We start from the raw sequence: 115343 nt of genomic DNA on the forward strand, positions 1-115343 counted from the left end.
CGACAAAAACCATTGAGGTGATGATCTTGAAAGATAAAGAACAATATGCAGATTTCTCAAATGTTGAGAAATACAGGAGCTTCCTAAGTGCACAGGAATTACCTGAAGGAGCATACGGTTCATCCATTGAGGGGGACGAGCCTGTACAAGCAAAAAGCAGGAAATGGGATGATAGGCCAAAAACATATAGTGCCTTTAACAATGTGATAAATCCCATCCATCAAAGTCCGCAGCGACAAATGGAAGGTTCCGATCCGAAATACTTACCGATCACCGATGAAGATTAATATTGAGTTAAAATCCTTCATGTGAAGAGGGATAAAGGACTGTATTCATTCCATTCCCTCTTCAACATTATTTACTAATTTTTTTCGCTACGAAATAAGCGCAGCCAAAATTACAAAATTCATATAAATATTCCGTTAATGTACTAATTTTCGTATCGAATGTCGCTTTCTGGTTTTGATCATCAAAAAAGCCTCTTAATCTTAGCTGGCCATAGCCCCAATCACCTACGACATAATCATATCTCGTTAAAATATCGCTATATCTTCCACGAAACGCTTCCTCATTAAAGCCATTCCGTTCATCCTCAATAATTTCATAGCAAACATTATTTATACAAATCACATTTTCCACCTCTGTTTAAGGAGCATTACTTACATTATTTAAATTATAACTGATTCCCCATCATTTTCTAAGAGAAAAATACATTTACCTGGTCATTCTATGAATAGGGAGGTGTTTTTTATTAAAAAATCACTCATTATCTTCAGTATTTGCGGACTTGCAGCATTAACAGCTTGTCAAAACCATATGGCTAATGAAGGCCCTTACCAAAAAAGCGGAAATACGATTAACGTCAATAATGAGCGCGCAGATATTTATAATCGAAATAACGGCAACAATAAAAGTGAGAACTATGGATATGTTCGTCACCAAAGAAGCCCAATTATGGGAGAAAATATGGCATATGAACAATATGCTGCCATAGACAGAGAGCAGCTTGCCGATATTATAAGCAAAAATTGTACAAATGTTCCACATGTAGATGATATCTCCACATTAGTGACAGACAAGGAAGTATTAGTCATTTATCATACTGATTCCGATAATCGTACACATACTGCCGAACAAGTGAAGAAAATGGCCATGTCGGTTGTACCAAGATGGTTTCATATTTATGTAAGTGATAATACGAATTTAAGAAAAAATGTCGAAAACTATGCGACTGTCAATTCAAACAGTGCAAATTCTCGCTATGGATTAGATAAATTAATTAATGAAATGAAAAAATCCTCACAGGGTGAAAGATAATGAAAAGAGTTCAGCGTATTCAGGCTGAACTCTTTTACTTAATCATTAAGCTTCTTTTAGCTCTTGTTCACCAATTTCTTGCTTTCGCTTCGCAGCCGCATTCACTTGCTCATCTGCATGATATGAAGAACGTACAAGTGGACCTGATTCACAATGGCTGAAGCCTTTGCTCATCGCAATTTCTTTTAATTGCTGGAATTCATCTGGATGATAGTATTTTTCTACTTTTAGGTGATGTTTTGATGGCTGCAAATATTGCCCTATCGTCATGATATCTACATGATTTGCCCGTAAAGCATCCATCGTCGCAATAATTTCTTCCTTTGTTTCCCCTAGCCCAACCATTAAGCTAGACTTCGTTGGAATGTCTGGCTGCAATTCCTTGGCACGACGCAAAAATTCCAATGAGCGATCATATTTCGCACGAGCTCTAACTCTTGGTGTTAGTCGTTCAACCGTTTCAATATTGTGATTCAAAATATCAGGACGTGCATCCATTAGCAGTTGTATGTTTTCAAAAACGCCGCCCATATCTGACGGTAATACTTCTATCGTTGTAAAAGGACTTTTTCTTCTAATTGCCCGAATCGTCTCTGCAAAGATTGCGGCCCCACCATCCTTTAAATCATCACGTGCTACCGCAGTGACAACGACATGCTTTAAATTCATTAATACGACAGAGTCTGCCACTCTTTCAGGCTCTTGTAAATCTAATTCAGTCGGTAGTCCTGTTTTAACTGCACAAAAGCGGCAAGCTCTTGTACAAGTATCTCCAAGAATCATAAATGTAGCTGTTCTTCTAACCGCCCAACACTCATGAATATTTGGGCATTTCGCTTCCTCACATACAGTATGTAAACTTTTCTCTTTTATCATTTTCTTTAAGCCTGTATAGTTTTTATTCGTATTCAACTTTATTTTTAGCCAATCAGGCTTTCTTAAATATTCCTCTTGTTTGCTCATTTTTCCACTCCCCTTTTTTAAAAAAACACGAACCTTTTTTGTTTTTCTAACTATTTTCTTTATAAATAGTTTACCCTATTCGGATATCAAAAACCATCTGATGTCAATTTAACATATTGAATTTATGAGAACAAGAACCGATTACCATTATTTGATAGAGATTAATTATCTTAAAAATCACAAACTAAATACGCATTCAAATGAAGGAGGGAGAATTTTTGGTGCGGCTCCTTATTATGGTCATACTTACTTTTATTTGTTTCTTTTTTCCTAATGCTCTTGGCTATGCTCAAACGAATCAATCTGATATTTATGCTCAAAGAATGGAATTGTACAAAAAAATAGAAGCAGTCACATATGTCCCTTGGTATTATCTTGCAGCAGTTGACCAATATGAACGAAATGTGCGAAAAGCAAGAAAGGATATTCCGGCAGCTGAAGGTTTAACAGGCATATATTTCAAACAGGAGGAGTGGACAGGCAAACTAAACCCAGATCCAAATGATGAAAACCCTATGTCCATCAAGTTCTTTAATGGTCTCGGGATGGATGGAAATGGCGATGAGAAAGCAAGTCTATCGAATGATGAAGATGTTCTTTATGCTTTTGCTCATTATCTCCAATCTTATGGCACAGATCATGACAATTTAAAACTTGGGCTATGGAATTATTATAAACGCGATAAGACAATTGGCATTATAATGGGCAAAGCCAAAATTTATAAACACTTTGGTCGCCTTGATTTAGATGAGCATGCATTTCCCCTCCCACTAAGAAGTAATTATAGTTATAAAAACACTTGGGGGGCAGCCCGAGGCTGGGGCGGCAGAAGAATTCATGAAGGTACTGATATTTTTGCCAGCTACGGTGTACCCATAAAAGCTACCGCTTATGGAATTATTGAAATGAAGGGCTGGAATCGATTTGGTGGTTGGCGTATAGGCATTCGAGATATTAATAATAACTATCACTACTTTGCCCATTTAAGTGGCTTTGCAAAGGATTTAAAGCTCGGTCAGATCGTTGAGCCAGGCATGCTCATCGGTGGTGTAGGCAGCTCAGGCTATGGCCCACCTGGTACATCAGGAAAGTTCCCGCCTCATCTTCATTATGGCATTTACAAAGATAATGGCTATACAGAATGGTCGTTTGATCCTTACCCACATTTGAGACTGTGGGAAAGACAAGAACGGAATAAAAAGAAGTAAAAAAGATTAAACCATACCATACGAAGTAAGGGGCTCGACGATGACGTGTGCAACATCGATTCGCTATCGCTTATCGTGTTTCCTTTATCTCATACGGGGTCAGTCCAGTCCATACGTCACTAAACAGTCGTTTCAGCATTTCGTTCTGTCCAGCTTCGGCGGCTAGGGGCTCGAGGTCTTAAGTCAAGCCGACATGAAGATTAAAGGACAATCTTCTTGTCGGCTCGCCTTAAGCTTGTCGCCCCTGGGCAAGCCGCCTCAGCATTTCGTTTAATGCCCACCAAGGTAGGCGTTTTTTATTTCTTCGCTTGCTTTTAATTCTTCTGCCGTTCCGGAAACGATGACACGGCCCGTTTCAATGACATATGCGCGATTGGCGATCGATAAAGCCATATGTGCATTTTGCTCAACTAATAAAATCGTCGTTCCGTCTCGGTTAATATCTTCAATAATTTGGAAAATGGTTTTAACCATCAACGGAGCTAACCCCATTGATGGTTCGTCTAGCAAAAGTAGCTTCGGTCTAGCCATAATGGCTCTCCCCATCGCCAGCATTTGCTGTTCACCACCTGAAAGTGTTCCTGATGACTGTTTTCTCCGTTCAAATAAGCGCGGAAACGTCTCATATACTTTTTGAATATCTTTATGAATTTCTTTCGAGTCTTTTCTTAAAAAAGCCCCTAACTCAAGATTTTCCTCAACCGACATATTGGCAAACACACGCCGACCTTCTGGTACATGGGAGATACCTAATTTCACAATCATTTGTGCAGGCTTCCCATCAATTGGGGTATGACGATAATTAATTGATCCACTCTTTGGCTTTAGAAGCCCTGATAATGTTTTTAAAAGTGTGCTTTTCCCCGCTCCATTCGCGCCAATTAAAGTTACGATTTCCCCTTCATTTACTTCTAGAGAGACCCCTTTAAGCGCTTGAATATTGCCATAGAAAACATTAAGTTGATCGACTTTAAGCATGGTCACTCGTAACCTCCTCTCCTAAGTAAGCCTCGATGACTTTCGGATGATTACGGATTTCTTCTGGTGTCCCTTCCGCAATGAGCTGCCCATGATCGAGCACATAGATCCTTTCGCAAATTCCCATAACTAAATTCATATCATGTTCAATCAATAAAATCGTTAAGTTAAATTTATTACGAATAAACGCTATTAACTCCATAAGTTCATGAGTTTCTTGAGGATTCATTCCCGCAGCAGGTTCATCAAGTAAAAGCAATTTTGGTCCTGCAGCCAACGCTCGTGCTATTTCCAATCTTCTCTGTTGTCCATAAGGGAGATTTTTCGCTTTTTCGTCTTTAAATTTATCCAGTTGAAAAATTTCAAGAAATTCAATCGATTTTTCTTCCATCTCTTTTTCTCCTGAAAAATGAGATGGAAGACGCAGTATAGAACTCATAATTGAATGCTTTGCTAAAGAATGATAAGCTACCTTAACATTGTCCAACACAGAAAGCTCATTGAAAAGGCGAATGTTTTGGAATGTACGGCTAATTCCAAGACGAGTAACTTTATAAGGAGGCAGTCCATTTAGGCGTTTTCCTTCTAACACGATGTCTCCTTCTGTTGGTACATATACACCCGTTAGTAAGTTAAAGCTTGTCGTTTTCCCAGCTCCATTCGGTCCGATCAATCCAACAAGCTCACCTTGATGAATTTCCATACTGAAACCGGAAACAGCTTTTAATCCCCCAAATTGGATACCAGCTTCTTGAACTTTAAGCAAAGGCTGCCCCATTCTATCTACCTCCTTTCGCACTTTTCCATTTACCGAAATAATCTGTAATTTCCCGTGTCCCCATCAAGCCTTGAGGTCGATACAACATAACGATAACTAGTACAAGGCTATACATAATCATTCTTGTTTCTGGGAAATCTTGCAGGAAGGTTGAGACGAGCGTTAATAAGATCGCTGAAATGACAGCTCCTGATAAACTGCCAAGTCCCCCAAGTACAACAAAAATTAAGATATCAAAAGACTTTAAGAAACCAAAATTTGTCGGTTGAATAATATAAAAGTTATGTGAATAGAGCCCACCTGCTACGCCTGCAAAGAAAGAACCTAATGCAAAAGCAATAACCTTATAATAGGTCGTATTAATTCCCATCGCATCAGCTGCAACTTCATTTTCACGAACGGAAATACAGGCACGGCCATGTCGAGAATTTGTAAAGTTCATAATAACCGTAATCGTAATAAATAAGCAGATGAACGTATATGTCCATGTCGTCAAATGGGTTACTTGCATACCTGCTGCCCCACCAACATAATCAATATTCAGAAAAACAATTCTAATAATTTCTGCAAAGCCTAATGTCGCGATTGCTAAATAATCACCTTTTAATCGAAGAGTTGGAATCCCAACGATTAACCCTGCCAGCGCAGCAATGAGCCCTCCAGCAATTAAAGCAATGGGAAATGGAAGTTGTAATTTCATCGTAAAAATAGCTGAAATATACGCACCAACAGCTAAAAATCCAGCATGTCCAATGGAAAATTGCCCAGTAATTCCGATAACTAGATGAAGACTAACAGCTAAAATAATGTTGATGCCAATAAAGATAAGCGTATTAGAATACAACGGATTTAAGATTCCCATACTCATTAGAAATTGAACCGTTCCATATACGACGATCGATATGATTAAAAACAGCCAAAATCCTTTTATCTTTTTCATCGTTTCTTTCACCTACACTTTCTCTCTAGCATTTTTACCGAAGATGCCTGACGGTCTAAATAATAAAATTAAAATAAGAATAATAAATGCGGCAGCATCTCTCCAAAGCGAAAATCCTAAAGCACTTACGACCGTTTCAACCACTCCAAGAACAAGCCCACCAACCATCGCACCTGGAATAATGCCTATTCCTCCTAAAACAGCGGCAACAAACGCTTTTAAGCCTGGAATAATCCCCATTAATGGTTCAATTTTCGTATAATATACACCGAAAATAACACCTGCTGCCCCTGCCATCGCTGAACCAATGGCAAATGTAGCAGAAATGGTATTATTTACATTAATCCCCATCAACCGTGCTGCATCCATATCATGAGAAACTGCACGCATGGCCTTCCCAATTTTTGTTTTGTGGACGATAAATTGCAAAAGAATCATGAGAACAATCGCTACAGAGAGAATGAATAAGGACTGACTGCTAATTTGGGCACCAAAAAAATCAAAGGTTTTGTTAGGAAATACATTTGGATAAGCCTCTGGTTGTGCACCACGAACATAGATGACTCCATATTCGATTAAAAGAGAAACACCAATTGCCGTTATTAATGCTGCAATCCTCGTTGCATTTCGAAGGCGTTTATAGGCGATTCTTTCTATTAATACGCCAAAGATTGCACAGACAGTCATCGCCAATAATAACGCCGGAAGGAAGCTTAATCCCCAGCCAGCAATAGCATAAAATCCAACGAACGCACCAATCATAAAGATATCGCCGTGAGCAAAGTTAATTAATTTTATAATTCCATAAACCATCGTATAGCCTAATGCAATTAATGCATAAATACTACCGAGTGAAATACCGTTTACTAACTGCTGTACCCATTCCATTATTCTCACTCCTTTTAAGAAAAGCTGAACAACTAGAAAGAAAAAAGGGAGGATCAATAATCCCCCCATTTCTCTAGGTTAATCTTAAGGATTAACTTTAGATTTAAATTTTTGCTTTCCATCTTCGTATTCTAAAACGGATGCAGATTTAATTAAATGGTGATTTTCATCAACTGTAATCGTTCCAGTAATGAGGGATAGATCTTTCGTTGCTGCAAGGGCATCTTTAATTTTCGTTGAGTCAGATGTATCTCCAGCGCGTTTCATCGCATCTACTAATAAATAGACAGTATCATAGCCAAGTGCATTAAAGGCATCAGGTGATTTACCTTTATACTTATCTGAGAAGCTCTTAACAAACTTTTGGATCTCTTCATCTGGATCGCCAGAAGAATAGTGATTGATAATGTATGTGTTATTTAATGACTCTGCACCTGCTAGTTCAACCAGCTTTGGTGAATCCCAACCGTCAGCTCCCATTAACGGTACGGTAATTCCCATTTCACGAGCTTGCTTAACAATTAGTCCAACCTCTTCATAGTAACCAGGGATAAAAATATATTCTGGATTTGCTGCTTTAATACGAGTTAATGTAGAACGGAAGTCCGTATCCTTAGCTACATATGATTCATTGGCAACAATTTTTCCTCCTGCTTTCTCGAATGTTTCGATAAATGAAGCAGCCAACCCTTTAGCATAATCACTAGCATTATCTGAATAAACAGCTACATTTTTTACCTTTAAATCATTAAGAGCAAAATTTGCAGCCACTGTACCTTGGAATGGGTCAATAAACGCCGTACGGAAAACAAATTCATTCACTGTTCCATCTTCTTTTACGGTTACCGTCGGGCTAGTGCCAGAAGGTGAGATAAGAATCGTTTTACTATTATTGGCAATCTCAGCTTGTGCCACAGTATTACCACTTGTAGCTGCACCGATAATAGCTGTTACTTTATCTTTACTTGTTAGTTTAATAGCTGCATTTGTCGCTTCAGCAGCATCGGATTTATTATCTACTTTAATAATTTCAATTTCTTTTCCATCTACACCGCCACTTTTATTGATCTCCTCAACAGCTAGGGCAACTCCATCAGCAATACCTGAACCATAAGAAGCAACTCCGCCTGATAATTCTAAGTTAGCCCCGATTTTTATCGTGTCTCCTCCCTTGGAATTGCCTGAACCCGCTTCTTTACTTCCACAGCCAGCTAATAGTCCAGCTACTAACGCTGAAGCCATTAGGACAGAAGTAATTTTTTTCTTGAAAACCATGACTTTTTCCCCCCTGTTAAATAAATAATCTTTTATTACTAATTAGTACCAATAATTAGTAATTTCTGTATTATCAGACTATTTCGTGTAATCTATGGTTTAGTATAATAGGTTTTAATTAATCTGTCAAAACAATATTTTGGGAATAATGCTATTTTTCAAAAATATTTTAGCGCCGCAAAGAGTTAAATCAAAAAAGGGCCTTCTCTGAATGAGAAAGCCCTTTATTTATGCGTTTATCTAAAATTCTTATATTTATTCTTTTATATTGTTCTAGCATAGATCATTAATATGAAAGTAATATTATTATTGTGATTAACATTGTTAAATGATTTATTCTTTGCCAATTTGTCTAGACAAAATTAATAAGCTGTATCACAATCTGTAATAATTAAGTTTAGCTCTTTTTTCAAATCCACTTCATAAGGGACAACTTCTTCAGCATGATGCTTTAGAACTCTCACAATTGGCCTATCCCCTAAACCTACATTTTGCCTAGAAATAATCCCTTTTCTTCCATCATTAAGTCGAACTGTTATCCCGACTGGGTAGATGGCAACTGCTCGGTGGAATGCTTCTACGATGCTCTGATCATATAGCGTCCCTGACCCAGCATATAAAATTTCAAGACCTTCATGTGGAAGCAGTGCTTTACGATAAACACGATTTGATGTAACTGCATCAAATACATCTGCTACCGCAATAATTTTGGCAAAAAAGTGAATTTCTTCTCCTTTAATTCCGCGTGGATAGCCTGAGCCATTGAGTCTTTCATGATGCTGGAATGCACAGTGAGACACTAGCAGTGGAATCGTGCTGACTTTACGCAAAATTTGAAAACCATCATCTGCATGCTTTTTGATTGTTAAATATTCCACTTCAGTTAGCTTGTCAGGCTTTAAAAGAATGTCTAATGGCACACTTAATTTTCCGATATCATGAAAGATTGCCCCTGTACCGAGAATTTCAAGCTCCTTTTGAGAAAGCTTGAGCTGCATGCCGATGGCTAAAGAATAAAGGGTTACATTAAGTGAATGAGTAAAAATATAATTATCGTACGTGTATGCATCAGAAAGCAGTGTCAATAATTCTTTTTTCTCATTAATTTCTGTGAGGAGACTGCGAATTAACTCAGAAAATCGCTTAGATGCTTTTTCAATTACAAAGGAACTATTAATCTTCGGATTATTTTGGAGATCAATAAAGGTCGAATTGATCACTTTAATAGCCTCTCTACGAAGAGTATCCGAAACTGTTCCATTATATTCAATATCATCTGTTCGCTCATCTTTAATAAATAGATTCGTAATGCCTGAAGCTTGAAGGCGATTGATAATTCCCTCGGAAAGAACTACATCTTTATTCAATAAAATTTGTCCTTTATCATTATAAATAGGTTTAGCGATAATAGCTCCGGGCTTTACTGTAGCGGCTGATACTAATCTCATAACTTACTCCTGCTTTATATACAATTAATTTTAGTACAATAATAAACTAAATTTCTTACGTAACTAAACACCAATATTATTTTTCTACATTTTACGACAATTATCCTATTATTTCTACAATAACCTTTTTTATGATCGTAATTCAACATGCATTATTACCTAATTTTGAAGAACATGTAACATTTTAGGGAAAAGAGAGCAGATACCTTCTGGTTAGTTAAACATAGATGACTCTGTACTGACTATCTCAGTCAGCTCATTTTAAGCAGTGCTTCTCTTCCGATCATACCTACCTGAATTCCTAACGTTTCTGCTTCATATGTGACAGACTCTAGTGGGGCATTAAGAAGCTGTTCAATTGTTTTTACTCCAACAGCTCTACCAGCAATTACTTTCCGATCCTTCAATTTTTCATTTAATAAAGCGACATCTAAAGCTCCACACATAATATAGCCTTTATCGTTTGTGACAACGAGTAAATTTGTTTTTGGTAATGCAACTGATATTGATAAAAACGTCTGACCTTCTATGTCAATCGGCTTCATTTCAATCATGAGACAACACTCCTTTCTATCCACTACAAAGTATGCGAAAAAAAGGAATATGTGTAGTTAACAAAACTATAGATTATTGCAGGGATTAAAAGCTTTTGATTAGTCTCTTATGTACTCGTTACCTCCATCCACTTCGTTATGACTTCAGCAAGCTTTTCTTTCTTATTATTCACATCATTCATATCTGTCATTTTTATGATCGCTCGATCACTTGCAAGCCATTCAAGTAGTCCAGTCGTATCCTCAAACAAATACCCTTCTTTTTTATTTACTTTCACTTTCGCTCCACAATGAAAAATAAGCCTAAAATATTCCTTTCCTTGCAAATTAAATGTGATTCTATCCTCGTTATTTAAACAAAAGCTTGGTGCATTCCATTTTATATGTTCCGTCATCTGTTCATTCGTACTCAAAATTATTTTTCTCACTTCCTCTATTTCCTTTTTTAGAGGGTGTTCGAGGCTATTCAAAAAATCAACTACTTGCTGATGCCCTGATACTTTTTCGGAGTTCCTCTTAGCTGACGTGGATTTTTTCTTATTTTCTGCCATATTAAATTCACTCCTTCTACATTAGGTCCTGTTACATACTTTCCGCTTCAGGCGGACGCTTTCCACTTCAATCAACAGGTTATTAACTATTATCAGTCCCATTCAACAAAGCAATTTATGAAAATAGATATCTGCACGATTACTTTGTCTATGAATAGTTTGCTTGTGGAAATAATAATATGTTCAAGTAATGAATACAAATGGTTTCCTATATAAATTATACTTTCCGTTCGTACATTCTTCATATGGTATGGATGTAAATCAGTAGAAAAAAGTGGGAGCACCTATTCAACCATTATGGCTCGCAAATTTGCCGTGTAGCAGATTTTTTCAAAAAAAATAGCCTAATAATCGGGTAAGCTAACATGTATAGTTACAAGTAGGCAATTGTAAGGGAGGGTTCTATTATGATTTTCAAATTAACAAAGGAGCAACAACAGTTAATGATTTCTGATATTCAAACTTTCTTCTCACAAGAGAGAGATGAGGAAATAACTGAATTTGCTGCAGAAAGAGTATTAGAGTTTGTAAAAGACTCACTCGCTCCACATTTTTATAATGCAGCTGTTCATGATGTGAAAAATGTTGTTGAACAACAATATTTTTCGATTGAAGAGGAAATCTTATCTTTGGAACGCCCAATTAGAAAATGAAATAAAAAGAGCTGATCGGTTAAAAATACCGATTAGCTTTTTTCATTAAGGTTTGACTATTAATCATGTTACTCTACTAATAAAGAAATGATTTTATCAATAAACTTAAAGCTTCTGCTAGCTCCCTCTGCTTCAGGATTTAAATGTGGTTTGAGCAATTGCTTAGCAATATAAGAATCTTGCCCTTCTGTGTTTCCATTAACTTAACAAATAATGGATGTTAATGTCAATCTAAAAAATACTAGCCCTAAAATAAATTCATCTGTCTTGGAGATAAGTCTTCATATTGAATATTTAATATATCAATTAACTGTTTTGCATTATCGGCTGCGTCACCACCAGAATTATTGTTAAAGACGACATACACATTTTTACATATTGTTTCTAGCTTTTGTAAATGTGCAGCCCACTCTGATAGCTCTTGCTGATTATAGCGATATAAATATCTTACTTCACGCCAATTTTCTGCGTTTTTCTTTTGCCAGCCATGTACATTTCGACCATGAAAACGGACTAATACCTTCTCTTCACTCGTTGTTTCTAGAATAATCGGAACAGAGCCTTCTCCAGCTTGTGGTTCATCACAAATCGTATGTATCCAGTTTTCATCCTTCATAAATTCCAATGTCTTCTCTTTATATTCTGGATGGAACCATGATTGATGGCGGAACTCTAAAGCACACGGAATATCCCCCATCTGATCTTTACACCAGCGCAAGTAATCAACATTTTGCTTTCTACAATCAAACCATGGAGGAAATTGAAAAAGCACCATGGCTAATTTACTTGATTCAATATAAGGTTTGAGTGAATCTTTAAATGCAGTGAACATTTCATTCTTGTCTTGATATGGAATATTGCCTCTTTCATGACCTGTCATCCCTTGAAAAGCTTTGACAATAAATTGAAATGAATTTGGTGTGTCTTTCACCCATTTTTCCGAATTTTTTATTGGTTGAACAGCATAGAAGGTTGAATCCACTTCAACGGTCGGAAAATAACCGCTATATTCTTGTAATTTGTTCCGACGAGAATCAGTGTTAAGATATAAGCTGTCATGGTCTCCCCAACCTGTTACACCTATCATAATCACAATAACTAACCTCCATTCGAAGGTAATCTTTATTACAGCTACTAATAATAGTAATCAAATATTCACTAGACATCCACTATCTTCACCTAGATTTTGATGAAAAAACTTAATAATAACATTATCTTACATAAAATACTCATTTTGAAAGTATTCTCTAATTTGTTCAATAAATGCCTTTGCCGCCTGACCGAGATAACGGTCAGAACGGTATATTATCGATAGGCTGCGGCTTGGTGGATCATCCTTGATGCGTATCGTATGTAGTGCTGGATCATTCATTTGCTTTATTAATGGATATGGCTGGAGCGTTGCCCCAATATTAGCCTTAACTAAACGAATAATTGAAGTAGCAGAGCTTGTTTCTAAAATAGAATTTAACCGAAATCCATGTTTTCTCACTGTCTCCTCGACTAAATCACGCCCCATAAAGCCTTCTGGGTACATGACCATCGGGAGATCTCTCAATTCATCTAAATCAATACTCTTTTTTCCTGCTAATGGGTGGCTTTTTGAAACAGTTAATACGTACTCTTCCTTGCATAAAGGAATCTTAATAAGGCGATCATTTGGCAGCACATTCGTCCCAATTCCGATATCGACCTCACTCTCTAGAACTTGCTGTAAAATTTCGATGGAGGCGATGACCATTAGTTTTACTTTTGGAAACTTATGGTGAAAATCAATAATAAGCTCAGAAATCCGATAATCTAAGTCTGAAGGCATAAGCCCAACTTTAATCGTTCCTCTTTGAATTTGACGCAAATCTGCAATTGAATCCTTCACATTTTGGATATTGTCCAAAATTTCAGTCCCATAACTTAACAGAAGTGTTCCTGCTTCTGTAAGTGCAATTTTTTTTCCGATTCGATCAAATAACGGCATATTAAGCTCATTCTCAAGCGCCCGAATTTGCTGGCTAAGTGTTGGCTGTGAGACGCCAATTTTTTCAGCAGCCTTTGTAAAATGCATCTCCTCACAAACAGCCATAAAATAATGAAGCTGACGAATTTCCAAGCATTTCACCTACTTTCATTAGTAATACTAATGATATTAATAGAAATAATAATATTGATCAATCAAAACTCATCTTATACACTGTATTAGACTTAACATACATTTTTTAAACATAAGATGGAGTTGACTTATTATGCGTTCAATGAGGATGATTCTTCCGATCACCGCTCTTTTTCTCGCTTCCATTAATTTGCGACCTGCGATCACTTCTGTCTCTCCTTTACTTGGAACGATTCAAGAAACACTTAATATGAATGGTTCGGTTGCAAGTCTATTAACCTCATTACCTGTGTTATGTATGGGTTTCTTCGCCCCAGCAGCAGTTCATTTAAGCAGGCGCTGGAGCATTGAAAGAACCATTGCTTACTGTCTTCTATTAATAGGCATTGCTACTGCAGCTAGATATTTCATTCATTCTTCATGGTTAATGCTAGCGACTGCCTTTTTAGCTGGTATCGGTATTGCGATAATCGGGCCATTATTGTCTGGGTTTATTAAACAAAATTTTGCTAATCCAACAGCAATCGTCGGAGTCTATTCGATGGCGCTTGTTATAGGAGCTGCCCTTGGTTCAGCTTTTGCGGTTCCTTTACTAACTGTCTTTAACCATTCTTGGCAGTCTTCTGTTGCTTCTTGGTCTATTTTGGCTTTCATCGCGCTTTTTTTCTGGTTGAAGCCGATTCAGAAGGAACAAAAATTGGCAGACCAAGTCGAGCCTCAGCGTAAATTAGAAAATAGAAGGATGAATCTGCCATTAAAGAATAAACGTGCCTGGCTGCTGACTGCCTTTTTCGGAATGATGGCTTTCATTTTTTATTCTATTACCGCCTGGCTTGCTCCGATGGTTGAAGAATTTGGGTATGACAAGCATACAGCTGGAATGATCTTAACCTTATTTACGCTCGTGCAAATACCAGTTAGCTTCGTAATTCCTATTCTCGTCAGTCGTTTTCAACATCGAGTTGTCTGGTTAATTGGCTGCTCCGTTATGGAACTTGTAGGCTTATTATTGCTACAATTTTCAGTTTCTCCATGGCTTGCCTGTATATTTTTAGGGATAGGAGCAGGTGGACTTTTCCCAATAGCTTTAATGCTGCCGATTGAAGAATCATCAAGCATGGAAGAAGCAAGCAGCTTATCGGCGATGACACAATCAGGAGGCTATATATTCGCTTCCCTAGGTCCTTTTTTTGTTGGCTTAATCCATGATTATGCCGGCAGCTTTCCTCCGGCCATTATGGCATTAACTGTCATCGTATCGGTCATGATTCTACTTCAGTTAAAAATCGGGAATAAAAAGAAAAAACAGCTTCACTCTAGTGAAACAACCACTGCCTGAGTTCTACATTCATCCTTTATGAGGACTTCTTATTGTCGAACTATAAATACTTAGCCCCTCTCACTTTGCATTCAAATGAGAAGGGCTTTCTTTACTTATTTCACGCGTAGGACTTGTCCAATACGAATTGTATAGTTTGCATCAAGTCCATTCCAGTCACGAATCTGTTGAATCGTGCTTCCATATCTTTGACTTAATGCATAAACAGTATCTCCAGCTACGACAGTGTGATAAACTGCACCCGACTTCTTTGGAAGATTAAAGCTTTTTACAATCCCATTTACATGGCCACGTGCGATACTTTCAATAAAGGAAGCTTGTTTCAACTTTCCAGCATCAGTGGCATTATCAATAAAACCATTCTCCGTTAATAAAGCTGGCATTTTGGACTCACGCAGCATGTGGAAGTTTTCTGTTTTCTTACCACGATCTCGAAAATCCACTTGCTTTAGTACTTCCTCGTGAATATAGTTTTGATACGTTGTCGTTGGTGCACCTACCCCTGGATAGACATAATCCTCATATCCTGTGCCACCACCGGCATTAATGTGAACAGATAATAGAAAATTTGCCCCCCATGCATTTGCTGCATTCGTCCTTGCAGGCAGTGATACGGTTTGGTCCCCTGTTCTACTCATTTGAATTTCTACATTGTTATATTCAGCTAAAAGAATATCTCTAATTCTAGTAGAAATTTGCAACGTTAAATTTTTCTCTAATAGTCCATTACCTGTTGCACCTGAATCTGTACCACCATGACCTGGATCAATAAAAATTTTTACCATTCTTAATCACCTCATAATAATTTATTTGTTTTCCATAAAACGGCTTGTACTAAATTCCAAAAAACGCTTTAAATCAGCATTTTAATCACCCCCCTTTACTAAATAGAAAGCTACCCGAAAAGGTAGCTTATTTCTTGGTGATCATTTTCGATTGGTCAAACAACCCAGAGGCAGACAAGCCAATCATTAAACCAAACATAATTTTTTCTTGCAAAGTCTGTACGTCTACATAAAAAAGACCTGCAAGTAATCCCAACACTAGAGATACTACAGGCGCATACTTCACTGGAATCCATTCTAATCTCTTAACCAATTCTGTTAAGGCTAGAACAACAGCTATAATAACAGCTGTCTCAAACATTCTACATTCCTCCGCTTTTCACATAGTTAAAAAGAATATTAATAGCTCCAACAACTAAAGCAGCTATGACAGTACGCCATAGCCAAGTGTTATTACTTTCTAATTTATCAAGCCTTTTATGTGCACTTTTTGTACTTTGCAATGCTTCAGTTGCATTTTTTTCAACGCCGTTTATCATTTCCATTTTCGTTTCAATAACTATGAGTCTATCTTTTATGTCATCTAATTTTTCTTCTAATTTACTTACATTGGGATTCATCGTATCACCTTCTAACCTCTCCACCCATTTGAGCAAGTTCCTGCTTTATCTTTTTAATCAGTGTTGGTCTATTATTACCAAATACCGCTTCAATTCTGAATCCGTTAGTTTCATAAATTTCTTTAATTTCCGTAATGCGTGCATTGAGTGTCACTCCCCAGTCAATATTTTGGACAGTCACAATATCTCCTAGATCATAATCTTCCTCGTACACAAACGTACTATGAGTCAAAATCTGCCCTTCAAGGTATTCCTCTTGTAAAAAATCTTGAAGTTTCTGATTTCCTCGATCGGTTAAATCTTTGATAATGTCTTTCTCAGGACGCTGTTTCGGAGGATCATCTTCGGTTTCCTCTGCAACGTCTCGAGCATCGATGAAGACCTCTCTCCTAATTGCCCCAGTTACATCACCTACAACGATTACTCGTCTATCAACCCCTTCGCCTTGTCCGGCTACATATGCCACATTACGATAATTAAGTTTACTTTTTACATATTGTAGGGATTGGATTGACTCAAATTGTGGACTGAAAATAACAGGGGGTAAGATGTTCTGGTCAGCTGTTAAGTCCCTTCCATCTTGTACTTCAAAAATCCATTTTTTGTTTTCCCAGTCAAGTAGTACGTTCCATCCTAATCCTGTTATAAGGGAGATTTCAACTATTTCTTCTGCTAGATTTTTAAATCGTGATTGCCAAGAAACATTTGCCCCTCTATTTTGGTTAGCTGCTAACACAACCTCATGACGCCTTCTGTTGGAATCAATTGGATTAACTACATTATTATTAACATAGTGTTTCATAACTTCTTCTGCCGTGCCAGACTTTTTGTCATACGCAGTGTGAACAGGAGGTAAAGTGATTTTTTCTGAAATAACCACCTTAAGATGGTACCCTTTAATCAGTAAGTTCTCTGTTGCCTTTCCGTTTTCGTCTAGCTCGATTTCTTGATGCAAAATAATAAAAACCTTATTCATTTGTGCTCCAACGAGAATAAGGTTTCCTTCCTGTAAATATTCTGTGTAATTTTTATATCTGTTGATACTCATGTCAAAATCCCCGATGCCATTCCAACTACGAGTAAACATTAAGCTTTCATAATCGTCAATTTCAGCAAGCATTTCCATAGACGGGGATAAAATCCTAATTGACTTTCTATATTTTTGACCAATTGGCGTATTAACAATAAACTTGTCCAAGACTGCTTTAGCTGACGTTCCAATAATTTTGGCATAAGATGTCTTCGCAACCTTATTATTGTTTGTATAAATTCTAAGTTTGCTATTAATAGGCTTTACATGTGTTACTAGACATTTATTAATTTCTTTTAATAGATTCGACTTTATTTTGCTCTTAAAAGATGATGCTATCCTAGTATGTTCTTTTCCTGCTGCTGCATTAGCAGTAAGTTTTGATAAGTGAGTCAATAGCTCAACATTGTGTTCTTTAAAAGGAACCTGTTTTGAAATTTTGACACCTTCAAAAGTCAAAGATGCTGGAATGGTGCCTGAAGCTGTTGAGTTAGAACTGATAGTTGATTCTACATATAACGGGAAAGTCACAGCTCTATTGCTTACTCTTAATAATACATCGTTACGAAAATAACATACTTGGTCTTTAGAGATAATTATTTTAAATATATCTCCCTGAACTGCAGTAGAAGAAGAGGCTTGTGTGGTAGTTGTTCCCTCGTTTATATACCAGTACGATCCGCTAACGCGAAGATTAAAGTGAACAGCTCCGTAGTTTTTATTATAAAAATCCTTTGATAGATCCGATACTCCAATACAGTATTGTCCTGCCCCAGGATAAATAAATTCTATAACCGCTGGCCCATCTAAGTACTGGCCTGGATGACTATTCCCTCCTGAGGTCCATCCAGTTGGGGCTCCTGAGGCTTTATACATACCGTTGTTTTCAGTTTCTTGCCAGTATGCTCCACCAGACCATTTAATAAGCTCCGTTTGCATTTCTTTACTCGGAGGAGTTCCGGTTTTAAGATTCTCTATATAGGTTGCTTGATCGAATAGAAATATATAGCAGGTATATTCTGTATCATCCGGTAGTTCGTTACTTGATGTCATAAATAATTGGTCGTTTATATACCAGACAGCCCTCTTATTTAGAATACCAACCCCATACCTTATATCAGCTGTTCGCGGTTTATCGGTAAAGTCTCTTTGCTCTTTTGTTACTTGATTTATGGCTCTCATTAATCCCCAATAAACATACCACTGGTAATCCGTATCTGGATTCCACCCTACTCCTTTTGAAGTTGGTTGGAGACCTACCACAAACGTTTTCTGCAAATAAGAAGCTGGAACTGTGAATTCAATATACCTATTTTCGTTTGAGTTGAATTTTTCTCTTAAAGCGCCGTAGGCGTTCCAATCGCCGTTTCCTGCTGTTCCACCTCTGGTCAGTCTACCAAGGGGCTTTACAACACCACCATTTTCTCCAGATCCATTACCGACCGTTAATCCTTTCACATTTACCAATGCAGCAGGTAATTTGTCATCAACTAACCATTTTTGATGAAGATACTCCTCGATCTGTATCTTATCAGCTTCAGGTATTCGACTAGGAAAAATTATTATCTCAGAAATCTTACCATTGAAATAGTGGGTATTCTCCTTATTGGAACCAATAGCAAAATCTCTGTATGTCCCAGCACCAGTTAAGGCTAATGCCTGAGTACCTACATGCCCCTGATTTCTATAGTAGTCTATCCTAGTGTTCCATTTCCAAGCCCATGTACCAATTTGAACACCCGTAAATACTCTACCTAAGTTAGAATAACTATTAGCATTCCAAAGTCCAGTCCATGAAGTACTATTAGTGACGTGATATAATCTATGTCCTACAGTACCAAACAGACATTGGTTTGCAGTAGTTGTTATGGATTCATAGACTATAAAAATTGTGGAATCTTGACTGGTATTTGGAAATGATCCCAATAATTCTTGTGATGTACCGTTAAATACGACTGCTGGCTTATTTTTCAACCCCATACTCTTATAAATGGGGGCTTTACCAGCGGGGGCAGAGAGTGTTATTTCTCCTCCTCCCGCATCATCCCATCGTTCTACAGCATCCCCATCTTGCAAATCTAGTGTACTGGCATCAAACCACGCTAACAGGTTAGGAATTTCCATAGGTGATTTAATAGACATCCTAAATCACCTGTTGTGGCACTTGAATATTAAGTGTAACTACTAATTTATCTGCATCAACTTCTATTGTTACAGCTGCAAACGATTCGCTTACTAAAGGATTAGCACTTTCTAAAGTTTTATATAGCTCAGCTTTTGAAACAATTTGCGGCTTGGTATCAAAGTCAAGACCTGTTAACCTAAGCTCAAGAGTAAGAATTGGTGTACCTTCCTCATGGAGCCAAGCTACTTTTTCATCACTTGTAGGAATTCTTATAATTTCTTCGTTTGATTCACTTTTCAAAGCAATATAAGACCAATTTGCTTGTATATAGTCTCGTAAATCTTGATAGGCAGCACTTGTAATTTCAGCCATGTTCTACACCTCCTGCTCAGCTGGATATGGATATCCTGTTATTTCTTCAAATTGTTCTTCTGTTATCCATCCAACCTTAACGAAATTTCCCACAAACATCCGATCTCCTAAAACATCATTATAGATTCCAAGATTGAAATATTTATTTATAATAGGAAACCAATACATTTAAATTGCCCCCTTCATAGCAAGTTGCATTAACAAAGTCGAAAATTCAACTTCAAGACTATTATTTCTATCTTTAACAAGTGCTAAATCCATTAGCAAGCTAGCATTTTCAAATTGCATTTCAGTGGCTTTCTCCTTTAAAACATTGTTTTCTTTTTCGAGAGTTTTAATTTTATCAGATGTATTTTTTACTAATTCGTCTCTTTTATCTCGAATATCTAAAGGTAAAGAATCTCCAATTTTCAGTTCACTTTTATCATCAGTAACAACTAAATTTAAACATGCTAAATCTATGCCGCCTAATTTTCCATTATCACCAAAAAGTATGTGCTTCTCTGTTTCATCAATTTCTTGAATATTATCTAATACTCTGATGATAGTATTACTATCATTCATAATTAACCCTTTATACATTCTTTTCACCTTCCTCAATTAATTCCGTATACCTGCCCACCTTCACGCGTCTCATATTTAGTTGTCGCTCCTGTTATTTGATATAAAAGACAATAAATAATCGCCCCATTGGAAGCTATAAATGGTACGGAATATGAGTCATTTACTGTACCTTTAGGTTGATAAACAAAAACATACGCAAATTCAGAAGCATATAGAAAATTACTTACTTTCGTCAATTCAGCCAAACCAACACGTCCTCTAGTACCCTCGAATGCAAATGCCCACCCATTAGGTGAATACCCCTCAGGACTACCTTTACTAAAGTCAATTTTTACATTATCTACATCTACATGAAGACAATCCTGGAAATAACAATTCTCTCCAATCATCATTGATCCATCAAATATCCCTGAGTTAAACCTTGTGAAATTTTGAATACGTACCTTTGACTTTACATAATAAAATTGAGGAACTAAAGAATGAGCATTATTAAAATCAAAAACTATTTCACCACCCCATTTATATTGCACTTTCCACTCTCTGTGAACAGGTGTTAAATCAGCTGCAAGATCAACATCTGGACCAATATTAAATGTACGCTTCCCGCCCAAAGTAAACCTTTTCCACTTAGTCATAGCCTTGCCAAAAGTTTTAAATGCTGTTGCTTCTGTTCTTCCATCATTGTTGTCATTACCATTAGCTCGAACATAGTAAGTAATATCAGCAGGTTCACCATCTATTTCATTACTACCAACTGGCTTACCATTAATGGTAAGGGGACCCGTTAAATCACCACCAGTTATAGGTAAAGCCCCTATCATCTCAGGAGTGATTTCATCCGGTCCACCTCTCCTATGGTCATGGGCATGTTGTTTTATATGTGTTGGGGAAGCAAGCCCGCATAACTCTTGATTCAATCTTTCATCTACAATTTGAGATGATTCAATATAAGATTTACCAGCTACAACCGTAACAGTTGCAACACATATCTCATATATTTTTGCGGTACGTTCAAGTGTAGGGGCAACACTGCCAGCTACTCCCTGTTTCACGTATGCGTTTATTGTCCGAAGGTCTTTATCAAGCCTAATAATTATACGATCTTTCCGTTCCTGCGCTTGGTCAGCTGCAGCATGTAAAAGATGTAATGGTGCATCATTTTCATATCGATAACCTTCAAGATAAGCAATTCCAATATTAAGTGTTGTTTCCATGGCTGTACCAGCAGCTGTCACTTTTAAAGCGTTTACGTCTTTATCAAGAAAAACCCCGCTCATAAAGAGAGTACGGAAATACTCTGCAAATGCGTCTGCTGAATATTTCCTACTATCAGTTGGGGTACTATCAAAGAAAGATGATTTTTCCGTCATTTCTTCACTCCTTTATACTCCTACATAACGCTTCTGCCAATTTATTAGGACGGTTGCCTCGTCTGAGTTGGCATCTGCATTATATTCAATTTCGTTATATCCAACCGCAAGCTGCCAAAAAACGCTTTGCTCGTCGAGCCAGTTAAATGCCCTAATTTGCTTGCCAGTACTGTCCTCAATTAAGACCGTTTTATTTCCGAATGCTGTTCGGACAATAAGTTTGTCATTTAAACCAAGTGTTCTTTTAACTCTTACAAATTCCCCTGTTGTCTTGTTGGTTACGATAGGGTTTTTAGCAGGACCATGAAAGACTATTTCAACAGGAGCCTCTACATCACCATTATTTAATAGAGTCGTGAATGAACTTTTCATTGCAAATTCAACCGGAAATTCAAATGGGAATTCCATCCCACCTATCCAAGCTGACATTGGCTCAGACTCAATGTGAGTATCAAGCCAGTAAGGATCATGACATTTAAGATTAATTAATGATCGTTGAAATCTTTGCCCCTTATTGTCATTACCACTTGGGAAAATAGGAACACATTCGGATGTTGCTTTTATCTCTCTAACAATGCCATTATTCTCATAACGGAGAATCCCAACTCCAAGTTTTGGATTAAAAATCGAAGCAATTAATTTTCTCCTATTCAATAGCTCAACAGGATCAGTTGCTAAAATTGTGATTTCAAAATTAATAAATCGCTCCCCTAACGTTGAATCGATAAAAGTTGAACCATCTTGGAAGGGGGCTTTCTGGTCCTTTACATCCGCCTGTACATCCCCAAGACCGTCAAATTTTGATAATATAAAAGGAGCTCTATTAGTGAGCTCCACAATTTGTCCACGAGAAGAGAAAAAGGTAAATTTCCCCATACTTATAACCCCCATTCCAAAGCGAGTTCCCTCGCTGCTTGTTTATTTTTCCTTGCTGTTTCTGAGGGGCTAAGATGTTTAGGACTATTAATGACAATGTTTTGAGTGATACTGTTTTCGATTCGATTACTCTTATTACCATCAAAGCTTGTCATATATCCATATCCATTTATGTTCTGCCTGTTAAAAAGTGGTACATCAGGAACAGCAGCATAAGCTGCTTTATTCGCCGTTTTGTTAATCATTGATATCATACTGTCAAGTCCTTGCTCTAAACCTTCTCCTGTCCATTTTCCGATTTCAAATGTTAACTTTGAAGGGGAGGCGATCTTTAATACTTTTTTTATTGATCCTCCAATTCCTTCTGCAATATCTTTCACCTTTTCCCAAACGGCGTCAGCCATAGAAGCAATTCCATTTATTAACCCTTGAATAATATCTTTACCAATCTGGGCAAGATCAATTTCTTGAAAGAACTTAATAGTTGCATTCCATACTTTTTCCATTACATCTTTTGTTTCGTTCCACTTCTCGGAAACTTTTTTCTTGAAATTATCCCATATTTCTATGCCACTATTTTTTAATACTTCCCATTTGGTTAGGATTTCCCCGGTTTCCCAATCTACCGTCTTAATATGTTCGCCCGCTTGTTTTTTTGCCTCAGTAACAACTTTTTGATGCGTATCCTCTGCATGTTTTACTGCTACATCCCGTTGTTTTGTGGCTTCTGCGATTAGCTTATTTGCTTGTTCTTCTGTTAACTCCCCTGTAACATCTCTCATTTGTTCATAAATCGAAATTTTATTAACATATTCCTCATTTGCTGCTTTAATGGCATCCTCTTTTTGCTTATTTGAGTTTTTTACAATTTCTGCAGCTTGTCTAGCGCTCATGTCACTGGACGTTTGCTTCATCCGTTCCAATATTGCCTTTGCCTCTACTTCATTTTCTGAAAGATATTGGACAGCCTTCTCATTCATCTGTTGCTGCAAACTATTAATTTCTATTTGCTCACTCTCTGTCAGCTCTCTTTTTTCTGCATATGCTTTCTCATAAATTTCTTTTAGTCGAGCTTCTTTATATTCTTGACCAGCAATTTCCGATTGATGTCTCATTTCTGTTGCTCTTAAAATCTTTTCTTCTTCCTCTGCAGTTAAAGCTGATGAATTAAGAAAAATAGATTTTAATTTATCCATCTCATCGTTATGACGTTCATCCATTTTTGTCAATATCTGTTCGTTCATTTGAGCGTATGTTTCAACTAGAGAGTCTTTCGTTTCCTCGGTTACTTTTTGTTGCGTGAGTTGCATCTCCATTAGCTTTTGAGACGCTCCATCAGATAACTCAAAAAAACCTTCAAGTGCATCTCTTGTTGATTCAGAAACGCCATCACCGAACCTATCAACAGCAGGTATTGCTTCTTCCTGTAAATGCTTGTAAAGTGCAATTCCTCCAACTGTCAAAGCGGCTATACCTGCAGCAGCTAAGCCAACGGGGCCTGTTAATACAGTAAACACGGAAGCTAATGCTCCTACTGCAGGTGTTGCAGCTGTAACCCCAGTCGTAACAACAGCAATTGCCCCTGAAATTGTACTTACAGCTGTAAAAATTGAACCTATTGAGCTTACAAGTGAACCACCGATAACAATTAAAGGGCCAATTGCTGCAACCATGCCGCCTATAGAAAGAATAGTCTTTAGTGTACTCGTATCCATATCAGCAAATTTCTTAATAACTGGCTCTATGTTACTAATTAGATCAGTCACAATAGGAATTAAAATATTCCCGATAGAGATGCCGAGATCTTTAACTTTATTCCAAAGAGTTGTCATTTGAGATGCAGTAGTCTTGTATCGCTCTTCAGCTACATTACTTAAAGCAACATTTTCTTCCCAAGCGTTGTTTGATAAGCTAACTGCTTCAGCAAAGAGTTTACTTGCTCCTCCTGCTTGAATTAAACCTTCCCGAAGACGGAGCTCTGAGATTCCCATCTCCTGTAGCATGTTGATAGCAGAATCTCCTGCTTCTTCTGCATTTGCCAAGCCCTCAAATAACACCGCTAATGCACCCATAGCATCCTGTTCAAAAGCTTTTCTAAACTGATCACCCGTCATTCCTGCTATTTTTGCAAAATTCTCTAAATCAATTCCGGCATTAATAAGATTCGTAAGCTCATTTTTTGTCATCCCTAAATCCTCTGCTAGATGACCGAAATCTTTTCCACTTTGAGAAGCCACCATTTGTAAATCTTTCAAACTCATTCCCGTTGAATTTAGCAACTCCTGTACTTTGGTAAACCCAGTTGAAGACGCTACTTGCATTTGTTCCATTATACTGGAGATTGCTGAACCTCCCATTTCGGCCTCAATTCCAACTGAAGATAAAGCGGTTGCCAGGGCGAGGATATCAGCCTCACTCAACCCGACTTGAGCACTTGCCTCTGCTAATCGCAAAGCCATATCCACTATTTCTTGTTCAGTAGTAACGAAGTTATTACTTAATTCAACGATTGAGGAACCTAAACGATCGAAGTCATTTTGATTCATTTGGGTAATATTTCCTAAATGTACTAAAGATGCAGCAGCTTCATCACTGCTCATATTTGTTGCTACCCCTAGCTCTACCATCGTACGTGTGAAGCCTAGGATGGATTCCTTCTTGATTCCTAGCTGTCCAGCTGCCTCTGCAACACCAGCTATTTCAGTTGCTGCGACAGGGATTTCTTTCGACATTTCTCTTATCCCACTAGATAGAACCTTGAATTCACCTTCTGTAGCATCAACAGTTTTTTTAACACCATCAAAGGCCGATTCAAAGTCTTCTGCTGCTTTAAATGCAGCTGTCCCTAATTCAACAAGAGGAAATGTAATTTTCATTGAAAGGTTTTTACCAAACGACTTCATGCTATCACCAATGAGACTGAGCTTTGATCCAACAGGATCGAGTCTTTCAAAGAATTGATGCCAAGAAGAAGATTGCAATATAAGTGCATCATTTACTTCATTCAATTCTGTTTCAAGTTGGTTAAACTCTATTTGTGCAGCATTAACTCTGCTAGCTTGTCTTTCGAGTTGAGCCTCGCTCGCTGTGCCACTTGCAACCATATCATCATAAATTCGTCTATTTTCAGTAAGCTTGATATTCACAGCTTCAAGTGAGCGACTTAATACATCTTGTCGTTCACCTAAACCCGCTAACGAGTTTCCATATTCTATCCCTCTTGCTTCTATTGCTCTTAATTCCGTTCCCATTGCACGAAGATTTCTTTCGACTTGTGCCAAGCTCCCGGTAAAGCTCGATGCATCTAGAGATAATGAGACCGTCATTGTGCCATTGTTTCCTGCCATGATTTCACCCACTTTCAGCCAAAGGCATAAAAAATCACAGCCAATCTAAATCATCAGCTGTGATATACTTTATTTCGGCAGTATTAAGTTCAATCCAAAATTTAATATCCATTTCATCTATTTCGGGAAGTTTATAGCCTTCTCTCATAAGTTGACGGTATACCTCTTTAATCCAGTTGTATCCGTCGAATTCCGTTACTTCCCCCGTTCGTTTCCCTCTTGCACTGTTAAACCGCCAAAACTCAGGACTTCATTATAAATTCGCATAACTTCTTTATCGAGTTTTCTAGCATCGACGCCATCCCAAAATTCATCAATTGTGAATTGTTTACTAAAAGTAGTTACACAAAATTCTATAAGCTCATCAAATAGTTCTGCAGATAGCTCAAATGATTTATCTCTCATTTTTTTGTTAATTAACAGAGCATTTCGAAATACTCGTCCTGGAACGAAATCATTTGTAAAGGTCTTTTCCTTACCATTAATTTTTAACGTAATTTGCATTTTTTCTTCTCCCCTTAGAACAGATAATAAAGAGAGGCACCCTTCCTCTCAATTAATTTATGGTGCTGGTGTAATGACAGGTTTTTTTACAGTTGCAAAGAATGTTTCTGCCGTTTCAGTAACACCCGTGTCATCTGTTCGAACTGTGTATTTTAAAGTACCATCCTCAAGTGGTATAGCTTCACCTGAAAACCCCTCTTGATCGAATGCGGTTTCTCCTTTTTTCCTTGTTGAATTTGTATCCTCAGCAGGCTTAAATTTTGCTTTATACAGCCAGACAAGCTTAGATCCGCTTTCAAAACCAATTGCTAAATAGTTTGGCGTATCATTTGTGTTCATGATTAATCCTTTTTCATCTGATAATTTATGCCCGTACCAATCAGCTTGAACTTCAGTTGGTAGATCGGCAACTTGGCCAGCAATTGTGATTGAATCTAAACTATTTTCATACGCTACTACTCGATCACCTGCATCAAAAGTAGCTTCTGAAAAATTTGGTGTTAAAGTAAGTTCTATTGGCATAGTTAGTGTCTTCACCTCTCCATGCGTTTCTGCTATTTCGTCGGTCATTACAGCGTAATGTATCCTTCTAAGACTTACTTTTTGTACTCTTTCTTGGATTTCCATGTATCATTACCTCCAAATATTTTTTTAACAAATTTAATTCTTAATACTGCCTAATACCATATTACATCAGATAGGAACAAATGTTCGTTTTCTATTCTTTTTGTTTTCTTTCTGTTTTCTGCCGTTTTTATCGTAAAAAAAAGAAACTATTTTTTCATAGTTTCCAATCTATCTAATATGTTTAAGAACTTATGAATACAAGGCCATAAACTATTTCATAATCAAGTAAGGTTTTCTAGTCTTTCTTATAAACTTCTATTCCTAAAATAATAGCAAGTTTATAAAATGCACGAGCTCTAAGCTTATAATATTTGCTTTCACTTAATCCAACATCATTATAAATTTCATAATCAAACATTTCCTCATCTTCTAAGTATCTCCTAATAATTACTTCACGCTCTTTATAATTGAGACGATTGACCGCTTTTCTTATTCGCTCTATATACTCTTTTCGTTCTCTTTCAAAGTCCACATTATCTATTGCAGCTTTCTCGGTAGATGAAAAGAATTGGTTGTTTGCTGAGGGAAAAACTAGTGAATATGTTGCAGTTACTTTTGGAAGATTTTCTTCAGGCTCTCTTAGTAAATAGAGTCTATATTTTTCAAGAGCAGCTTCAACAGATTCCTTTGTTTTTTCTCGATCAATTTCTGATAGCATTTTTAATTTTTTCTCCACTTTGACCCCTCCGTATTAAATATGATTGGAAGTTATAAGATATTCCCGTTTTTAGAACGACTTCACTAAAAAAATATAGCTTCTGATATTGTTAATTCGTCACATTTTAACTTTATCTCATCCTATATATACATTTCCTAAACGCCTAATCTTTTAGGATAGATTAACTGTTATTTATTTGAATCCATCATACTACCTCATATTCCCACTTATGGAACATTGTGTTTTTAATTTACCCGATAAAATAATGAATGTCAACAAATAATTTCATTTTTGGGATAAAAAAATGAGTTTCGTTGAATTTTTGGAACGATTCACTTAAAATATAATTAAGAAATATATTAAGTACTTAAGAGGTGAAAACCTATGTCTTGTTTCTCAGATAAAATAAAAGAGCTCAGAATAACGAAAGGGCTATCTCTCGAACAATTAGCTTTAGAGTTTTCAAAGAGATATCATTCCAAAATTAGTAAAAGCACCATTAGTAGATGGGAAAATAACCAAGCAAAACCTGATATTGATGATGCTCATCTATATGCTAAGTACTTTGGAGTTTCCTTAGATTGGTTAATGGAAAGAGAGGAAAATACTGAACCCGAAACGATTGCCGCCCACCATGATGGTGAGGAGTGGACAGAGGAAGAATTAAAAGAAATCGAGCGTTTTAAAGAATTTGTAAAATCAAAGAGAGCGCAAAAAGGAGAATAACATGTATGAAAACCTTCTGAGAGAGGCGTTTCAACATGGTTTAGACGTCTATGAAAAGCCAATGAAATCTAAAATCAAAGGATTATACAGTGACAAAGTCATTTGGATTAATAAGTTAACACCTACCACAATCGAAAAAGCCTGTATTCTTGCTGAAGAGATTGGACACTATCACACGACAGTAGGTAATATTTTAGAACAAACGAAAGTTGAAAATCGGAAACAGGAATTGAGAGCGCGCTACTGGGCCTATGAGAAACTAGTACCACTCCATAAAATTGTACAAGCCCAAAAGGAAGGGATACGTAATCGATTTGAATTAGCCGATTATCTCGGAGTTTCAGAGGAATTTTTAGCTGCAGCTTTACATCGTTATAAAGAAAAGTACGGTTTATTTACTAGTGTAGGTGAATCGATTCTATACTTCGATCCTCTTGGAGTTTTAGATTTTATTTAGTGGTGGGATCGTTTAATTTGGCGAGTCGATTTCCAAACTCAACTCGATTAATCCGACACGATATCCAAAAAGAGTGAGCGAATAAAAAAATACGTATCCGAGAGACTTGGACAAGATCGAGTCAAAGTCACAGCAGATACGTATTTGAAAAAATAATGCGTATTCAAAACATAATTCTTGTTACATCGTAAAGATTTGGTGGGCAAAGTGTTTCCACCCACCATCAAAACTTTATAAATTAAGCGTTATCCAATTGAACCTTCCATCTCGAACTTAATCAAACGATTCATTTCAACCGCATATTCCATTGGAAGTTCTTTCGTAAACGGCTCTATGAAGCCCATAACGATCATTTCGGTTGCTTCTTGTTCAGAAATGCCGCGGCTCATTAAATAGAATAACTGCTCTTCTGATACTTTTGAAACCTTCGCTTCATGCTCTAGTGAGATGTTATCGTTCATGATTTCATTATATGGAATCGTATCGGATGTTGATTGATTATCCATAATTAACGTATCACATTCGATATTCGCACGAGCACCATCCGCTTTACGTCCAAATTGAACAATTCCACGGTACGTTACTTTTCCACCATGCTTAGAAATCGATTTTGACACGATGGTAGATGAAGTATTTGGTGCAAGGTGAATCATTTTTGCACCCGCATCTTGATGCTGGCCTTTTCCTGCAATCGCAATGGAAAGAGTCATGCCACGAGCGCCTTCCCCTTTTAAAATAACGGCTGGATATTTCATTGTTAATTTAGAGCCGATATTGCCGTCGATCCATTCCATCGTTGCATTTTCTTCACAAACGGCACGCTTTGTTACAAGGTTATAAACATTGTTTGCCCAGTTTTGAATTGTTGTATAACGGCAGTATGCACCTTTTTTAATAATAATCTCAACAACTGCACTATGAAGTGAGTTTGTTGTATAAACAGGAGCCGTACAGCCCTCAACATAATGAACATGTGCACCTTCATCAACAATGATTAATGTCCGTTCAAATTGACCCATGTTTTCTGAGTTAATTCGGAAATAAGCTTGTAAAGGTGTTTCCACTTTTATTCCCTTCGGAACATAAATGAAAGAACCACCAGACCATACAGCCGAGTTTAATGCAGCAAATTTATTATCTGTCGGAGGAATGACTTTCGCCCAATGTTCACGGAAAAGCTCTTCATTTTCACGTAAAGCAGAATCAGTATCTTTAAAAACAATTCCTTGTGCTTCAAGATCCTCTTGCATGTTATGATAAACAACCTCTGATTCGTATTGAGCAGAAACTCCTGCTAAATACTTTTGCTCAGCTTCTGGAATCCCTAGCTTGTCAAACGTTTGTTTAATTTCCTCTGGTACTTCATCCCATGAGCGCTCAGTTTTTTCAGATGGTTTGACATAATACGTAATTTCATCAAAGTTTAAAGACGATAAATCTCCGCCCCATTGTGGCATTGGCATACTATAGAAATGCTCCAATGATTTCAAGCGGAAGTCAAGCATCCATTGCGGTTCATTTTTCATTTTTGAAATTTCTTCAACGATCTCTTTCGTTAAACCGCGTTTTGATCGGAAAATGGAAACGTCTTTGTCGGCAAAACCATATTTGTAATCGCCAATTTCGGGCATTTTTTTTGCCATTGTCGTATTCCTCCATTCGTATTGAAAAGCGAAAGCGCCATTAGAACGATCAAAAGGTCCATTACTCCTGCTATTATTTTACACTTGCAGAAGCTTTCCTTTGTGGTCACCCCTCAATAATATAACATCGAGAGCAAGGCACTAAAGCTAGACATAAATTTTTCTTAACATTGATTATTCATTTTCTTTTAAACCTTTTTCCATGGCCTTCCATGCTAAAGTTGCACATTTAATTCTCGCTGGAAATTTTGCAACACCAGAAAGAGCTTCAATATCACCAAGGTCTAAATCACTGTCATAATCTTTTCCTTGCATCATTTGAGAAAAAACTTCTGAAAGCTTTAACGCCTCTTCAATATTTTTCCCTTTAATGGCTTGCGTCATCATGGAAGCTGATGACATCGAAATCGAACAGCCTTCCCCTTCAAATTTCGCGTCGACAACTTTTCCATCCTCAAGTTTTAATGTCAACTGAATGCGATCTCCACAAGTTGGATTATTCATATTGATAGTTAAACTATCATCTTCTAATACCCCTCTATTACGAGGTTTTTTATAATGATCCATAATTACTTGTCTATATAAGCTATCTAAATTATTAGAAGACATCGCTGAAATACTCCTTTGTTTTGACAAGCCCTTGTACAAGTTTGTCAATATCTTCTTCTGTATTATACAGATAGAAGCTTGCTCGTGCCGTTGATGAAACCTGCAGCCACTTCATTAATGGCTGCGCACAATGATGACCAGCACGAACAGCAATTCCTTCAGCATCTAATACAGTTGCTACATCATGAGGGTGAACATCTTCAAGATTAAAAGTGACAAGTCCAGCACGTTTCACTGAATCTTTCGGTCCATAAATCGTAATTCCCTCAATTTGCGTCATTTTTTCCATTGCATAAGCTGCTAGCTTGTGTTCATGTACTTCGATATTGTCTAATCCGACTTCCTCAAGGAAATCAATGGCTGCACCTAAACCAATTGCTCCTGCAATGATAGGTGTGCCTGCTTCGAATTTCCACGGAAGCTCTTTCCATGTCGATTCAAATAAACCTACAAAATCAATCATTTCGCCACCAAATTCTATTGGCTCCATCTTTTCAAGAAGGTGTTTCTTCCCATAAAGAACACCAATATCTGTAGGTGCACACATCTTATGTCCAGAGAAAGTAAAGAAATCACAATCTAGTTCTTGAACATCTACTTTAAGATGTGGAGTGCTTTGTGCGCCATCAACAACCATTATCGCACCATGCTCATGAGCTATTTTGGCAATATCCTTTATAGGGTTTATGACACCTAATACATTTGATACATGTACGATTGAAACGATTTTCGTATGATTCGTAATCGTCTCTTTCACATCATCAAGAGATATCGTTCCATCCTCTTGAAGTGGCAAATATTTAAGAATTGCTCCTGTATGTTTCGCCACTTGTTGCCAAGGAATAATATTACTATGATGCTCCATATATGAAATGACAATTTCGTCGCCTTCTTTTAAGTTCTCCCGAGCATAGCTTGTCGCAACTGTATTTAAGGCTGTTGTCGTTCCTCTTGTAAAAATAACTTCTTCCGTTGATTTAGCATTAATAAATTTACGTACTTTTTCTCTTGCACCTTCATAGTTGTCTGTCGCCCGTGTTCCTAGCGTATGAACACCTCTATGAACATTCGAGTTATATTCACGATAATATTTATCGACTGCCTCAATTACTTGTATAGGCTTTTGGGATGTTGCCGCACTGTCTAAATAAACAAGTGGGTGCCCATTGACTTCTTGATGTAAGATTGGAAACAATTGGCGAATTCCTTTAATGTCCATTATCTTACTTTCCTTTCAATTACTTCAACGAGTTGTTTCTTAACTCCTTCGATTGGAAGTGCATTAACAACTGGAGCAAGGAATCCGTGAATAACTAGACGTTCTGCTTCCGCCTTCGGAATTCCTCTACTCATTAAGTAATAAAGCTGGAGCGGATCTACACGGCCAACTGAAGCTGCATGGCCTGCTGTTACATCATCTTCATCAATTAATAAAATCGGATTTGCATCTCCACGTGCTTTTTCATTAAGCATAAGAACACGTGATGTTTGCTCAGCATTCGATTTTGTCGCACCATGTTCAATTTTTCCGATTCCATTAAAAATAGATGTAGCGGAATCCTTCATGACACCATGCTTCAAAATATGACCTTCTGTATTCTTTCCGAAGTGAACGACACTTGTTGTAAAGTTCTGTGTTTGATCGCCTCGGCCAACGACAACGGTTTTTGAAATTCCGAAAGAACCATCGCCCATTAAATTAGTCGTGTTCTCATAAACAGTGTCACTATCATTCATTAATCCAAGTGCCCATTCAATATGTGCATCTCTATCAGCAGTGCCTCGACGGTTTACATAGGCTGTAATTCCTTTTGCAAGTGTATCAACTGCACCAAATTGAATATTAGCATTTGCTTTTGCTATGACTTCTGTCACGATGTTAAATACACCGTTCGCAGATTCCATTGTTGAAACATAATTTTCCACATATGTGACAGAGCTATTTTCATCAGCAACGACAATCACATGGTTAAATAAATTCGTTTCTTCATTATCATGGATGTATATAGCTTGAATAGGATTTTTTACTTCTACATTTTTCGGAACATATAGGAAGGTGCCACCATTTAAGAAAGCTGCATGTAAAGCGGTTAAGCGATGCTCATCCACTTTTACGCCATCTTTCATGAAGTATTTCTGCAGTAGCTCTCCATGTTCTCTAGCTGCAGTGAAAATATCTGTAAAAATAACCCCTGTTTCTTGAAGCTCTTTTGAAACAGCCAAATAAGTCGGTCTGTTATTACGTTGAATATATAAATTTTGATCAGCAGCTTCGAGATTAACTAATGATTTAACTTCTTCAGGAAGTTCATTTAAAGAAGAAAAATCCTCGCTGCTAACAATATGTTTATCGAATTGAGTAAAATTCCATTTCGAAATATTTGTTTTGTCGGGCTTAGGCATTGGCAGATGGTCAGCTTTTTCAAGCGCATCAACACGAAGCTCTGTAAGCCATGCCGGTTCAGCCATGCTTTTTGAAAAGGAATTGATATATTCCTCTCCAAATGGAAGTTTTGTTTCTATTGACATAATGATCCTCCTAACAATTACGCTTCTTGACCAACTGTTTCATCTTCAATGCCAAGCTCTTGTTTAATCCAGTCATACCCTTCTGACTCTAAGCGCTGTGCAAGCTCAGGACCACCTGATTTTACAATGCGGCCTTGCATCATAACGTGCACATAGTCAGGAGTAATATAATTTAGAAGACGTTGATAGTGAGTAATAATTAAGCAGCCAAAGTCTTCTCCACGCATATCATTAATCCCTTTTGAAACGACCTTTAAGGCGTCAATATCTAGACCTGAATCAATTTCATCAAGAATAGCAATCTTCGGCTCGATCATCATAAGCTGTAAAATTTCATTGCGTTTTTTCTCTCCGCCTGAGAATCCTTCGTTCAAGTAGCGTTGTGCCATATCTTGATCCATCTCAAGGAAATCCATTTTGCTATCCATTTTTTTGATGAATTTCATTAATGAAATTTCATTACCTTCTTCAAGACGACTGTTGATGGCTGAACGTAAAAAGTCAGCATTTGTTACTCCAGTAATTTCGCTTGGATATTGCATTGCAAGGAATAGACCAGCACGTGCACGCTCATCAACTTCCATTTCTAGAACATCTTCTCCGTCTAAAATAACGGTTCCATCAGTTACTTCATACTTTGGGTGACCCATAATTGCAGAAGATAATGTAGATTTCCCTGTACCGTTTGGTCCCATAATGGCATGAATTTCTCCGCCTTTAATTTCAAGGTTCACACCTTTTAATATTTCTTTACCTTCAATCGAAACATGAAGATCATTGATCGTTAACTTAGAACCTGCCATAATAATACCTCCATCAATAAAAGAAGTTTTGTACATGCGACAAATATCGCAATCCTCTATTCTCATTTTATTCTCATTACAATCTTATAACAAATGAAATGTGATATCAACTCTTTCAGTCCTTTATCAAGCTTTTTATACTAAAATATATAATAAGTACTTCTGATTAATAAAATCACCGACGATGAAGCTTGAAAAATCAAAGTTTATCTATTCTAATACTACACTTCCCTATTATTTGAAAACAATGTCAACCACATTAGAATCCATGGCATTCAGGGCTAGAGCTTGTCCAGCCATTTAAATTGAAATATATAAAATGCTTATACAATAAAAAAAGGAATCATCATCGATGTCCCTTTTTCGCTTTTTTTAAGAATGTACTTTTCGCTCGAATTGAGCAACAATTTGCTGGCTTTTTAAATAATCTTGCTCACGTTTTTTTTCGATTAATAATCGAATATCTTGCTTTTGACAATACACTTGATAACCTACTCCATGGGCTCTATGCATTGCCTTTTCCATTTCGCCTGTATAATTAAGATGCAACTGGTTCAGAAAAACCAATCCCTTCGTCTTTGCGATTTAAATTACTTTTGCATTTTACACCGAAAATGGTCAAAATTCAAAGACGAAAAAGTGAAATTTTTTCTTTTTTTAAACGAATATTGCCGTTTAAAACGCTTACATCTATTATTTGCTTACAATCAGAAAAAAACGCTTATTTATGGTAGAAGTACAGAGCTTTAGAACCCCAATTATTATTTAATTTTTACATTATAATTCTTTACAAATATGCAAAAAAAGGGTATCCCAAAAATAAACACCCCAAAAGTCAGATTTTACTCTAACTTTTGGGGTGCAGTTCACTTTTAGGGACACCCTTTTTTATAAGATCCATTAACTTGACCGTTGATTTCCGTTTCAGGCGCTTCGCGCCTTCCACTACAATTAACTTAGTGCAAAAAATTAATTCTTCTTTCACTTCATCCAGGTGCCTGCCATCAAGTTTTTCTAATTAAAATGCAGGGACCACTGCACCATTATATTTTTCTTCAATAAAAGCTTTAATTTTATCAGAGTGAAGAACATCAATAAGTGCTTTGATTTCTTCACGGTTTTCATCACCCGCACGAACAGCGATAATATTCACGTATGGTGATTGGCTTCCTTCGATCGCGATTGAATCTTTTACTGGATTAATGCCAGCATCAATTGCATAGTTTGAGTTAATCACTACAGCATCGCCCTCATCATTATTATAAATTTGCGGTAATAAAGCTGGCTCATAATCTGCATCAAACTTTATCTTCTTCGGATTATCAACGATATCCTCAACTGTAGCACTTGCCTTATCTACTCCGTCTTTTAACTTAATAAGCCCTTCCGCTTCAAGAATGGCTAAAACACGACCATGGTCAGCGACAGAGTTACTTATAATAATATGTGCCCCTTCTGGAAGTTCACTTAAGCTTTTATACTTTTTAGAATATACGCCCATTGGTTCAATATGAACAGAGCCTGCATTGACGAAGTCATAGCCATTCTCTGCAATTTGACGTTCAAGATAAGGAATGTGTTGGAAATAGTTTGCATCTAATTCTTTCGATTCCAGTGCCTGATTTGGAAGCACATAATCTTGGAATGTAATGATCTCTAAATCAATTCCTTTTTCCTTCAATAGTGGTTTAGCTTCTTCAAGTATTTCAGCGTGTGGAACATTTGAAGCTCCAACCGTTAGCTTCGTAACTTCTGTTGTTTTGTCTTCCTCTTTTCCTGCATCACTCGCATTATTGCTTTCTTTTTCCTTTGCCGTTCCACATGCTGCAAGAACAAGGATAACTGTAAATGTTAATAAAAGGGATAACCATTTTTTCTTCATTTTGACCTCTCCTTATCGTTTATCTAATTTTGCTGTTATAAAATCACCAATAAATTGGATAATAAATACTATGATTAAAATGACAATGGTACAAACTAACGTGACATCAGTTCTAGTTCGTTGGAAGCCTTCAAGAAAGGCTAAACTTCCAAGTCCCCCAGCCCCGATAACACCTGCCATCGCCGTATAACCAACTAGTGCAATAGCAGTTACGGTAATTCCAGATACGAGGGCTGGCATCGATTCCGGCAAGAGAACTTTCCATATTATTGTTGTTGTCTTCGCGCCCATCGATTTCGCTGCTTCTAAAACACCTTTATCAATTTCCCTTAACGCAATCTCTACCATTCGTGCATAAAAGGGTGCAGCTCCGACAATTAATGCAGGAAGGGCAGCATTTTCCCCAATCATCGTTCCCACTAGAAGTTTAGTGAACGGAATTAAGAGAACAATTAAAATAAGGAAAGGAATCGACCTAAAAATATTTACAATTGCACTAATAATCTTATTAATTACTCCGTTTTCTAAAATATTTCCTTTTGATGTTAAAAATAATAATAACCCTAAGATAATTCCAAGTATAAATGTCGCAATGACTGAAATACTCGTCATATATAGTGTTTCGACCGTTGCTTCCCACATTTTCTCCCATTTCACATTTGGAAACCATTCATTAAGCATTCGGAATCACCTCCACTCCGACATGCTTAGAATGAATAAAGTCAATCGCTCTATTTATCTCTGCTTCTTCTCCGTCCAAATGGATGAATAATGAACCATATGATCCGTTTTGTGTTTGTGCTATTTTCCCATGAAGAATATTAACTGTAATCTTAAAATCTCTTATGAGCTGTGTAATTAACGGCTGCTCAACTGAATTTCCAATAAAGCTTAATTGTACGACTTGCCCATGTGGATATAATTTAAGAATTTGATCAATCGTATCCTTTGTTTCTTGAGGCTCAATTATTTGATGAACAAATCGTTTCGTAATATCTTGCTGAGGATTTTTAAAAACATCGATTACGGGACCAAGCTCCACAATTGTTCCTTCCTCCATTACTGCAACTCGGTGACATATTTTTCGAATTACTTGCATTTCATGTGTGATCAGGACAATGGTTAAACCTAATTGTTTATTAATATTAACTAATAGTTCAAGGATTGAATCCGTCGTTTCTGGGTCTAAAGCTGATGTTGCTTCATCACATAATAATACCTTCGGATTATTAGCAAGCGCCCTAGCAATCCCAACTCTTTGTTTTTGTCCCCCACTGAGCTGAGAAGGGTAAGCATCTTCTCGCCCTTCAAGGCCTACTAGTCTAATAAGTTCATCGACCCTTTGTGCTCTTTGTTTTTTCGGTATTCCTGCAATTTCTAAAGGAAAGGCAATATTTTGCCTTACCGTCCGTGACCAAAGTAAGTTAAAATGCTGAAAAATCATACTTATCTCTTGTCGAGCCTTTCTCAGCATATCCCCTTTAATTTTTGAGATTTCTTTATCAGCAACGATAATGGAGCCGTTCGTTGGTATTTCAAGTCCATTTAACATTCGAATTAATGTACTTTTCCCTGCACCGCTATACCCGATAACGCCAAATATTTCCCCTTTACTAATCTCAAGATTCACATTTTGTACAGCCTTAACTTGACCTTGTTTAGAAGAATACACTTTTTCGGCATCTTTTATTGAAATCATTATTTATACACCTTCTTCAACATCCGATTCGATACGATTTCAGTTATTTTTCCCTCTTATGAGAGGAATATAAAAAGCCTTTCCGACATGAGCAGAAAGGCATACAAATACATTGTCCTTTCTCTCATCTCCCAAAGCTATTATGCTTTGCGTGAATTGGCACCATTTCAACTTAATGACGGTTGCCGGGCTTCATAGGGCACTTCCCTCGACCTCTCTTGATAAGAGCATACATGACTATATTCAATTAACACTTTACATTGTTATACATAAAACATTTATGCTTACAATCGTATCATGGACATGAAAAAGGTGTCAATGGTAAAATTTCGTATGAGTAAAGCTTACATTTGCTTTTATTGATTAACTTTCAATGACGTTCTCCCTGTTGCCGCCTCAATTGCCTGTTCTAAATCATCAATTAAATCTTCAACATGCTCGATTCCAATTGACAGACGAATTAAATCTTCTGAAACTCCAGCTGCTTTTAATCCTTCAGCATCTAATTGTTGATGGGTTGTGCTTGCTGGGTGGATGACTAAGCTCTTTGCATCGCCAACATTGGCGACATGTGCCCATAGCTCTAGGTGATTGATAAAGCTTGCACCTGCTTCTCTTCCTCCTGTAATCCCAAAGACGACAATGGATCCTGCCCCTTTAGGCAAATATTTATCTACTAACGGCTTATCAGGTGATTGATCATGACCCGGATATAAAACCCATTCAACTGCTGGATGCGCCTCTAAATATTCAACAATTTTCTTCGTGTTTGCCACATGCTCCTTAATACGTACATGTAGAGTTTCGAGTCCGAGACTAAATTGGAATGCGTTTTGTGGGCTAAGGGCTGGACCTAAATCTCTTAGCAATTGAACTCTAGCCTTAATTATATAGGCGACAGGACCGAGAGCTTCACTATAAACAAGATTATGGTAGCTTGGATCTGGCTCTACAAATCCTGGGAACTTCGGTGAATTCCAATCGAATTTACCACCATCAACAATTACACCACCTAAAGTCGTTCCGTTACCAACAAGCCATTTTGTCGCTGAGTGAATGACAATGTCTGCACCATATTCAATTGGTCTGCATAAGTAAGGAGTTGCAAATGTATTATCAATTATTAATGGAATCCCATTTTCATGCGCGATTCCGGCAACCTTTTCAATATCAAGTACTTTAAGGCTTGGATTGCCAATTGTTTCAGCATAGACAGCTTTTGTTTTTTCTGTAATTGCTTTGCGGAAGTTTTCTGGGTCGTCTGGATTCACAAACTTCACCGTAATTCCGTACTTCGGAAGAGTTACCGCAAATAAGTTATATGTTCCTCCATATAAATTGGATGCTGACACAATTTCATCCCCAGCTTGAGCAAGATTTAAAATCGCTAATGTAATAGCTGCTTGCCCACTGGCTACGGCTAATGCACCTACCCCGCCTTCTAACAGTGCAATCCGCTCTTCAAAAACGGTTACTGTTGGATTGTGAATCCTTGTATATATATAACCAGGCTCCTTTAGACTAAATAGATTAGCTGCATGTTCTGTATTCTTAAATTGGTACGCATTATTTTGATAAATTGGAACTGCTCTGGCACCTGTTACTGGATCTGGTTGCAATCCCCCGTGAACACCAAGTGTTTCAAACCGATAATTTTTTTGCTTCTCCGTCATTTTCACTCTCTCCCTTTTTACTATAATAAATTCCTGTCTTACTTGCCTAATCCATATCTCTTTCATAGAAAAAATAAAAACCCTCTTCATAAGAAGAGGGTAGTATCGCATCTCTCCTTATCTTCCAGAGCAAATGCTCTGCTGGAATTAGCACCGTGTAAATTACCGGTTGCCGGGCTTCGTCGGGCCAGTCCCTCCGCCTCTCTTGATAAGAATATTCAATTTATTTACTCGAGTAATTAAAGTGATACTAACATAAGTCAAAATAAAAGGTCAATAGCTATTTTAATTTTTTCTGACTAAATTGATTTGAATTGTCGTCTTTACTTGCCAAAATAAATAATGATTCTAAAAATAGGATTTTTCGAAAGGTTGAGCTTGCGGAAATTTGTCCATTTTTTACTGCTGTCCGCAACTTTTCTCTACCGGTTAAAATAGAGGCAATGCTAGCAAAGGAGCCTGAGAGTATTACATTCTCTAAATTCCCCATATTAGGATGGGGTGAAATGGAGATATCTCCCTTCGAAAATAAAAGCGTAACCGATTCCGTGTCAGTTTGAATAACGGATGTAAAGGCAGCATCCTTTAAAAAAAGGATAATATGATCCTTTGATTTCACATCGTTAATAAATGATGCAACCAGCTTTTTCATTCGTCACACCTCAACCACTCAGGTTTTCTACTCATTCACACTCCCTTATCTATTCAACAAGAATTAAAATCTTCCTCCCTCTTTTTTCCGATAAAGTAAATATATGCTTTGCGTTTATGCACCTCGACTTTTTTCAGCAATACCTTTCATTTCCCGAGAAATATGTCATTTTGTTAAAGCAAGTTTTTAATTTTCTCAGCTAAATAAGGAACTGAATGAAAAGCATATATTTTTTCTACAAGCTGTCCATCTTTAAAGACAATTAAACAAGGTACACTTTCTATCTCCCATAATTCTGCAAAATAAGGAAGATAATTTAAATCCGCTTTCCCCATTTCAATATGTGGCAAAAGCTCTGTGACAACTGAAAGCATTTTTCCTGCTAACTGGCATGTCCCACATAATGGTGTATATAAATATAACAAACATATTTTGTTCTTCTGTAAAGATTTGACAATTACTTCATGTGACCATTCCTGCAAATTCTATCATCCTCTATCCAAAAACTTTGTATAAACATCAATATTTGCCCCTAATAGAATGGTTGCTAAATGGTGTTCTGGAGCTGTAGCAACTTCTCGATACATGCGATCAATATAGAGGTGCTCCGCCTCTGGAAATTCCCTTTTAAACTGTTTACGCAGTTTTTCTCCTGCTGCATCGGCATCTACCAAAATAAATACTTGCTTTTCCATTAATGAATCAATTAATTCATCTAGCTTTGAAATGCTAATTGTTCCGTTCGTACAAATAATCTCAATTGGCTCACTCACAATTTCTTTTACTTTTAATTTATCTGATTTTCCTTCTACAATGATAACCTTATCTAGGAATTCTTCATTCATTTTTATCACCTGGGCGACAGTTGTAGTTTAAATCATTTTCAGATTGCAGCAAATTACTAATAGTTATTACTTTTATTTTACCATATTCATTCTTCAAATATCGGTGCGAGCTTCTGCGGAATGAAGAAAAGAAAAGCGCAAGCGCCTTGGGCAGCGACGTATAAAGTGAAACTCAATTAGTGGGGGGCCTTCATCCCCACTGATTGTTAGTTGAACTAATCGGGCATTTATGGGCTGTTTGAGCCCTCACTTAGAATTTTTGGGCTTTGCTCAACTTTTTAAAGTGGGGGGTCTTACAGCCCGTTAATGCGGGATAAACTGGACTGACCTCGACTGAGATAAAGGAAACACGACAAGTGATAACGAGTCGATGTTGACTTATCGCAGGGAGAGGGAGGGCAGGCAAAATACGCCACATCCTTGTGGCAATGCCTGCACTAGCACGTCCTGTGCGTCGGAAGTTTACTAGGCGCTAGGCGCTGCAGCTAGACACCCATCCAACTTCAAAGATATAAATTCTAATAAGACTAGAAAAGCGCAAGCGCCTTCGGAACAATCAAAGTTCAGATTGTTTCCTGCGATAGAAATTCAAAGAAGCTTTCCTTGGTGATCACGTCATACGAAATTAAAAAAGGGTTACCACATTGTGATAACCTCTAAAGTAGTCTACCTATTAGAATGCGAACGCGCCTATAAGTAGATTTATCATATTAATATTAGTCTTCTTTTACCATTTCTTCGTATTGTTCAGCAGTCATAAGGTTGTCCAATTCACTTGTATCAGATAGTTCGACAACGATCATCCATGCTTTTTCATATGGAGATTCGTTGACAAATTCTGGGCTATCACTAAGGTCTTCATTAATTGCAACAACTTTTCCTGTAACCGGGGAATATAATTCAGACACCGTTTTTACAGACTCAACACTACCGAAAGGCTCATCAGCTGTAACTTCATCCCCTACTTCTGGTAGTTCTACGAATACGATGTCACCTAGCTCTGATTGAGCAAAGTCAGTAATCCCAATACGAACTTGCTCTCCTTCTGTTTTTACCCACTCATGTTCCTCTGAATAACGTAATTCCTTTGGTGTGTTCACTTAAACCCCTCCACTTTTTCATTCAATTTAAGATCAACTTGTTGATCTCCCTCTTAAGCATTACAAATATTACTCATAATTGTCAATATCTTTATGAGAGCCATATTTTTTCGTAATCCTCTTCTTTAAATCCCACTGTCAACTTTTGCCCGTCTGTTAAAATTGGACGCTTAATTAACATCCCGTCAGTTGCTAAAAGAGCGAGTAATTCCTCATCTGACATCGTTTTGACTTTATCCTTTAAGCCAAGCTCACGGTATTTCATCCCACTTGTATTAAAGAACTTTTTAATGTCTAAACCACTATTTTGATAAAGGCTCTTTAAATCGGTGAGGGAAGGGGGATTTTCAGCAATATGTACTGCTTCGTAAGCTAATTGGTGCTCATCCAGCCATTTCTTAGCTTTGCGGCATGTCCCACATTTCGGGTACCAATAAAAAGTTAATTCCATCATTCCACCACCATTATCTTGTCCAACTATTAAATAAATTTACAGCTAAGTATAGTAAATACTACCATAAACTCAAGTCTAATCATAATTTTTGCCACTCTTCTTGATTATTCGCTATGATTCTAATTATTCCTTCTTTACTTTATAGATAATATCAAAGAAAAGGAGGATCTCTCAATCGAAAACAAATTTAGAGATCACTCCATCTAATAAAAAGGCTTTTCTACTTATAGAACAAATTTTTCTGCTTCAATTAATTTATCAGCTGCTTCTCGTTTTTTCGCAATCACATTAATTGGTGTATGGCGTGTAAACTTGCGAAGTGCTGAAATCATCATGCGGAGAGCATCTCCTGTTTCAACTGCAACAAGTGTTTCTTTCGCATGCTGCTCGATTTCATTAAATGCTTCTTGGCAAAAGATTTGAGTATAAAGCAGTTTTTGTTTACCACGCTCTAATCCATCTTTTTCGAGTGCTTTTTCTGTACGAAGAACTACCGATTCCATCGCATACACAAGTGAAACGATATCAGCAATATTCACTAATACTTCTTGTTCTTTTTCTAAAGCTTTACCATATTTTTGTGCAGCTAGCCCTGCTAGTAATAAACCGATTTTCTTTGCATTTTTCACTAAATATTTTTCTTGCGCTAATGGCTCATCACCCGGATCCTCTGGCATCAGCATCATGAGCTCCTCTTGCAAGCTAAGTGCTTTTTCAAATAACGGAAGTTCACCTTTAAGAGCTTTACGTACAAATGTACCTGGAACTAATAGTCGGTTAATTTCATTCGTTCCTTCAAAAATGCGGTTAATCCGAGAATCACGATAAGCTCTTTCGATTTCATATTCAGCCATGAATCCATATCCACCATGAATTTGGACTCCTTCATCAACTACATAATCAAGCACTTCACTTCCGAAAAATTTATTAAGTGAGCACTCTATAGCATATTCTGCGATTGACCTTGCTACTTCTTTGCCATCCTTTACTTCCTCATCAGACAGCTTGCTCATACGGTCTTCAAATAAACCAACTGTTCGATAAACAGAGCTTTCAGCAGCATAAATTTTGGAAGCCATCGTGCCAAACTTTTCTTTTGTTAAATTAAATTGTGAAATAGGTGTTTTAAACTGCTGACGTTGGTTAGCATATTGCACTGCTAGTTCAAATGCACGCTTTGAACCACCTACTGTTCCTACTCCTAGTTTATAGCGGCCAATATTTAAAATATTAAAGGCGATCACATGACCTCGCCCATATTCACCTAAGAGGTTTTCTTTAGGCACCTGCGCATCTTCTAAAATTAATGTACGGGTTGATGAGCTTTTTATTCCCATTTTCTTTTCTTCTGGGCCTACAGAAACACCTGGGAACTCTCTTTCAACGATAAATGCCGAAAAATGCTCGCCATCAATTTTGGCATATACGATAAATACATCTGCAAAACCAGCATTTGTAATCCATTGTTTTTCGCCATTTAACACATAATGGGTGCCTTCAGCATTTAATTTTGCCGTTGTTTTCGCTCCGAGCGCATCAGAACCAGAGCTAGGCTCTGTTAATGCATATGCAGCAATCTTTTCACCTGTTGCTAAAAGTGGCAAATATTTTTCTTTTTGCTCTTCGTTCCCAAATAATACGATCGGAAGTGAGCCAATTCCGACATGAGCTCCGTGAGTTATAGAAAAGCCGCCTGCACGAGCCATCTTTTCAGAAATTAAAGCTGAGCTTACTTTATCTAAAGATAATCCACCATATTCTTCTGGGACATCAGCACCTAATAGTCCAAGCTCTCCAGCTTGCTTTAACAACTTAACAGAACGATCAAATTCATGATTTTCTAAATGTTCAACTTCTGGAAGAACTTCGTTTACAATAAAATCCTCTGTCGTTTTTGCAATCATTTTCTGTTCATCTGTGTAATCCTCTGGTGTGAAAACACGGTCATAAGGAAGATCTTCAATTAAAAAACTTCCACCTTTAATTACGTTTTCAGTTTGATTTGTCATTTTATTTTCCTCCATTCTATTTACGGAGAAAAGCTAAAGAGCCTTTCTCCCATCCCTTTTAACTCTTATTTGCAAGAACTCTTCTCCATTTAAAACGCTGGGACGAGGATATGCCCCCTTATCTATTAAAGCAATTCGAAAACGCCAGCAGCCCCCATGCCACCGCCAATGCACATTGTTACGACTCCAAACTGCTGATTGCGTCTTTTCATTTCATGGATGAGTGATAGTGTTAATTTTGCACCTGTACAGCCAAGTGGATGACCTAATGCAATGGCACCCCCATTAACATTTACTTTTTCTTCATCTAATCCAAGCTCACGAATAATTTGGATAGATTGAGAAGCAAATGCTTCATTCAGTTCAAATAAGCCAATATCAGAAAGCTCTAACCCTGCAAGCTTTAATGCTTTTGGAATGGCTACAATTGGGCCGATCCCCATAATTTCAGGTGGCACCCCACCAACTGCAAATGATCTGAATTTTGCCATTGGCTTTAAGCCTGTTGATTCAGCTTTTTCCCGATCCATAACCATTACGGCAGCAGCTCCATCACTCGTCTGAGAGGAATTTCCTGCAGTTACTGTTCCCGTTACAGAGAATGCTGGTCGAAGCTTTGCCAATGTTTCAACTGTTGAATCTGCTCTTATTCCCTCATCTTGACTAAATTGAATGGTCTTCTCAAGTAATTTATTGTCCTTTCCGATCGATCTTAGCGTAACATCAACAGGAACAATTTCTTCCACAAACTTCCCTTCTTGAATAGCTTTTGCAGCTTTTTGATGGCTTCTGACTGCAAATGCATCCTGATCCTCACGGGAAATTCCATATTTCTTTGCCACTTCTTCAGCTGTATGCCCCATGCCCATATAGTACTCCGGAGCAGTCTCAGCTAGTTTAATATTTGGACGAGTTACATGACCCATCATTGGTACGAGACTCATTGACTCTGCACCGCCAGCGATGATCGTATCTGCATGACCGATCATTATTTTCTCTGCCGCATAAGCGATAGATTGTAATCCTGACGAACAGTACCGATTGATGGTGATCGCTGGAACTGTATAAGGAAGGCCAGCCAATGCACCAATATTTCGAGCCATATTTAGGCCCTGCTCTGCTTCTGGCATTGCACACCCAATAATTAAGTCATCAATATTTCCCTCATAATTACTAGCTCGCTTCAATGTTTCGCGGACGACTAACGCACCTAGATCATCAGGTCTAACATTTGCCAATGTTCCTTTCTTAGCCTTGCCGACTGGGGTACGAGCACCCGCTACAATTACCGCTTCTCTCATTTTTCTCCCTCTCCTTCTGCAAATCGCAATTTCGCCTTGTCGTACTAGTTGCGCAGTGGTTTGCCTTTGATGAGCATATGCTGCATGCGCGCTTGAGTTTTTGGCTCAGCTAAGAGACTCATAAATGCTTCTTTCTCTAAATCTAGCAAATATTGCTCATCTACTTCCGTTCCATATGGCACTTTACCACCAGCAATGACATATGCTAGCTTTTTAGCAATCTTTAAATCATGTTCAGAAATAAATCCAGAGTAAAACATTGCTTGTGCACCAAGTAGCAAGGTTGCATAACCAGTTTCCCCTACAACCGGTATTTTTTTACGAACTGGAGGGCGATAGCCTTTTTCAGCTAGAGATAACACGACTTGTTTTGCATCATAAAGTTGATGATCACCATTTACACTTATGCCATCAGCAAAGTTCAAGAAATTGTTATCACGAGCCTCTTCCCCTGATGTTGATACTTTAGCCATTGCAATCGTTTCAAATACTTTATTCGCTACCTTTTGAAGATCATATTCAACTCCGCTTGGCATACTATTTAAATGCTTTATATACAGCTCTTTATTTCCACTGCCTCCAGGGATAAGCCCTACTCCAGCTTCAACAAGTCCCATGTATGTTTCACTTGAAGCTTGAATATGTGCTGTCGGTAAGCATATTTCCGTTCCTCCCCCTAATGTCATACCGAAAGGAGCTGAAACGACAGGCTTTTGACTGTATTTTATTTTCATCATCGCTTGTTGGAATTGACGAACAACCATGTCAAGCTCGAAGAAATTATCGTCCTGTGCTTCCATAAGAATCATGGCAAGGTTTGCGCCAACACTAAAGTTTTTCCCCTGATTTCCAATGACAAGTCCTTTATAATTCTTTTCAACTTCATCAATCGCAAAATTTATCATTTGAATAATATCTAATCCGAGAGAGTTGCCTTTTGAATGGAATTCTAGTAGGGCAACGCCATCGCCGATATCTATTAAACTCGCACCACTATTCTTTTTAATAACGCCGTTTTGCTTTTTAAGCCGTTTTAAATTTATCGCCTTTACGTTTTCCTCGACTAATTGATAGTCACCATTTTGATAATAGTAAAGGTCTCCATTCTCTTCCTTATAAAATGACGTAAACCCTTTTTCAAGCATTTCTTGAACCCATGCTGGAACAACTTCTCCGGATTCTGTCATTTTCTGAACAGATTTTTCGAGGCCGATTGCATCCCAGATTTCAAATGGACCTAATTCCCAACCGAAGCCCCATTTCATAGCTTTATCAATCGCAACAACATCATCTGCAATTGTGCCGAGTAATGTAGCGGAATAGATTAAAGACGGACTTAATACTCCCCATAGCAGTTGTCCAGCCCGATCATCGGCATATACGAGTGCTTTTAATTTATTGGCCGTACCTTTTTCCTGCTTACTTAGCTCTGTTGCTGCTGTTTTCAGCTTTTTACGAGGACCATATTGTAAAGTAGTAGGATCTAATTCAAGAATTTCCTTTCCTTGCTTCAAAAAGAATCCTTGCCCAGACTTACTGCCAAGCCAGCCTTTATTAAGCATTTCCTTCATGAAGGTTGGAACTTCAAATGCTTCCTTTTCCTTTCCTTCTACTTGCTCGTAAACATTATTGGCAACATGAACAAATGTATCAAGACCAACGACATCAAGCGTTCTGAAGGTTGCACTTTTCGGTCTACCAATTAAAGGACCCGTAATTGAATCTATTTCACCGACACTATAGCCGCCTTTTAGCATTTCTTGAACAGTTATTAGCAGTCCATATGTCCCGATTCTGTTCGCAATAAAGTTCGGTGTATCCTTCGCCTCTACAACACCTTTTCCTAATACATCTTCACCAAATTCCTTCATAAATGAGAGAACTTCAGGGTCTGTATGTTTCGTCGGGATAATTTCCAATAGTTTTAAATATCGTGGTGGGTTAAAGAAGTGTGTGCCAAGGAAATGCTTTTGGAAATCCTCTGAGCGATTCTCCCCCATCGCTTCTACTGAGATACCGGATGTGTTAGAGCTTACGATACTGCCTAGTTTTCGACATTCATCCACCTTTGCAAATACTTGTCTTTTAATTTTAAGGTCTTCAACAACTACTTCGATAATCCAATCAACCTCTTTAAGTCGTTCCATATCGTCTTCAAAGTTTCCAGCCTCAATTAAAGAAAGATTCTTTTTTGAAGTTAGCGGAGCTGGTTTTTGCTTTAAGAGATTCTGCTTCCCTGCTTCACTAATACGGTTGCGTACAGCCTTATCTTCAAGTGTAAGACCTTTCGCCTTTTCGGAATCTGTTAATTCTCGAGGTACAACATCTAGCAATATGGTTGGAATTCCAATATTCGCTAGGTGTGCTGCAATACCTGAACCCATTACCCCTGAACCAAGAACTGCTGCTTTTTTGATTTGTTGGATCAACTTCATTTCCCCCTTTTCACCCTTGAATGAATACTCATTCATTTTTGTTGCAAAAAAAACTTCCACTGTGAATGAGTGTAATTACTTATAATGATAAAATATTTGTAAAATTTACGCAATGCTTTTCATCGTGAAAAAGCGCTTTTTTTATATTTGTTTTTGTCCTTAAGATATTATCCTGATTATTGGATATTCTATTAATGGAGGTGAAGACATTATGGCAAGAATGAAAAAAAATCCTTCAAGAGCTGGTGTTAGTGCAGCTAGTGTGAAAGGAAATGCAGGGCCGACTGTTGAAACAGGCGGCAGTGGAAAGGTTAATAGTCAAAACAATCAATATAAGAAAAAATAGTTTAACGGTCTCATTAGGTAACTCCCTTCTGAGACCGCTCAATTAAAACACTTCACTACATTTTCATATCTTCATACATGGGCATGTTGAGCAATGCTGCTTACTTTTTGTTAAATAGGCAAAGCAACATGAGGATCTTTGCCTTATTTCCTTATCAATCTCTTTCACATACATTTTTTCTTTATAAAAGCGCTTTAGTGGATTTTCATGATAATCGCCAAACAACGATCCTTCTGCTTCAAAAACAATATATTGAAAATCATCCTTTGCTTTTTCGTTTAATTCAAAGTCATTTTCTTCCCTTTGAAAAACAGTCTCATATAACCAAAAAATATAAATAGCGATATTCTCCCATAATATAAGCTTCGAAATCTTTGTTACTTTTGCGACACAATGAATGAGTGGATAGAGATGATCTTTAAATAGAGCTTCAATACAATTCTTTCTCCAAGCTTTTCGATCTTTCCATAACCGCTCCGATTCTAAACGGGAAAAATAAAACGCTGGAAGCCATACTTCTGCTTTTTCATCTGTTTCAATAGATATATTTTCTTCCGAGATGAGCAGCTTTTCGTTTTTACTAGTCATCGTATAAAGAAACATCACAGCTAAAAAAGCATATCGTTTCATAAAGATGGAGCCTGCCGTTTTGCTATTGGCAGCCTCAATATGTTTTCCTAGTAAATCCAAATATTCCCGCATCTCATTTTCATCAAGCAAGTTATTCACTTGAATAGAAAGCGGTGATGCCCATTTTTCAGTTGTTAACCGCATTTCTTTAAGCTCGTGTATGAGTGAATCAGATAGACTAGCCAAAAGGCGCCTCCCCCTTCAATTTATCGCTATGAGTTAGGTGAAGTGTAACGTCAATTAATAGGGGGCTTACTGCCCGTTAACTTGCGGTAAAATACATCTGCCTTTTCCAAATGGAATACAAAGTGGTGTACCAAAGAGTGGATCAGTCGTTACTTGACAATCCATATTAAATACATTTTTCACAAGACTGCAATTCATCACATATTCTGGCTTTCCTTGTGCATATACCTTTTTGTCCTTAATCGCGACAATGTTATGAGCATAGCGACAAGCTAGGTTTAAGTCATGGAGCACCATAACTATCGTTCTTTTCTCTGTTTCATTGAGCTCAAATAGTAGATCGAGAATTTCGATTTGATGGGACATATCTAAATAAGTTGTCGGTTCATCAAGCAAGACAACTTCAGTATTTTGAGCTAAAGTCATGGCAATCCAGGCTCTTTGGCGCTGACCACCAGAAAGCGAATCGACGGGCCGATCTTTTAAGTCTGCTATTTTCGTTGCCATTAAAGCATTATTAACCTTTTCTTCATCTTTCTCTGTCCATTGCTTTAGCCAAGTTTGATAAGGATACCGACCTTGTTTCACCAATTGAAGTACCGTCAATCCTTCAGGCGCAATTGGTGATTGCGGAAGTATAGCCATCTGTTTAGCCACATCTTTTGTTGGCATTTTCGCAATGGCCTTTCCTTCTAGCAGCACCGCACCAGCTTTAGGCTTTAAAAGTCGGGCAATTGATCGAAGCAATGTCGATTTTCCACAGCCGTTCCCACCGATAAAAATGGTCATTTCACCTTTAGGAATTGTAAGATCCAATTCTTCAATTATGATACTTTCCCCATATGAAAGTGTTAGTTTTTGTGTTTCGATTGATCCTGTCATTTCGACTGCTCCTTAATTATATTAAGCGTTACGCGTTTTGAATAATAAATAAATGAAATAAGGTGCTCCGATTCCTGCAGTTAACACTCCTGCAGGTATTTCGATTGGGGCAAGCACGGTTCGTCCAATTAAATCTGCAACCATGACAAGTACAGCACCAATGAGTGCAGAGACTGGAAGAAGTGCACCAAAGGCAGAGCCAACTAACCTTCTTGCCATATGTGGGGCCATCAAGCCGACAAAGCCGATTCCTCCCGCAAATGCAACAGAACTGCCAATTAACGCAGTACTAATCATTAATAAGATGAATCGCTGTTTACCGACCGCGCTCCCAACTCCAGTAGCAATTTCATCGCCAAGCTCTTGAATATTAAGATTTCTTGCCATCATAAATGAGATAAGCAAAAAGATAAATGCCCAAGGAGCTAATGTAATAACGTTTGTCCAATTTGAACCGTACACAGTCCCTGTAATCCACATATTTGCTTGGCTTGCACGATAGATTGGTCCTGAAATCATCATAATAGTTGTAAGTGCTTGCGTAAGAGCAGATATCCCAATCCCAATTAGCACAAGCCTAATAGGAGAGACGCCATTTTTCCATGATAATAAATATACAGCGATAGCTACTACACCAGCACCGCAAAATGCAACAAGTGGAAGCCATTGAATACTAACTGTTAACGAATTGTTTTTATCACTAAAAAAAGTCAAAAATGATACGACAGCTACAGCAGCTCCACCGGTAATTCCTAGAATATCTGGAGAAGCCAACGGATTTCGAATGATTCCCTGTAAAATGCCGCCTGCTACAGCTAATGACATGCCGACGATTAATGCTATCAAAATTCTAGGTAAACGGAACGAGCGAATAACAAGCTGTTCCATCTCCGTTCCACCGCCAAAAAACACCTTCACAACCGTAAGTGGACTTATTTTCATTTCGCCTAAGCCTGTGCTCAAAATAAAGACAATTACCGCCAATACAGCCATTATCATTAAAATAGAAATCGCTTTTTTATCAACAAGAAATGAAGCCTTGCCTTTTAATACGCGAATATTTCTATATTTACTCATTTTGCATTGAACCCCCTTCTTGCAATATAAATAAAGAATGGAGTTCCAATAATCGCGGTCATCACGCCGACCGGAACTTCCTGGGGCATAATAATATACCGCGCAAAAATATCCGCTGTCAGCAATAGAATACCACCAAGAATTCCTGCATAAGGAATTACCCAACGATGATCAATTCCGACAATCGTTCTCGTAATATGGGGAATAATAATTCCTATGAAACCGATTGGTCCAGCAATTGCGACCGAACCACCTGCTAATAAAATAATAAAAATGGCTGCAAAGATTTTTAGTAGCGCTGTATTCATCCCTAAACCCTTTGCTACATCTTCCCCCATTGATAAAACATTCATTTTGGTAGCGATAATAAGTGAGCCAAACCAACCGACTACTAAATAAGGTAATACATTCGTTAAAATTTCTAACTTTCTTCCTTGAACTGAACCAGCTAGCCAAAATAACACTTGCTCTAATGCTGCTTCATTTAAAACTAAAAAACCTTGTGTAAATGAAGCAAACATGGCTGATATCGCTGCCCCAGCTAAAGTTAACTTCATCGGTGTTAGTCCCTCTCTACCAACGGAACCGATCATATATACACTAATAGCAGCTACTGCCGCTCCTAAAAAAGCAATCCATGTAAAGGCTTGAAGATTTGCAATCGAAAAAAGACTAACCGCAATGACAACAGCAAAACCGGCTCCTGCATTTACACCAAAAATTCCCGGGGAAGCAAGCGGATTTTTGGTTAATGTTTGCATAAGTGCTCCAGCAATGGCTAAACTACTCCCTACTGCAGCAGCTATTAAAGCTCGCGGCAATCTAACTGTTTCAATAACAAGATGCTCTGTTGAACCATCATTATACTGAAAAGCATCTAACACCATCTTCCAAGTGGTGTCCGTGTACCCATAAACAATGCTGGCACACATTAATAGTAATAATAAGATAATAATTGCAAAAAGACCGATTATTTTGTGACTATTATTTTTTAGTAGCATCGTATAAACCTTCCAAACATCTTAGTATGCATAATCTATGATCACTTTTACTTCTATTGAAACGTATTTATTATATACTGTCAATGACTTTGAGAATCATTTTCACTTAACTATTGACAATATTAGTCTAGCAACTTATGATTAGATAGTGATTGAAAATGATTATCATTAACAGCTATTAGAACAGCTTACGGAGGAAGAAAATGAAGACGATTAAAAAACTACTACCCTTGTTTTTAACAATGATGATCTTCGCATTAGCAGCATGTGGCAATAGCGAAAAAGCAACAACAGATAAAAAAGAAGACACTAACAATAAAGCTGAAAATACTGGATATACAGTGGAACATGCAATGGGTTCTACACCAATTGAGAAAACACCAGAAAAAGTCGTTATTTTGACAAATGAAGGAACTGAAGCACTTTTAGAATTAGGTATTACACCTGTCGGTACTGTTAAGCCAACGACTCAAGACACTTTTTATGAGCATCTTACTGATAAGCTGAAAGATGTTAAAATCGTTGGAACAGAGCTTGAAGTGAACGTTGAAGCAATTGCCGCTCTTAAGCCTGACTTAATTATCGGGAATAAAATGCGCCATGAACAGATTTATGACCAATTAAATTCAATTGCTCCGACAGTATTTGCTGAGACTTTACGAGGAAACTGGAAAGAAAATTTTGAGTTATATGCAAAAGCTGTAAATAAAGAAGAAAAAGGCAAAGAAGTAATCGCTGCTTATGATGCACGGATTGCTGATTTAAAAGAAAAGCTTGGAGATAAGGTAAATCAAAAAATCTCAATGGTTCGTTTCATGGCTGGAGATGTACGTATTTACCAAAAGGATACATTCTCAGGAGTTATTTGGGATCAGCTAGGTTTCCAACGCCCAGATAGCCAAAATGTTGACGATTTTGCGATTAGAAATGTAACGAAAGAACAAATTCCTTTAATGGATGGAGATGTTCTCTTCTATTTCACTTATGAACCTGGTGATGGAGCTGGAACTCAGCTTGAAGAAGAATGGATAAATGATCCGTTATTCCAAAAACTTGATGTAGCGCAAAAAGGAAATGTTCATAAAGTTGATGACATCATTTGGAATACTGCTGGTGGTGTCATTGCTGCAAATTTAATGCTAAATGATATTGAGGAATTTTTCCTTAAATAGATCTCTAATTTTCGATGCTCCCCCCTTTTTGGAGCTCTTCCCACTCAAGAAAAAGAATCTACATTTTATATGTGGATTCTTTTTTTTTTGAGCAAAATGAACTTGATTCATAAACCGCCCAATTCTGGTAACAATAAAAGTAATTCCCAAAAATGATGGTGATGGTTATGAAAAAATGGTTTGAGCGAATGAAGAACAAAAAAAATAGTGATCAAATGAATTGGGAGAAAACATTAGAGAGATCGAAGGATTTCACCAAAATCGATTATAAAAATAAGTTAACAAATACAAATCTCTGCTTAACCTTTTTATCTACTTTGGTTGATGAACAAGTTATTCAACAAAGCTTGCTGCCAAACCTATTGGATAAGGAGTTAAATTCCATCAACGATGCGAAAGAAATATTGCCGCTGACGGACGTAGAAATTTCAAATGACATCACTAAAATTGAGCAAAAATTGCTAAATGGCTATGTGATGCTGACCATTAACAATGATGAAAAGAAGTTTGTCTTCATCGCTGTTCAAAAAAAACTTGTCCGCAGCCTCTCACCGCCTGAAATTGAATTCTCTGTCATCGGACCAAAAGAGGCATTTGTCGAATCACTAGGTCAAAATATTAATTTAATTAGAAAGAGATTGCCAATAAAGGAGCTTGTTGTTGAGGAATTCATTGTTGGAAGCTTATCTAATACGAGAGTTGCCATTCTCTATATTGAATCCATTACAAATGATGCAAACGTAAATACTGTGAGACAACGCATTAAAGAAATAGAGTTTGATTCGATTACAGATAGTTCCTATATCGTTCAGCTTATATGCGATAATTCTAATTCTCCATTCCCACAGCTATTGGATACGGAAAGACCTGATAGAATTGCAGGAATTCTTTCAGAAGGAAAAATTGCCATTATCGTTGATGGTTCTCCACATGTTCTGATTGGACCTACAACGCTAGTTGAGTTTTTTAATTCCTTCGAAGATTATTTCCTTAATTGGATATTAGCATCATTCTTTAGAATCGTTAGAGTATTCGCTGTCTTATTTTCTTTCCTTGCTACACCATTGTACGTAGCGGTACTCACATATCATTATGAATTAATTCCAAGTGATTTAGTTGGAACCTTAATTACATCGAGGCGGGTTGTGCCATTTCCCCCTATACTAGAAGCGATCTTTCTCGAACTAACCATCGAACTATTAAGAGAGGCTGGAGCAAGACTTCCGACGAAGGTTGGGCAAACAATTGGCATCGTGGGAGGAATTGTCATTGGAACTGCCTCTGTTGAAGCTGGGCTAACGAGTAATGTGCTTCTCATTATTGTTGCATTGGCCGCTCTCGCTTCCTTTACGACACCTGTTTATAAAATGGGCAATACGATCCGTTTATTACGATTCCCTATTTTGCTATTTGCTGAGTTATGGGGATTGCTTGGCATCGTTTTCGCTTTCTGTATTATGCTAACCCATTTATTGCGCCTCACATCGTTAGGGAGGCCCTTTTTAGAACCAATTTTTCCACCTCGGCTTCATGACTTAAAGGATTCCCTAATAAGACTACCATTTAATAAACAATCATTGCGACCAATTTTTTTAAGAACGAACAAGTCCAAGCGCTTTAACAAAGAAAAAGCAAAATTGAAAAAGGACATTGATGAATAAGAAGGGGGACAATCTAAAAAATGCAGGAAAGAATACCTGAAAGATTAAAAGTTTCCCCATCCTTAGTGTTTTATATAATCGCTTCAATGCAAATTGGGATTGGCTTTCTAGGATTTCAGCGATTTATTACAAAACATGCTGGACAAGATGCTTGGATTTCAACTATCATCGCCGGATTAAGCCTTCACATTATCCTTTGGATGATTTATAAAATTGCCGAAACAGTTAATGGTGACCTTGTTACAGCCAATACTTACTTATTAGGAAATATTGGTGGGAAACTGATAAGCACTGTGTTTATTGTTTATTATTTTATTTACGTCTTGACCATTTTACGGGCATATATTGAGTTTATTCAAGTATGGATGTTCTCAGACATAAGTGTTTTTTGGTTCGCATTTGCCTTTATGCTTCTATGTATTTATGTCGTCTATGGAGGATTTCGGACAGTTGTCGGGATGTCTTTTTTTGGACTTATTCTCCCTTTTTGTTTAATCCTCGTATTTAGCTCTAATATTAAATATGCACAATTTGACCACCTGCTGCCTATCTGGAACCATTCTCTCAAAGATATCCTATTAGGCTCTTACCAAATGCTTTTATCATTTATTGGATTTGAAACGATCCTGTTTTATTATCCATTTATTAAAGATCCACAAAGATCAAAAAAATGGGCGCATATTGCCATACTAACGATAACGCTCATATTTACTGGATTAATGATTTTAACCATCACTTTTTTTTCAAGAGAGCAGCTTTTAAAGGCTACATGGCCTACATTAACGATGTGGAAAATTGTCAGATTGCCTTTTATCGAACGGTTTGAATATATTGGGATAGCCAGTTGGAATTTAGTTATTCTACCTAATGTTTGTCTTTCTATGTGGATTTCCTCAAGATTGATGAAAAGAATATTCAATATTCGCCAAAAAAATGGAGCCATTCTTATCGCTCTCATCACTGTACTCGTTATTAAACTGGTTAACAGCCGTGAAAAAGTATCTGCATTAAATGATATCGCGATAAAGATCGGATTTGCCTTTGCATTTATTTATATTCCCATTCTGTTCATTTGCATAATGATTGCAAAGAAGGTGAAAAAAGAAGAATGAAACAACTATCGTTATTACTACTCTCATTGCTCATTTTATCTAGTTGTGTTCAAAAAAATATTATTGATGAAATTAATATTGAAGCAGGAGCAGCCTTTGATCAATTAACGAAAGATAAATTTACCGGCGCTATTTTAATACAGGATTACCGCCCTGATAAATCAATAGAAAATAAAGTATTTACGACGGAAGGCCGTTTGCGAAGAGATTTATTATTAAACGTGCAAAAGCAAGCTTCAGGAGAAGTTGCTACTGGAGGTCTCGTTATCACGATATTTGGTGACAAGCTTTCCGACTCTGGCATTGCCGATTTTGTTGACTCTTACCAAAGAGATGCAAGCATCGGTTCAACACTTTACTTAGCAACATCAGCAGGAAGTGCTTTAGAAATATTGAAGGGTGATTATGGACCACAAGGGGTTTCTAAATATTTGCAAAATCTTATTAAGCATAATATTGAAAATAGAGATATTCCGGAAACGAATATACATATTTTTTTACGTGACTATTACATGCAAGGGAAAGATCCCTATTTGCCAGAAATAAGAGCCCTAAGTCCTGAAGAAGTTGAAATAAGCGGGATTAGCCTATTTAAAGGCGATCGGGAGGTTCATGTCCTTCGTGATGAAAACATGTTTTATTTTAAACTTCTGACAGATCAATATAGTCGCGGTAGCTTTCGAGTCTTTTTAAAAAAGGGAGAGGCTAGTGCTGTTAGAAGTATAAGATCGAAACACAAATATACAATAAGCAAAGATGATCATTCTCATGTTCATGTTCATATTAAGTTAATCGGAGAAATTAGAGAATATACAGGAAAAACGTTAACAAATAAGGTTGTAGCGAGAATTACCGATAAACTTGAAAAAAATATAGAAAAAGAGTGCTTAAAATTAATGAAACAGTTCCAAGAACTAGGAATTGATCCGTTAGGACTTGGGCACTTACATAGAAAACGTTTTCGCCACTATGATTTTAGCAACTGGAAGGAAGACTATAAAAAGCTTACTTTTTCTGTAAAAGCTGAAGCAAGAATTGTGGAAACTGGCGCGATCAAATAAGAGCGGGTGCACAAATGACCCGCTCTATATTAATCATTATTTGAAAACATATATTTTCGATGATGGTAGCGAATCGAAAAAATTAAGCTAATGGCGAGCATATTTCCTAATAGTGAACTCCCTCCATAGCTAATAAATGGTAGTGGAATTCCCGTAATGGGCAGCAAGCCGATCGTCATCCCGATATTTTGGAAAACATGAAATGTAATCATACTAATAACACCAACACAAATATACGTATAAAAATTGTTCTTCGTATCCATGCCAACCTTCGTGATATGGTATATAAGCAAAAAGAATAAGCTTACAAGAACGCTCGCCCCGATAAATCCAAACTCCTCCCCAACAATACTAAAGATAAAATCGGTATGGCTTTCCGGCAAGTAAACCTCTCTTGTTCCATATCCTTTTCCACTCGTTTCCCCTGAACCGATGGCAAGAAGAGATCTTGTTAGTTGAAATCCTGTTGAGCTTTGATAATTATACGGATCAAGCCAAGAATAGATCCGATCAAATTGATAGGGCTTTACCCCTAAATACTTTTCTAAAATATCCGGCTGCCAAAGAACAAAATAAAAAATAATTGATACAATGAAAGCACCCGATCCGAAAATAGGTGCAAGCAACTTCCAAGTAATCCCTGAAATAAAAATCATGCCAAGCATGATAGCAATAAAAACTAGGCCTGTCCCTAAATCAGGCTGCTGCATGACGAGCAGCAGTGGAATCATTGTAAACAAACCAATTTTCATGAGGAGATAGAAATCTGTTTTCATGGTTTTGTTAATATTTTTCTGGTGGTGATCATCAATCACTTTCGCAAGAACTAGGATGATAAAGACTTTAACAAGTTCAGCAGGCTGTAATGACCCCATCCCTGGTACACGATACCAAGCCTTTGCCCCATTAATGACAGGTGCAATACTACTTGGTGCGACAATTAAAAAGCCCAGCAAAAATAATCCGCAGCCGTAAGCATACCACGAAATTTTCTTCAACTGCTCCGAATCGAGTGTAATAACCGCTGCAATAATTCCTGCACCAACACCATACCAAACGATTTGCTTCAACAGAAAATTCTCTTTATATTGCCCAGTTGTCTGAGCACTATATATCGATATACAGCTTACTAAAAATAATAATAATAAAATGAGCACTAAACTAAAATCTAATTTAGGAGGTGAAGTATTTTTATTTGAAGTCATCTCATTCTCCCTGTTTGCAAACATCTCCTCTCTTTAAGGTAAGTAGGAGATGTTTTTAAATGAAGTTTAAACAACACTTTATTATATTTTTTATCGAAACAAAGTACAACTTATTTTGTGTGATTGGCGATAATTACTACATAGTAAATGAAGTGAGATACTTCTCCCGTACGTCATTTCTCATCCATTCAATATTATTAGGAACTTGCGGAATAAAATACCCAATGAATAACGGTGTTGTAATAAACCTCGGAATAATTTTCACATAGACTTCATCAGCTAACTGATAAAAAAATAAATTATAGCTGCTGCAGGAAAACGGAAAATGATTTAATGTATAATGAGTTGCGATTTGAATATATTTGGCAAACGCATAAATATCTTCAATCTTTCCGAGCTTCACATTGAATTCATAAAATCCTACACGAGGCTTCGTTGAGATCGAAAAAACCGTTCCGTTTTTTTCTTGAATCACTAATCCTTCGAAATCGATCGCTTGAACCTTTTCCCGATAATCAATCTCATTCAATCCAATAATTTGCATATGGGGATGCGCGATTGAGCCACCAGATAATGGGCCATGATTTTTGAAAAAGAGAACGGATTTATACTTACCGGATTCGATCATTGAAAGCCAATGTGTTAGACCGAAACGAATGAGTTTTATTAAATGTTCCTCTGGATAGGTGGACATTTCTCCATGGCAATCATCCGTCTCGATCAGAACGGTTTGATACGTATTCTCTAATACAGGGTATTTATTTTTCAAAAAAATAATCGGTCCATCCACTGCGATAATATCAATAAGCTTTTCCCGTTCGCAAAAGGGGCAGCTTTGCTCTTTATTACGAATACTGTTAGGTTTTTGCCGGCCAATTTCAGTATGAAACATAAGATGGGTATTTACCATAGACGATTGCACCTGCTTTTTCAATATAACAAGCTTATATCAATAGTTTACATGAGATATTTTTAAATTGGGAGCAAAAAGCACATTATCGAAGAATCTTGCGCAAATAAATCGCTCTCGTCAAAAAGAAGTAAACAAACTGAAATAGTAAATACAGACCAATCGCGATAATTCCGGTATTCCAAATCGTTGTTGCCATTAGTGCAACACGGGCACTGTTAAAAGCGAATAATGTATGAACGGTTCCAACGACAACTGGCAAGAAAAATAATATCGCCATCTGCATTGAAACAGAACGCCTCACTTCACCTTCCGTCATCCCTAATTTACGCATAATCGCAAATCCCTGTTTATCCTCATCCATTTCCGTCATCAATTTAAAAAATATTAAGCTTCCTGAGGCAAGAAAGAAGAGCATTGAAATAAATAATCCGATAAACAGTAGCAAATTATTTCCCATTTTGATGTCAAGATAAGAAGAAAAGCCATCAAAAATAGTAATAGTTGCAGCTTCATCCTTTTTAGCCTTTAATTCAGCTAATAGATCTCCTGCATGTTCTAACTGTTCAAAATAGTAGTCATTCATGAAAAGCTGCTCAGAGCGAGGAAATAAATCCGCCCACTTACTAAATATTTTATCATCCGTAACGAGAAGATAGGCATTGCCACCCTTTTGTCCTCGTGTAAAAGTTACTTCAGCAATAGAAGCCTGAATGGCAATTGTTTCGGTTTCTTCAGCTATTTGAATATCTATCTGATCATCCTCATATTTAGGTGGGGCAAAGCGCTCGTCCTCTGAAGGATCAAAAGGTGAGATGAATACAGCCTTCCCATCTTCGATTTTTAATGGTTTTATATGCTTCATTTGTTTTGCACGTTTATTAAATTCACTTTCAGACATGATCCACATCGTCGAAACCTCGTTGCGGATCGTCACCGTTGTTGGCAAAATCACCGTTTTATCATAATGTTTAATTTCTACCCCATGCTTTTTGGCAGCAGCTTCTACTTCTTCTCTTTTGTAAAACGGAGACTCATTCACTCCTTTTTGCAAAATGATCATATCTTGCGGGCCCCGGAAGGCAGTGTCTGAAAAATGACTGAACCAAATTAACATCCCCATGCTCGATGTGACAACTGCACTTAAAATAGCCGCGTTGCTGAGAATTCTTGCATTATCCTTCACTTTAAAAATAAGCATGCTGATCGTCGTCATGTTTGTTTTTTTCCAATAAAGCTGTGAGGAGCTTTGCAATTTCTGTAAAATAGCTGTAGATAATTGGCCAAATAATAAACTGGTCCCAATGATGACAAGCACTAAAATCGGAATCATCGAAAAGAAGAGGATCACTAAATTAGAAACGGCTGCAAGTGCATACCCTGCTCCTAGCAAAAGAACGCCTAATACGACAAGCTTGAGTGAATAGGTTGGTGGCTCCTTTGGTTTTTTTGCTGCCTTAACAAGCTCAATAATTTCACTCTTGTTAATTTCTTTCAGTTCAAAAAGTGTAATGAATTCAAATAAGACAAAAAAAACAATAATGGTTGTCATAATTGCTTTTTGGGGAACGACAAATCCAAGTGGAATTTCCGGTTGTACAATCGCTGTAATCGCCATAAAAAACAACTTCGAAAATAGAATTCCAAATAGAATTCCTACCCCGATCGCTCCGATTGAAATAATCGTAAATTCCAAAAATACAAGCTTAGAAATCTGCTTATTTTCCAGCCCAATGAGCTTCAACAGACCAAATTCCTTTTTTCTCGACTTCATGAATGCTGAATTGGAGTACTTTACAAAGAAAATCGTAAAAAACACAATGACAATTTCACATGCAATGAGCAGCCTTGTGATGATCTCGTGAACAATCTCCCCTTTAACACTTGGATGATAAATAAAGGCTGAAAACATATAGAAAATCAAAACGGTAAATGTGCTGCTTAGAAAATAGGAGCTATACTTCTGAAAATTCCCTCTGATATTACTTAGAATGAGCTGACGAAATGTCATCAAAGGAACCTCCTAGCATTGAAAGAACATCAAGGATTTTTTGGAAAAAGGCTTGCCGCTGTTCTCCACGATAAATTTCTGTATATGGCTTCCCATCTCGAATAAACACAATCCGGTTGCAATAGCTTGCTGCAAATGGATCATGGGTCACCATTAAAATCGAGCGCCCCTGTTCTTTATTCAACCTTTCCAATGCCTCCATTAACGACTTTGCTGCCTTTGAATCTAGGTTTCCTGTCGGTTCATCGGCAAGAATTAATTCGGGATTATGAATAAGGGCTCTTGCAGCTGCCGTTCTTTGCTGCTGGCCACCTGAAATTTCATATGTCCTTTTTAATAAAATTTCACGAATACCAAGAATCTCTGCAATTTCATTTAATCTACTTTCCATTTCCATTTTCGATACACTTTCTAAGACGAGTGGCAAAAGAATATTTTCCTTTACTGACAACGTATCAAGCAAATTAAAATCTTGGAATACAAATCCAAGCCGCTTTCGCCGAAATAATGCCAGCTCTTTTTCATTGAGCTGCCTTGTATTTACACCGTCAATTTCAACCGTTCCCGCCGAAGGTTTATCGATCATGGCTAAAATATTTAATAGCGTCGATTTTCCACTTCCTGACGGTCCCATAATCCCAACAAATTCACCTTTTTCTATTTGAAGATTGAATTGATCGAGCGCTTGATGTGAGAAACTTCCTTTTTTAGAGATATAAATTTTTGAAATATTTGTTGCACGTAATAGCAATTTTATCACCCTTGTCATTTTATCTATCTGATGTATTCACTGCTGCCCATTGAAGGCCTACCTATAATTTACGAAAAATAGATTGTTTCCACGATCGATAAACATGACAAAAGAAGAAGAGAAGATGACAATTTTGTCATCTTCGAGCAAATTGATAATAATCCACTGATTGTAAAAAATGAACCTCTACCGTCGTCCCTTCATTTTCTACTGAATGAACCATAATCGGATGCTGTAGGCGATCACAAATTCTTTTTGCTAAATAAAGCCCCATGCCCGTCGACTCTTGTAGCTTCCTCCCATTTTCCCCAGTGAAAAAAGGATCAAAAACTCTTGGGAGATCTTCACGTTTTATTCCGATCCCTTCGTCTACTATCGATAGCTTCACTTTATTTTCGACAGTATTGACCAAAATGGTCATATATTTTGCTTCCTTTCCTTTATTCCCCCGTGAATACTTTAACGCATTATGAATGATTTGCTCCAATACGAACGTCAGCCATTTTCTATCAGACTCGATTATGATATTTTTTTCAACTGCTTCAAGCTTCGGAAAGATATGATAGCGAATAAACGTTTTTCGTTTATCATGTAATATGGCACGAATAAATGACAGCAATTCAATTTTTTCAATTGAAAAATCAAGCTCGAACTTCTGAAGTCTAATCGTTGAGAGCATCATTTGTAATCCATCATGAAGCTTCAATGATTCCTCATCAATTTGTTCAATCAACTCCTCCTTCGTCCATTCTTCCTCCTCCTGAAGCATAAGGCGAATGACAGATAACGGCGTTTTCATCTGATGAGTCCAACGATTCGTAAAATAGTAATTTTGCTCTTGCTGTTCCTCATACATACGCAATTTCTGGGCATAATCTTGATAAGCCTCCTCACATAACTGCTTAAAGGCTTGCTGTTCCTTCGTTACAGCAGTTATTTTTAAGAGGGATTGCAATTCTGATTCTTTTGACGCATTGTTCAGTCCAGCATAAAAAGGCTTCAGTCTTATGTAATCAATAAATAAGTAGATCATTAGCAAAACGATTGTTAATAGACCAATGTAAACGAGATTATTTGTTGACAAGGTTACCCCTGTTTCAAGCATTCCAAGCTTTATGACGAGCAGTGCGAGAATGAGCATTACGATGAACATTATCATATATGTAAGTCGGTCTAATAAAAATTGCCTAAAGCCCATTATGAATGCCTCCAGTTTTTCTTTAACATATACCCTTGCCCACGCTGGGTTTGAATGGCATCGTGAATCCCTACCTCATCAAGTCTTTTACGAGCTCTTCGAATATTAACATTTAGTGTATTATCATCAACAAGATCGATTTCATCCCATATGGCTTCAAGCAGCTTATCTCGTGAAACAATTTTATCGCATTTTTTAGCTAAACAATCAATTAGGCGAAATTCCTTCGGACTACATTCCGTTCTTTTTTCATTAAATTCGATAATATTTTTATCTCGGTATAAAAAAAGGCCATCAATTTCAAGAAGATTGTGATCAACCGATAGAGCATAATCTCCATATGTTCTTCGAATAACTCCCTTCACTTTAGCAAGGAGAACCTCCATATGGAACGGCTTCGTAATATAATCATCTCCACCATTTTCAATTGCAAATACTTGATCCATTTCTCCTGAGCGGGCAGACAAAAAGATAATCGGCACATTCGAAATGCCTCTAATTTGCCTACACCAGTAAAAACCATCAAAGGAAGGCAAATTAATATCTAAAATGACTAAGTCTGGCCGATATTGAACAAACTCTTCTTTAATAAAATCAAAGTCTTCAGCGTATTGTGCTTCATATCCATACTTTTTGAAATATTGACAAATAATAGCAGCCATTTTTCTGTCATCTTCTACTACATAAATTTTATACATTGCATGACTCCTTTCAGGATGACTTCGATTTTTGTTCATTTTAATAGTACTATGAAATAGAAATTGAAAAAACTCGCCATAAGGCGAGTATCTTCAAAAGAGGATCATTTTTTTAGAAAGGGCTGTCGTTTCATATAGGTTAACGTGCGCCATAACCATTCAAAAGGTCCGAAGGCAAAGTGCTTAACCCAATAATGACTAATCAATACTTGCCCTGTAAAAATGCCAAGTGCAAGCAGAAGCCCATTAAACGGATAAACCTCTCCATAAAAACCAAGACCGAAATTGTAAAATATAAAGGTTCCAATAATTGATTGTCCTAAATAATTCGTAAATGCCATTTTTCCAACTGCTGAGAATGGCTGCAGCAAATATTTCATAGAAGTGTTAGAATATAAAAACGTTATCGTCGTTATATAGAAGAGTGTCAAGAAAGGTGCACCGATTAATAAATAGATTTCTTGCCCCTTTAAACCGAACGCGATGTTTGCTGGGAGGCCGACAACAAGCCCTAATAACCAAATCACCTTAACAGCCTTCTGCTTATCTTTTAGCTGATGAAAGATTTTTGCTTTTGCAAAAGCGGCTCCAATTAGAAACATGCTGAAATACGGAAGCGATGAATAAAAAAAGAGCAATGGATTTAATGAAAGCATGCCATTCATTGACATATATGTCATCCGATCATGCAGCTTCTGCTTCTGAATATCCATAAATGATCCATTCCCATACACATCAAGAGCTTGTTTGGCTTCCGCTTCCATTTCAACTTGCAAGGATTGCTGCCATTCATCCATCCCAGGCTGTGTTGCTGAATTAAAGCTTGATAATACAAGCGGTAAGGAGAATAGCATATAGAAGACAATCGCCCAAATAACTAATGTCCTTGCTTTCGCTTTTCTAAACAAAAGAAGGATAAACCCAAGGAGGGCATAATCCATTAAAATGTCTCCATCCCAAATAAGAAAAGCATGAATTACCCCGAATAACAGTAGTACTAGCAATCTACGAATATAAATCGGGACGAACTTTCTTCCTTTTTCAATCGTTCGCTCCATCATTATAACCATACCGAAGCCAAATAAAAAAGAAAACAAAAAAATAAATTTCATTTGGACAAACATATCTAGTAAAACACGTACAACACGGTCCGCCTCATTCCACTGATTCGTAAAAAAATTCTCTTTCCCAATCATGGACAAATATAAATCAGGATAGCTGAAGTGCGCTATATTTACTAGTAATATTCCTAATATGGCAATACCCCTTAATACATCAATAATTTGAATACGCTCATTCGCCGAAACTGGCTGTAAAGTATTCATTCTCATCACTCCCCCTCGACTACATGACTGACTTAATCTTAGAGAAAGTAATTATTTACAAAAAGTGAAATAGCTTACAAGGGAGAGGAAAAGCCTTACAATATTGTCATGTTTTACAGTTATAGTAAACAATGTATATCTCCTTACAAACTATTAAAGAGAAAAACTCACCTAGGGAAGATAGTTTTTTTCCAAACTCTATTAAAGAGTATTTTAATAAATGTTATCCAATTTTTGGATGTAATCAGAAGCTTGTATCACATTCAAAATATCAAGCGTCTCGATTTTCGTCCGAAAACATATAATCTATTATTAGGACAAATCATTTAGGAAGTGATTAATTGAATAAATTATCTCTAATTCTTATATCAATCGTTTTCTTATTGACCGCCTGCCAAACAACAAATCCCGATGTGATTACATTAGATGAAGTGCTATCGTCTTTTGCAGAACATCAATTGGTAGTTAAAGAAAATAAAGTTAGCAATCATAACATTTTTGGAATGAAACTGAATGGAGTCAAACCCTCCTCTTATGAATTAGCTGGTAAGCTGTTAACGGTATATATCTTCGATTCAGCAGAAGAACGTAAAAGAGGTATAGAGGATTTTCGTGATAAAACAGCGTCAATGAATATCATTTCTTATGAATTGTATGAAGTTGAAAATGTATTAATCTTCTATGTGTATGAATTGGATCGGAATAAGAAAGTTGAAACTGTTGATGAAATGAAAGAAGCCCTCCGTGAAATTGGGGAAAAATAATCATTAGGGAACTGTTTAAGATTCAAGTACAGAGCATTATTTTTAAAAAATGGGAACCCTCATTGATGGGCTCCCATACTTTACGGCTATTATCAACATGAATAAAGTGAAACTTCAATCAGTAGGGGTTTTCCCTACTGATTGTTAGTTGAACCCATCACGCTCAGAACGCCACGTCCTCCCAAAAGCCCCACTTTTGGTCGTGCGATGTGTCGCTGACGAAGTTTTCCTTGTCCTGTGGCTTCACCTGACTAGGACATCCTGTCCGTCGCCCGAGCATTTAGGGCTGTTAGATCCCCCACTTAGAATTTTTTGTTTCCACAATTTCTTGAAATGGGGGCCTTACAGCTCGTTGATGCGGGATAAAAGTTAATGAACATTCACATCAACTTCTGTATGCTCATGAAGTCCTTCATTGTTTGTTACATGGACTGTTATTGTATATTTACCGCTAGACTGAAATTCGTACTCTGATTTATATTCGCCGTTCTCTGCTTCATCCAGATTCACCCATGCTGGATTTGAAGCTTCTTGCGAAATTTCTAATTTTACATTAGCTTTCGTTAAAGGTTGCTGCTCTTTTTCAATATGAACAACGAATGGAATTTGTTCATTTGTGTTTATCTGGTCTGGCGTTTTTAAATGAATCGCAACATCACTATCATGATGGTTGTTATGTTCGTCACTGCCCTCTGCATGCTCATGATGGGCTTCCACATCACCAATCTGGATAGTTTTCTCTGGCATTGTATGCATATCCCTTGCCGTTACATGTGATTGCACATGATAAACTCCATTTTCTTGGAATTTATAGATGTTCGTATACTTGCCTTTTTCAGCATGATTTGCTGCAACCATTTCACTAGCATTCTTTTGCCCATCTTTCCAAATTTCAAACTTTACTTCTGTTGCATCATCTACGAAATCCTTGCCTTGTGTAACCGTTACAGCTAATGAAACCTCATTCCCTATTTCAGCCTTTTCAGGTACATCTAGCGTTGCTTCAATCATTGTCGGAATTTCTTCTTGATTGCTGCTATCCTTTTTCTGACTTGTGTTGCCACATCCAGCAATTAATATCGAGCACATGAATAATGCGATCATCCACTTTTTCAAAACTATTCCTTCTTTCCATGTTGTATAACGTAAATATACAGGTTAAATGTGAGAGAAGAGTGAAGTTTTTAAAGGAGATTTTGGTGAATCTTACCTTTGAATTGAAGTGAAAAACTGGCATTTGATTCGACAGCCCCCAACCCCAAATATATTGCCGGAAAACGTCTTTCGTAGGGTTAGTGATGGACATTTCTCAAAGGATTTACGGCAAAATGTCTTTCACTAGGAGGTTGATAGACATTTCTTAAAGGGATTTGCCGCTAAATGTCCTTCAATGGGAGTTTGATAGACATTTCTTAAAGGGATTTGCTGCTAAATGTCCTTCAATGGGAGATTGATGGACATTTCTTAGAGGGATTTGCTGCTAAATGTCCTTCAATGGGAGGGTGATGGACATTTCTTAGAAGATTTGCTGCAAATTGTCCTTCAATGGGAGATTAAGTTGTAGTTAAAGCTCATAATTTACTGAAAATCGCATGCTTATTTTCAGAAAAAAATGATAGAAACCTAGAAAAAGGTGAGGAAAAACGATTTTCGTTTTTCCTCACCTTTTTAAATGTCCCAACATCATTTGAATAAGGTACTATCTCCTGCATGTAAAAGTTTATTTAACATTAATTTCTTTAATAGATTCCGGAGTGCTCCAGATTCCGATCGCATTTTTATTTGCAGGGGTAATACTATGGATAAACCATTGTTCCTCTTTTTTTACTAAAATAAGACGAGCAGAATCCTTCCCTGCTTTTCCAGTTGATGTCGCTAAGCTAAATTCGACTACAAATTCAATGCTTTCATCTTTTTGCTCATTTTGACTCACAACTTTATATTCTTCAACCCAAGGACTTGATGCACCTGTTACCCAATGAAATTGTTCAAGTGACTTTTTAGTTCCCTTTTTAGCATCTTCAGTCATTAAGGCATATTGTAGCGCCCCATTTCTTTCTTTAACCGCTTTTGCCCATAGCTTAATTGTTTTATCTGGTTTTGTTGGAACAATTCCTCTTTCTAGCATGACGAGCTGTTCCTGGATAGAAGTCTTTTCAGTTTTTAATTCCTCTTGGTGATTCGTTTGTTTCTCCTTTGAACCTGCATATGTGGCTGTTGTAATTCCTAATATAAGTATTGCAGCTAAGATAAATGACTTTTTCAACATATCAATCTTTCCTCTCATCATATTATTCAATGACAAGGGCCCTTTGTCATCCTATACTAAATAACGATTCATTTTTCATTTCGTAACAAAAACAAAGATATTATTAGAAAAACTTGGCGTTCGCCAAGTCCTTTCGGCGAATGCCTTAGCTTTTCTTATGCGGTATTAAGCAGTAATCTTATAAAAATTTTATTTTGCTTTAGCGCGTTCATAAACTTAAACTTTCTTATTAGCTAATAAATCTTTTTTTGCTGATTTTTTGGGTGAAATTTGTATAATACAGATGTTGATTCCTCCACATACTCTAATATGAGTTTTTCTTTTTCCCAAAATACCGAAAAAGTATTTTTAAATTGCTTTATTTGTTTTCCACTATTCATATCGAAAAGAATAACTTCAGATTGCTCTCCAGAAAAGATATCAGCTGCCATAAATTGACCTGTAGCATCCAATGTTAATTTGCTAATGACGATTTCCTGTTCACTTATTTCAGAATTGATGATGAATAGCTTTTTAAAGGCTTGTGATTGTAAATTATATTCAAGTATAGTTACACTAGATTTTTCAGGCTCTTCCGCCATTTCCTGCAAACTAAAAATGATATTTTCACCTTTATGATCCATTAATAATGAACTAATTCGACTATTTTTCCCTTGTATGAATGCAGCCGGTATATCCTGCATTGAAAAAAGCTTTGTCTGATTATCATCCGTTAACATGACGATTTCATTCGTGTTATCTATGTCCAATATTTCTTTGTTATCCCGTTCTGTTACCTTTTCAATGATAAAACGATCTTCTTCTTTCAGTAGTTTAAATTCATATGTTGATAGTTTATAATACGGATTTGCATTATATGTCCAATATACTTCAGCGATAATCTTTGCTGAGTTGACTGCTTCTTCTTTACTCAATATTTTAAATCCAGCATGAGAAGGATTGGAATACGTAAGAAATTCCGGCGGATTCATCATCAAGCTTTTTGCATAATCATCATCTCTAACAATGAGAGCCTGTAGATATCGTTCAACTGTTGAACTTGGCGATAAATCGTCTTCGCTCAAGGAAATTTTCATCACTTTCGATTCATTCTGTTTTCCTCTCTTTTTCAAAACATATAAGCTTTCTCCATTTGAATTCCAAATGGGAGATGAATAGTCGTAAAGACCTTCGACTGGATTTTCTAAGCTAGGAAAATTTGTTGTCGCTTTTTTCTTTGTTTCTAAATCAAGATCACATATCCATACATTTTCAATGCCTTCCTCTTCTTTAATATAGGAAATATAAGCTCCATTCTTAGAAACAGATGGCTCTTTACCACTATCAACCTTTTTTTCATTGCCTGTTTTACTGTCCTTAATTAAAATATCACCATCACGTTCAAAAACGAGCTTTTGTTCTTTGGCAATAAATGAAGGATTCGTTCCCGCTGTAATTTTATGCTCTTCTAATGTTATTAGATTAATTTCTACAATTGATTTTTGCTTCTCCGTATCGTTTATCGCATAAATGGTTTGTAAATCCTTCCATTCTGGTTTCGAATAGGAGCCTTTTACGATTGACTCTATTTTTTTCGTCAAAAGATTTAGTACATAAATGTCACCTTGCTGTGTAAAAAGCAAAGTTTCTCCCTTGGAGGATTGACTCATACTATCGGCTTGGGCATCGCTTATCTTTTCAAAATGACCATCACTATTTTTATAAATCCCCTTATCTTTAAGGGAAACATACAAGCTGCCATTTTGGTGGCTGAATGCAAGTATTTCTCCTTCACCGACATCAAAAAAAGAAATCGAGTTCATAATATTTAATGAACTAGCCCTCGTATGCTCAATTTGAAAATTACTAATAGATAGCGCAAAAAACACCACAGCTGCCACTAAAGCACTCATCCATGAAATTTTCCGCACAAGATGGGTACGCCTTCTATGAAAGCTTTCTCTCAATCGTTTCTTTAAATCTTGATCAATATAAATATGTTCCTGCAACTCATGGAGCTGTTTTTCTATTTTCTCAGAATCCATCATAATTCCCCCAAACACTTTTTCACTAATAATTCTAGCTTCTTTGTGAGTCGGTTTGACTTAACCCGAAGTGTCTCCTCTTTCTTTCCTAATACAATGGAGATTTCCTTGAACTTTAATCCAGCAAAATATCTTAAATTCGTAATCTCAAAGTCTTCCTTTGATAAGTGATACAAACTTTTCTTCAAGCATTCTAATTCATTTGATTGCTCAAACGGATCTTCAAAAGGGTGAGGTTTTAAAAAATGCTCCAACTCTTCACCCATTAACACATTTTTCTTTTTTCGGTAAAAATCAATCACGGTGTTTCTTGCAATCGTTAATAGCCATGCTTTTGCATTAGTACCGTTCTTTAATGAACCCCAGCTTTCATAAGCCTTGCGGAATGTTTCGCTAACAATATCTTCAGCGTCCCATTTACTCCCTGTCTTGACATACACATAACGGTAAATGTCATCAAAGAACTCATCATATATTTTTGTAAATTCGTCAATCAATTGATTCTCCTCCATTAATCTCTAATGAACATAACGAATTACATTGGCAAAACGTAACAAGATCGTACAATATTATTTTATATTGAAATGCTTCCCCCTACTTAATTAAAACAATTAACCTACTAATTCGTGAACATTTTGTGACAAAACAAAATAAGAATTAACGAAACTTAACGAAACATAACAAAAGTCACAGTTCGACAATTTCTTTTTGTGTATTTTAGTAGGGGGTCAGAAAGAAGGTGAATACCATTTACGAAAAAACGTATACGCCTGATGAAGTGGCAAAAATGTTTAAAATTTCTAAGCATACTGTATATGAGCTCATTAAACGCGGAGAGCTTCACGCATTTAAAATTGGCAATAAAATGCGGATCGAAGAAAAGGAAATTCGTCGATTTAAAGAACGTGATCGTGAGTCATCTCCAACAGACCTTTCTTACCAAGATGGTCAGCTTCATCTTGCAGGTAGCCATGATTTTTTAGTTGAACAATTAATCAAATATATTTCAATTCAATCATGTGGTATTATGCTGCAGCCTACTTATATTGGTAGCCTTGAGGGATTAATGACGCTTTACAGAGGAAATTGTGACATTGCGGCGATGCATTTACTTGACCCAACAACGAAAGAATATAACCTGCCATTTATAAAACAGCTGTTTGTCCATGAACAAATAACAGTTATGAGATTAGCAGCAAGGGAACAAGGATTTATTACTGCTCCGGGAAATCCAAAAGAAATTAACAATCTTCTTGATCTAACTCGAAAAGATGTAAGGTTTATTAACCGCCAGAAAGGATCTGGAACTCGATTCCTTTTTGATTCTCTACTTGGCGAAGATAACATTCAGCCTGCTAGTATTTCAGGCTATGAAATTGAAGAGTGGAATCATCTTTCATCTGCCTCTTACATAAGCGGTGGAATTGCAGATGTGACATTTGGGATACGATCTGCGGCAAGTAAGCTTGGATTGAATTTTATTCCTTTTGCAAGTGAGAAATTTGACCTTGTTTTTAGGTGGACAGCAAAAAACGAAATTGCTCTCCAACATCTGATTGATATTATTCAATTGACAGCTTTTAAAGAAAGTATCATCAATATGGTAGGCTATGACGCAAGTGAGCTTGGATGTATTTTGTACGATACAACTAATAGGAGGAATAAGTAATGAATTTAAAGAAATTATTATCAACTAGTTTTTTAGCGCTTTTATTAATCATTATGTCAGCATGCTCAAACTCAGCAACTGACACGAAAGAGAAAGAAGAAGTTAAAAAAGAAGAACCAAAAACAGAAGAAGTAGCAAAAACAGACTTAATCTTATCAACAACTACTAGTACACAGGATAGCGGCTTACTTGATGTTTTAATTCCAATGTTTGAAGAAGCAAATCCTTACAATGTAAAAACAATTGCTGTTGGTACTGGTCAAGCATTAGAAATGGGAGTTAAAGGTGAAGCTGACGTTCTTCTCGTTCACGCTCCAGCAGCTGAACAAGAAATCGTAGATAGTGGAGATGCAACAAACCGTAAGCGTGTTATGTACAATGACTTTATTATCGTTGGACCGGCAAATGATCCAGCAGGTATTAAAGGCGTAGAAGTAAAAGAAGCATTTAAGAAGATTTTTGAAAGCGGTTCAACTTTCGTATCTAGAGGGGATGACTCTGGTACACATAAGAAAGAATTAGGCATTTGGAAAGCAATCGAAGTAACACCAACTGAAAACGCAAACTACGTTGAAACAGGACAAGGAATGGGAAATACTCTTCAAATCGCTGCTGAAAAAGAAGGTTATGTGTTAACAGACCGCGCAACATACTTAGCTCAAAAGAAAAACTATGACTTTGAAATCATTGTTGAAGGCGACGAAGATTTATTAAATATTTACCACGTGATGCAAGTTAACCCTGAAAAGCATGACAAAGTAAACGCTGCTGGTGCAGAAGCATTTGTTAACTTCATGGTTTCTGATGAAATCCAAAAAATAATCGAAGAATTCGGCCAAGACGAATACGGCGAACCACTATTCTTCCCGTATACTGAATAGAAATGCGGAGGCGGCTTGCCCAATTAAGGTACGCAGACTAAATTCGCCACGTCCTGTGGCAACGTCTGCATGACCCACATCCTGTGGGCCGCAAGCATAAGACAAGCCAGCGAGTAGGTTGCTCTTTAACCTACTTGGTGGATTGGCTTATGACCTCGAGCCCCTAGCCGCCGAAGCTGGACAATAGAAAAGCGGAGGCGACTGTTTAGCGACGTATGGACTGGACTGGCCTCTTATACGAAATGCAGAGGTGGCGTGAGCATGTTGCTCCGCCCTCCTCGCATTTTATCTTAAATTTAACCGAACGACACTTCCCCACTAATTGAGTTCACTACTAACTGATGATTGATAGAAAGCTGGAATTTGTATGGATCTTTTAATTGAAGGATTTAAAAAAGCGATTGAAATGCTGCTATCAGGAAATCCAGAAATATTCGAGATTACTTGGCTCACGTTAAGGGTTTCATTGACATCCATCTTGATCAGCACTTTTATAGGGATTCCGCTTGGTATTTTAATTGGTTTAACATCATTTCGAGGCAGACGACTACTGCTTGTCTTAATTAACATCGGAATGGGGCTTCCTCCTGTTGTAGCTGGTCTTTGGATTACAATGCTCTTATGGCGCTCTGGACCTTTAGGTTCATTTTCCCTACTTTATAGTCCTATCGCCATCGTCATGGCACAAGTTCTCGTTTCCCTGCCAATTATTATAGGACTAACATCCAGTGCCTTTCAACAAATTGATGAGAAGATGTTAATGCAGCTGAAATCATTAGGAGCAACGAAGCTTCAAACTATCTCATTACTAATAAAGGAAACGCGAATTGCCATACTTGCAGCTGTAATCGCTGGGTTTGGCCGTGTAATCGCAGAGGTAGGTGCTGCGATGATGGTCGGTGGAAATATTCGAGGTGAAACGAGAATATTAACGACATCCATTGTTATGGAAGTTTCGAAAGGCAACTTTGATATTGCATTAGCACTTTCCTTTATATTAATGACTTTAGCCTTTATCATTACCTTCCTTTTAACTATTTTACAGCAAAGGAAAAAATCCAATGAAACCAATTATTCAGTTAGATAACATCCAATTTAATAGTAAAGATCGCTTAATTCTTTCTGTTTCCGATTTATCGATATATAAAGGAGAGATTTTAGGAATTATGGGACCGAACGGGGCGGGTAAAAGTACGCTTGTTAAAATTCTTTCATGCTTACAACCTCCATCAGCTGGACATTTTTTCTATAATGGTACGGAGTTATCCCCAAGAAAAATTTCATTGGACCAAAGACGAAAATGGGCGGTTGTTCTTCAACAAACACTTATTTTTGATACGACTGTATTTCAAAATGTGGCTGTCGGCTTAAAAATCCGCAAAGTGCCAAAAGCAGTGATTAAAGAAAAGGTTGAATTTTGGCTTGAGAAATTTGGAATTGCCCATCTTGCGAAGAAAAATGCTCATCATCTTTCAGGAGGAGAAGCCCAAAGAGTAAACTTAGCTCGTGCGTTAGTCCTTGATCCGGAAGTCCTTTATTTAGATGAACCTTTCTCTGCGCTAGATTACCCAACTAAAGTCAAGTTGATTAAAGATTTTAGCTCGATTTTAAAAGAAACAAATACAACGACCATTTTTATTAGTCATGATATTTCGGAAGTGAAGTTTCTAACAGATAAGCTTGCGATTATTATTGATGGGGAGATTAAACAAATGGGAAAAACGTCTGAGGTAATCAGCTATCCAAATCAGGATACTGCTCACTTTTTAAATGAATTAACATTAAATATTGAATAATTATCCTATTATTCTGTTTAAAAAATGATAAACATGGTTATGCTCTATATATAAGTGTTAATCCCCCTTTTTTATTTGCTTCCATATTGGAGGCATTTTTTTTTGAGTTTTTTAGCAGTTACAGTTATTACTGCTAAAAATCAGCATAACCAACGAAAAGCGAAGTTACCTTTGCTATTATCCAATGAAGATGAACAAAGCGATAAAACATTTAAAAATGCTGGAATTTTTAGTGAAGCAACTATTTGTCCTCAAGTAACTAAGAATCATGCTGAGACAATACAAGAAGCATTAGAAATATCTCTAAATAAAAACATGAAAGTCGATTTGCCTTATATGGCTAAAATATATAGGAAGGATCGTATTAATAGTAAAGAAACAATCTGAAATTAATTTAAAAATGGAGTTTAAAGAGGAAATAGAGGTAGAAAAGGTTGATCAAAATTCAGACGAATCTTCCTTGAAAACGAGTGATAGACATCGGAGTAAATCCAAAGGTTTGGATCTAGATTTTTAAATTTCTCGCTTAGATATAACCAGGAACTACTATTATTATAGTTCCTGGTTTTCCTTTTCATAGCATTTAATGCAAAGCCAAGTTAATCATCTACTGCTTTGTAATCCTCTGCCGTTATTGTTCCGCATTCGACGCAACTTCTTAATAATAGAGTACCATTCTCGCCTCTTTTTACATTTCGTTTTAATTTCTCACTACATGATCTGCACAATATTAGAATGCCTTCGTTAGTATTGAGCATTTTAACAGGTCTTGCTTCTCCTACTTAATCTTTGCACTCATAACAAATATCATCGTCCTTAACTTTTCTAAACATGGCTTTCTCACCTTTCTTATCTAATTCTTTAGGGGTAGATTAATTCTATTCGATTTAATACGCCTGAAATATTCCTTCGTTAAAATTGTCAGAAAACATAGAAAAATATCCCTTTATAAATTAGTAGATTTAAAATATAATATATTATAATTAACAAATTCTTGAATAAATGGTGATAATTGGATGTGTCTTAAAAACATATCCCTGATATTTTTATTCTTTAGAGATTATATGGGATCATAAAAATTTATTTTAGTTTGGAGATGATTTTTTGAAAAAGAACGTTTGGTATAGTCTATCAGTTCTAACTTTGCTGTTCGCATTCTTTGTAACTAATAATGTACAAGCCTATACACTACTTGCCGGTAAGTACCCTTCCCATTTATCTAGTAATCTAAAATGGTATATTGATCAGTCGGCTAGTGATATGAATTACGGGCAGCACATTGTTAAGGTTTTAAATTGGAATAGTTCTCCATATTATATTACAGTTGGGTCCTCAGTTAATGTAGCTTCCAATGCACAATTAAGGTTTTATTATGACGGTGAAGATAAAGGAAAAACAGTTGCTATAAACTCAAACTATGAAAGCTCAAAGAATGTAACTAGTTATTCTGTTATAAAGCTACATCTAGGATTTAAAAATACATCTTCAGCTAATAAAAATGAGACTATCGTTCATGAAGTTGGACACTCATTAGGACTAGATCATGAAGATACATTATATTCAATTATGTTAAGTGAAGGTTTTATAGGAAGAGATACGCCTACTTCAGACGATTGGGCTGGAATTAAAGCTAAATATCAATAAGGGGATGGTTAAATGAAAATGGGAAAGAAGATAATGATAAGTTCACTTTCTTTCTTAATTTTGTATGGTGGTTTTTATTTATACAATGTTACAGCTGAACCAAAAACAGTATATGTAAAAACAAAATATATCAGTACAGAATCAGTTGAGGAGTTAGAAAGTGAAGCGGAATTAATCGTAAAAGCTACAAAGATTAGTGAAAATAATGAAGTAAGTAAATTAACTGATTCTGGTGATTCAAGTATTTCATACGAAGAACCTTTTACTATTGGAACTTTTAGTATAGATAAAATCTATTTTGATAAGACTTCCCAATACAAGAATGAAGATGAGTTTCAATTAAAGGAATTCTCTGGATATACTATCAATAAATTAACAGGTGTAAAAACATATATAGCTCCTGAAGATTATCAAGCTACCGAAGTAGGGAAATCTTATTTGTTATTCGTAAGAGAAAGCATGTCCGATCCTGGAAGATATATAATATTTGCACATCATTATGGAAAATATGGAATTGATAGTGAAGATTCAATGGAAATTGCAAATAAACTAGATGATAAAACTTCAAGTAAATATAAAAAAATAGAAAAAGAAATTAAAGAAAAATACAAATAAGTCCTATTATTTTAAATGCAGTATTTATGCGATCAGTAGCTGACTCACTCCGTCCCCTTATTCAATAAAATAAAGCCGATGTTTCCTTAAAACTTGATGGAAAGTCGGCTTTTATCATGTCGAAATTTACTTAGCGTATGTTTTCTGTGATCCAAGAGACCCAGGAATATAGATGAGCTTCTCCTACCTTTCGCCTGATCAATTTCTCTCTTGTTATACTTTCAAACACAATATTTAAATTTAATAAATCAATGTAACCTTCAATCAAAGGGTATTAACAGCACGTTAATGCAGGAAAAAAATACGGACCTCCTATTATGGAAGTCCGCTAATTTTACGTATATATCGTTGAATTTAACATTTCGTTCTGCTGTGAATTGCCTACGGATATTAGTTAAATTCTAAATTTACTTAATTCAGTTTGGAGACCTTCCGCAAGTGTTGCTAGATTTTGAGCAGTCGCAGTTACTTGCTCAACTGATGCTAATTGCTCCTCTGTAGCAGCACTTGAATCATGAGCGGTCGCAGCTGTTTTCTCAGCAATTTCCTTAACATACCCGGCATTTTTTGCTACTTCAACTGAGATTGCCTGAATTTCTTCAGTGGCAGCTGAAACGGTTTGTACTTTACTAATCACTTCCTTAACAGATGTTTCAATTTGCTTGAAGACCGAATTGGAAGTTTGTGATGCCGATAATCCTTGCTTTACTTTTATATTTCCATCTTTAATTGAATCCGCAGCTTTGTTCATATCGTTATGAATTACGTCAATCATTCCTTCAATCTCAACTGCTGAATTCTTTGATTGTTCAGCAAGTTTACGAACCTCTTCTGCAACGACAGCAAAGCCTTTCCCATGCTCTCCTGCTCTTGCTGCTTCAATTGCAGCATTCAATGCAAGTAAATTCGTCTGATCAGATATATCCGTAATTAATGCTGTCACACGCTGAATTTCAATGGAATGGTTTTCAAGTGTTCCCATAATTTCAGCCGTTTCTTTAAAAGAAAAATCAATATCATTTATATGTCTTGACACATCATCAATTGCATTAGAGCCTTTACCAACAAGTGCTCCAACTTCTTCTGCGGCATGGAGCATCTCTTCATTACTCTCAGCAATTTGTTCAATTCCTGCTGCCATTTCTTCCATTGAAGTAGTTGCCTGCCCAACAAGCTCAACTTGCTCTGAACTTCCACGTAAACTTTCTTCTGCAGCATGTGCAACCGTTTGTGATGAGGCAGCACTTTGTTCAGAGCTTGCCGCTAGTTCTTGAGATTGTGCCGCAAGCTGTATCGAAGAATCATTCACTCTACTAACAATCCCTTGCAGATCCGCTACCATTAAATTAAATGCCTTTGACATATCACCAATTTCATCGCGATTTTTAATATGTATTTTATCAAGCTTTAGATTCCCGTTTGCCACTTCCTTTAAAGCAGCTGTCATTGTACTCACTGGACGTGTAATACTCCTACCAATAAAATAAGCAATAACCACACTAATGATGACAGAAGCTGTTATTAAAACCATAATAAATATTTTCGTAGCGGAAATCGTAAAATTAATTTCTTCCCGATCTTCGTTCATATAAGTCATTTGATACTCTTTAAACTTGTTAGCACTCTCCTCCATTGCTTCAGCAAAAGGAACAGCATCGCGCGCATTTTTAATTGCTGCAATATCGTGGCCTTTCAGCTTATTCTCAATAACTAAAGTAGTAAGTTCATCATATTTTATTTGGCTATCTTTAATTTCTATGATAAACTCCTTTGCACCGTCTGAACTCACAATTTTTTCTAGCTCGTCAAGTGTTTGATGGAATAGTTCTTGATCTTTCTCGAGCCTTTCCAAAAATCGCTTATCATTATAAAGCAGAAAACCACGGATATCGGAAAAAATATCTTTTTGTGCACTAACTAGCTGATCAACAAGATTTACTTTATACACACGGTCATCAAGTAAAAAATTGTACTTATCACTAATCGATTTAATACTACTAAAAAACAAACCTCCTACGATAAGTAATATGAGCAAAACCGTAGAGAATCCAATCACCAACTTTTTAGAAATCGAAAAACGCATCGTAAACCCTCCTACATAGATATACATCATTTCTTTAATAGTCTTTTATGAAAATTCAAAAAGGCAATGAATATGTAATTATTTTATAATGTTCTGTGACTTTTTTAACATTTTTCGACAAAAGACAAATAACAGGTATGAAGCAGCAAATACGAGGATAAATCGCAAAATCCGACATAGATCGACATGTCTTTTTTCACATAAATTAACTCAAATTTAATCATAAAAGACTAAGTCTCAAGACTTAGTTGCAAATAATCCCTTCGAGCAATGTTTTTTTGCCAATAATTAGCTAAAATAAAGGTAACAATCTGAGTTATATAGAAGGTAGGGAACGAAATTGAAAAGAATTATTATCATTTTCTTTATTATTTTTGGTATTTATTTAGTATTCAACTCAAACTTATTAAGTTTGCTGAGGTTTGATAAAAGTAGTGGAGATGAAGTGTCACTAAGAGGAATCGATGTGATAGATATCGATATTTCAAGTGTGCAGGCTACAATTATTCCTGAAAATAGAAAAACGTTAAAAACGGAATTATCCGGTAAGGGGAAGGTTACCGTTGATAAAAGCGGGGATACGTTACGTGTGAAATATAAGCAAAGCGGGATGAATTTGTTTTCATTTATCAAGAATAATCCAAAAGTAACCATTTATCTTCCAATAAATTATGAGAATGATATGAATATTAAAGTGGGATCTGGACTCTTAAACTTCTCAACACTAGCCAAGAATAGCCCAATACAGCTAGATTACCTCGACGTTAAACTTGGATCTGGAAAAATGGACTTAAACAATATACGGACAAAGGAGTTTTCCTTTGATGGTGGTTCGGGCGTTATTAATATTAATAGACTAATTACAGATGATGGTTCAATTGATATTAATTCTGGAATTGTCAAAGTGGAACATTATGAAGGAAAGCTTGACGCAAGTGTATTATCAGGTCTGCTTCATGTTCAAATTGATAAGCTTAAGGATGATATTGATATTGATGTCAACTCTGGGCAAGTAAAGCTTGATCTGCCTGATGATGCTAATTTTAAACTAAATAGTAAGCTTGGAAGCGGTCTTATCACATGTGACTTCCCACTAGAAAATAGATCACAGGAAAAAAAGAAATTAACAGGGGTTCACGGAAGTGGAGAACATAAACTAGATATATCTGTATCAAGTGGCCTCGTAAAAATTTATTAAAGTATCGTAAATAAACTTATCCATTTTATAAGTAAAAAAAGACGACTCAAAAGTGTGAAGTGCAGTTCACTTTTGAATCGTCTTTTTTGATGTTTCCTTCAATCTTGCATTTCAACATTTTCGGGAAGTTATCCGGCAGTGTCTTGCGAAAACTGACTATAGTATAGATCCGCATAGAAGCCGTTTTCCTCTAATAACTCATGATGAGTACCTTGTTCAATAACTTTTCCTTGATCCATAACAAGAATCAAATCTGCATCTCTTATCGTAGACAAACGGTGTGCAATCACGAAGCTCGTTCTTCCTTCCATAAGGCGGTTCATTGCTTGTTGGATTAGAAGCTCTGTCCGTGTATCAACACTTGAGGTTGCTTCATCTAATATCATTATAGGTGGATCAGCAAGAACAGCTCGTGCAATGGTTAATAGCTGCTTTTGTCCTTGAGAAATATTAGATGCTTCTTCATTTAATACCGTTTCATAGCCATCAGGAAGTGTACGGATAAAATAGTCGGCACGCGCTGTTTTCGCTGCAGCAATAATCTCTTCGTCTGTCGCCCCTTCTTTTCCATAAGCTAAGTTATCCTTTATCGTTCCATTAAACAGCCATGTATCTTGAAGCACCATGCCGAAGGTTGACCGGAGCGCACCTCTTGTCATCTCTCTTGTGTCAAAGCCATCGATTGTTATTTTTCCGCCATTTGTTTCATAGAATCGCATTAATAGATTAATTAATGTCGTCTTTCCAGCACCTGTTGGTCCAACAATTGCCACCGTTTGACCTGGCTTAACATGAATATTCATATCCTCTATTAATAGCTCTTCTCCATAACCGAACTTAACATGCTCGAATGTGACAGCACCTTTTGCTCGTTCTAGGTTAACGATATTTACCTCTTCCATTTCCTCTTCTTCATCCAATAGCTCAAAAACCCGTTCCGCAGCAGCAACCGTTGCTTGAATAATATTCGCGATATTCGCAGTTTGGGCAATTGGCTGTGAAAATTGACGTGAATACGTAATAAACGCTTGAATATCACCAATTGATATCGCCCGTTTCGTTACTAAAATCCCACCGACAATACAGATTAAAACATAGCTTAAATTCCCAATAAAAGACATTAACGGCATGATAATGCCTGAAATGAATTGAGCTTTTCTGCCTGCTTCATATAATTCTTCATTCACTTCATCAAATTCAGCAATGGCTTTTTTCTCATGACTAAATGCTTTCACTACTTGATGGCCTGTATACATTTCTTCAATATGTCCATTTAACTGACCAAGTGTTCGCTGCTGGTTCGCGAAATGTTTCTGTGATTTTTTCAAAAATGGACTGATGACAAAAATAGAAAGCGGTAAGCTTACAATAGCAATTAATGTTAAGAGTGGGCTAATTGACAGCATCATGATGATAATACCAATAATCGTTACGATAGAAGTAATAAACTGTGTAACACTTTGTTGAAGAGTACTTCCAATCGTATCGATATCATTCGTTACCCTACTCAATATCTCTCCATTCGGACGGCCGTCATAATATTTAAGCGGCAGTTTTTCAAGCTTCGCATTTACATCTTCTCTTAAGCTATATACTGTTTTTTGAGCAACACTTGCCATAATGTATTGTTGAATATAGCTAAATAAACTGCTAATCAAATACAGTCCGGCTAAAAGAAGTAAGAGCTTGCCAATTGCTTCGAAGTCTATAGCGGCACCAGGGATTTTCATCATTTTTCCATAGGCACCTTCGAAAAGTTCCGTAAGTGCATTCCCCATAATTTTCGGTCCAACGACCATAAAGACTGTACTTAAAACAGCTGCTACAAATACAGCGAATAATTGATTTCGACGTGGGCTTAAATAACGAAGCAGCCGTTTTAATGTTCCATTAAAATCCTTTGCCTTTTGTCCAGCCACCATCATGTTTCCAAAACCCATTTGTCCCCCACCTTGAGGCTGTGCTTTCTTATGCTTACTCATGCAATTTCCTCCTCTGAAAGCTGGGATTCGACAATTTCACGGTACACTTCATTATGTTCTAGCAGCTCTTTATGTGTACCAACTCCTGCAATTCTTCCTTTATCTAATACGATAATTCGATCAACATCTAATACAGTGCTAACACGTTGAGCAACTAGAACTACTGTTGAATCCTTCGTCTCATTTTTCAATGCAGCACGTAATTTTGCGTCTGTTTTATAATCAAGTGCTGAGAAGCTATCATCAAAAATATAAATATCTGGTTTTCTAACAAGCGCACGTGCAATCGATAAACGCTGTTTCTGACCTCCAGAAACGTTTGAACCGCCTTGAGAGATCATGGATTCATAGCTCTTCTCCATTTTTCCAATAAAATCTTCTGCTTGGGCAATTCGCGCAGCATGCTCAATTTCCTCCTGAGTTGCTTCTTCTTTTCCGAAACGGATATTTTCAGCTATCGTTCCAGAGAAAAGAAGTGCCTTTTGCGGAACATAACCAATTTTCGAACGAACTTCCTCTTGAGAAGCTTCTCGTATGTCAACTCCATTTATGCGAATGGTTCCATTTGAAACATCATAAAAGCGTGGAATTAAATTGACGAGTGTAGACTTCCCAGCACCTGTCCCCCCGATGATCGCAGTGATTTCCCCGGATTTTGCCTTAAAGCTAATGTCTGATAATACTGGTTCTTCTGCACCCGGATAACTAAATGTGACACGTTCAAACTCTAATGTTCCACGTTCCCGCTCGACTTTTGCGTTTCCTTCATTATGAAATGTAGGTTCCATTTCCAGTACTTCATTAATTCTGTTAGCTGATACAGCAGCACGAGGAATCATCACAAACATCATCGATGCCATGACAAGTGCAAACATAATCTGCATAACATATTGAATGAAAGCCATTAAATCTCCAATTTCCATCCCGCCATTGTCAATTCGAATCCCCCCGAACCAAATAACTGCAACAACGGTTAAATTCATTAAAAGCATCATAACTGGCATTAAAAATGCGATAATTTTGTTTACCTTAATAGATACATCTGTTAAGTCTTGATTGGCTTTCTGAAGACGGGATTTTTCTAGCTTTTCACGATTAAATGCACGAATTACGCGAATACCTGTTAAGTTTTCACGGAGCACTAAGTTCAAATGATCTAAACGTTTTTGAACCATTTTAAACAATGGAATCCCTTTATTCATAATTAAAAGGACGGTGCCAACTAATATAGGTGTCGTAGCTAAAATAACGATCGATAATTTCGCATCCTTCGAAACGGCCATTATCACTCCACCAATTAACATAATCGGAGCACTCGCAACCATTCGGAGCATCATAATAACGACTTGCTGAATTTGCGTAATATCATTAGTCGTTCTCGTAATAAGGGATGCTGTACCGATTTTGTCAAAGTCTTGAAGTGAAAAATTCTCTACATGGGTGAACACTTTACGACGAAGATCTCTTCCTAACCCCATTGCCGCTTTCGAAGAATAATAGCTTGCCACAATAGAGGCTCCCATTCCGAGTGCTGCAACTACAAGCATTAAACTACCAATCTTCCAAATATATGACTTATCTCCTTTAACGACCCCATTATCAATTATGTCTGCCATTAAGGTAGGTAAATAAAGATCGGCCATAGATTGCAGAAATATAAGCGCTAATATAGCGAAAACAATCCATTTATAAACTGATAAGTTTTTTAATATTTTAATCATGCTGTTATTCTCCTAGTTTTTCAGATTCTTTTTCTAAAAATACGGCGATTTGGAGAAGTGTTGAAACGGCTTCTTCGAATTGATTCTCGTTCAGACTAGCGATGGCCAACTCAAGAACCTGATGAATACTCCCTTCCTGCCATTTTAGTTTTTCATAAAGCTGCTTGCCATTATCTGTAAGGATAAGCTGCATTTCCCGCCGATTGTCTTCGACTGGATGGCGTTTAATTAAATTTGCTTGTACAAGCCCATCGACGGCTTGACTTAATGTGCTTTTTGGAAACTTCATTATATTCCCAAGCTTTTTTTGAGTTATTTCTCTTTTCGGTGCCAGCATCATTAATAAAGCGTATTGTGGGATTGAAAGATTATTATCTATCGCTGTTTTCTGCGCAAAACTTCTTATACTTTGTTGAATTCGCCAAATTGAGCGAAAAAGCTCTGACGAACGTGCTAAAGATTGATTTTCATCATGCATAATTTCCTCTCTCCATTCATCGCTGAATTGTTCATTTTGGAACAGTTCAAAAATAAGTATTTTAAATTTACTCCTATTTATACGTGTAGTCAAGAAAAAAACATAAGAGTTGCTCATGAATTTCCCTGTTTATGAGAAAAATGATGACCCTATAGGGGCATCATTTTTTTGTATGCTCTTATTAACCTGTCCGTTGATTTCCGTTCCAGACACTTCGCTTTCCGCGGGGCAAACGGTGAGCCTCCTCGTCGCTAACGCTCCTGCGGGGTCTCACCTGTCCGCTTCTCCCGCAGGAGTCTTCGTGTCTTCCACTCCAATCAACTCAGCGCAAAAAAATAGAATGAACTCTGATAAAAAAATTAGAAAAACTTGGCGTTCGCTAAGTCCTTTCGGCGAATCCCCTAGCTTTTCTTATGCGGTGTTATTAGCCTAGCCAAGTAAATCATTCTAAAGAAAAAGACTGACCAAAAAGTCGTTTTTAACGAACTTTTTGGTCAGTCTCTTCATTCTTTAATTACTATTTCTTTTAAACGGCCACCAGTTTGCTGCACCGAAATTTTTTACCATAACTGGGACGAACAAAGGCAGCATGACAACGGAGTAAAGAATTAATCCTCCTATGACAATCGAAGCAATTTGCAGCAATGAAAGCATTCCAGAAGGCATCATGGCAGCAAATGTTCCACCTAAAATAATCGCTGCGGATATAATGACAGTCCCCATTTTCTTCATCGCTAGCAGCATCGCCTCTGAAACGGAATAATCCTTAAATTCATTAAAACGATCCATTAGAAAAATACTATAATCGACGCCAAGTGCTACGAGAATGACGAATCCAAAGAATGGAACTGACCAATTAATACCAGAATATCCGATTATATTTACGAAAATCATTTCATTTATTGCCATCGAGGTAAAATATGTTAATATCAACGAACCGATAATATAAGCAGGCATTATGATGGAGCGGAAAAGAAAGACTAGAATGATTGAAATCCCTACGAGCATGAGCACAACAGTACGGGAATAATCTTGCTCTGACATCGTGCTTAAGTCTGCATTCATACTCGTTACTCCGCCAACAGCCACAATGGCATTTTCTAATTTCGTATCTTTCGTTACTCTCTTAACGGTTTCCTTTATGTCATTCACTTGATGAATGGCTTCATTCGAATAAGGATTTTGATTAAAGATAACATCAATCATCATCACTTTTCGATCTGAAGACATGTAGACATCTAACACACGCGTAAAGTCTTCACTCTCAAGCACTTCATTTGGTAAATAGAACCCATCCATACTTTTTGAGTTTGATAAACCTGATAAGTATTCTTGAGCTGAGCCTAAGCCTTCTGAAACTTTATTTAAACCGTCAACACTTTGCCCTAAACCTTCTGTTAATTGACCTATTTGGCTACCAAGATTGTCAAACCCGTTAAGCAGCTGTGTTTGCCCCTCATTTACACTGCCTAATCCGTTTGTAAGCTTCGGAACATTATTGACAATTTGTCCTTGGCCATTTGCTAATTGTGTCAAACCAGCTTGCTGAGCTTCAATTCCTTTAATTAATTGCCCTAGACCATTTGCTAATCCTTCTTGGCCATTTATTGCCGTATTAAATCCTGTATTTGCTCCGACCATGCCTTGATTTATTTTTGACAGTCCTGCATTAAGTTCATTCATATTAGCTGATAAACCATTAAGCTGCTGCTGCAAGCCGACAACTGTTTGCTTCATTACTAAATATTGTTGATCAGCAGCTAAGTCTGCATATTTATTTTCTAAATAGTCGTGCATTGCACCATTTGCTTCTGCCATTCCAGCAGATATAGCCGCAACTCCTTGACCTACCTTCTCATAATTGGCAGTCAATGTTTGTAAATTTCCTTGTGCTTCCTTATATCCACTCAGGAGCTGTTGATACCCAGTAAGCAGTTCCTCGGCTCCTGCCTTTGATTTCGAAAGTCCAGCTTTTATTTCGTCAGAACCGGCTGAGCCTTGACGAATGCCATTTTCAATTTTTTTAAGATTCGTTTGAATTTCGAATAAACCTGATTGAATTTCACTTGTTCCAGAAATCAAACTATTAATTCCTTTTGTAGTATCTTTTAATTGCGGCTCAGACTTAGCTAATTCACTACTTGCTTCATTTAGACCTTCACTGATTTTGGCAAGCCCATCTTTTCCTTCTCCAAGACCATCATCCAGTGTTTTAGCCTGGTTCGCAATCATTAAATCCTCGATTTGCTCACCCGTAGGTCTTGTGATAGAGCGAACCGTCTCTACTAGATTTACTTTTTCTAATTCTTTGCTAATTTTTTCAGCCAAACCAACATATTCTGCTGAGTCCATTCTTTCATCATTTTTTATGACAATCTGTGTCGGCATAGATTCACCAGGACCGAAGCTGTCTGCAATTACATTAAAGGCTTTTATCGAGTGAACATCCCCACTTATTTCATCTAATGAGTTATAGGATAATTTCCCATCATAGGTTAATAGAAAGGGGGCACAGACTGCTGCAACGATTAGTAAAGCAAGGAATGGACGTGTTAATGAAAATTTGCCCACCGTTCCCCAAAGCTTACTTTCGCCGTGCTCCATTTTGCTTTTTGAAGGCCAAAATAATTTCTTGCCTAAGACCGCCATAAAGAAAGGAACAATCGTAAATAAGGCAATTAGTAGAATCGCTACTCCAATCGCTACCGCGGAAGCTGATTGATACATAATGAACTGTGAAAGACCAATGGCTGCAAACCCAATCATCACGGCTACGCCACTAAAAAACACTGTTCGACCAGCTTGACGGTAAGTTTCAACAATCGCCTCTGTAATACTTTCTCGTTGTGAAATTTCTTCTTTAAAGCGGCTAAACAGTAAAATACAATAGTCTGTTCCTATTCCAAAAAGAACGGCAACTAAGAATATTTGTGTAAACGTAGAAAGCGGAAAGTCAAATTTATCTACTAAAAACGAAACAATGGACTGTGAAGCAAGATAAGTAAATCCTACCGTCACCAACGGGATAATAGGAGCAATGAAAGATCTGAAAACTAGTAGCAACACGATAAGAATAAAGACAACTGTTATGCCCTCTGTCTTTTTTAACCCTTTCTCAGAGCTTATGATTAAATCCTGATTAATCATCCAATCGCTAGTATAGTAATGTTCAACTTTAATATCTTCCAGCGCATTATACAAGGCATCGCTTACATCTTGAGGTTCGCGATCATTCCAGTTTATTGTAAGAGATGTTAATATCGCCTTTCCATCCTTTGAAACTAACTGGTCCTTTAAGCTTTCTTCATTAAAATGGGTGAGTATTTCAGTAATACCCAACTCTTTTTCTTTTGCTTCAAGTGCATGAATACCCTTTTTCGCTTCATTTATGTCATCTTCTGACAATTTCTTATCAGAGCGAAAAACGAGGGCAACTTTTGTTTCATCTCCCCCACCTTCCTGCTTGCTGACATCATTCATAATATTGGAGGCAAGTGTGGATGAATATCCATCAGGGATCGTTATTTGACCCTTTTCACGAACAAGCTGAGCCATATTTGGTGCAGACAAAAGTAGACCAGCAATAATGGCAACCCAAGCGATCATGACAAACCATTTGTTTTTAATAATGAAATTCATCCTTACCCCTCCACTTTATGGTCTTTCATCTTCATAACAATTTGATTTAGTTTTTCAAATGTGTCCATAAACTGATTTATTTCTGTTTGTTCAAATTTGCCAATAAAAGATTCAACAATCTTATAAATCGGTTCTTGTGTTTGCAAATAAAGCTCATTCCCTTTATCAGTCAAAGTTAAATAGACAACCCTGCGGTCCTTTTCATCTCTTGTTCGCAAAATTAACCCTTTTTCCCACATTCGATTGATGATTGCAGTTATCGCACTTTTTTGTACTTCAAATTCTTCAGCAAGCTCTGAAGAAGTACATGATCCCGCTTCCCTAATATATCGTAGCGTGTAATATTGATCGTTTGTAAGATCTTCAGAGATTTGCGCCCTTACAAGCGCCTCAACTTTTCGGTGAACAGAAAAGGATACAGCGACATATCTGTCAATTAAATCTTGGATATTATCGGACATTTATTAATCAAGCCTCACTTCAGATAGTTTCACTCTTTAATTATTCAACTGTTTAACTATTAACGAGTTTAACTTTAATATATAACCTATTTGGTGTCAATATTTAACATTAGAAAAGCTTGGGATTCGCCATGCCTTTTCGGCGAATGCCTTAGCTTTTCTTATGCGGGATTGTAAACGCCACAATTATTTAAACTTCATTTTACTTTAGCGCATTAATTAAACTAAAAAAATCCTACTAGCTTGAAAAAATAATGAGGCATTTTTATAAAGTTAATGATAAAATTCACATTAACGAAACAGGATCGTTTAGTAGATCAAATGTTTACTAGATTGCGAGGATATTTTATGGGGACTCATGCAAGAAAAAAAGGGATTGCTCTTGTGCTTATTGGAGCTATTTTATGGGGAGTTTCTGGAACAGTTGCTCAGTTTCTTTTTCAACAGCAAGGGTTTAGTCCAGAGTGGCTCGTCGTAGTAAGACTGCTGCTATCAGGATTCCTTTTATTATTATTTGCCTATAAATACGATAAACAAAGTGTTTGGGGGATTTTACAAAACAAGTATGATCTCATTAGCATTAGCATTTTCGGCATCCTTGGAATGCTGGCTGTTCAATATACTTTTTTTGCAGCAATAAATCATGGAAACGCGGCTACTGCAACTATTCTGCAATATTTAGCGCCTGTGCTCATTATGTGCTACACAGCTTTTCGGCTAAAACGATTTCCTACTATATTTGAAGGATTGGCATTAATCTTAGCTGTTTCTGGTACTTTCCTGCTTGTTACACAAGGTAGCATCCATACACTTTCTATTTCTGGCTGGGCATTATTTTGGGGCCTCGCCTCAGCAATCGCATTAGCCTTTTATACTTTGCATCCACTCAGGCTGCTTGCAAGATGGGGATCGACGATCGTAGTGGGCTGGGGCATGTTAATTGGTGGTGTATGTTTTAGCTTTATTCATCCTCCATGGGTCTTTTCAGGGGAATGGTCTCTTTCTTCATTCTTTGCCGTTCTGTTTATCATAGCTTTTGGAACCATTATTGCTTTTTATTGCTACTTAGAAAGCTTAAAATATATTAGTGCCTCTGAAGCAAGTCTAATCGCTTGTGCAGAGCCGCTAACCGCAGCCATTATCGCCATCCTATGGCTTCATGTAACTTTTGGCATCGCTGAATGGATTGGAACTTTTTTCATTTTAAGTACTATAGCTATTTTATCGATTAAAAAGGAAAAAGAGACAGTGCCTATTAATGAACAAGCAAAATAAGATACGAAACAGTCTTTATATAGAAATAACGCTTGATATCAAGCGCTATTTCTATATGAATTTTATGACAAATTCAATTTCGTTATTCACTTTATTTCGAAAGAGTAAACTGCCAAGAAAAAACCAAATTTATCAACTGACGGCGTAAATATTTTTAAATTACTCAGTACTCACATACTTCTAAACGATTTCCGTCTACATCAAAAAATGCGAAATACTTTGCGCCGTATTCCTTTACATCCTCCACCTCAACTCCATGCTTTTTTAAATATTCATAGGCCTCTACAGCATTACGCACATAAAAATTAAATGCACTACGCCGCTCTTGGAAGTATATCTGGTCATCCGTTAGAAATAACGTGATAGAAGTGTCACCGAATGCCACACTCTGGTATTCACCATGATCCCCCCTCCAGCCAGGCTCTCCCCCTAAAATATTTACATACCATTTTAAAGCTTCGTCAATGTCACGAGTAGGTACGAAAACTGTGTCAATCCGCTGAAACAGCTTAGTCATGGAATATGTCCCCTTCCTTTATCTTCACTAAATTTTATTCCACATCGCTCACTTTAAATCCTTTCGATTCCTAAACAAATAGATCGAATTCTTAAAATATTCAATTAACTCATTGACATAATTTACGATCTCCTATATGATATTAATATATTTAGCTAAATGGCTAAATATCTAATAATAAATTAGGTGGTAATTTTATGACATTGAATTACACATTTAAAGCATTATCCGATCCGACTCGACGAAAAATCTTAGATCTCCTTAAAGAAAAAGACTTAACAGCAGGAGAAATTGCTGATCATTTTAATATGACAAAACCTAGCATTTCGCGCCACTTAAATTTATTAAAGCAAGCTGACTTAGTATGGGATGAACGGAAAGGCCAATTTATTTACTATTCATTAAACACAACGGTCTTTCAAGATTTACTGAAGTGGGTGTTACAATTCCAAAATCAAGGAGGATCATTAAATGAGTAAATTGTTTGCAACCATTCTTGTTGTTGTATTTATCATTTCAAGCTTTTTGATTTATCCACAGCTTCCTGAGAGTATTCCAAATGCATTTGCAAATTATGGAGCACCTAGCAGCTACGCACCGAAACTCAGTGTCATTTTTTCTTTTAGTATTGGCATCCTCACTGCCTACTTAACAATGCTCATCGCCACTCGCATTACGAAAATGAAGTACAAACGATTTCAAAAAGGCATTAACGGGATATTTTTTATTGTGATTTTCGTGCTTTCTGTTGTCTATGCAGGGGTTATTGTTAATGGATTACACTATAACTTTAATATGTTGCTCTTGGTTCCATTATGTGTTGGAATTACTTTCATTGTCACAGGTAACGAAATCCAAAGATTTAAAGCTGCTGAACAAAACACAATGCCTTTAATCGCTGCTCATAATGACCTTTGGAATAAAGTTAGGCATTTTGTCGCGAGGGCCCTTTTTATTGGTGGCGTGTTAATATTGCCATGTATGCTTTTCCCTGGAAAATTACTTTTAATATTATTTCTGTCAATTTTAGGAATATTAATCCTCACACTTTTTCTCGGTTCTTACCAAATTTACAAAAAACATTATATAAACACTTAATAGGTATAATAACACAGATAAAAGACAGCCCTCCATTCTGAGGACTGTCTTCTTTATTTGAAATGTATGATTTACACTCTCTCAAGTCTTACTGATCCTTCTTTACCCTTCATTCGTTTTTGCCAAACAAAAGTTGCCGACAATGTTACAGAAATGAGTACAAGTCCTAATATAAATGGATACGTAATTTTCACATCATATAACATCCCTGCAATCGTTGGACCAAGTACATTGCCAATACTCATATAAGCATTATTCATCCCCATTGCAAAACCTTGCTCGTTCCCAGCCATCTTGGAGATGAGCGTATTAAGAACAGGTCGAAGAATAGATGTGGCTAAAAAGATTAATAGTGTAACCCCGAAGAATAGCACATAACTGGACGCTAATAATGAAAGCAAGAAGCCAATGACCGCTACTCCTAAAAAGATATTTAACACGGCTCCTTCCCCAAAGCGTCTAACAATACGATCTACGACGAATAGCTGAACAACGACACTAACAATTCCAGTAGATGTGATCATCATAGCAATTTCCTTCGGAGTTGCTCCAAATTGGTTATCAACAAATAGACCAAGCACTGATTCATATGACATCAATCCGAAACTCATGACTAATGTAATGAGCAACGGAATAAAATAAGGCATTTTAACTGATCGCACCATTTTCCTTGCCATGGATTCATCATTTAGGGTGTTATTAGAAGCAATCGAACTCTCAATTTTACTTTCCTTAAGCACCAAAACTGAAAAAATAACGGCAATTAAGGACACGATAGCCGAAATTAAAAAAGGCATTTTCAATCCAAAATCAGCTAAAAAGCCACCAACACCAGGACCAATAACGATGCCGAGTGACATGGCAGCAGAAACAAAGCTATTGCCCTTTGCTCGTTGATCCATCGTTGTAATATCCGCAACATAAGCAAAAATAGCAGGGATAAGCAATGCTGCACCAATTCCACCAACAACGCGAGAAAAATAAAGCCACCAAATCGAATGTGTACCATAAAAGATAAACATAGAAATCGTTAATCCTAACAGTCCATATATAATCATCTTTCTTCGCCCATATTGATCTGTCCATTTTCCTGCAATGGGCGAAAAAATAAGCTGGGCTCCTGCAAAAATCGCTATCATTAATCCAGCAGCTGTTCCTCCTTCATTAATCGATTCTAAATAAGCTGGCAAAATAGGAATAATGATTCCAAAACTCCCGATAGCAATAAACATATTAATCATCAATATGATTAGTTTTTTTCGTTGATCTGCTGTCATCTATGCAGCCTCCTTTACTTTGTTAATTTAAAAACTAATTAGGGTGCTCATTATCTGTTAGTAGGGTTAAGTAATGGTGGATAATTGTGAAATTTGAGCTATTTGAAGACAAAAACACGGAAGAAAAATATCATAACACACTCAACGAATAATCTCAATCCATTTGCTATCGAAAAAACGTCCTGATTTTTCAGGACGAATTTATTAAATAGAAGAATTTACTTTTCTGTTTTTCTTTTATAAACGAAATAATACATACTCAAAGGCCACCAAAGTACAGCAAATATTGGATAAACTGCCCAGATGGTATTTGGAGAAGAGATAATATTGACAATCGTAAAAAATATAATAATTAAAAAGCTCGCTTGAATTGAAAATTCAAAGTATGATTTTTTCCGAGCATGATATAATGATAGCGGCCACCATAACACGACAAAAGCTGGGTAAATCATCCATAAATAGCCTGGTGCCAATGTCACATTGAGGATTGAATAATAAAGAATAATGCTTAAGCTACCGATCCAGGCAACCGTCATTGTACCTCCCTTTTTACCTAATGAAATGATAATAGGCCACCACATAATTGGATATATAGCATATAATGACCACGGATAATCTGGTGAATCTATCATGTTTTCAGCAATCAGAAACAAAATAATGAGTGTCGAACTGAGAATGGAAAATAGCTTCTGCTTTTTATTCTTCGAACAGTAAACGCCAATGGGCCAGAGCAATAAAGCAAGTGCTGGATAAATAAACCATACATGCTGTGGACTTGTTAAGTAATTGACAAGGATAAAAAAGATAATACTCATTATGCTACCCGCCAATGCAAAGCCAGTATTAAATTTATTCATGCTTATTTCCCTCCTTATTTTGTACGCTGCCATTTAAAATACATCGTCAACGGCCACCACAAAACACCAAATGTCGGATAAACAAACCAAATATTTTTTGGTGTGTAATACATATTTATAAAAAGAAAAAGGGCAATGATGAGAAAGCTTCCCCAAATAGAATACATTAAATTTAATTTTGAATAGCTGTTTTTCAAAGGCTGCTTCTTTACACCCAGCTCATTCTTTAAATCATCAATATCACCAAAATCAACAATTGCTTTATTAATAGCATCCTCTTCGTCTTTGCCAAACTCCATTAAATCTCTTACTTTTTCCTCAAGATTCTCTAACACCTCTTGCTTAATCGCCTTTTTCTCCTCTGTTTCTGGAATTTCTTTAAACAGCTCATCAACATGATTTTTTAGTTTTTTCATTGTTAACCCTCCAAAAATAAATCCATAATTTCCTTCAGTTCATTCCACTCACTAATCAATTCTTTTAAGTACGCTTTTCCGAGAGTTGTAATTCTGTAATACCTTCTTTTTCCGCCTTGTGATACGCTTCCTAAATAAGATTCAATCAGTTCTCGTTTCTCTAATCGCTGAAACACTGCATATAATGTTGCTTCTTTTATTTGGAATCGATTGTCTGTGCGCAAACTAATTTCCTTCGATATTTCGTAACCATATCTGTCTTCCTCCAAAATCAATCGCAAAATAATCGAATCCAAATGTCCGCGAATGATATCACTTCTAACCATTTAGACACATCCTTGTACATTCACTACTCTATCTGATAGAGTAATATTACTTCAAATTACTCTATCTGTCAAAGTAATTTTGTAAATAAAAAACAATCGTGAGAATCTACCCTCAACCCTTTATGTAATGTAAAAATCGTCGGTTTTATTTCACTGCGCTTGGCGACTACTTCGTTCACGTAAAACGAAACTTCCATCAATATTTTACTGATGGTAGTTGAGTCAATCGGGCATTTACGGGCTGCTGTTTCATCAATCACTGAAATTTAATATCCTTTTCAATTCGTGAGGAGATGAAACCTACAGCCCGTTAACGCGATCGAGGCTTGCACAATAAATCCGACGACAATTTTTTACACAAAAAAAGAACAGCACAAATCTTTCGAGCTGTTCGCTTAAAGTCTATATTTAAAATCATGAATCAATAAAAATTGAGTTTAAATGATAAATAATTGTATCCTTTATTCTATCTTCATTCACTCGCTTTGGCTCAAGCATTGCATGTAAAGAAATTCCATCAATTAATGCATATAATCTTTCTGTTTCTAATTCAATATTAAGTCCTTTTCTTAACAAATTTGAATGAGCTAAATAATCAATCAGTTTTTGCATTCCGAAATAAATACCATCATTATGCACATCAAATACATCTTCCTGATGCCTAGCATAGGCAATAAAAGAAAACCATACTTCCATTTCCGCCATCTTATCTTTTGTAATCGGAACAATTTCGAATAAAATATTTTGAATTAATTCTTTTGGCGGCAAATCTTGACTCGCAATTTCATTAATACGGGCTGTTGCCTGCTCTTTCACGAGTTTCATTGTATAAACGAGTAATTCGTCCTGCGAGGAAAAATAATGGCGCAATGCTCCTAATGATATTTGCGCCTCTTTTGCAATATTTCTTACTGTCGCTCCTTCCATCCCTCGTTCTAAAACTACTCGCCATGCTGCTTCGGCAATTTGATTTCTTCGTTTTTCATGATCAACAATTTTCGGCATATCTTTATTTTAGCAAGTAAAATTTGAAATAGCAATTTTACAATACAGTTGTATTAATTAAAATAACGTGTTACTATTTTAAATAACACAACTGTATTATTATAATCTTTGGAAGAGGTGTTGTTTTGAATTTCGTTGCATGGATGATTATATTCAGTGAAGTTGGCTTTTGGGTAGTCATTGCATTAGGTTTAGTTACGAGATATATATTTAAACGCAAAAAGCTAGGGTTATTTTTCTTAGCATTAACTCCGGTCATTGACCTTATTTTACTAAGCGCCACTAGCATTGATTTATATAATGGAGCAACTGCCACTACCATTCATGGCCTTGCAGGCGTTTATATTGGAGTCTCTATAGCCTTTGGAAAAAGTATGATTCGATGGGCTGATGAACGCTTTCAATATTATGTTATGAAACAAGGGGAAAAGCCTGTTAAACGATATGGAATGGACTACTCTATTCATTATTTAAAAAGCTGGGGAAAGCATGTACTAGCTTATGTCATAGGGGCAGGGCTTTTGGCTGGAATGATTTATTTCATTCATGATGCCCCACGAACAGAGGCACTAAAAGGAATCATACAATTATGGACTGTTATTTTGGGCATTGATTTATTAATCGCTCTTTCTCATTTCATTTGGCCAACAAAAGCGAAAGCGAAGGAAATTAGTTAAACGGAGCGGATTATCATATACATTAAAACAGGGACAGACTTTATCCTTACGTCTGTCCCTTCCTTATTATTCTTTTGCCAGCATTTCCTCGCCTCTGTTAGGGGCTTTCATATTATAAATGGGTAAAATCGCAAGCAGGCCGAAAATAAACAGAAGTGCCGCTAACTCGAACATCACTATGATTGAAAATGATTCCTTCAATATCCCAGCAAGGCTCATCGTTAAAACCATCGATCCAGTAAATAGTGGACTCAATGTTCCATTCACTCTTCCGATAAATTCAGATTTTGTATTTTGCAAAATCATCGTATTAATCCCGATTTGAATACATGGGAAGAATAGGCCATTAAAAAATTCCGCCCCTAATGTAATTGGTAAATTAGTGGAATAACCAATGACACCCATTCCGATCGCATTCGCTAACATCCCGATTACGAGCAACTTTTGCGGAGGAATGTTCTTCGAGAATATAACAGAGATAGCACCTCCAACAATCATCCCGATACCATTTGCCATCAATAGCCATTGTAAATTTTCCTTCGCCAATTCTAGTCGCTCTGTCACAAGAAAAATGGACAGCGGCTGAATTAACCCCATCGCCAATCCAGCAGCCATAAAACAAAGTCCGAGTAGCTTTAATTCCTTTTTGGAAATAACATAACGAATCCCGCTCTTCATTTCATCAAGTAAAGTTGATTCCTTCTTCTCCGCCTCCATAGAATGGTCAGCTGGGATAAAGACTAACATGACGGCAGAAAGAATGAAGGCTACCCCAGTAATCGCAATGGACACATCGATGCCAAACTGTTGGAATACGAACGTTCCAAGTACCGGTCCAAAAACCATGAAAACGGCAAAGATCGTTTGATAAATAGACATGGCCGATTGAATCAATTCTTCGCCTAAATGCATTTTAAACAATTTCATACCAGATGGTTGAGAAAACTGCGACAAAATCGCAGAGATTAATGTAACGAAAAAGATGATCTTCCAAGAGCCAAATATGAGCGCTACTAATACAGCAAACACCGAAATAGCACTCAAAATATCACACCAAATCATCGTTCTTTTCGGACGCCAGCGGTCCGCAAAGGTCCCACCAATAAAAGAAAAAATAAAAATGGGAGCAAACTCAGCGACCGATATCATGGAAACGGCAAAAGCATCTCCATTCGTTTTCTCCATAACAAATAATAATACAGCAAAATTTCGAACCCAAATTCCGACTTGCAAAAATAATGCAGAGAGGAAAATAGCTTGAACGAAACGATTTTTAAATAATTGTGACATAACATTCTCCTTTTTATGAAGTGAGGGACTTAAAAACACAAAAACTCCCATCCGTCATATAAGGATAGGAGTTCATCTAAAACAATAGAAAAAGACAGAGCACAATTTATGTACGAAGGCAACGATCATCTTTTTTCTAAAAAAGTATAGACTAATCCCATTCAAATACGACTTCGTGAAATTTACGAATGTACTTTTGAAAACGGGATTATAAGATCATCGTTCCATGGTCACCCTTTCGTGGCTAATTGGTAAGTCCATGCATATGAACTTACGAAAGCAACTATCAAATTACAATATAATCACACTGTTCATTATATCGCATAAGAAAAACTTGAAGAACGCAATGTTTTTCTAATAATAGTGTAAACATTTTACACCGAAATATTTTCTTTTTCAAGTAGTAAATTATTATCCTTTTTATAATAGATTAAAATACTCATTCGGCGAATCTCAACCAGTGGGCGTCTTACTACCCGTTAATCTGCGATAATTTTATTAAAAAGTAGTAATGCTTAAGTAAGGACACAACATTAAATAGGCCATCCACAATTATAGGTAAAAAGTGAAAAAACCAAAAAGTTTCATTAAAATGGACATGCACAGTTCTTGTCAAAAAAAGTGTTAATCATTCTTCCCCTTCCCCGAAAATCTCTTCTGACAATAGGAAATCGAATGGCTTGCCCGCATATATTTTCATTTCTCAACAAAAAAATCAAAATGAAAGGAATTATAACATGTTTATGAAACACCGAACGGAATCAAGAGAATTAATCATTTTAAGATCTTTACATGTACGAATGGAATTGTCATCTAAAGAAAAACAGTACTATATAAATCTCGAAAAAGGCTATGAAGGTGAAAAGAAATTTGATGAATTGTTAATGAAATTGCCAATTGAATGGGTGATATTAAATGATTTACTGTTCGAAATGAACAACTCGGAATTTCAAATTGACTCTTTACTCTTCTCTCGCAATACATTCCACCTATTTGAAATAAAAAATTACTGTGGAGACTTTTATATCGATGGTAACAAGTGGTACTCTACATCCGGGACCGAAATTAAAAATCCACTAAATCAATTACAACGAAGTGAGTCACTACTAAATAATTTACTGAAAGAACTCCGAATTCATGCTCCAATTGTTCCTCATCTCGTCTTTATTAACCCTGAATTCACGCTATATCAAGCTCCACTTAATACTTGCATTATTTTCCCAACGCAGATCGATCGCTTAATGAAACATTAAATACAAACATCCCCCCATATACTGACAAACAAGTAAAAGCTCTTGAGAAATAAACCGCTAAACACTTACCCGAATCCGACTATACACGTATCCCCCACTATGATTACGACCAATTGAAAAAAGGAATTACCTGTGTGAACTGTGGTTCGTTTTTAACCCATTTTTTTAATAAAAGAACGTTAGAATGCCCAAAGTGCAGATACCGAGAAGAAGTAGATTCCGCAGTCCTACGAAGCATTGAAGAATTCATGTTCCTTTTTCCAAAGGAGAAAATAACCACTACGATTATTCATGATTGGTGTAACATAATTCAATCGAAAAAGACAATTTGGAGAATACTAAAAACAAACTTTAAACTTGTCGGCTCAAGTCATTGTTCATACTATATGAAATCAGAGACATTATAGTAGTAAGAGAGCCTCGGTTTTGTCAACCATTTCTAGTATGGAAGCGTGTGGGTTCGGTGGGGTTCGGGATTTGGTTGACCTATTTCATTCCTGAAATATGAGGTGCGGGACAGTTTCGGGAATCAGTTGACCTACTTCGTTCCCGAAACATAAGGAGCAGACCATTTTCGGGAATCGGTTGACCTTCTTCATTCCCGAAAGATGAGGTGCGGGACGGTTTCGGGAATCGGTTGACCTATTTGATTCCCGAAATATAAGGAGCAGACCAGTTTCGGGAATCAGTTGACCTTCTTCATTCCCGAAACATAAGAAGCAACCAGTTTCGGGAATCAGTTGACCTACTTCATTCCCGAAAGATGAGGTGCAGGACAGTTTCGGGAATCGGTTGACCTATTTCATTCCCGAAACATAAGGAGCAAACCAGTTTCGGGAATCAATAATAAAAAATCCCTCAAGAAATAATAATTGACATGAAACCTAATGGTTTTATATAATCAAAAAGCAAAACCATTGGGTGTTATATTTATCAGGAAAGAAGGTTTATCCAGATGGAAAATCAGAACATTGTAGAGGATATTAAGAAAACAGTTGTGTTTGATGCTCCGATTGAAAAAGTTTGGGCGTCTGTGTCTAGTTCGGAAGGAATGGCTTCATGGTTTATGCCGAATGACTTTCAAGCTATTGTGGGTCATGAATTTCATATTCAATCTCAATTTGGACCATCCCCTTGTAAAGTGTTAGAAATCGAGGCGCCACATCGATTGTCTTTTTCTTGGGATGTAGATGGATGGTTCGTCACTATCATGTTAAAAGAAGTAGGAGAGAAGACTGAATTTACTCTTATACATGGCGGTTGGAATCAATCTGATTCCATGATAACGAAAGCGAAGGAAGAAGCAGCTGTTATCCGCGATCGTATGAATGGCGGCTGGGAAAAAATTGTTCACGAAAAACTTCGCAAAGTTGTGGAAGGATAATGTCTGCTTTACAAAAGTATGATATTTTCCAGGCAATTGCTGATCCTACTCGAAGAGAAGTGTTGAAATTATTAGCTGAAAAAGAACGACCTATTTCAGAAATTACTTCGCATTTCTCTATGAGTCGAACAGCCATTGCCAAGCATCTTCATGTGCTGTCTGAAGCAGATTTAGTAAGTGGACAAAAAGTAGGAAGAGAGAAACGCTATCGCTTACAGCCTGAATCCTTTGAAGAGTTAAAGCAATGGCTTTCTTATTTCGATCGTTTTTGGGATAACAAGCTGGCGATGCTTAAACATATTGTTGAAGAGAAGGGGAATTAGAAAACCTTGGCATTCGCGAAGTCCTTTCCGCGAATGCCTTAGCTTTTCTTATGCGGTGTTATTAGCAGTAATTTAATTTGAATGCAATTATACTTTAACACATTAATAAACTTAAACTTTCCTACTAGCTTAAAAATGCGAACAACTTCGTTCGCATTTTCCTTTTTTATTCAGTAGCAAGGTTCCTTCATTATCCTTCACAAGTAAACAAAAGAACATTGCGATTGCCTTGTTATTTTACAGGAATCCATATTTCTGAATAGTAATCTGAATTGGAAGCATCCTCCATTGGGTATACTTCTAGTTCAGGTGTACCTGCATGCTCATACCCGCTAGAAGGAAACCATTCCGAAAAAATTTGCTTCCACACTCTATGCATTGCCTCTGGCATTGGGCCATGGACTTCAAACACTGCCCATTTGGAAGCAGGAATTTCACGTTGCAATAAATCTTCTCGCTTGTCCCCTTCATATGCTGTAGCTATCCAATAGTCCATTTGCTGTGTTTGCTTACTAGTCTCATCAACAACACAAACACCTAAAACTCCTTTAACCGGCCCGTTATTTAATTGGGCGATAGAGTCACATGTTCCATCCGCATTCACTTCGTTCCATAGCTTCGGAATGCCGATTTGATTTTCCCCATTCACAAATGAATATGAACGTTTAATGCCAACGATTTGAAATGCCTCTTTTTCGATGATACTGTACTTCATTGGTTCTACCCCTTTCAGACTCACTTGGATAACCAAGCGGTTATAAGATTGCAGCTTTCCAATGCCTTTTCGGGCTTCACTAGGCGAAACACCATGCTGCCTGCGAAAAGCTTTTGTGAAAGCCTCCGGAGTATCATAGCCATATTTATTTGCGATATCGATAACTTTTTCTTCTGTTCGTAACAATTCCTCAGCTGCTAATGTTAAACGCCTCCGCCGAAGATAATCACCAACAGATACATTTGTCAAAACTGAAAAAGTTCGCTGAAAATGGAAGCTCGAAGCATTTGCTTGAAAAGCGATATCTTCAATTTTTATCTCATCCAACAAACGATCTTCCATATAGTTTATCGCTTTTTGCAATGATTCCACCCAAGCCATATCGTTCACTCCTTACATACAGTCTAATATTGTTTACTGTTTAATTCCTGTCATTTTATGCTCTATTCGGACAGTTCACGACAATTTTATTTATTGTAAAATTATAACACCTTTTCTGAAACCGAAACAAAGCTTGAACGTATTTTATAGAGTAATTCATCAAAAGGAGGGAAAGAGTGGGAAAGAGAATTTTAAAATGGGTCGGTGTTGCTGTCGGACTGCTGGCAATTGGAATATTCATCCTAAATGTAAAATCTGCATATTTTAATCCTAATAAATACGAAGGTGATAAAGTGGAAAAGATCGCACAATATATGGAAGACCGTGGGAAAGATTTTCAAGGAAGCCTATTAGTCGCAGAAGGGGATAAGATTATTTTTGAAAAAGGGTATGGCTGGGCTGACAAGCAAAATAAAATAAAAAATGACCCAAACTCACAATATCAAACCGCCTCTCTTACGAAATCTTTTACAGCTGCCGCTATTCTGAAGCTAGAAGAAGATGGATTGCTTCATACAAGTGATAAACTTTCTGTCTATTTGCCTAATTTTCCAAACGGAGAAAAAATCACCTTACATCATTTATTGACACAAACATCTGGGATTTATAATTACACAGAAGCAAAATTTGATCAAACAAAAAAAGTTCGGCCTGAGGAATTAGTTTCTTGGTTTGAAGGGAAAGAACTTGAATTTGAAACGGGAACTAAGTTTGCATATAGTAATTCTAATTATATTTTACTAGGATTAATGATTGAAAAGGTTTCAGGTGTCCCTTATGAAAAATATGTAGCCGAAAATATCTTCAAGCCTGCACAGTTGAATCACACGACCGCAATTAGAGAAGAAGCTTCTAATCTATCAGTTGGCTATGAGGGGAAGAAAAAAGCATCATTTCTCGACAACAGCATTCCCTATGCTGCCGGTATGATTATTTCTACAACAGAGGACTTATTCAAATACACGAAAGCCATCCACGATGGGACATTGCTAAATCCTTCATCGATAGAAAAACTATTCACGCCTGAACATAGTAATTATGCATATGGCTGGATTTCCACGAAAGCATTTGGGGAGAACATTCATTGGCATAACGGGGCGATTAGTGGTTTTAAATCAGCTTTAATGTACTATCCAGAAAAAGACTACACGATCATTTTCTTAAGCAATAATGTTTTAATTGATGTCGATACGATGGCTCTCGAATTGTCTGCCATCCTTTTCAATGAAAAATTAACGTTTTTTAATTGGTAAAAAATAGATAATCTAACAAAATCGACCTCAAATTTTTTTTGTGGTCGAAATTTTGTTTTCTCAGAAGAGAATCGACCTTATTCACTTGCTTTAAGGACGATTCTTTGACACTCTATTCAAAAATCAACCTTATTCCCTTGCTTCAAGGACGATTCTCTGACACTCTATTCAAAAATCAACCTTATTCCCTTGCTTCAAGGACGATCCTCTGACATTCTACCCAAGAATCGCCCCTATTCACAAACTCGCTTTCTCAACATGCTTATTTCTTCATTCCCGTGTAAATGTGAATGGCGTCTCGCAAAAATGCGGCTGTTCCTAGCTGTTTTTTATCATAGTATGCCGTAAATCTTTCATCATCAACATACATTTGGGCAAGATTTGCATGAGCTTCTTTGCTGTATTCGCTCCAGTAGAAGCATAGCCATTGTTTATGCAGTTCTGCAGCTTTTTGCGCTATTTCACTAGCTGGATCACCCGTTGCGAACGCTTCGTCTAATGTTGTCTGAACTTCGTTTGCTAACTTCGTTACAGCTTCATGCTCTTCCTGAGTCATGTTCATCATTTTTGCATTTGATTTATTAACCGTGTCCTCGCCATATTTTTCACGAATTTCTTTTCCATATTTTTTCTCATTATCTTCAATCATTTTTTTCTTAAAGCCTTCAAATTTCTCTTTATCTGACATGTGAATTCTCCCTTCTGTTAAGGCAATCGTTTTCTCTACATTGGCAATTAACAAATCTAGTTGCTTTCTTTTATCTAGGAGTTTTTCGTGATGCTCTTTCAATGCAATCGCTCCGTCAAAGGAAGGTGAAGTGACGATATTTTTTATGCTATCTAGGCTAACCCCTAATTCTCTGTAAAAAAGAATTTGCTGTAGTCTGTCTACCTCAGCTTGCCCATAGATACGATATCCTGATGAATTAATTCTTGCCGGCTTAAGAATCTCAATTTCATCATAATATCTAAGAGTTCGAGTACTGACTCCAGCTAAATTTGCTAATCTTTGCACAGTGTATTCCATACACTCACCTCCTTAAAAGAAAAGCACAAGTGCCTCTCCCACCCACTCAAAAAAAGGTTCTTCATTTTGAAAAGGTTTCGATGATGGGAGCATTGCCAAAGCACTTCTTATTATGAATGTACACCTTTACGCAACGTGAAGGTCAATTCTTTTTTTTATTTTCTTTATTGAAATAGTGAACAATTCATGAAACATTTCATTATTTTACCTATTTTTAAAGTTTAAAACATATACTATTCAAATATTTACATCGACAATTTTCAACATTTTTTTCGGAGGTCATGCTAATGAAATTGTTACATTTTTGGAAGCACGAAAAAAGGGAACAGGCTGAGCGAAAAATTCTTCAGCAGCAACAGCAGATTGAAGAGTTAGAAGCTCAGCTTTCGGCCGCGAATGACAAGAAGGCAACTCCTCTTTATCATCAGTCCCCTACGCAAAAAAATATCTTAAAAATAAGTAAAAAGGTGCAATGGCAGCTTGATAGATTAGATGTTTTTGAAAATTATCTTGATGATATTTTAACTTCAACGAATGCTGCTATTGACTACTTAGCTACTGATCAAGGATTGAAGGAAGAAGATTGGAATGTTTCCATCCTTGCTGAAGAAAATAAATTATGGGCGACTGAATCATCTGAAGTATTTCAGCAAATTGTTGTCAGTATGGAGCAACTGAACGAAAGAGTTTCAGAGCTTGTTCATTTTTCCAAAAAATTAGAAAAGCAAAGCGACCAAATGAGTTCGGCCATTACATATATTCGTCATATTTCAGAATCCACAAACTTATTAGCTTTAAATGCATCTATTGAAGCAGCTCGTGCAGGTGAGCATGGCAGAGGATTTACTGTTGTAGCTGGAGAGGTAAAAAAGCTGGCTGAACACAGTAAAGAAGCGACAAAGGATGTATTAAACATGATTGAAGGCATCCAAAATGGCACAAGGAAATCTATTGAAATGCTCTCTGGTAGTGATGAACAGATTCATGGTGAAGTATCTAAATTACAAGAGGTTCATAGTCAACTAGCCATCCTTAGTGGGCGCTCCATCCAAATGGTCGGCTTCTCCAATAATAATGATCAATTTATTAAAAAGAATCGAGCACTCATTATTGAAACGATCAATAAATTAGTTCTTATTATTTTAAATATGGGCGGTTTAAAAAGACTTATTCAAGAACAAAGAACGTGCTTAGAGGAAATTTTATTCGATCTTGAAGCAAAGCCAATTCAAAAGAAACAGACGAATAGACTTTCCATCGAAAAGGTCTATCATCAATTTTTGCATGAATTAAAACGTGAAAACGTAAAAGAAGCAATTAACATCATCCATACCTCATTAGAGCAAGGTCATACGCCACAGACATTACTCCATGATGTTTTGGAAAGAGCCATTTTTCAATCAGGACAAGAGCAGATCGGGAAAGCAATCCCGCTTTCTGAAATCTACATTAACAGTAGAATTATTCAAATGTCTTTAGACATGTTGTTGCCTCACTTAAAAGAATCGGAAAGTCGTTATGGAACGATTGTCATTGGAAATGCATTTGGTGATTACCATGCCCTAGGCAAGAAAATCATTGTGTCCTTTCTGAAGCTTGGAGGCTTTCATGTTATTGACCTTGGGATGAGTGTGCCAAATGAAAAATTCGTCGAGGTCATTAAAAAAGAAAAAGCTAAAATTGTGGCTGTTAGCTCATTAATTCTTCATAGTGCTGAGGAAATAAAGAAGCTAAAGGCTCTTTTAAAGAAAAACAATTTGAACGATGTAAAAATTTTGGTCGGGGGAGCTCCCTTCCTCTTCGATCGTGAGCTTTATAAACAATATGATGCGGACGGAACAGCTGCGAATGGCATAGAGGCCATTCATGTTTGTAAAAAACTACTGAAAATTAATTAAAGGTGTGGTTCAAGAAATGAATGCATTGGAACGTGTCGTTGCAACGATTACAGGTGGCATAAGCGATCGCCCACCTGTCTTGCCTACAATGCTTATGCAAGGGGCAAAACTATTAAATATACCGCTTGTTGATTACCAAAAAAACGGACAGCATATCGCAAACGGACAGTTAAAATTACTTGAAAAATTCGGACATGATGGCGTTTTTGGATTCCCACATATCGTCCAAGATGTAACACCTTGGGGAGCTGGGTTAGTTCATTTTCATGATGGGCCACCTTCCGTTTCAAAAATGGTTATCCACCAGTTTAGTGATATTGATTCAATCCACGCTCCTGATCCATCATCATCTCCACAGCTGTTAGAAACGTTAAAAGCGATTTCAATTTTAAAAAAGGAGGTCGGCTCTGAATATCCTGTTATTGGTGCCGCTATCGCTCCCTTCTCTTTACCATCGATGATAATGGGAACGGAAAAATTTATGTCATTATTATTGGACGACCCTGTCATTAGACAGAAATATTTTTCTAAATTGATGGAGGAAACGACAAAATTTGTAGTGGAATGGTGCAATATGCAAGTTGAGGCGGGAGCCGATGCCATTGTACTCGCAGATGGGATCGCCTCAAATGCAGTCATTCGGCGTGACCAATTTGAAACATTTGCTCTCCCATATGTAAAAAAGGCCATTCATCATATTCGCGTTCCAGTTGTATATGAGCTTGTTGGAGGTGCACAAGATAGACTTGATTTAATTGGACAAAGCGGTGCCGCAGCGGCGGTTTTAGATTTCACAGACGATGTCAGCAAAATGGCAGCATTATTAAAAAACCAAAAGCTGACACTCATGGGTAACCTTAATAATATTGCTTCATTAAAATGGTCCGAGCTGAAAATGAAAATAGATGTCCGCAATTTACTCTTTCAAATGGAGAACCATCCCTTTATCGTTTCCTTCCAAGGCCCAGAAGTCCCTTATCATATGCCGTTCGAGTTAATTCATGTTATGATCGATACGGTTAAAAAATATGGAATGTATAATAAATAATATTTGTTCACTCAAAAGGCAGCTTCCATTTTGGAGGCTGCCTTTTTCATACTCATGTGAGAATGCTGGAAAACAGATAGATTTTTTTATCTATTTGCCACAAATAATAATTAATGTCATAATTTTGTTAGAATAGCCCCATTGTCTTGGCCACCCTCAAAAATCTATTTTTGTAAATTGGAGGAGAGATGGATGGACAAAATGAAAACGAATCATACGAGTATTGTGAAGGAATCGGGATGGACTGTGGACGAGTATTATCAATTGCCAGAGGATGGAAACCAATACGAGATTATTAACGGGCAACTTGAATTGAAGCCTTCCCCAACGACTACACATCAAAGGATAAGCCTCCAAATAGTACGATTGTTAATAGATTCCTGTGAAAATGAATACATCATTTTGCATGCACCTGTTGATGTGATTTTATCAGAAAAGGAAACGAGACAGCCCGATATATTAATGATTCACCGTAGTAGAGAAGCAATTATTGAGGAGCATGCAGTTATTGGACCACCTGACTTAGTCATTGAAATTATTTCCCCAACAAGTGCCAAACGTGATCGTCTAATGAAAAAAGATAGCTATGCCCGATTTGGAATTCCAGAATATTGGATTGTTGATCCTTTTCATTTGACCATTGAGCAATATGTTCAAACTGGGAAAGATCAGCCATATGAATTACTAAATGTGTTCGAAGCAGAGGATACGGTAACTTCAAAAAAGATTCATTGCGTATTATTTGCAGTAAAGGATGGGCTAAAAATATAGAAAGCAGGTGGCAAAACCATGCATCTTTTGCACCTGCTTTCTATGTTTTTTTTACTGATAAGCCTTTACCTCTAATAATTCTTCAAGCGTGACGATTTCATAATTCCTTTCTTGCAGTGCCTCAATGATGCGTGGTAAAGCTTTTTCAGTTTCAGATTTATCTTCGTTTGAATGCATTAAAATAATATCGCCATTTCTAAGATTATTCGTCACATTATATACGATATTTTCGGCTTCCATTTGAGACCAATCTAATGTGTCGATAGACCAAAGCACAATCGAATAGCCTTCCTGCTGTGCGATTTTTGCAATTTGTTCATTTGTCGCACCATATGGGGTACGAAGAATAGCGGGTTCCTTTCCGATTATTGACCTAATTTCCTTCCCTGTCTGCGTAATTTCCGTCTTTACGTTATTATTCGCAAGTGTTGTCAAATCAAGATGGTGATACGTATGACTTAACACTAAATGTCCACTTTCGTATGCATTGTGCACAACTTGTGGATAATCCTTCATTTTGCTTCCAAGAAAAAAGAAATTTCCTTTTACATCATACTTATTTAAAATATCAATAATTCCTTGTGTAACCATTTCATCTGGACCATCATCAAATGTTAAAGCTACCTTTCTTATATTAGGCCCATTTGTATACACATTTTCCTGTTTTTCAGCGAACAATGTGATTTGTTTGCGCCAATCTTGCATACTTTTCCAAGCATTTTCCGTTAATTTATTAGAATTCCCCTTAATGTCCAAAAGGTAATCTTGTTTGTTTTTCTGGCTTGTCGCAACAGTACGTTGTGGATTAAAAACGGAAATATGATCGATTGCGTTTGTTTTGTTCTCAATGATGATTTTCAATTCATCCCCACTATCGAGCTTGTACACATATATACGTTCCTGATTACTATTCCTAATTTGAGTTGGAGTACCAAAAGCATCTTCGACCATTTGCACTGATATTTCCTGCAAATCAACTGCATAGGAACGTAAATCAAATATTTCTCCATCACCATTAAAACCAATCGTTACTTTTTTAGAAGCATAATTTGCATAATAGCCATACCCAGCCTCATCAACTTTATTTGGCTCTCCCCATTTCTGCTTGACTGTTTCTATATTTGTAGTGTCAACATTAAATGGACTTTCACTAATTTTTCCGAGCTTGGCGTTATCATATAGTTCATTGAGTTCTGTATTTGAATCAGATACTTCCTCTAGTTGGGGTTCATTTTTTTCTGTTTGCGGTTTTTCATTCGTAAGAGTCTTCCCTTCATTACAGGCAGACAAAAAAATAACAAAAGCCAAAATCGATAGTAATGGCAACCTTCGTTTCATCATTCTTGGCTCCTTTGTTTGGTTTAATTAACTATTCGCTTGCACTTCTTCTGGCAATGGTTTCTGTTCGAGCCAACTTTCAACTAGTTTATTAAATTGCTCAGGATAAGCTAATGACATTCCATGACTGATTTTAGGAAAAATAATCCCTTTACAATGTGGATTACTTTTTATTAATTGCGTAAATGAATCTTCCATGATTTTCCTTTCCTTTTCTCCAACGGTTACTAATATTTTACTAGTAGCATTTTTAAAATTTTCAGGAATGGTAAAGGACATATTTTCTTCCATTATCCTCATGAAAGTATCTTTACTCATTTGACTGCTTTCTTGATAATACACTTCAAAATAATCGTCTGTTACATACATTGATTTTGCTTGAATCTTTGAAAATGCTTTAATCTTTACAAGTGAATAGGACATAGCTAATGATTTAAGAAGTGTTTTCGCGAAAGGTATTGGTTTAACTACTGCACTATTAATCATAGCATAATCAATTAAATGTGGCTTCATGCTAAGCATCGCAGTTAATACTTGTGCGCCTAGTGAAAAACCAATAACAATGATCGGTTTATTCCTCCCTTTTTCTTCAATTAATTCTATTATTTTTTCGGCGCAATGATTAATGGTAAACCGAGTATTATGGCTACTTTTTCCTTGCTCAAGCATATCAGGAATTAGGCAATGATAGTTCGAAAAGTATTCCACTTGCTTGTCCCACATCCAACCGCTTACCCCACCACCGTGAATAAATACCATTAATGGCGCATGCATGTCTCCCGTTTCTTTATAAAATAATGTCAAATGATTACCCCTCTCAATTCAGCATTCCTTATAGATCCCATACTTTATAATTTTTAAATAATCGTTCAGCTCTTTTACGACTGGATCAGGTTCCTTGAAAAAATCATATTGATTATTTTTATAAAGCGTTTGATATTTATTACCTAACTGTTCACTAATAAACATTGTCATTTCGATAACTTGTTCAACTGTGATGTCATCTCTAAGCTTATCTATCTGAATTAACTCTTTAAGGTAAACATGTTCAAACTTAAATTCCTTTGCATATGTGTCATAATAATCCGCGATTATTTGCTGCATTTCTTTCTGCACAGCAACTGGTGGACTCATGATCGCATCCGCAATTAGCTGCGTTTCCTTCGTAAATTTCCCTGTAATTTCATGCTTAAGTAAATAGATTTCTTTCACTCTTTCAAAAAAATCAGCTGATTTCAATGCATGAATAGCTGTCACTGTTTTTTCAGTCAGTAAATCAATGCAGAAGTTCACTAAATACAAATACAAATTTTTCTTGCTTTTAAAATAATGAAACAGAATCCCTTTTGAAATGCCTGCCCGGCTTGTTATCGTATCTGTCGATGTTGTATCATAGCCATTTAGAGTAAATTCTTCGATCGCTATATTCATAATTAATTCCTTTTTTTCTTGAGACTGTTTTTCAAAAGCTGAGTACAACTGTAAGCACCTTCTTTGCAAAATTTAACATGTTACACCGTAATATCCTTCTTTTTATAAATCAAAAAAGCAGCTGCAACACTAATTAGGATGATAACAGACATTAAGGCGATAAAAATGGGTTCAAGCATATTGTTATTGATAATACTTGCAGCATCTACATATTTAAATGGACTAAAGTATTTCAAAAAATCCATATCATCCGATAAACTAGACATGATGTTGATAAAATAGCTCACTATGACGACAGCAAGTGAAATCGAAAGAATATTCCTCGTTTTACGCATAATGGCAGAAAACAAAAATGAAACCGCGGCAAAGGTTAAGTGAAGAAGAAGAGTAGCAATGGTCAATAAAGCAAAAGTCTTCCATGCAAATTTTTCATCCGCAAACTGAAATCCAGCTATACTCGCAATCGTTGCAGCAATATTAAAAATGAGGATATTGGCGGCTACTGCCAAGAGCTTTTCTCCTACAATTCGGCTTCGTGAAACAGGCTTCGAAAGGAGGAATTCAATTGTTTTTTCGCTTTCTTCCTTCGCAAGAATATTTGAAGCTAATAATGCTGCATATATGCTCCCTAAAAGGGTTGTCATCATATAAACTTCAATCCCATAAAAGCCCATTAATGTTCCAAGACTTAATTGATCCATACTGAACATTTTCTTCATTGAATCAGGATAGGACTCAAAAAGGTCATTGATTGATTTTTGCTGCTCAGCAAAAGAAGGAAACATACTTAAAAGCCAAATAATTAGTCCTGCTAATACGAGACTCCAAATCATTAATGCTTTACGGCTACGCCTAAATTCCCTTTGAAAAATCATGGTCTTCACTCTCCTTTACTCGTAATAATGCATAAATACTTCTTCAAGAGAGGGCTCTTCTATTAACACATCTTGAATGGGCAGCTCATTCAACTTGCTAAGAAGCACTTTAATCTCACCGCTATAGAGCAGCTTTATTTCATTATCATGTATTTCCTTTTTCACTATGCCTGTAAGCTCAAGCTCAACTTGTTCAGACTGTTCGAGTGTAATCGTAATATTTTTCACTTTGTTCTTTGTTAAATGCTCGATCGTATCGACATTAATTAGTTTCCCTTCTTTAATGATGGCAACGCGATCACACATTTTCTGAACTTCGCTTAATATGTGGGAAGAAAAAAAGATCGTTGCTCCTCTATCTCTTTCCTCAGTAAGAAGCTCGAAAAAGTGACTTTGCATAAGTGGATCAAGCCCACTTGTAGGCTCATCTAAAATAATCAGCTTCGGTTCGTGAAGCAAAGCTTGCACAATTCCTACCTTTTTTCGATTACCAAATGACAAATCTTCAATTTTGCGAGTTAAATCAAGTTCCAATCTAGCGGCTAATTTCCGCATTCTAACCTGATCGAGTTTTTTATGAAAGCGGGCGGAGTATGTTAAAAGATCCATTACCTTCATATCATCATAATAATGAATCTCTGAAGGAAGATAACCGACATTTTGACGAATCGTTTTCGAATCCTTCACAATATCCTGACCAAAAATAGTCGCACTCCCACTTGTAGGATAAATAAAATTTAAAAGCGTTCGAATCGTCGTACTTTTCCCCGCCCCATTCGGGCCGATAAAACCAAAAATTTCACCCTCTTCAATCGAAAAAGAAACATCCTCAATCCCCCTGTTCCCTTTATAGGTTTTGGTTAAATGCCGCAGTTCAACAATCCCCATCTCAAAGCCTCCTTCTTATAAAACTCTCGATTGACTAGTGAGTCAATTTTATTATAAGGAATGTTGACTCACCAGTCAAATACGTGATTAAAAAATCTTTCTCTGTCTTAACGGGAGATGCAGGATTTGCGTTCATGCTATTAGGGAGCTGCGGTTCGGGAAGCAAACGGGCGCACCGGTTCCCGAAAAAAGCGAAACACTCGTGGTTTGGGAATCAAACAGGCAGATCGGTTCCCGAAAAAAGCGAGGCACTTGCGGTTCGGGAATCAAATGGGCAGACCGCTTCCCGAAAAAAGCAAAGCACATGCGGTTCGGGAATCAAATGGGCAGACCGCTTCCCGAAAAAAGCGAAACGCTCGTGGTTCGGGAATCAAATGGGCAGACGGTTCCCGAAAAAAGTGAAGCACTCGCGGTTCGGGAATCAAACAGGCAGACCGCTTCCCGAAAAAAGCGAAACGCTCGTGGTTCGGGAATCAAACAGGCAGACTGCTTCACGAAAAAAGCGAAACACTTGCGGTTCGGGAAGCAAATGGGCAGACTGCTTCCCGAAAAAAGCGAAACGCTCGTAGTTCGGGAATCAAACAGGCAGATCGGTTCCCGAAAAAAGCGAGGCACTCCCGGTTCGGGAATCAAACAGGCAGACCGGTTCCCGAAAAAAGCGAAACACTCGGTTCGGGAGTCAAACAGGCAGACTGCTTCCCGAAAAAAGCAAAGCACTCGCGGTTCGGGAATCAAACCGGCAGACCGCTTCCCGAAAAAAGTGTTGCACTCACGGTTCGGGAATCAAAAGCGCAGACCGGTTCCCGAAAAAAGTGAAGCACTCGCGGTTCGGGAATCAAACAGGCAGACCGCTTCCCGAAAAAAGCGAAACGCTCGTGGTTCGGGAAGCAAATGGGCAGACCGCTTCCCGAAAAAAGCGAAACACTCACGGTTCGGGAATCAAACAGGCAGACTGCTTCCCGAAAAAAGCGAGGCACTCACGGTTCGGGAAGCAAATGGGCAGACCGCTTCCCGAAAAAAGCGAAACACTCGCGATTCGGGAATCATACAGGCAAACTGCTTCCCGAAAAAAGTGTTGCACTCACGGTTCGGGAATCAAACGGGCAGACCGCTTCCCGAAAAAAGCGAAACACTCACGGTTCGGGAATCAAGCTGGTCTGTGTTCCTTATTAACCAAAAGGTATGTGCCACTCCATCTTTTTTAACAAGTAAACGGAAGTTTTGCGAAAATAAAAAACCGAACAATTTATGTCCGGCCTCAAAATATACATAATTTAGTTCATTTCAACAGTAATGGCATAAACAGCTTCATTTAATAGAGTAATGGTCGAAAGTAGGCCATTTTTCTGTAGCAATGCTTGCATAGTAGCTGATGAAATTCTGTGATGAAAGGGAGGTCCCATTTCCGATTCAACAGCTTCCCAGTCAAGAATGAGCAATAGGCCATTCGGTTGAATAATGCGTTTGAATTCTTCAATGGCATTTTCGATATTTGGGATTTCGTGCATGACGAAGGCCACGATTGCTTTTTTAACCGTCTTGTCTTCTAGGTTTATATTTTCGAGATTACTTTCAATATAGTGAATATTGCTTATGCCTTCTTCTTCTGCCCTTTTTTTCAATAAGTCTAGCATTCTCGGTTCAATGTCCACCGCATAAACAGCTTCCTTCGTCGCCTTCGCAAATGGAATTGTGAAAAAGCCGTTGCCCGCACCAAAATCTGCAACTGTATCATTACGTTGTAGATTTAATAGTGACATTACCCTTGGTAAATCGATAAGTTCTCTTCTCTTTGGGGCTAGCAATTTATCTGCTTTTTCGGGGCTAAAACGATGTCCTGCCATCGTATCACTCCATTCCTAAAAGAATTTAGATATCAACATAATGACTCCTACCAGGAGCCAGAGATAAACCCCAGGTCATATAGGCGGAAGAGAATACTTCCTTTCCTTTTCCAAGGGTTTTCTATTTATTCCTCAACCACCTGTATTGCAATCATTGATCCGTTTTTTTCTCATGTTACATCCGCCTTTATTATAAAATATCCAGCCAAATTTTCACTGTTGTTAAAGTAATTAAGACTGCAAGAATCACTTGGAGAATTTTTGTATTTACTTTTTTACCTGCCATCGCACCTAAAGGGGAAGCAATTAGACTGGCAATAACCATAATAGCCGCAGGACCATAGTCTACTTGCCCTGTTGTTATTTTCCCTATTGTTGCTCCGATGGAAGAAATAAACGTAATGGCAAGCGACGAGGCGATCGTCATGCGAGTAGGAATTTTCAAAATGACCAGCATGATTGGCACTAGTAAAAACGCTCCTGCTGCACCAACTACTCCAGATCCAAGCCCAACAATTAATGCAAGTGTCGCCGCGAGCCATTTATTGAATTTCACTTGATCGAATGGAATATCATCCAATCCTTTTTTCGGAATAAACATCATTATTGCCGCAATCAATGCCAATATTCCATAGATTATATTAATACTGCCCTCTGACATTAATTTTGATCCAAAACCACCGATAAAACTACCAATTAAGATGCTAGCACCCATGTAGCCGATTAATGTCTTATTTAAATACCCATCTTTGCGGTAAGCCCATACACCACCAATTGTAGCAAAAAATACTTGAACAGCACTAATTCCTGATACTTCATGGGCAGAAAAGGCAGCCATCCCTACTAAAGGAGGAATATAAAGAAGCATTGGGTATTTAATGATCGAGCCACCAATTCCTAACATCCCCGATATATATGAGCCGATGAATCCAATCAAAAAGATTGTAATCACAAATGTAATGTCCATTGATTGCCCTTCCTCTTAAGAAAAGAGAACCTGTTAGGTTCCCTTTTCTGTTGTATTTTTCACAT

114 protein-coding genes and 2 riboswitches (1 of these 116 cut by a window edge) are annotated in these 115343 nt (G+C 37.0%); of the genes, 33 read left to right on the plus strand and 81 right to left on the minus strand.

The features are described 5' to 3' along the window. The first annotated feature begins 26 nt into the window (after nucleotides 1-26). Nucleotides 27-287 (plus strand): cytosolic protein, encoded by a 261-nt coding sequence (locus KDN24_RS21590; RefSeq protein WP_409974175.1) that lies wholly within the window; start codon nucleotides 27-29, stop codon nucleotides 285-287. 67 nt (nucleotides 288-354) lie between these two features. Here the strand turns inward: KDN24_RS21590 and KDN24_RS21595 are convergent, their stop codons facing one another. Beyond that, nucleotides 355-630, minus strand: coding sequence for a YutD family protein (locus KDN24_RS21595; RefSeq protein WP_409974174.1), 276 nt, complete (start codon nucleotides 628-630; stop codon nucleotides 355-357). Nucleotides 631-741: 111 nt separating this feature from the next. Between KDN24_RS21595 and KDN24_RS21600 the strand changes: the two genes are divergently transcribed. Next, nucleotides 742-1317: a YhcN/YlaJ family sporulation lipoprotein gene (locus tag KDN24_RS21600; RefSeq protein WP_409974173.1), complete on the plus strand. Its 576-nt coding sequence runs from the start codon at nucleotides 742-744 to the stop codon at nucleotides 1315-1317. A 45-nt stretch (nucleotides 1318-1362) separates the two neighbouring features. Here KDN24_RS21600 and lipA read toward each other — a convergent pair whose 3' ends face one another. After that, nucleotides 1363-2280 carry a lipoyl synthase gene (lipA, locus tag KDN24_RS21605; RefSeq protein ID WP_409974172.1) on the minus strand — a complete coding sequence of 306 codons (918 nt, stop codon included), beginning with the start codon at nucleotides 2278-2280 and terminating at the stop codon, nucleotides 1363-1365. A 236-nt stretch (nucleotides 2281-2516) separates the two neighbouring features. Between lipA and KDN24_RS21610 the strand changes: the two genes are divergently transcribed. After that, complete coding sequence (locus KDN24_RS21610) at nucleotides 2517-3488, plus strand: M23 family metallopeptidase (protein ID WP_409974344.1); 972 nt, start codon at nucleotides 2517-2519, stop codon at nucleotides 3486-3488. A gap of 270 nt (nucleotides 3489-3758) precedes the next feature. Here the strand turns inward: KDN24_RS21610 and KDN24_RS21615 are convergent, their stop codons facing one another. The 8 genes from KDN24_RS21615 to KDN24_RS21650 form a co-directional block, all read right to left on the minus strand. Further along, complete coding sequence (locus tag KDN24_RS21615; protein ID WP_409974343.1) at nucleotides 3759-4466, minus strand: ABC transporter ATP-binding protein; 708 nt, start codon at nucleotides 4464-4466, stop codon at nucleotides 3759-3761. After that, a complete protein-coding gene (locus KDN24_RS21620) occupies nucleotides 4459-5244 on the minus strand; it encodes an ABC transporter ATP-binding protein (RefSeq protein ID WP_409974171.1) in 786 nt (261 codons plus the stop codon). The genes KDN24_RS21615 and KDN24_RS21620 overlap by 8 nt, the downstream gene beginning before the upstream one ends. Nucleotide 5245: 1 nt before the next feature. Continuing rightward, the gene (locus tag KDN24_RS21625; RefSeq protein WP_409974170.1) at nucleotides 5246-6184 is read right to left on the minus strand and encodes a branched-chain amino acid ABC transporter permease; all 939 of its coding nucleotides are present in this window, start codon (nucleotides 6182-6184) and stop codon (nucleotides 5246-5248) included. A gap of 12 nt (nucleotides 6185-6196) precedes the next feature. After that, nucleotides 6197-7072, minus strand: coding sequence for a branched-chain amino acid ABC transporter permease (locus KDN24_RS21630; RefSeq protein WP_409974169.1), 876 nt, complete (start codon nucleotides 7070-7072; stop codon nucleotides 6197-6199). Nucleotides 7073-7156: 84 nt separating this feature from the next. Beyond that, entirely contained in the window at nucleotides 7157-8347 is a 1191-nt protein-coding gene (locus tag KDN24_RS21635) for an ABC transporter substrate-binding protein (protein ID WP_409974168.1), read from the minus strand. Nucleotides 8348-8709: 362 nt separating this feature from the next. Beyond that, entirely contained in the window at nucleotides 8710-9795 is a 1086-nt protein-coding gene (locus KDN24_RS21640) for an HD-GYP domain-containing protein (RefSeq protein WP_409974167.1), read from the minus strand. 251 nt (nucleotides 9796-10046) lie between these two features. Further along, complete coding sequence (locus tag KDN24_RS21645) at nucleotides 10047-10349, minus strand: YunC family protein (RefSeq protein ID WP_409974166.1); 303 nt, start codon at nucleotides 10347-10349, stop codon at nucleotides 10047-10049. A 107-nt stretch (nucleotides 10350-10456) separates the two neighbouring features. Further along, nucleotides 10457-10900, minus strand: coding sequence for a DUF1801 domain-containing protein (locus tag KDN24_RS21650; protein WP_409974165.1), 444 nt, complete (start codon nucleotides 10898-10900; stop codon nucleotides 10457-10459). A 407-nt stretch (nucleotides 10901-11307) separates the two neighbouring features. Between KDN24_RS21650 and KDN24_RS21655 the strand changes: the two genes are divergently transcribed. Then, the gene (locus tag KDN24_RS21655) at nucleotides 11308-11553 is read left to right on the plus strand and encodes a DUF2164 domain-containing protein (RefSeq protein WP_409974164.1); all 246 of its coding nucleotides are present in this window, start codon (nucleotides 11308-11310) and stop codon (nucleotides 11551-11553) included. A 247-nt stretch (nucleotides 11554-11800) separates the two neighbouring features. Here the strand turns inward: KDN24_RS21655 and KDN24_RS21660 are convergent, their stop codons facing one another. Continuing rightward, nucleotides 11801-12646, minus strand: coding sequence for a DUF72 domain-containing protein (locus KDN24_RS21660; protein ID WP_409974163.1), 846 nt, complete (start codon nucleotides 12644-12646; stop codon nucleotides 11801-11803). 123 nt (nucleotides 12647-12769) lie between these two features. Further along, nucleotides 12770-13660, minus strand: a complete 891-nt coding sequence (locus KDN24_RS21665) for a LysR family transcriptional regulator (RefSeq protein WP_409974162.1) — start codon at nucleotides 13658-13660, stop codon at nucleotides 12770-12772. Nucleotides 13661-13793: 133 nt separating this feature from the next. Here KDN24_RS21665 and KDN24_RS21670 point away from each other — a divergent pair, with 133 nt between their 5' ends. Further along, nucleotides 13794-14999 carry an MFS transporter gene (locus KDN24_RS21670; RefSeq protein ID WP_409974161.1) on the plus strand — a complete coding sequence of 402 codons (1206 nt, stop codon included), beginning with the start codon at nucleotides 13794-13796 and terminating at the stop codon, nucleotides 14997-14999. A 95-nt stretch (nucleotides 15000-15094) separates the two neighbouring features. Here the strand turns inward: KDN24_RS21670 and KDN24_RS21675 are convergent, their stop codons facing one another. The 13 genes from KDN24_RS21675 to KDN24_RS21735 all read right to left on the minus strand — a co-directional run bounded on the left by KDN24_RS21675 (nucleotide 15095) and on the right by KDN24_RS21735 (nucleotide 27877). Next, a complete protein-coding gene (locus KDN24_RS21675; protein WP_409974160.1) occupies nucleotides 15095-15784 on the minus strand; it encodes an N-acetylmuramoyl-L-alanine amidase family protein in 690 nt (229 codons plus the stop codon). 127 nt (nucleotides 15785-15911) lie between these two features. Then, on the minus strand, nucleotides 15912-16145 hold the full coding sequence (locus KDN24_RS21680) for a holin (protein ID WP_409974159.1): 234 nt from the start codon (nucleotides 16143-16145) through the stop codon (nucleotides 15912-15914). Between the two features lies 1 nt (nucleotide 16146). After that, complete coding sequence (locus KDN24_RS21685) at nucleotides 16147-16404, minus strand: hemolysin XhlA family protein (protein WP_409974158.1); 258 nt, start codon at nucleotides 16402-16404, stop codon at nucleotides 16147-16149. 4 nt (nucleotides 16405-16408) lie between these two features. After that, nucleotides 16409-19576, minus strand: a complete 3168-nt coding sequence (locus KDN24_RS21690; RefSeq protein WP_409974157.1) for a siphovirus ReqiPepy6 Gp37-like family protein — start codon at nucleotides 19574-19576, stop codon at nucleotides 16409-16411. Between the two features lies 1 nt (nucleotide 19577). Then, the gene (locus KDN24_RS21695) at nucleotides 19578-19931 is read right to left on the minus strand and encodes a hypothetical protein (protein ID WP_409974156.1); all 354 of its coding nucleotides are present in this window, start codon (nucleotides 19929-19931) and stop codon (nucleotides 19578-19580) included. Between the two features lie 3 nt (nucleotides 19932-19934). Further along, nucleotides 19935-20099: an XkdX family protein gene (locus KDN24_RS21700; protein WP_409974155.1), complete on the minus strand. Its 165-nt coding sequence runs from the start codon at nucleotides 20097-20099 to the stop codon at nucleotides 19935-19937. After that, entirely contained in the window at nucleotides 20100-20513 is a 414-nt protein-coding gene (locus KDN24_RS21705) for a hypothetical protein (RefSeq protein ID WP_409974154.1), read from the minus strand. 14 nt (nucleotides 20514-20527) lie between these two features. Continuing rightward, entirely contained in the window at nucleotides 20528-21865 is a 1338-nt protein-coding gene (locus tag KDN24_RS21710) for a hypothetical protein (RefSeq protein ID WP_409974153.1), read from the minus strand. A 12-nt stretch (nucleotides 21866-21877) separates the two neighbouring features. Further along, nucleotides 21878-22741, minus strand: coding sequence for a phage tail family protein (locus KDN24_RS21715; protein ID WP_409974152.1), 864 nt, complete (start codon nucleotides 22739-22741; stop codon nucleotides 21878-21880). Between the two features lie 2 nt (nucleotides 22742-22743). Further along, complete coding sequence (locus KDN24_RS21720; RefSeq protein ID WP_491348156.1) at nucleotides 22744-26088, minus strand: phage tail tape measure protein; 3345 nt, start codon at nucleotides 26086-26088, stop codon at nucleotides 22744-22746. Nucleotides 26089-26283: 195 nt separating this feature from the next. After that, nucleotides 26284-26592: a phage tail assembly chaperone G gene (gene gpG, locus KDN24_RS21725; protein ID WP_491348157.1), complete on the minus strand. Its 309-nt coding sequence runs from the start codon at nucleotides 26590-26592 to the stop codon at nucleotides 26284-26286. A 57-nt stretch (nucleotides 26593-26649) separates the two neighbouring features. Beyond that, nucleotides 26650-27219 (minus strand): major tail protein, encoded by a 570-nt coding sequence (locus tag KDN24_RS21730; protein WP_409974149.1) that lies wholly within the window; start codon nucleotides 27217-27219, stop codon nucleotides 26650-26652. A gap of 235 nt (nucleotides 27220-27454) precedes the next feature. After that, entirely contained in the window at nucleotides 27455-27877 is a 423-nt protein-coding gene (locus KDN24_RS21735; RefSeq protein ID WP_409974342.1) for an ArpU family phage packaging/lysis transcriptional regulator, read from the minus strand. 384 nt (nucleotides 27878-28261) lie between these two features. Between KDN24_RS21735 and KDN24_RS21740 the strand changes: the two genes are divergently transcribed. Both KDN24_RS21740 and KDN24_RS21745 read left to right on the plus strand, forming a co-directional pair. After that, the gene (locus KDN24_RS21740) at nucleotides 28262-28603 is read left to right on the plus strand and encodes a helix-turn-helix domain-containing protein (RefSeq protein WP_409974148.1); all 342 of its coding nucleotides are present in this window, start codon (nucleotides 28262-28264) and stop codon (nucleotides 28601-28603) included. Between the two features lies 1 nt (nucleotide 28604). Continuing rightward, nucleotides 28605-29060 (plus strand): ImmA/IrrE family metallo-endopeptidase, encoded by a 456-nt coding sequence (locus KDN24_RS21745; protein ID WP_409974147.1) that lies wholly within the window; start codon nucleotides 28605-28607, stop codon nucleotides 29058-29060. A 245-nt stretch (nucleotides 29061-29305) separates the two neighbouring features. Here the strand turns inward: KDN24_RS21745 and sufB are convergent, their stop codons facing one another. The 18 genes from sufB to KDN24_RS21835 form a co-directional block, all read right to left on the minus strand. Continuing rightward, nucleotides 29306-30703: a Fe-S cluster assembly protein SufB gene (gene sufB, locus KDN24_RS21750; RefSeq protein ID WP_409974146.1), complete on the minus strand. Its 1398-nt coding sequence runs from the start codon at nucleotides 30701-30703 to the stop codon at nucleotides 29306-29308. A gap of 174 nt (nucleotides 30704-30877) precedes the next feature. Beyond that, nucleotides 30878-31312, minus strand: coding sequence for a Fe-S cluster assembly sulfur transfer protein SufU (sufU, locus tag KDN24_RS21755; protein WP_409974145.1), 435 nt, complete (start codon nucleotides 31310-31312; stop codon nucleotides 30878-30880). Then, the gene (locus tag KDN24_RS21760; RefSeq protein ID WP_409974144.1) at nucleotides 31302-32531 is read right to left on the minus strand and encodes a cysteine desulfurase; all 1230 of its coding nucleotides are present in this window, start codon (nucleotides 32529-32531) and stop codon (nucleotides 31302-31304) included. Before KDN24_RS21760 ends, sufU begins: the two co-directional genes overlap by 11 nt. Further along, nucleotides 32531-33841 (minus strand): Fe-S cluster assembly protein SufD, encoded by a 1311-nt coding sequence (sufD, locus tag KDN24_RS21765; RefSeq protein WP_409974143.1) that lies wholly within the window; start codon nucleotides 33839-33841, stop codon nucleotides 32531-32533. The genes KDN24_RS21760 and sufD overlap by 1 nt, the downstream gene beginning before the upstream one ends. A gap of 17 nt (nucleotides 33842-33858) precedes the next feature. Next, nucleotides 33859-34644, minus strand: coding sequence for a Fe-S cluster assembly ATPase SufC (gene sufC, locus KDN24_RS21770; RefSeq protein ID WP_409974142.1), 786 nt, complete (start codon nucleotides 34642-34644; stop codon nucleotides 33859-33861). Nucleotides 34645-35016: 372 nt separating this feature from the next. After that, nucleotides 35017-35169 (minus strand): YuzK family famiily protein, encoded by a 153-nt coding sequence (locus KDN24_RS21775; RefSeq protein ID WP_409974141.1) that lies wholly within the window; start codon nucleotides 35167-35169, stop codon nucleotides 35017-35019. A 493-nt stretch (nucleotides 35170-35662) separates the two neighbouring features. Continuing rightward, nucleotides 35663-36526, minus strand: a complete 864-nt coding sequence (locus KDN24_RS21780) for a MetQ/NlpA family ABC transporter substrate-binding protein (RefSeq protein ID WP_409974140.1) — start codon at nucleotides 36524-36526, stop codon at nucleotides 35663-35665. Nucleotides 36527-36538: 12 nt separating this feature from the next. Beyond that, entirely contained in the window at nucleotides 36539-37207 is a 669-nt protein-coding gene (locus KDN24_RS21785; protein WP_409974139.1) for a methionine ABC transporter permease, read from the minus strand. Then, complete coding sequence (locus KDN24_RS21790) at nucleotides 37200-38225, minus strand: methionine ABC transporter ATP-binding protein (protein ID WP_409974138.1); 1026 nt, start codon at nucleotides 38223-38225, stop codon at nucleotides 37200-37202. The genes KDN24_RS21785 and KDN24_RS21790 overlap by 8 nt, the downstream gene beginning before the upstream one ends. Nucleotides 38226-38346: 121 nt before the next feature. Beyond that, a riboswitch (SAM riboswitch) is annotated at nucleotides 38347-38453 on the minus strand. Between the two features lie 128 nt (nucleotides 38454-38581). Next, entirely contained in the window at nucleotides 38582-39898 is a 1317-nt protein-coding gene (locus tag KDN24_RS21795; protein WP_409974137.1) for an O-acetylhomoserine aminocarboxypropyltransferase/cysteine synthase family protein, read from the minus strand. A 114-nt stretch (nucleotides 39899-40012) separates the two neighbouring features. After that, nucleotides 40013-40113: riboswitch (SAM riboswitch) on the minus strand. A gap of 65 nt (nucleotides 40114-40178) precedes the next feature. Beyond that, the gene (locus KDN24_RS21800) at nucleotides 40179-40550 is read right to left on the minus strand and encodes a hypothetical protein (RefSeq protein ID WP_409974136.1); all 372 of its coding nucleotides are present in this window, start codon (nucleotides 40548-40550) and stop codon (nucleotides 40179-40181) included. A gap of 173 nt (nucleotides 40551-40723) precedes the next feature. Then, on the minus strand, nucleotides 40724-41032 hold the full coding sequence (locus KDN24_RS21805; protein ID WP_409974135.1) for a thioredoxin family protein: 309 nt from the start codon (nucleotides 41030-41032) through the stop codon (nucleotides 40724-40726). Nucleotides 41033-41038: 6 nt separating this feature from the next. Then, nucleotides 41039-41395 carry a toprim domain-containing protein gene (locus KDN24_RS21810; RefSeq protein ID WP_409974134.1) on the minus strand — a complete coding sequence of 119 codons (357 nt, stop codon included), beginning with the start codon at nucleotides 41393-41395 and terminating at the stop codon, nucleotides 41039-41041. A 716-nt stretch (nucleotides 41396-42111) separates the two neighbouring features. Then, nucleotides 42112-42495, minus strand: a complete 384-nt coding sequence (gene gcvH / locus KDN24_RS21815; protein WP_409974133.1) for a glycine cleavage system protein GcvH — start codon at nucleotides 42493-42495, stop codon at nucleotides 42112-42114. 91 nt (nucleotides 42496-42586) lie between these two features. Next, on the minus strand, nucleotides 42587-42946 hold the full coding sequence (locus KDN24_RS21820) for an arsenate reductase family protein (RefSeq protein WP_409974132.1): 360 nt from the start codon (nucleotides 42944-42946) through the stop codon (nucleotides 42587-42589). A 227-nt stretch (nucleotides 42947-43173) separates the two neighbouring features. Next, nucleotides 43174-44958 carry an acyl-CoA dehydrogenase FadE gene (locus KDN24_RS21825; RefSeq protein WP_409974131.1) on the minus strand — a complete coding sequence of 595 codons (1785 nt, stop codon included), beginning with the start codon at nucleotides 44956-44958 and terminating at the stop codon, nucleotides 43174-43176. Between the two features lie 125 nt (nucleotides 44959-45083). Then, nucleotides 45084-46259: an acetyl-CoA C-acetyltransferase gene (locus tag KDN24_RS21830; RefSeq protein ID WP_409974130.1), complete on the minus strand. Its 1176-nt coding sequence runs from the start codon at nucleotides 46257-46259 to the stop codon at nucleotides 45084-45086. 44 nt (nucleotides 46260-46303) lie between these two features. After that, on the minus strand, nucleotides 46304-48685 hold the full coding sequence (locus KDN24_RS21835) for a 3-hydroxyacyl-CoA dehydrogenase/enoyl-CoA hydratase family protein (protein WP_491348500.1): 2382 nt from the start codon (nucleotides 48683-48685) through the stop codon (nucleotides 46304-46306). 220 nt (nucleotides 48686-48905) lie between these two features. Here KDN24_RS21835 and KDN24_RS21840 point away from each other — a divergent pair, with 220 nt between their 5' ends. Beyond that, nucleotides 48906-49040: a YuzL family protein gene (locus KDN24_RS21840; protein ID WP_409974129.1), complete on the plus strand. Its 135-nt coding sequence runs from the start codon at nucleotides 48906-48908 to the stop codon at nucleotides 49038-49040. 63 nt (nucleotides 49041-49103) lie between these two features. On the opposite strand, the gene KDN24_RS21845 is transcribed toward KDN24_RS21840, so the two are convergent. The 4 genes from KDN24_RS21845 to KDN24_RS21860 all read right to left on the minus strand — a co-directional run bounded on the left by KDN24_RS21845 (nucleotide 49104) and on the right by KDN24_RS21860 (nucleotide 52816). After that, nucleotides 49104-49856 (minus strand): IucA/IucC family C-terminal-domain containing protein, encoded by a 753-nt coding sequence (locus KDN24_RS21845; protein ID WP_409974128.1) that lies wholly within the window; start codon nucleotides 49854-49856, stop codon nucleotides 49104-49106. A 66-nt stretch (nucleotides 49857-49922) separates the two neighbouring features. After that, nucleotides 49923-50738 (minus strand): ABC transporter ATP-binding protein, encoded by an 816-nt coding sequence (locus KDN24_RS21850; RefSeq protein WP_409974127.1) that lies wholly within the window; start codon nucleotides 50736-50738, stop codon nucleotides 49923-49925. A 21-nt stretch (nucleotides 50739-50759) separates the two neighbouring features. After that, a complete protein-coding gene (locus tag KDN24_RS21855; protein ID WP_409974126.1) occupies nucleotides 50760-51815 on the minus strand; it encodes a FecCD family ABC transporter permease in 1056 nt (351 codons plus the stop codon). Then, on the minus strand, nucleotides 51812-52816 hold the full coding sequence (locus tag KDN24_RS21860; RefSeq protein ID WP_409974125.1) for a FecCD family ABC transporter permease: 1005 nt from the start codon (nucleotides 52814-52816) through the stop codon (nucleotides 51812-51814). The genes KDN24_RS21855 and KDN24_RS21860 overlap by 4 nt, the downstream gene beginning before the upstream one ends. 203 nt (nucleotides 52817-53019) lie before the next feature. Here KDN24_RS21860 and KDN24_RS21865 point away from each other — a divergent pair, with 203 nt between their 5' ends. The 4 genes from KDN24_RS21865 (at nucleotide 53020) to KDN24_RS21880 (ending at nucleotide 57822) form a co-directional block, all read left to right on the plus strand. After that, a complete protein-coding gene (locus KDN24_RS21865; protein WP_409974124.1) occupies nucleotides 53020-53988 on the plus strand; it encodes an ABC transporter substrate-binding protein in 969 nt (322 codons plus the stop codon). A gap of 167 nt (nucleotides 53989-54155) precedes the next feature. Then, nucleotides 54156-55649, plus strand: coding sequence for a spore germination protein (locus tag KDN24_RS21870; RefSeq protein WP_409974123.1), 1494 nt, complete (start codon nucleotides 54156-54158; stop codon nucleotides 55647-55649). A 20-nt stretch (nucleotides 55650-55669) separates the two neighbouring features. After that, entirely contained in the window at nucleotides 55670-56761 is a 1092-nt protein-coding gene (locus tag KDN24_RS21875) for a GerAB/ArcD/ProY family transporter (protein ID WP_491348158.1), read from the plus strand. Beyond that, nucleotides 56758-57822: a Ger(x)C family spore germination protein gene (locus tag KDN24_RS21880; RefSeq protein WP_491348159.1), complete on the plus strand. Its 1065-nt coding sequence runs from the start codon at nucleotides 56758-56760 to the stop codon at nucleotides 57820-57822. Before KDN24_RS21875 ends, KDN24_RS21880 begins: the two co-directional genes overlap by 4 nt. Before the next feature lie 29 nt (nucleotides 57823-57851). Here KDN24_RS21880 and KDN24_RS21885 read toward each other — a convergent pair whose 3' ends face one another. The 7 genes from KDN24_RS21885 to KDN24_RS21915 all read right to left on the minus strand — a co-directional run bounded on the left by KDN24_RS21885 (nucleotide 57852) and on the right by KDN24_RS21915 (nucleotide 65920). Next, nucleotides 57852-59027 (minus strand): FtsW/RodA/SpoVE family cell cycle protein, encoded by a 1176-nt coding sequence (locus KDN24_RS21885; RefSeq protein ID WP_409974120.1) that lies wholly within the window; start codon nucleotides 59025-59027, stop codon nucleotides 57852-57854. A gap of 136 nt (nucleotides 59028-59163) precedes the next feature. Then, nucleotides 59164-59937 carry a DUF4931 domain-containing protein gene (locus KDN24_RS21890; protein ID WP_409974119.1) on the minus strand — a complete coding sequence of 258 codons (774 nt, stop codon included), beginning with the start codon at nucleotides 59935-59937 and terminating at the stop codon, nucleotides 59164-59166. An 85-nt stretch (nucleotides 59938-60022) separates the two neighbouring features. Beyond that, nucleotides 60023-61948: an ABC transporter permease gene (locus tag KDN24_RS21895; protein ID WP_409974118.1), complete on the minus strand. Its 1926-nt coding sequence runs from the start codon at nucleotides 61946-61948 to the stop codon at nucleotides 60023-60025. Then, complete coding sequence (locus KDN24_RS21900; protein ID WP_409974117.1) at nucleotides 61920-62717, minus strand: ABC transporter ATP-binding protein; 798 nt, start codon at nucleotides 62715-62717, stop codon at nucleotides 61920-61922. The genes KDN24_RS21895 and KDN24_RS21900 overlap by 29 nt, the downstream gene beginning before the upstream one ends. Nucleotides 62718-62835: 118 nt before the next feature. Next, a complete protein-coding gene (locus tag KDN24_RS21905; protein WP_409974116.1) occupies nucleotides 62836-63897 on the minus strand; it encodes a sensor histidine kinase in 1062 nt (353 codons plus the stop codon). Continuing rightward, the gene (locus KDN24_RS21910) at nucleotides 63897-64595 is read right to left on the minus strand and encodes a response regulator transcription factor (protein ID WP_409974115.1); all 699 of its coding nucleotides are present in this window, start codon (nucleotides 64593-64595) and stop codon (nucleotides 63897-63899) included. Before KDN24_RS21910 ends, KDN24_RS21905 begins: the two co-directional genes overlap by 1 nt. Before the next feature lie 104 nt (nucleotides 64596-64699). Beyond that, nucleotides 64700-65920, minus strand: coding sequence for a DUF418 domain-containing protein (locus tag KDN24_RS21915; RefSeq protein WP_409974114.1), 1221 nt, complete (start codon nucleotides 65918-65920; stop codon nucleotides 64700-64702). Nucleotides 65921-66261: 341 nt separating this feature from the next. Here KDN24_RS21915 and KDN24_RS21920 point away from each other — a divergent pair, with 341 nt between their 5' ends. Continuing rightward, complete coding sequence (locus tag KDN24_RS21920; protein ID WP_409974113.1) at nucleotides 66262-66684, plus strand: hypothetical protein; 423 nt, start codon at nucleotides 66262-66264, stop codon at nucleotides 66682-66684. A 369-nt stretch (nucleotides 66685-67053) separates the two neighbouring features. Here the strand turns inward: KDN24_RS21920 and KDN24_RS21925 are convergent, their stop codons facing one another. From KDN24_RS21925 to KDN24_RS21940, 4 genes are all read right to left on the minus strand, one after another. Next, nucleotides 67054-67800: a FixH family protein gene (locus tag KDN24_RS21925; RefSeq protein ID WP_409974112.1), complete on the minus strand. Its 747-nt coding sequence runs from the start codon at nucleotides 67798-67800 to the stop codon at nucleotides 67054-67056. A gap of 604 nt (nucleotides 67801-68404) precedes the next feature. Further along, nucleotides 68405-68989, minus strand: coding sequence for a hypothetical protein (locus tag KDN24_RS21930; protein WP_409974111.1), 585 nt, complete (start codon nucleotides 68987-68989; stop codon nucleotides 68405-68407). A 197-nt stretch (nucleotides 68990-69186) separates the two neighbouring features. Then, entirely contained in the window at nucleotides 69187-70977 is a 1791-nt protein-coding gene (locus tag KDN24_RS21935; protein WP_409974110.1) for a TolB family protein, read from the minus strand. Next, the gene (locus tag KDN24_RS21940) at nucleotides 70977-71474 is read right to left on the minus strand and encodes an RNA polymerase sigma factor (protein WP_409974109.1); all 498 of its coding nucleotides are present in this window, start codon (nucleotides 71472-71474) and stop codon (nucleotides 70977-70979) included. Before KDN24_RS21940 ends, KDN24_RS21935 begins: the two co-directional genes overlap by 1 nt. Before the next feature lie 242 nt (nucleotides 71475-71716). On the opposite strand from KDN24_RS21940, the gene KDN24_RS21945 reads away from it, so the two are divergent. From KDN24_RS21945 to KDN24_RS21975, 7 genes are all read left to right on the plus strand, one after another. Further along, a complete protein-coding gene (locus KDN24_RS21945) occupies nucleotides 71717-72646 on the plus strand; it encodes a helix-turn-helix transcriptional regulator (RefSeq protein WP_409974108.1) in 930 nt (309 codons plus the stop codon). Then, a complete protein-coding gene (locus KDN24_RS21950) occupies nucleotides 72646-73527 on the plus strand; it encodes an ABC transporter substrate-binding protein (protein ID WP_409974107.1) in 882 nt (293 codons plus the stop codon). The genes KDN24_RS21945 and KDN24_RS21950 overlap by 1 nt, the downstream gene beginning before the upstream one ends. 367 nt (nucleotides 73528-73894) lie before the next feature. Beyond that, entirely contained in the window at nucleotides 73895-74614 is a 720-nt protein-coding gene (locus KDN24_RS21955) for an ABC transporter permease (RefSeq protein ID WP_409974106.1), read from the plus strand. Continuing rightward, complete coding sequence (locus KDN24_RS21960; RefSeq protein ID WP_409974105.1) at nucleotides 74589-75323, plus strand: ABC transporter ATP-binding protein; 735 nt, start codon at nucleotides 74589-74591, stop codon at nucleotides 75321-75323. The genes KDN24_RS21955 and KDN24_RS21960 overlap by 26 nt, the downstream gene beginning before the upstream one ends. Before the next feature lie 102 nt (nucleotides 75324-75425). Next, entirely contained in the window at nucleotides 75426-75710 is a 285-nt protein-coding gene (locus KDN24_RS21965; RefSeq protein ID WP_491348160.1) for a winged helix domain-containing protein, read from the plus strand. 717 nt (nucleotides 75711-76427) lie between these two features. Continuing rightward, nucleotides 76428-76967: a M57 family metalloprotease gene (locus KDN24_RS21970; RefSeq protein ID WP_409974103.1), complete on the plus strand. Its 540-nt coding sequence runs from the start codon at nucleotides 76428-76430 to the stop codon at nucleotides 76965-76967. 12 nt (nucleotides 76968-76979) lie between these two features. Next, nucleotides 76980-77582: a hypothetical protein gene (locus tag KDN24_RS21975; RefSeq protein WP_409974102.1), complete on the plus strand. Its 603-nt coding sequence runs from the start codon at nucleotides 76980-76982 to the stop codon at nucleotides 77580-77582. Between the two features lie 394 nt (nucleotides 77583-77976). Here KDN24_RS21975 and KDN24_RS26370 read toward each other — a convergent pair whose 3' ends face one another. Beyond that, the gene (locus KDN24_RS26370; RefSeq protein ID WP_525931255.1) at nucleotides 77977-79665 is read right to left on the minus strand and encodes a methyl-accepting chemotaxis protein; all 1689 of its coding nucleotides are present in this window, start codon (nucleotides 79663-79665) and stop codon (nucleotides 77977-77979) included. Nucleotides 79666-80005: 340 nt separating this feature from the next. Here KDN24_RS26370 and liaG point away from each other — a divergent pair, with 340 nt between their 5' ends. Then, nucleotides 80006-80863 (plus strand): LiaG family protein, encoded by an 858-nt coding sequence (liaG, locus tag KDN24_RS21990; protein ID WP_409974101.1) that lies wholly within the window; start codon nucleotides 80006-80008, stop codon nucleotides 80861-80863. Between the two features lie 128 nt (nucleotides 80864-80991). On the opposite strand, the gene KDN24_RS21995 is transcribed toward liaG, so the two are convergent. The 5 genes from KDN24_RS21995 to KDN24_RS22015 all read right to left on the minus strand — a co-directional run bounded on the left by KDN24_RS21995 (nucleotide 80992) and on the right by KDN24_RS22015 (nucleotide 89144). Continuing rightward, complete coding sequence (locus KDN24_RS21995; RefSeq protein WP_409974100.1) at nucleotides 80992-82845, minus strand: ABC transporter ATP-binding protein; 1854 nt, start codon at nucleotides 82843-82845, stop codon at nucleotides 80992-80994. Next, entirely contained in the window at nucleotides 82842-84566 is a 1725-nt protein-coding gene (locus KDN24_RS22000) for an ABC transporter ATP-binding protein (RefSeq protein WP_409974099.1), read from the minus strand. Before KDN24_RS22000 ends, KDN24_RS21995 begins: the two co-directional genes overlap by 4 nt. A gap of 4 nt (nucleotides 84567-84570) precedes the next feature. After that, a complete protein-coding gene (locus KDN24_RS22005) occupies nucleotides 84571-85044 on the minus strand; it encodes a MarR family winged helix-turn-helix transcriptional regulator (protein ID WP_409974098.1) in 474 nt (157 codons plus the stop codon). A 510-nt stretch (nucleotides 85045-85554) separates the two neighbouring features. Then, entirely contained in the window at nucleotides 85555-88683 is a 3129-nt protein-coding gene (locus KDN24_RS22010) for an MMPL family transporter (protein WP_409974097.1), read from the minus strand. A gap of 2 nt (nucleotides 88684-88685) precedes the next feature. Further along, entirely contained in the window at nucleotides 88686-89144 is a 459-nt protein-coding gene (locus KDN24_RS22015; protein ID WP_409974096.1) for a MarR family winged helix-turn-helix transcriptional regulator, read from the minus strand. Nucleotides 89145-89492: 348 nt separating this feature from the next. On the opposite strand from KDN24_RS22015, the gene KDN24_RS22020 reads away from it, so the two are divergent. Beyond that, on the plus strand, nucleotides 89493-90419 hold the full coding sequence (locus tag KDN24_RS22020; protein WP_409974095.1) for a DMT family transporter: 927 nt from the start codon (nucleotides 89493-89495) through the stop codon (nucleotides 90417-90419). 163 nt (nucleotides 90420-90582) lie between these two features. Here KDN24_RS22020 and KDN24_RS22025 read toward each other — a convergent pair whose 3' ends face one another. Beyond that, the gene (locus KDN24_RS22025; protein WP_409974094.1) at nucleotides 90583-90936 is read right to left on the minus strand and encodes a VOC family protein; all 354 of its coding nucleotides are present in this window, start codon (nucleotides 90934-90936) and stop codon (nucleotides 90583-90585) included. Nucleotides 90937-91139: 203 nt separating this feature from the next. On the opposite strand from KDN24_RS22025, the gene KDN24_RS22030 reads away from it, so the two are divergent. Continuing rightward, on the plus strand, nucleotides 91140-91415 hold the full coding sequence (locus tag KDN24_RS22030; RefSeq protein WP_409974339.1) for an autorepressor SdpR family transcription factor: 276 nt from the start codon (nucleotides 91140-91142) through the stop codon (nucleotides 91413-91415). Further along, complete coding sequence (locus tag KDN24_RS22035; RefSeq protein ID WP_409974093.1) at nucleotides 91408-92034, plus strand: SdpI family protein; 627 nt, start codon at nucleotides 91408-91410, stop codon at nucleotides 92032-92034. Before KDN24_RS22030 ends, KDN24_RS22035 begins: the two co-directional genes overlap by 8 nt. A gap of 71 nt (nucleotides 92035-92105) precedes the next feature. Here KDN24_RS22035 and KDN24_RS22040 read toward each other — a convergent pair whose 3' ends face one another. The 5 genes from KDN24_RS22040 to KDN24_RS22060 all read right to left on the minus strand — a co-directional run bounded on the left by KDN24_RS22040 (nucleotide 92106) and on the right by KDN24_RS22060 (nucleotide 95915). Next, a complete protein-coding gene (locus KDN24_RS22040) occupies nucleotides 92106-93311 on the minus strand; it encodes an MFS transporter (protein WP_409974092.1) in 1206 nt (401 codons plus the stop codon). Between the two features lie 218 nt (nucleotides 93312-93529). After that, nucleotides 93530-94168, minus strand: coding sequence for a hypothetical protein (locus tag KDN24_RS22045; protein WP_409974091.1), 639 nt, complete (start codon nucleotides 94166-94168; stop codon nucleotides 93530-93532). A 14-nt stretch (nucleotides 94169-94182) separates the two neighbouring features. Then, nucleotides 94183-94584: a permease prefix domain 1-containing protein gene (locus KDN24_RS22050; protein WP_491348161.1), complete on the minus strand. Its 402-nt coding sequence runs from the start codon at nucleotides 94582-94584 to the stop codon at nucleotides 94183-94185. A gap of 2 nt (nucleotides 94585-94586) precedes the next feature. Further along, nucleotides 94587-94910 carry a PadR family transcriptional regulator gene (locus tag KDN24_RS22055; protein ID WP_409974089.1) on the minus strand — a complete coding sequence of 108 codons (324 nt, stop codon included), beginning with the start codon at nucleotides 94908-94910 and terminating at the stop codon, nucleotides 94587-94589. A gap of 414 nt (nucleotides 94911-95324) precedes the next feature. Beyond that, complete coding sequence (locus KDN24_RS22060) at nucleotides 95325-95915, minus strand: TetR/AcrR family transcriptional regulator (protein WP_409974088.1); 591 nt, start codon at nucleotides 95913-95915, stop codon at nucleotides 95325-95327. A gap of 125 nt (nucleotides 95916-96040) precedes the next feature. Between KDN24_RS22060 and KDN24_RS22065 the strand changes: the two genes are divergently transcribed. After that, nucleotides 96041-96592: a hypothetical protein gene (locus tag KDN24_RS22065; RefSeq protein WP_409974087.1), complete on the plus strand. Its 552-nt coding sequence runs from the start codon at nucleotides 96041-96043 to the stop codon at nucleotides 96590-96592. A 66-nt stretch (nucleotides 96593-96658) separates the two neighbouring features. Here the strand turns inward: KDN24_RS22065 and KDN24_RS22070 are convergent, their stop codons facing one another. Then, complete coding sequence (locus KDN24_RS22070) at nucleotides 96659-97933, minus strand: MFS transporter (RefSeq protein ID WP_409974086.1); 1275 nt, start codon at nucleotides 97931-97933, stop codon at nucleotides 96659-96661. A 686-nt stretch (nucleotides 97934-98619) separates the two neighbouring features. Here KDN24_RS22070 and KDN24_RS22075 point away from each other — a divergent pair. The 3 genes from KDN24_RS22075 (at nucleotide 98620) to KDN24_RS22085 (ending at nucleotide 100842) form a co-directional block, all read left to right on the plus strand. Continuing rightward, a complete protein-coding gene (locus KDN24_RS22075; protein WP_409974085.1) occupies nucleotides 98620-99135 on the plus strand; it encodes a nuclease-related domain-containing protein in 516 nt (171 codons plus the stop codon). A 955-nt stretch (nucleotides 99136-100090) separates the two neighbouring features. Continuing rightward, the gene (locus KDN24_RS22080; protein WP_409974084.1) at nucleotides 100091-100519 is read left to right on the plus strand and encodes an SRPBCC family protein; all 429 of its coding nucleotides are present in this window, start codon (nucleotides 100091-100093) and stop codon (nucleotides 100517-100519) included. Further along, entirely contained in the window at nucleotides 100519-100842 is a 324-nt protein-coding gene (locus KDN24_RS22085) for an ArsR/SmtB family transcription factor (RefSeq protein ID WP_409974083.1), read from the plus strand. The genes KDN24_RS22080 and KDN24_RS22085 overlap by 1 nt, the downstream gene beginning before the upstream one ends. A 232-nt stretch (nucleotides 100843-101074) precedes the next feature. On the opposite strand, the gene KDN24_RS22090 is transcribed toward KDN24_RS22085, so the two are convergent. Next, nucleotides 101075-101938 carry an AraC family transcriptional regulator gene (locus KDN24_RS22090; protein WP_491348162.1) on the minus strand — a complete coding sequence of 288 codons (864 nt, stop codon included), beginning with the start codon at nucleotides 101936-101938 and terminating at the stop codon, nucleotides 101075-101077. 176 nt (nucleotides 101939-102114) lie between these two features. Between KDN24_RS22090 and KDN24_RS22095 the strand changes: the two genes are divergently transcribed. Next, the gene (locus KDN24_RS22095) at nucleotides 102115-103191 is read left to right on the plus strand and encodes a serine hydrolase domain-containing protein (protein ID WP_409974082.1); all 1077 of its coding nucleotides are present in this window, start codon (nucleotides 102115-102117) and stop codon (nucleotides 103189-103191) included. A 262-nt stretch (nucleotides 103192-103453) separates the two neighbouring features. On the opposite strand, the gene KDN24_RS22100 is transcribed toward KDN24_RS22095, so the two are convergent. Continuing rightward, on the minus strand, nucleotides 103454-104218 hold the full coding sequence (locus tag KDN24_RS22100; RefSeq protein WP_409974081.1) for a MerR family transcriptional regulator: 765 nt from the start codon (nucleotides 104216-104218) through the stop codon (nucleotides 103454-103456). Between the two features lie 287 nt (nucleotides 104219-104505). Here KDN24_RS22100 and KDN24_RS26375 point away from each other — a divergent pair, with 287 nt between their 5' ends. The 3 genes from KDN24_RS26375 (at nucleotide 104506) to KDN24_RS22120 (ending at nucleotide 107935) form a co-directional block, all read left to right on the plus strand. Further along, on the plus strand, nucleotides 104506-106116 hold the full coding sequence (locus tag KDN24_RS26375) for a methyl-accepting chemotaxis protein (RefSeq protein ID WP_525931256.1): 1611 nt from the start codon (nucleotides 104506-104508) through the stop codon (nucleotides 106114-106116). Nucleotides 106117-106132: 16 nt separating this feature from the next. Beyond that, nucleotides 106133-107164 carry a uroporphyrinogen decarboxylase family protein gene (locus tag KDN24_RS22115; protein ID WP_409974080.1) on the plus strand — a complete coding sequence of 344 codons (1032 nt, stop codon included), beginning with the start codon at nucleotides 106133-106135 and terminating at the stop codon, nucleotides 107162-107164. Between the two features lie 192 nt (nucleotides 107165-107356). Continuing rightward, on the plus strand, nucleotides 107357-107935 hold the full coding sequence (locus KDN24_RS22120) for a Uma2 family endonuclease (protein WP_409974079.1): 579 nt from the start codon (nucleotides 107357-107359) through the stop codon (nucleotides 107933-107935). A gap of 51 nt (nucleotides 107936-107986) precedes the next feature. Here the strand turns inward: KDN24_RS22120 and KDN24_RS22125 are convergent, their stop codons facing one another. From KDN24_RS22125 to KDN24_RS22145, 5 genes are read right to left on the minus strand one after another with little or no spacing between them, the layout of a single operon-like run. Beyond that, a complete protein-coding gene (locus KDN24_RS22125; protein WP_409974078.1) occupies nucleotides 107987-109276 on the minus strand; it encodes a polysaccharide deacetylase family protein in 1290 nt (429 codons plus the stop codon). 24 nt (nucleotides 109277-109300) lie between these two features. After that, the gene (locus tag KDN24_RS22130; protein ID WP_409974077.1) at nucleotides 109301-110077 is read right to left on the minus strand and encodes an alpha/beta fold hydrolase; all 777 of its coding nucleotides are present in this window, start codon (nucleotides 110075-110077) and stop codon (nucleotides 109301-109303) included. Nucleotides 110078-110095: 18 nt separating this feature from the next. Then, complete coding sequence (locus tag KDN24_RS22135) at nucleotides 110096-110752, minus strand: TetR/AcrR family transcriptional regulator (protein WP_409974076.1); 657 nt, start codon at nucleotides 110750-110752, stop codon at nucleotides 110096-110098. A gap of 32 nt (nucleotides 110753-110784) precedes the next feature. Next, complete coding sequence (locus tag KDN24_RS22140) at nucleotides 110785-111579, minus strand: DUF2705 family protein (RefSeq protein ID WP_409974075.1); 795 nt, start codon at nucleotides 111577-111579, stop codon at nucleotides 110785-110787. 15 nt (nucleotides 111580-111594) lie between these two features. Beyond that, a complete protein-coding gene (locus KDN24_RS22145; RefSeq protein WP_409974074.1) occupies nucleotides 111595-112467 on the minus strand; it encodes an ABC transporter ATP-binding protein in 873 nt (290 codons plus the stop codon). 511 nt (nucleotides 112468-112978) lie between these two features. On the opposite strand from KDN24_RS22145, the gene KDN24_RS22150 reads away from it, so the two are divergent. After that, nucleotides 112979-113740, plus strand: a complete 762-nt coding sequence (locus KDN24_RS22150; RefSeq protein WP_491348163.1) for a hypothetical protein — start codon at nucleotides 112979-112981, stop codon at nucleotides 113738-113740. Between the two features lies 1 nt (nucleotide 113741). On the opposite strand, the gene KDN24_RS22155 is transcribed toward KDN24_RS22150, so the two are convergent. The 3 genes from KDN24_RS22155 to KDN24_RS22165 form a co-directional block, all read right to left on the minus strand. Beyond that, complete coding sequence (locus KDN24_RS22155) at nucleotides 113742-114311, minus strand: class I SAM-dependent methyltransferase (RefSeq protein ID WP_409974072.1); 570 nt, start codon at nucleotides 114309-114311, stop codon at nucleotides 113742-113744. A 190-nt stretch (nucleotides 114312-114501) separates the two neighbouring features. After that, nucleotides 114502-115278: a sulfite exporter TauE/SafE family protein gene (locus KDN24_RS22160; RefSeq protein WP_409974071.1), complete on the minus strand. Its 777-nt coding sequence runs from the start codon at nucleotides 115276-115278 to the stop codon at nucleotides 114502-114504. A 59-nt stretch (nucleotides 115279-115337) separates the two neighbouring features. After that, nucleotides 115338-115343, minus strand: partial view of a sulfurtransferase TusA family protein gene (locus tag KDN24_RS22165; protein WP_409974070.1) — the end only. It continues 225 nt past the right edge of the window; the window shows 6 of its 231 coding nt (coding positions 226-231); its start codon lies beyond the right edge, outside the window — the gene reads right to left on this strand; the stop codon is at nucleotides 115338-115340.

Origin of the sequence: Cytobacillus sp. Bva_UNVM-123, from assembly GCF_046351715.2 — a bacterium.
GTDB lineage: Bacteria > Bacillota > Bacilli > Bacillales > Cytobacillaceae > Cytobacillus.

Excerpts from the sequence above, each read along its gene's own strand:
- KDN24_RS22085 (WP_409974083.1), top strand. The coding sequence starts at position 100,519 with ATGTCTGCTTTACAAAAGTATGATATTTTCCAGGCAATTGCTGATCCT.
- KDN24_RS21685 (WP_409974158.1), bottom strand. The coding sequence starts at position 16,404 with ATGAATCCCAATGTAAGTAAATTAGAAGAAAAATTAGATGACATAAAA.
- KDN24_RS22075 (WP_409974085.1), top strand. The coding sequence starts at position 98,620 with ATGTTTATGAAACACCGAACGGAATCAAGAGAATTAATCATTTTAAGA.
- KDN24_RS21855 (WP_409974126.1), bottom strand. The coding sequence starts at position 51,815 with ATGAGTAAATATAGAAATATTCGCGTATTAAAAGGCAAGGCTTCATTT.
- KDN24_RS21630 (WP_409974169.1), bottom strand. The coding sequence starts at position 7,072 with ATGGAATGGGTACAGCAGTTAGTAAACGGTATTTCACTCGGTAGTATT.
- KDN24_RS22045 (WP_409974091.1), bottom strand. The coding sequence starts at position 94,168 with ATGAATAAATTTAATACTGGCTTTGCATTGGCGGGTAGCATAATGAGT.
- KDN24_RS21730 (WP_409974149.1), bottom strand. The coding sequence starts at position 27,219 with ATGGAAATCCAAGAAAGAGTACAAAAAGTAAGTCTTAGAAGGATACAT.
- KDN24_RS21670 (WP_409974161.1), top strand. The coding sequence starts at position 13,794 with ATGCGTTCAATGAGGATGATTCTTCCGATCACCGCTCTTTTTCTCGCT.
- KDN24_RS21690 (WP_409974157.1), bottom strand. The coding sequence starts at position 19,576 with ATGTCTATTAAATCACCTATGGAAATTCCTAACCTGTTAGCGTGGTTT.
- KDN24_RS21680 (WP_409974159.1), bottom strand. The coding sequence starts at position 16,145 with ATGTTTGAGACAGCTGTTATTATAGCTGTTGTTCTAGCCTTAACAGAA.
- KDN24_RS21900 (WP_409974117.1), bottom strand. The coding sequence starts at position 62,717 with ATGACAAGGGTGATAAAATTGCTATTACGTGCAACAAATATTTCAAAA.
- KDN24_RS22115 (WP_409974080.1), top strand. The coding sequence starts at position 106,133 with ATGAATGCATTGGAACGTGTCGTTGCAACGATTACAGGTGGCATAAGC.
- KDN24_RS22060 (WP_409974088.1), bottom strand. The coding sequence starts at position 95,915 with ATGCCGAAAATTGTTGATCATGAAAAACGAAGAAATCAAATTGCCGAA.
- KDN24_RS22040 (WP_409974092.1), bottom strand. The coding sequence starts at position 93,311 with ATGACAGCAGATCAACGAAAAAAACTAATCATATTGATGATTAATATG.
- KDN24_RS22055 (WP_409974089.1), bottom strand. The coding sequence starts at position 94,910 with ATGGTTAGAAGTGATATCATTCGCGGACATTTGGATTCGATTATTTTG.
- KDN24_RS21890 (WP_409974119.1), bottom strand. The coding sequence starts at position 59,937 with ATGGTAAATACCCATCTTATGTTTCATACTGAAATTGGCCGGCAAAAA.
- sufD (WP_409974143.1), bottom strand. The coding sequence starts at position 33,841 with ATGTCAATAGAAACAAAACTTCCATTTGGAGAGGAATATATCAATTCC.
- KDN24_RS21840 (WP_409974129.1), top strand. The coding sequence starts at position 48,906 with ATGGCAAGAATGAAAAAAAATCCTTCAAGAGCTGGTGTTAGTGCAGCT.
- KDN24_RS21720 (WP_491348156.1), bottom strand. The coding sequence starts at position 26,088 with ATGGCAGGAAACAATGGCACAATGACGGTCTCATTATCTCTAGATGCA.
- KDN24_RS26370 (WP_525931255.1), bottom strand. The coding sequence starts at position 79,665 with ATGCGTTTTTCGATTTCTAAAAAGTTGGTGATTGGATTCTCTACGGTT.
- sufC (WP_409974142.1), bottom strand. The coding sequence starts at position 34,644 with ATGGCAGGTTCTAAGTTAACGATCAATGATCTTCATGTTTCGATTGAA.
- KDN24_RS21935 (WP_409974110.1), bottom strand. The coding sequence starts at position 70,977 with ATGGATTCTGAGAAAATAGAAAAACAGCTCCATGAGTTGCAGGAACAT.
- KDN24_RS21790 (WP_409974138.1), bottom strand. The coding sequence starts at position 38,225 with ATGATTTCAATAAAAGATGCCGAAAAAGTGTATTCTTCTAAACAAGGT.
- KDN24_RS22140 (WP_409974075.1), bottom strand. The coding sequence starts at position 111,579 with ATGATTTTTCAAAGGGAATTTAGGCGTAGCCGTAAAGCATTAATGATT.
- KDN24_RS26375 (WP_525931256.1), top strand. The coding sequence starts at position 104,506 with ATGAAATTGTTACATTTTTGGAAGCACGAAAAAAGGGAACAGGCTGAG.
- KDN24_RS22145 (WP_409974074.1), bottom strand. The coding sequence starts at position 112,467 with ATGGGGATTGTTGAACTGCGGCATTTAACCAAAACCTATAAAGGGAAC.
- KDN24_RS21885 (WP_409974120.1), bottom strand. The coding sequence starts at position 59,027 with ATGACTTCAAATAAAAATACTTCACCTCCTAAATTAGATTTTAGTTTA.
- KDN24_RS21740 (WP_409974148.1), top strand. The coding sequence starts at position 28,262 with ATGTCTTGTTTCTCAGATAAAATAAAAGAGCTCAGAATAACGAAAGGG.
- KDN24_RS21975 (WP_409974102.1), top strand. The coding sequence starts at position 76,980 with ATGAAAATGGGAAAGAAGATAATGATAAGTTCACTTTCTTTCTTAATT.
- KDN24_RS21995 (WP_409974100.1), bottom strand. The coding sequence starts at position 82,845 with ATGAGTAAGCATAAGAAAGCACAGCCTCAAGGTGGGGGACAAATGGGT.
- KDN24_RS22120 (WP_409974079.1), top strand. The coding sequence starts at position 107,357 with ATGGACAAAATGAAAACGAATCATACGAGTATTGTGAAGGAATCGGGA.
- KDN24_RS21695 (WP_409974156.1), bottom strand. The coding sequence starts at position 19,931 with ATGGCTGAAATTACAAGTGCTGCCTATCAAGATTTACGAGACTATATA.
- KDN24_RS21955 (WP_409974106.1), top strand. The coding sequence starts at position 73,895 with ATGGATCTTTTAATTGAAGGATTTAAAAAAGCGATTGAAATGCTGCTA.
- KDN24_RS22125 (WP_409974078.1), bottom strand. The coding sequence starts at position 109,276 with ATGATGAAACGAAGGTTGCCATTACTATCGATTTTGGCTTTTGTTATT.
- gpG (WP_491348157.1), bottom strand. The coding sequence starts at position 26,592 with ATGCAAATTACGTTAAAAATTAATGGTAAGGAAAAGACCTTTACAAAT.
- KDN24_RS21775 (WP_409974141.1), bottom strand. The coding sequence starts at position 35,169 with ATGGAAAAGGCAATGCATAGAGCCCATGGAGTAGGTTATCAAGTGTAT.
- KDN24_RS21735 (WP_409974342.1), bottom strand. The coding sequence starts at position 27,877 with ATGCTATCAGAAATTGATCGAGAAAAAACAAAGGAATCTGTTGAAGCT.
- KDN24_RS22010 (WP_409974097.1), bottom strand. The coding sequence starts at position 88,683 with ATGAATTTCATTATTAAAAACAAATGGTTTGTCATGATCGCTTGGGTT.
- KDN24_RS22005 (WP_409974098.1), bottom strand. The coding sequence starts at position 85,044 with ATGCATGATGAAAATCAATCTTTAGCACGTTCGTCAGAGCTTTTTCGC.
- KDN24_RS21810 (WP_409974134.1), bottom strand. The coding sequence starts at position 41,395 with ATGAATGAAGAATTCCTAGATAAGGTTATCATTGTAGAAGGAAAATCA.
- KDN24_RS21625 (WP_409974170.1), bottom strand. The coding sequence starts at position 6,184 with ATGAAAAAGATAAAAGGATTTTGGCTGTTTTTAATCATATCGATCGTC.
- KDN24_RS21785 (WP_409974139.1), bottom strand. The coding sequence starts at position 37,207 with ATGCTTAATGAATGGTTTCCAAATGTGAAATGGGAGAAAATGTGGGAA.
- KDN24_RS21915 (WP_409974114.1), bottom strand. The coding sequence starts at position 65,920 with ATGAATACTTTACAGCCAGTTTCGGCGAATGAGCGTATTCAAATTATT.
- KDN24_RS21850 (WP_409974127.1), bottom strand. The coding sequence starts at position 50,738 with ATGACAGGATCAATCGAAACACAAAAACTAACACTTTCATATGGGGAA.
- KDN24_RS21895 (WP_409974118.1), bottom strand. The coding sequence starts at position 61,948 with ATGACATTTCGTCAGCTCATTCTAAGTAATATCAGAGGGAATTTTCAG.
- KDN24_RS21635 (WP_409974168.1), bottom strand. The coding sequence starts at position 8,347 with ATGGTTTTCAAGAAAAAAATTACTTCTGTCCTAATGGCTTCAGCGTTA.
- sufB (WP_409974146.1), bottom strand. The coding sequence starts at position 30,703 with ATGGCAAAAAAAATGCCCGAAATTGGCGATTACAAATATGGTTTTGCC.
- KDN24_RS22025 (WP_409974094.1), bottom strand. The coding sequence starts at position 90,936 with ATGACTAAGCTGTTTCAGCGGATTGACACAGTTTTCGTACCTACTCGT.
- KDN24_RS21645 (WP_409974166.1), bottom strand. The coding sequence starts at position 10,349 with ATGATTGAAATGAAGCCGATTGACATAGAAGGTCAGACGTTTTTATCA.
- lipA (WP_409974172.1), bottom strand. The coding sequence starts at position 2,280 with ATGAGCAAACAAGAGGAATATTTAAGAAAGCCTGATTGGCTAAAAATA.
- KDN24_RS21865 (WP_409974124.1), top strand. The coding sequence starts at position 53,020 with ATGAAGACGATTAAAAAACTACTACCCTTGTTTTTAACAATGATGATC.
- KDN24_RS22000 (WP_409974099.1), bottom strand. The coding sequence starts at position 84,566 with ATGATTAAAATATTAAAAAACTTATCAGTTTATAAATGGATTGTTTTC.
- KDN24_RS21610 (WP_409974344.1), top strand. The coding sequence starts at position 2,517 with ATGGTCATACTTACTTTTATTTGTTTCTTTTTTCCTAATGCTCTTGGC.
- KDN24_RS21960 (WP_409974105.1), top strand. The coding sequence starts at position 74,589 with ATGAAACCAATTATTCAGTTAGATAACATCCAATTTAATAGTAAAGAT.
- KDN24_RS21760 (WP_409974144.1), bottom strand. The coding sequence starts at position 32,531 with ATGGACATTAAAGGAATTCGCCAATTGTTTCCAATCTTACATCAAGAA.
- KDN24_RS22015 (WP_409974096.1), bottom strand. The coding sequence starts at position 89,144 with ATGTCCGATAATATCCAAGATTTAATTGACAGATATGTCGCTGTATCC.
- KDN24_RS22160 (WP_409974071.1), bottom strand. The coding sequence starts at position 115,278 with ATGGACATTACATTTGTGATTACAATCTTTTTGATTGGATTCATCGGC.
- KDN24_RS21825 (WP_409974131.1), bottom strand. The coding sequence starts at position 44,958 with ATGACAAATCAAACTGAAAACGTAATTAAAGGTGGAAGTTTTTTAATT.
- KDN24_RS21655 (WP_409974164.1), top strand. The coding sequence starts at position 11,308 with ATGATTTTCAAATTAACAAAGGAGCAACAACAGTTAATGATTTCTGAT.
- KDN24_RS22090 (WP_491348162.1), bottom strand. The coding sequence starts at position 101,938 with ATGGCTTGGGTGGAATCATTGCAAAAAGCGATAAACTATATGGAAGAT.
- KDN24_RS21830 (WP_409974130.1), bottom strand. The coding sequence starts at position 46,259 with ATGAGAGAAGCGGTAATTGTAGCGGGTGCTCGTACCCCAGTCGGCAAG.
- KDN24_RS21640 (WP_409974167.1), bottom strand. The coding sequence starts at position 9,795 with ATGAGATTAGTATCAGCCGCTACAGTAAAGCCCGGAGCTATTATCGCT.
- KDN24_RS22070 (WP_409974086.1), bottom strand. The coding sequence starts at position 97,933 with ATGGGAGTTTTTGTGTTTTTAAGTCCCTCACTTCATAAAAAGGAGAAT.
- KDN24_RS22100 (WP_409974081.1), bottom strand. The coding sequence starts at position 104,218 with ATGGAATACACTGTGCAAAGATTAGCAAATTTAGCTGGAGTCAGTACT.
- KDN24_RS22155 (WP_409974072.1), bottom strand. The coding sequence starts at position 114,311 with ATGGCAGGACATCGTTTTAGCCCCGAAAAAGCAGATAAATTGCTAGCC.
- KDN24_RS21880 (WP_491348159.1), top strand. The coding sequence starts at position 56,758 with ATGAAACAACTATCGTTATTACTACTCTCATTGCTCATTTTATCTAGT.
- KDN24_RS21795 (WP_409974137.1), bottom strand. The coding sequence starts at position 39,898 with ATGACGGAGAAGCAAAAAAATTATCGGTTTGAAACACTTGGTGTTCAC.
- sufU (WP_409974145.1), bottom strand. The coding sequence starts at position 31,312 with ATGTCTTCTAATAATTTAGATAGCTTATATAGACAAGTAATTATGGAT.
- KDN24_RS21800 (WP_409974136.1), bottom strand. The coding sequence starts at position 40,550 with ATGAAAAAGCTGGTTGCATCATTTATTAACGATGTGAAATCAAAGGAT.
- KDN24_RS21650 (WP_409974165.1), bottom strand. The coding sequence starts at position 10,900 with ATGGCAGAAAATAAGAAAAAATCCACGTCAGCTAAGAGGAACTCCGAA.
- KDN24_RS21710 (WP_409974153.1), bottom strand. The coding sequence starts at position 21,865 with ATGACGGAAAAATCATCTTTCTTTGATAGTACCCCAACTGATAGTAGG.
- KDN24_RS22080 (WP_409974084.1), top strand. The coding sequence starts at position 100,091 with ATGGAAAATCAGAACATTGTAGAGGATATTAAGAAAACAGTTGTGTTT.
- KDN24_RS21870 (WP_409974123.1), top strand. The coding sequence starts at position 54,156 with ATGAAAAAATGGTTTGAGCGAATGAAGAACAAAAAAAATAGTGATCAA.
- KDN24_RS21745 (WP_409974147.1), top strand. The coding sequence starts at position 28,605 with ATGTATGAAAACCTTCTGAGAGAGGCGTTTCAACATGGTTTAGACGTC.
- KDN24_RS21950 (WP_409974107.1), top strand. The coding sequence starts at position 72,646 with ATGAATTTAAAGAAATTATTATCAACTAGTTTTTTAGCGCTTTTATTA.
- KDN24_RS21820 (WP_409974132.1), bottom strand. The coding sequence starts at position 42,946 with ATGGAATTAACTTTTTATTGGTACCCGAAATGTGGGACATGCCGCAAA.
- KDN24_RS22035 (WP_409974093.1), top strand. The coding sequence starts at position 91,408 with ATGAGTAAATTGTTTGCAACCATTCTTGTTGTTGTATTTATCATTTCA.
- KDN24_RS22050 (WP_491348161.1), bottom strand. The coding sequence starts at position 94,584 with ATGAAAAAACTAAAAAATCATGTTGATGAGCTGTTTAAAGAAATTCCA.
- KDN24_RS21700 (WP_409974155.1), bottom strand. The coding sequence starts at position 20,099 with ATGTATTGGTTTCCTATTATAAATAAATATTTCAATCTTGGAATCTAT.
- KDN24_RS21705 (WP_409974154.1), bottom strand. The coding sequence starts at position 20,513 with ATGTATAAAGGGTTAATTATGAATGATAGTAATACTATCATCAGAGTA.
- KDN24_RS21780 (WP_409974140.1), bottom strand. The coding sequence starts at position 36,526 with ATGAAGAAAAAATGGTTATCCCTTTTATTAACATTTACAGTTATCCTT.
- KDN24_RS21620 (WP_409974171.1), bottom strand. The coding sequence starts at position 5,244 with ATGGGGCAGCCTTTGCTTAAAGTTCAAGAAGCTGGTATCCAATTTGGG.
- KDN24_RS21615 (WP_409974343.1), bottom strand. The coding sequence starts at position 4,466 with ATGCTTAAAGTCGATCAACTTAATGTTTTCTATGGCAATATTCAAGCG.
- KDN24_RS22020 (WP_409974095.1), top strand. The coding sequence starts at position 89,493 with ATGGGGACTCATGCAAGAAAAAAAGGGATTGCTCTTGTGCTTATTGGA.
- KDN24_RS21910 (WP_409974115.1), bottom strand. The coding sequence starts at position 64,595 with ATGTATAAAATTTATGTAGTAGAAGATGACAGAAAAATGGCTGCTATT.
- KDN24_RS21715 (WP_409974152.1), bottom strand. The coding sequence starts at position 22,741 with ATGGGGAAATTTACCTTTTTCTCTTCTCGTGGACAAATTGTGGAGCTC.
- KDN24_RS21905 (WP_409974116.1), bottom strand. The coding sequence starts at position 63,897 with ATGGGCTTTAGGCAATTTTTATTAGACCGACTTACATATATGATAATG.
- KDN24_RS21675 (WP_409974160.1), bottom strand. The coding sequence starts at position 15,784 with ATGGTAAAAATTTTTATTGATCCAGGTCATGGTGGTACAGATTCAGGT.
- KDN24_RS21860 (WP_409974125.1), bottom strand. The coding sequence starts at position 52,816 with ATGCTACTAAAAAATAATAGTCACAAAATAATCGGTCTTTTTGCAATT.
- KDN24_RS21875 (WP_491348158.1), top strand. The coding sequence starts at position 55,670 with ATGCAGGAAAGAATACCTGAAAGATTAAAAGTTTCCCCATCCTTAGTG.